Annotated in this window: 101 protein-coding genes, 3 tRNA genes, 1 pseudogene and 1 riboswitch (1 of these 106 only partly in view); of the genes and pseudogenes, 21 read left to right on the top strand and 84 right to left on the bottom strand. The window is 73.4% G+C overall.

Annotation, left to right across the window (positions count from 1 at the left end):
- Window positions 1-1,256, bottom strand: partial view of an aldehyde dehydrogenase family protein gene (locus ABGB06_RS04350; RefSeq protein WP_347585349.1) — the 5' portion only. The gene continues 304 nt to the left of window position 1, outside the view; the window shows 1,256 of its 1,560 coding nt (coding positions 1-1,256); the start codon lies at window positions 1,254-1,256; the stop codon falls past the left edge of the window.
- A 179-nt stretch (window positions 1,257-1,435) separates the two neighbouring features.
- Between ABGB06_RS04350 and ABGB06_RS04345 the strand changes: the two genes are divergently transcribed.
- Window positions 1,436-1,912 carry an Lrp/AsnC family transcriptional regulator gene (locus ABGB06_RS04345; RefSeq protein ID WP_347585347.1) on the top strand — a complete coding sequence of 159 codons (477 nt, stop codon included), beginning with the start codon at window positions 1,436-1,438 and terminating at the stop codon, window positions 1,910-1,912.
- Between the two features lie 7 nt (window positions 1,913-1,919).
- Here ABGB06_RS04345 and ABGB06_RS04340 read toward each other — a convergent pair whose 3' ends face one another.
- The 13 genes from ABGB06_RS04340 to rpsB all read right to left on the bottom strand — a co-directional run bounded on the left by ABGB06_RS04340 (window position 1,920) and on the right by rpsB (window position 15,564).
- Complete coding sequence (locus ABGB06_RS04340) at window positions 1,920-2,588, bottom strand: response regulator transcription factor (RefSeq protein WP_347585346.1); 669 nt, start codon at window positions 2,586-2,588, stop codon at window positions 1,920-1,922.
- A complete protein-coding gene (locus ABGB06_RS04335; RefSeq protein ID WP_347585345.1) occupies window positions 2,585-3,967 on the bottom strand; it encodes a histidine kinase in 1,383 nt (460 codons plus the stop codon). The genes ABGB06_RS04340 and ABGB06_RS04335 overlap by 4 nt, the downstream gene beginning before the upstream one ends.
- Before the next feature lie 25 nt (window positions 3,968-3,992).
- Window positions 3,993-4,817, bottom strand: coding sequence for an ABC transporter permease (locus ABGB06_RS04330; protein WP_347585343.1), 825 nt, complete (start codon window positions 4,815-4,817; stop codon window positions 3,993-3,995).
- Window positions 4,814-5,734 carry an ATP-binding cassette domain-containing protein gene (locus ABGB06_RS04325; RefSeq protein WP_347585342.1) on the bottom strand — a complete coding sequence of 307 codons (921 nt, stop codon included), beginning with the start codon at window positions 5,732-5,734 and terminating at the stop codon, window positions 4,814-4,816. Before ABGB06_RS04325 ends, ABGB06_RS04330 begins: the two co-directional genes overlap by 4 nt.
- A 130-nt stretch (window positions 5,735-5,864) precedes the next feature.
- A complete protein-coding gene (locus ABGB06_RS04320) occupies window positions 5,865-6,899 on the bottom strand; it encodes an ABC transporter ATP-binding protein (protein ID WP_347585471.1) in 1,035 nt (344 codons plus the stop codon).
- A gap of 5 nt (window positions 6,900-6,904) precedes the next feature.
- Entirely contained in the window at window positions 6,905-8,527 is a 1,623-nt protein-coding gene (locus tag ABGB06_RS04315) for an iron ABC transporter permease (protein WP_347585340.1), read from the bottom strand.
- Window positions 8,528-8,640: 113 nt separating this feature from the next.
- Window positions 8,641-9,729, bottom strand: coding sequence for a thiamine ABC transporter substrate-binding protein (locus ABGB06_RS04310; protein ID WP_347585339.1), 1,089 nt, complete (start codon window positions 9,727-9,729; stop codon window positions 8,641-8,643).
- 34 nt (window positions 9,730-9,763) lie between these two features.
- Window positions 9,764-9,869, bottom strand: a riboswitch (TPP riboswitch).
- Between the two features lie 21 nt (window positions 9,870-9,890).
- A complete protein-coding gene (gene rlmN / locus ABGB06_RS04305) occupies window positions 9,891-11,018 on the bottom strand; it encodes a 23S rRNA (adenine(2503)-C(2))-methyltransferase RlmN (protein ID WP_347585338.1) in 1,128 nt (375 codons plus the stop codon).
- Window positions 11,019-11,051: 33 nt separating this feature from the next.
- The gene (locus ABGB06_RS04300) at window positions 11,052-12,104 is read right to left on the bottom strand and encodes a phosphatidate cytidylyltransferase (RefSeq protein ID WP_347585469.1); all 1,053 of its coding nucleotides are present in this window, start codon (window positions 12,102-12,104) and stop codon (window positions 11,052-11,054) included.
- An 18-nt stretch (window positions 12,105-12,122) separates the two neighbouring features.
- Window positions 12,123-12,680 (bottom strand): ribosome recycling factor, encoded by a 558-nt coding sequence (gene frr / locus ABGB06_RS04295; RefSeq protein WP_347585336.1) that lies wholly within the window; start codon window positions 12,678-12,680, stop codon window positions 12,123-12,125.
- Window positions 12,681-12,720: 40 nt separating this feature from the next.
- Window positions 12,721-13,458, bottom strand: a complete 738-nt coding sequence (pyrH, locus tag ABGB06_RS04290; RefSeq protein ID WP_347585335.1) for a UMP kinase — start codon at window positions 13,456-13,458, stop codon at window positions 12,721-12,723.
- A 204-nt stretch (window positions 13,459-13,662) separates the two neighbouring features.
- On the bottom strand, window positions 13,663-14,517 hold the full coding sequence (gene tsf, locus ABGB06_RS04285) for a translation elongation factor Ts (protein WP_347585333.1): 855 nt from the start codon (window positions 14,515-14,517) through the stop codon (window positions 13,663-13,665).
- 45 nt (window positions 14,518-14,562) lie between these two features.
- Window positions 14,563-15,564, bottom strand: a complete 1,002-nt coding sequence (rpsB, locus tag ABGB06_RS04280; protein ID WP_347585332.1) for a 30S ribosomal protein S2 — start codon at window positions 15,562-15,564, stop codon at window positions 14,563-14,565.
- A 361-nt stretch (window positions 15,565-15,925) separates the two neighbouring features.
- On the opposite strand from rpsB, the gene ABGB06_RS04275 reads away from it, so the two are divergent.
- The 5 genes from ABGB06_RS04275 to ABGB06_RS04255 all read left to right on the top strand — a co-directional run bounded on the left by ABGB06_RS04275 (window position 15,926) and on the right by ABGB06_RS04255 (window position 20,777).
- Window positions 15,926-16,306, top strand: a complete 381-nt coding sequence (locus tag ABGB06_RS04275) for a YraN family protein (protein ID WP_347585330.1) — start codon at window positions 15,926-15,928, stop codon at window positions 16,304-16,306.
- Entirely contained in the window at window positions 16,306-17,928 is a 1,623-nt protein-coding gene (locus ABGB06_RS04270; protein ID WP_347585329.1) for an ATP-binding protein, read from the top strand. The genes ABGB06_RS04275 and ABGB06_RS04270 overlap by 1 nt, the downstream gene beginning before the upstream one ends.
- Complete coding sequence (dprA, locus tag ABGB06_RS04265; protein ID WP_347585328.1) at window positions 17,925-19,052, top strand: DNA-processing protein DprA; 1,128 nt, start codon at window positions 17,925-17,927, stop codon at window positions 19,050-19,052. Before ABGB06_RS04270 ends, dprA begins: the two co-directional genes overlap by 4 nt.
- A 209-nt stretch (window positions 19,053-19,261) precedes the next feature.
- Window positions 19,262-20,101 carry an RNA polymerase sigma factor WhiG gene (gene whiG, locus ABGB06_RS04260; protein WP_347585326.1) on the top strand — a complete coding sequence of 280 codons (840 nt, stop codon included), beginning with the start codon at window positions 19,262-19,264 and terminating at the stop codon, window positions 20,099-20,101.
- 61 nt (window positions 20,102-20,162) lie between these two features.
- Window positions 20,163-20,777 (top strand): helix-turn-helix domain-containing protein, encoded by a 615-nt coding sequence (locus ABGB06_RS04255; RefSeq protein ID WP_347585467.1) that lies wholly within the window; start codon window positions 20,163-20,165, stop codon window positions 20,775-20,777.
- Here the strand turns inward: ABGB06_RS04255 and ABGB06_RS04250 are convergent.
- The 18 genes and pseudogenes from ABGB06_RS04250 to ABGB06_RS04165 all read right to left on the bottom strand — a co-directional run.
- Window positions 20,727-21,305 (bottom strand): annotated as a pseudogene (locus tag ABGB06_RS04250) (peptidoglycan DD-metalloendopeptidase family protein); the annotation flags it as partial. The gene ABGB06_RS04255 and the pseudogene ABGB06_RS04250 overlap by 51 nt on opposite strands.
- 110 nt (window positions 21,306-21,415) lie before the next feature.
- Complete coding sequence (locus ABGB06_RS04245; protein ID WP_347585325.1) at window positions 21,416-21,751, bottom strand: DUF2469 domain-containing protein; 336 nt, start codon at window positions 21,749-21,751, stop codon at window positions 21,416-21,418.
- Between the two features lie 29 nt (window positions 21,752-21,780).
- Window positions 21,781-22,527, bottom strand: a complete 747-nt coding sequence (lepB, locus tag ABGB06_RS04240; RefSeq protein WP_347585323.1) for a signal peptidase I — start codon at window positions 22,525-22,527, stop codon at window positions 21,781-21,783.
- Window positions 22,528-22,622: 95 nt separating this feature from the next.
- Complete coding sequence (lepB, locus tag ABGB06_RS04235; protein WP_347585322.1) at window positions 22,623-23,318, bottom strand: signal peptidase I; 696 nt, start codon at window positions 23,316-23,318, stop codon at window positions 22,623-22,625.
- A 97-nt stretch (window positions 23,319-23,415) separates the two neighbouring features.
- Window positions 23,416-24,579: a signal peptidase I gene (gene lepB, locus ABGB06_RS04230; RefSeq protein WP_347585321.1), complete on the bottom strand. Its 1,164-nt coding sequence runs from the start codon at window positions 24,577-24,579 to the stop codon at window positions 23,416-23,418.
- Window positions 24,572-25,285 (bottom strand): signal peptidase I, encoded by a 714-nt coding sequence (lepB, locus tag ABGB06_RS04225; RefSeq protein WP_347585319.1) that lies wholly within the window; start codon window positions 25,283-25,285, stop codon window positions 24,572-24,574. Before lepB (ABGB06_RS04225) ends, lepB (ABGB06_RS04230) begins: the two co-directional genes overlap by 8 nt.
- 35 nt (window positions 25,286-25,320) lie before the next feature.
- A complete protein-coding gene (rplS, locus tag ABGB06_RS04220; protein WP_347585318.1) occupies window positions 25,321-25,668 on the bottom strand; it encodes a 50S ribosomal protein L19 in 348 nt (115 codons plus the stop codon).
- A gap of 151 nt (window positions 25,669-25,819) precedes the next feature.
- Entirely contained in the window at window positions 25,820-26,671 is an 852-nt protein-coding gene (trmD, locus tag ABGB06_RS04215) for a tRNA (guanosine(37)-N1)-methyltransferase TrmD (RefSeq protein WP_347585317.1), read from the bottom strand.
- Window positions 26,668-27,186: a ribosome maturation factor RimM gene (gene rimM, locus ABGB06_RS04210; RefSeq protein WP_347585315.1), complete on the bottom strand. Its 519-nt coding sequence runs from the start codon at window positions 27,184-27,186 to the stop codon at window positions 26,668-26,670. The genes trmD and rimM overlap by 4 nt, the downstream gene beginning before the upstream one ends.
- 73 nt (window positions 27,187-27,259) lie before the next feature.
- Entirely contained in the window at window positions 27,260-27,499 is a 240-nt protein-coding gene (locus ABGB06_RS04205; RefSeq protein WP_347585314.1) for an RNA-binding protein, read from the bottom strand.
- A 2-nt stretch (window positions 27,500-27,501) separates the two neighbouring features.
- Window positions 27,502-27,981 carry a 30S ribosomal protein S16 gene (gene rpsP, locus ABGB06_RS04200; protein WP_347585312.1) on the bottom strand — a complete coding sequence of 160 codons (480 nt, stop codon included), beginning with the start codon at window positions 27,979-27,981 and terminating at the stop codon, window positions 27,502-27,504.
- A 275-nt stretch (window positions 27,982-28,256) separates the two neighbouring features.
- Window positions 28,257-28,856 (bottom strand): hypothetical protein, encoded by a 600-nt coding sequence (locus tag ABGB06_RS04195; RefSeq protein WP_347585311.1) that lies wholly within the window; start codon window positions 28,854-28,856, stop codon window positions 28,257-28,259.
- Window positions 28,857-28,974: 118 nt separating this feature from the next.
- A complete protein-coding gene (proS, locus tag ABGB06_RS04190; RefSeq protein ID WP_347585309.1) occupies window positions 28,975-30,390 on the bottom strand; it encodes a proline--tRNA ligase in 1,416 nt (471 codons plus the stop codon).
- Window positions 30,391-30,511: 121 nt separating this feature from the next.
- Window positions 30,512-32,044, bottom strand: a complete 1,533-nt coding sequence (gene ffh / locus ABGB06_RS04185) for a signal recognition particle protein (RefSeq protein ID WP_347585308.1) — start codon at window positions 32,042-32,044, stop codon at window positions 30,512-30,514.
- Window positions 32,045-32,170: 126 nt separating this feature from the next.
- Complete coding sequence (locus ABGB06_RS04180; RefSeq protein ID WP_347585307.1) at window positions 32,171-34,684, bottom strand: [protein-PII] uridylyltransferase; 2,514 nt, start codon at window positions 34,682-34,684, stop codon at window positions 32,171-32,173.
- Window positions 34,685-34,709: 25 nt separating this feature from the next.
- Window positions 34,710-35,048 (bottom strand): P-II family nitrogen regulator, encoded by a 339-nt coding sequence (locus ABGB06_RS04175; protein WP_347585305.1) that lies wholly within the window; start codon window positions 35,046-35,048, stop codon window positions 34,710-34,712.
- Window positions 35,045-36,316, bottom strand: coding sequence for an ammonium transporter (locus tag ABGB06_RS04170; protein WP_347585304.1), 1,272 nt, complete (start codon window positions 36,314-36,316; stop codon window positions 35,045-35,047). The genes ABGB06_RS04175 and ABGB06_RS04170 overlap by 4 nt, the downstream gene beginning before the upstream one ends.
- A gap of 199 nt (window positions 36,317-36,515) precedes the next feature.
- On the bottom strand, window positions 36,516-38,138 hold the full coding sequence (locus ABGB06_RS04165) for a hypothetical protein (protein ID WP_347585303.1): 1,623 nt from the start codon (window positions 38,136-38,138) through the stop codon (window positions 36,516-36,518).
- A gap of 337 nt (window positions 38,139-38,475) precedes the next feature.
- On the opposite strand from ABGB06_RS04165, the gene ABGB06_RS04160 reads away from it, so the two are divergent.
- Entirely contained in the window at window positions 38,476-39,204 is a 729-nt protein-coding gene (locus tag ABGB06_RS04160) for a bifunctional DNA primase/polymerase (protein ID WP_347585302.1), read from the top strand.
- Here the strand turns inward: ABGB06_RS04160 and ftsY are convergent.
- From ftsY to ABGB06_RS04140, 4 genes are all read right to left on the bottom strand, one after another.
- Window positions 39,197-40,390, bottom strand: a complete 1,194-nt coding sequence (ftsY, locus tag ABGB06_RS04155; RefSeq protein ID WP_347585300.1) for a signal recognition particle-docking protein FtsY — start codon at window positions 40,388-40,390, stop codon at window positions 39,197-39,199. The genes ABGB06_RS04160 and ftsY overlap by 8 nt on opposite strands.
- Window positions 40,391-40,502: 112 nt before the next feature.
- Window positions 40,503-44,108 (bottom strand): chromosome segregation protein SMC, encoded by a 3,606-nt coding sequence (gene smc / locus ABGB06_RS04150; RefSeq protein ID WP_347585299.1) that lies wholly within the window; start codon window positions 44,106-44,108, stop codon window positions 40,503-40,505.
- Between the two features lie 184 nt (window positions 44,109-44,292).
- Complete coding sequence (locus tag ABGB06_RS04145) at window positions 44,293-44,499, bottom strand: hypothetical protein (protein ID WP_347585297.1); 207 nt, start codon at window positions 44,497-44,499, stop codon at window positions 44,293-44,295.
- A 333-nt stretch (window positions 44,500-44,832) separates the two neighbouring features.
- A complete protein-coding gene (locus tag ABGB06_RS04140; RefSeq protein ID WP_347585465.1) occupies window positions 44,833-45,135 on the bottom strand; it encodes an acylphosphatase in 303 nt (100 codons plus the stop codon).
- A gap of 303 nt (window positions 45,136-45,438) precedes the next feature.
- Between ABGB06_RS04140 and ABGB06_RS04135 the strand changes: the two genes are divergently transcribed.
- A complete protein-coding gene (locus ABGB06_RS04135) occupies window positions 45,439-46,206 on the top strand; it encodes a CAP domain-containing protein (RefSeq protein WP_347585296.1) in 768 nt (255 codons plus the stop codon).
- 41 nt (window positions 46,207-46,247) lie between these two features.
- Here the strand turns inward: ABGB06_RS04135 and mutM are convergent, their stop codons facing one another.
- The 10 genes from mutM to ABGB06_RS04085 form a co-directional block, all read right to left on the bottom strand.
- On the bottom strand, window positions 46,248-47,129 hold the full coding sequence (gene mutM, locus ABGB06_RS04130; protein ID WP_347585295.1) for a bifunctional DNA-formamidopyrimidine glycosylase/DNA-(apurinic or apyrimidinic site) lyase: 882 nt from the start codon (window positions 47,127-47,129) through the stop codon (window positions 46,248-46,250).
- A complete protein-coding gene (gene rnc / locus ABGB06_RS04125; protein WP_347585294.1) occupies window positions 47,122-47,931 on the bottom strand; it encodes a ribonuclease III in 810 nt (269 codons plus the stop codon). The genes mutM and rnc overlap by 8 nt, the downstream gene beginning before the upstream one ends.
- Before the next feature lie 19 nt (window positions 47,932-47,950).
- A complete protein-coding gene (rpmF, locus tag ABGB06_RS04120) occupies window positions 47,951-48,124 on the bottom strand; it encodes a 50S ribosomal protein L32 (RefSeq protein ID WP_347585293.1) in 174 nt (57 codons plus the stop codon).
- Between the two features lie 2 nt (window positions 48,125-48,126).
- Complete coding sequence (locus ABGB06_RS04115; protein WP_347585291.1) at window positions 48,127-48,738, bottom strand: DUF177 domain-containing protein; 612 nt, start codon at window positions 48,736-48,738, stop codon at window positions 48,127-48,129.
- A gap of 179 nt (window positions 48,739-48,917) precedes the next feature.
- Window positions 48,918-49,979 (bottom strand): cell division initiation protein, encoded by a 1,062-nt coding sequence (locus tag ABGB06_RS04110; protein ID WP_347585463.1) that lies wholly within the window; start codon window positions 49,977-49,979, stop codon window positions 48,918-48,920.
- A 106-nt stretch (window positions 49,980-50,085) separates the two neighbouring features.
- The gene (coaD, locus tag ABGB06_RS04105) at window positions 50,086-50,568 is read right to left on the bottom strand and encodes a pantetheine-phosphate adenylyltransferase (RefSeq protein ID WP_347585290.1); all 483 of its coding nucleotides are present in this window, start codon (window positions 50,566-50,568) and stop codon (window positions 50,086-50,088) included.
- 38 nt (window positions 50,569-50,606) lie between these two features.
- Window positions 50,607-51,194, bottom strand: a complete 588-nt coding sequence (gene rsmD, locus ABGB06_RS04100; RefSeq protein WP_347585288.1) for a 16S rRNA (guanine(966)-N(2))-methyltransferase RsmD — start codon at window positions 51,192-51,194, stop codon at window positions 50,607-50,609.
- A 115-nt stretch (window positions 51,195-51,309) separates the two neighbouring features.
- Complete coding sequence (locus ABGB06_RS04095; RefSeq protein WP_347585287.1) at window positions 51,310-51,759, bottom strand: DUF6227 family protein; 450 nt, start codon at window positions 51,757-51,759, stop codon at window positions 51,310-51,312.
- A 296-nt stretch (window positions 51,760-52,055) separates the two neighbouring features.
- On the bottom strand, window positions 52,056-54,296 hold the full coding sequence (gene recG, locus ABGB06_RS04090) for an ATP-dependent DNA helicase RecG (protein WP_347585286.1): 2,241 nt from the start codon (window positions 54,294-54,296) through the stop codon (window positions 52,056-52,058).
- A gap of 35 nt (window positions 54,297-54,331) precedes the next feature.
- Window positions 54,332-55,993, bottom strand: coding sequence for a DAK2 domain-containing protein (locus ABGB06_RS04085; protein ID WP_347585285.1), 1,662 nt, complete (start codon window positions 55,991-55,993; stop codon window positions 54,332-54,334).
- Between the two features lie 213 nt (window positions 55,994-56,206).
- Here ABGB06_RS04085 and rpmB point away from each other — a divergent pair, with 213 nt between their 5' ends.
- On the top strand, window positions 56,207-56,392 hold the full coding sequence (gene rpmB / locus ABGB06_RS04080) for a 50S ribosomal protein L28 (protein ID WP_347585284.1): 186 nt from the start codon (window positions 56,207-56,209) through the stop codon (window positions 56,390-56,392).
- A gap of 40 nt (window positions 56,393-56,432) precedes the next feature.
- Here the strand turns inward: rpmB and thiD are convergent, their stop codons facing one another.
- Both thiD and ABGB06_RS04070 read right to left on the bottom strand, forming a co-directional pair.
- On the bottom strand, window positions 56,433-57,248 hold the full coding sequence (gene thiD, locus ABGB06_RS04075; RefSeq protein WP_347585282.1) for a bifunctional hydroxymethylpyrimidine kinase/phosphomethylpyrimidine kinase: 816 nt from the start codon (window positions 57,246-57,248) through the stop codon (window positions 56,433-56,435).
- 75 nt (window positions 57,249-57,323) lie between these two features.
- Window positions 57,324-58,313 carry a thiamine-phosphate kinase gene (locus ABGB06_RS04070; protein ID WP_347585281.1) on the bottom strand — a complete coding sequence of 330 codons (990 nt, stop codon included), beginning with the start codon at window positions 58,311-58,313 and terminating at the stop codon, window positions 57,324-57,326.
- A gap of 164 nt (window positions 58,314-58,477) precedes the next feature.
- Between ABGB06_RS04070 and ABGB06_RS04065 the strand changes: the two genes are divergently transcribed.
- Together ABGB06_RS04065 and ABGB06_RS04060 are read left to right on the top strand one after the other, a co-directional pair.
- Window positions 58,478-58,711: an Lrp/AsnC ligand binding domain-containing protein gene (locus ABGB06_RS04065; protein WP_347585279.1), complete on the top strand. Its 234-nt coding sequence runs from the start codon at window positions 58,478-58,480 to the stop codon at window positions 58,709-58,711.
- 22 nt (window positions 58,712-58,733) lie between these two features.
- On the top strand, window positions 58,734-59,237 hold the full coding sequence (locus ABGB06_RS04060) for a DUF3515 domain-containing protein (protein ID WP_347585461.1): 504 nt from the start codon (window positions 58,734-58,736) through the stop codon (window positions 59,235-59,237).
- A 53-nt stretch (window positions 59,238-59,290) separates the two neighbouring features.
- On the opposite strand, the gene ABGB06_RS04055 is transcribed toward ABGB06_RS04060, so the two are convergent.
- From ABGB06_RS04055 to ABGB06_RS04045, 3 genes are all read right to left on the bottom strand, one after another.
- A complete protein-coding gene (locus tag ABGB06_RS04055) occupies window positions 59,291-60,445 on the bottom strand; it encodes a D-alanine--D-alanine ligase family protein (RefSeq protein WP_347585278.1) in 1,155 nt (384 codons plus the stop codon).
- A 97-nt stretch (window positions 60,446-60,542) separates the two neighbouring features.
- Entirely contained in the window at window positions 60,543-61,544 is a 1,002-nt protein-coding gene (locus tag ABGB06_RS04050; protein ID WP_347585277.1) for an NAD(P)H-dependent glycerol-3-phosphate dehydrogenase, read from the bottom strand.
- Complete coding sequence (locus ABGB06_RS04045; RefSeq protein WP_347585276.1) at window positions 61,541-62,353, bottom strand: lysophospholipid acyltransferase family protein; 813 nt, start codon at window positions 62,351-62,353, stop codon at window positions 61,541-61,543. The genes ABGB06_RS04050 and ABGB06_RS04045 overlap by 4 nt, the downstream gene beginning before the upstream one ends.
- Window positions 62,354-62,591: 238 nt before the next feature.
- Between ABGB06_RS04045 and cofC the strand changes: the two genes are divergently transcribed.
- Window positions 62,592-63,248 carry a 2-phospho-L-lactate guanylyltransferase gene (gene cofC, locus ABGB06_RS04040; RefSeq protein WP_347585274.1) on the top strand — a complete coding sequence of 219 codons (657 nt, stop codon included), beginning with the start codon at window positions 62,592-62,594 and terminating at the stop codon, window positions 63,246-63,248.
- Here cofC and ABGB06_RS04035 read toward each other — a convergent pair.
- The 5 genes from ABGB06_RS04035 to leuC all read right to left on the bottom strand — a co-directional run bounded on the left by ABGB06_RS04035 (window position 63,220) and on the right by leuC (window position 66,604).
- Window positions 63,220-63,423: a hypothetical protein gene (locus ABGB06_RS04035; RefSeq protein WP_347585273.1), complete on the bottom strand. Its 204-nt coding sequence runs from the start codon at window positions 63,421-63,423 to the stop codon at window positions 63,220-63,222. The two genes, cofC and ABGB06_RS04035, sit on opposite strands and share 29 nt — an antisense overlap.
- A 91-nt stretch (window positions 63,424-63,514) precedes the next feature.
- A complete protein-coding gene (locus ABGB06_RS04030; RefSeq protein ID WP_347585271.1) occupies window positions 63,515-64,087 on the bottom strand; it encodes an HU family DNA-binding protein in 573 nt (190 codons plus the stop codon).
- A gap of 126 nt (window positions 64,088-64,213) precedes the next feature.
- On the bottom strand, window positions 64,214-64,468 hold the full coding sequence (locus ABGB06_RS04025) for a hypothetical protein (protein WP_347585270.1): 255 nt from the start codon (window positions 64,466-64,468) through the stop codon (window positions 64,214-64,216).
- Window positions 64,469-64,581: 113 nt separating this feature from the next.
- Entirely contained in the window at window positions 64,582-65,175 is a 594-nt protein-coding gene (gene leuD, locus ABGB06_RS04020; RefSeq protein WP_347585268.1) for a 3-isopropylmalate dehydratase small subunit, read from the bottom strand.
- Window positions 65,176-65,179: 4 nt separating this feature from the next.
- Window positions 65,180-66,604 carry a 3-isopropylmalate dehydratase large subunit gene (leuC, locus tag ABGB06_RS04015; RefSeq protein WP_347585267.1) on the bottom strand — a complete coding sequence of 475 codons (1,425 nt, stop codon included), beginning with the start codon at window positions 66,602-66,604 and terminating at the stop codon, window positions 65,180-65,182.
- Between the two features lie 149 nt (window positions 66,605-66,753).
- On the opposite strand from leuC, the gene ABGB06_RS04010 reads away from it, so the two are divergent.
- Window positions 66,754-67,482: an IclR family transcriptional regulator gene (locus tag ABGB06_RS04010; RefSeq protein WP_347585266.1), complete on the top strand. Its 729-nt coding sequence runs from the start codon at window positions 66,754-66,756 to the stop codon at window positions 67,480-67,482.
- 49 nt (window positions 67,483-67,531) lie between these two features.
- Here ABGB06_RS04010 and ABGB06_RS04005 read toward each other — a convergent pair.
- From ABGB06_RS04005 to ABGB06_RS03945, 13 genes are all read right to left on the bottom strand, one after another.
- Window positions 67,532-67,604, bottom strand: a tRNA-Glu gene (locus ABGB06_RS04005).
- A 1-nt stretch (window position 67,605) separates the two neighbouring features.
- A tRNA-Glu gene (locus ABGB06_RS04000) sits at window positions 67,606-67,678 on the bottom strand.
- A 28-nt stretch (window positions 67,679-67,706) separates the two neighbouring features.
- Window positions 67,707-67,778, bottom strand: a tRNA-Gln gene (locus ABGB06_RS03995).
- Between the two features lie 178 nt (window positions 67,779-67,956).
- Complete coding sequence (gene gltX, locus ABGB06_RS03990) at window positions 67,957-69,456, bottom strand: glutamate--tRNA ligase (RefSeq protein WP_347585264.1); 1,500 nt, start codon at window positions 69,454-69,456, stop codon at window positions 67,957-67,959.
- Complete coding sequence (locus tag ABGB06_RS03985; protein WP_347585263.1) at window positions 69,453-70,211, bottom strand: fumarylacetoacetate hydrolase family protein; 759 nt, start codon at window positions 70,209-70,211, stop codon at window positions 69,453-69,455. The genes gltX and ABGB06_RS03985 overlap by 4 nt, the downstream gene beginning before the upstream one ends.
- A gap of 46 nt (window positions 70,212-70,257) precedes the next feature.
- Window positions 70,258-70,851 (bottom strand): ATP/GTP-binding protein, encoded by a 594-nt coding sequence (locus ABGB06_RS03980; RefSeq protein WP_347585261.1) that lies wholly within the window; start codon window positions 70,849-70,851, stop codon window positions 70,258-70,260.
- Complete coding sequence (locus ABGB06_RS03975; protein ID WP_347585260.1) at window positions 70,832-71,524, bottom strand: DUF742 domain-containing protein; 693 nt, start codon at window positions 71,522-71,524, stop codon at window positions 70,832-70,834. The genes ABGB06_RS03980 and ABGB06_RS03975 overlap by 20 nt, the downstream gene beginning before the upstream one ends.
- Window positions 71,525-71,625: 101 nt before the next feature.
- Complete coding sequence (locus ABGB06_RS03970) at window positions 71,626-72,039, bottom strand: roadblock/LC7 domain-containing protein (RefSeq protein WP_120685224.1); 414 nt, start codon at window positions 72,037-72,039, stop codon at window positions 71,626-71,628.
- 10 nt (window positions 72,040-72,049) lie between these two features.
- Window positions 72,050-74,797 carry a nitrate- and nitrite sensing domain-containing protein gene (locus ABGB06_RS03965; RefSeq protein ID WP_347585459.1) on the bottom strand — a complete coding sequence of 916 codons (2,748 nt, stop codon included), beginning with the start codon at window positions 74,795-74,797 and terminating at the stop codon, window positions 72,050-72,052.
- A gap of 468 nt (window positions 74,798-75,265) precedes the next feature.
- Complete coding sequence (locus tag ABGB06_RS03960) at window positions 75,266-75,856, bottom strand: ATP/GTP-binding protein (RefSeq protein WP_347585259.1); 591 nt, start codon at window positions 75,854-75,856, stop codon at window positions 75,266-75,268.
- The gene (locus tag ABGB06_RS03955) at window positions 75,837-76,247 is read right to left on the bottom strand and encodes a DUF742 domain-containing protein (protein ID WP_347585257.1); all 411 of its coding nucleotides are present in this window, start codon (window positions 76,245-76,247) and stop codon (window positions 75,837-75,839) included. Before ABGB06_RS03955 ends, ABGB06_RS03960 begins: the two co-directional genes overlap by 20 nt.
- Before the next feature lie 67 nt (window positions 76,248-76,314).
- On the bottom strand, window positions 76,315-76,728 hold the full coding sequence (locus tag ABGB06_RS03950) for a roadblock/LC7 domain-containing protein (RefSeq protein WP_120685224.1): 414 nt from the start codon (window positions 76,726-76,728) through the stop codon (window positions 76,315-76,317).
- A 19-nt stretch (window positions 76,729-76,747) separates the two neighbouring features.
- Window positions 76,748-80,155 carry a nitrate- and nitrite sensing domain-containing protein gene (locus tag ABGB06_RS03945; RefSeq protein ID WP_347585256.1) on the bottom strand — a complete coding sequence of 1,136 codons (3,408 nt, stop codon included), beginning with the start codon at window positions 80,153-80,155 and terminating at the stop codon, window positions 76,748-76,750.
- A gap of 497 nt (window positions 80,156-80,652) precedes the next feature.
- Between ABGB06_RS03945 and ABGB06_RS03940 the strand changes: the two genes are divergently transcribed.
- Window positions 80,653-80,841 carry a hypothetical protein gene (locus tag ABGB06_RS03940; RefSeq protein ID WP_347585254.1) on the top strand — a complete coding sequence of 63 codons (189 nt, stop codon included), beginning with the start codon at window positions 80,653-80,655 and terminating at the stop codon, window positions 80,839-80,841.
- Between the two features lie 111 nt (window positions 80,842-80,952).
- On the opposite strand, the gene ABGB06_RS03935 is transcribed toward ABGB06_RS03940, so the two are convergent.
- From ABGB06_RS03935 to ABGB06_RS03915, 5 genes are all read right to left on the bottom strand, one after another.
- Window positions 80,953-81,180 (bottom strand): acyl-CoA carboxylase subunit epsilon, encoded by a 228-nt coding sequence (locus tag ABGB06_RS03935; protein WP_347585253.1) that lies wholly within the window; start codon window positions 81,178-81,180, stop codon window positions 80,953-80,955.
- A gap of 73 nt (window positions 81,181-81,253) precedes the next feature.
- Entirely contained in the window at window positions 81,254-82,849 is a 1,596-nt protein-coding gene (locus tag ABGB06_RS03930) for an acyl-CoA carboxylase subunit beta (protein WP_347585251.1), read from the bottom strand.
- Between the two features lie 192 nt (window positions 82,850-83,041).
- Window positions 83,042-84,670, bottom strand: coding sequence for a citramalate synthase (gene cimA, locus ABGB06_RS03925; RefSeq protein ID WP_347585250.1), 1,629 nt, complete (start codon window positions 84,668-84,670; stop codon window positions 83,042-83,044).
- A 260-nt stretch (window positions 84,671-84,930) separates the two neighbouring features.
- Window positions 84,931-86,037, bottom strand: a complete 1,107-nt coding sequence (locus ABGB06_RS03920; protein ID WP_347585249.1) for a branched-chain amino acid aminotransferase — start codon at window positions 86,035-86,037, stop codon at window positions 84,931-84,933.
- Window positions 86,038-86,289: 252 nt separating this feature from the next.
- Window positions 86,290-87,333: a 3-isopropylmalate dehydrogenase gene (locus tag ABGB06_RS03915; RefSeq protein WP_347585247.1), complete on the bottom strand. Its 1,044-nt coding sequence runs from the start codon at window positions 87,331-87,333 to the stop codon at window positions 86,290-86,292.
- Window positions 87,334-87,497: 164 nt separating this feature from the next.
- On the opposite strand from ABGB06_RS03915, the gene ABGB06_RS03910 reads away from it, so the two are divergent.
- Window positions 87,498-89,807: an extracellular solute-binding protein gene (locus ABGB06_RS03910; protein WP_347585246.1), complete on the top strand. Its 2,310-nt coding sequence runs from the start codon at window positions 87,498-87,500 to the stop codon at window positions 89,805-89,807.
- 44 nt (window positions 89,808-89,851) lie between these two features.
- On the opposite strand, the gene ABGB06_RS03905 is transcribed toward ABGB06_RS03910, so the two are convergent.
- The 3 genes from ABGB06_RS03905 to ABGB06_RS03895 form a co-directional block, all read right to left on the bottom strand.
- A complete protein-coding gene (locus tag ABGB06_RS03905; RefSeq protein ID WP_347585475.1) occupies window positions 89,852-90,022 on the bottom strand; it encodes a hypothetical protein in 171 nt (56 codons plus the stop codon).
- Between the two features lie 334 nt (window positions 90,023-90,356).
- Window positions 90,357-91,997 carry an L-glutamate gamma-semialdehyde dehydrogenase gene (pruA, locus tag ABGB06_RS03900; RefSeq protein WP_347585245.1) on the bottom strand — a complete coding sequence of 547 codons (1,641 nt, stop codon included), beginning with the start codon at window positions 91,995-91,997 and terminating at the stop codon, window positions 90,357-90,359.
- Between the two features lie 129 nt (window positions 91,998-92,126).
- The gene (locus tag ABGB06_RS03895; RefSeq protein WP_347585243.1) at window positions 92,127-93,059 is read right to left on the bottom strand and encodes a proline dehydrogenase family protein; all 933 of its coding nucleotides are present in this window, start codon (window positions 93,057-93,059) and stop codon (window positions 92,127-92,129) included.
- 144 nt (window positions 93,060-93,203) lie between these two features.
- On the opposite strand from ABGB06_RS03895, the gene ABGB06_RS03890 reads away from it, so the two are divergent.
- The 4 genes from ABGB06_RS03890 to ABGB06_RS03875 all read left to right on the top strand — a co-directional run bounded on the left by ABGB06_RS03890 (window position 93,204) and on the right by ABGB06_RS03875 (window position 99,250).
- On the top strand, window positions 93,204-94,784 hold the full coding sequence (locus ABGB06_RS03890; protein WP_347585242.1) for a helix-turn-helix domain-containing protein: 1,581 nt from the start codon (window positions 93,204-93,206) through the stop codon (window positions 94,782-94,784).
- A 204-nt stretch (window positions 94,785-94,988) separates the two neighbouring features.
- Window positions 94,989-97,235 (top strand): MMPL family transporter, encoded by a 2,247-nt coding sequence (locus ABGB06_RS03885; RefSeq protein WP_347585241.1) that lies wholly within the window; start codon window positions 94,989-94,991, stop codon window positions 97,233-97,235.
- A 6-nt stretch (window positions 97,236-97,241) separates the two neighbouring features.
- Window positions 97,242-98,558 carry a sensor histidine kinase gene (locus ABGB06_RS03880; protein ID WP_347585239.1) on the top strand — a complete coding sequence of 439 codons (1,317 nt, stop codon included), beginning with the start codon at window positions 97,242-97,244 and terminating at the stop codon, window positions 98,556-98,558.
- The gene (locus ABGB06_RS03875; protein ID WP_347585238.1) at window positions 98,555-99,250 is read left to right on the top strand and encodes a response regulator transcription factor; all 696 of its coding nucleotides are present in this window, start codon (window positions 98,555-98,557) and stop codon (window positions 99,248-99,250) included. The genes ABGB06_RS03880 and ABGB06_RS03875 overlap by 4 nt, the downstream gene beginning before the upstream one ends.
- A gap of 36 nt (window positions 99,251-99,286) precedes the next feature.
- Here ABGB06_RS03875 and ABGB06_RS03870 read toward each other — a convergent pair whose 3' ends face one another.
- Window positions 99,287-100,072: a hypothetical protein gene (locus tag ABGB06_RS03870; RefSeq protein ID WP_347585237.1), complete on the bottom strand. Its 786-nt coding sequence runs from the start codon at window positions 100,070-100,072 to the stop codon at window positions 99,287-99,289.
- A gap of 268 nt (window positions 100,073-100,340) precedes the next feature.
- On the opposite strand from ABGB06_RS03870, the gene ABGB06_RS03865 reads away from it, so the two are divergent.
- On the top strand, window positions 100,341-101,375 hold the full coding sequence (locus ABGB06_RS03865; protein ID WP_347585236.1) for a glycoside hydrolase family 6 protein: 1,035 nt from the start codon (window positions 100,341-100,343) through the stop codon (window positions 101,373-101,375).
- A 218-nt stretch (window positions 101,376-101,593) separates the two neighbouring features.
- Here ABGB06_RS03865 and serA read toward each other — a convergent pair whose 3' ends face one another.
- From serA to ABGB06_RS03835, 6 genes are all read right to left on the bottom strand, one after another.
- Entirely contained in the window at window positions 101,594-103,192 is a 1,599-nt protein-coding gene (serA, locus tag ABGB06_RS03860; RefSeq protein ID WP_347585234.1) for a phosphoglycerate dehydrogenase, read from the bottom strand.
- Window positions 103,193-103,445: 253 nt separating this feature from the next.
- Window positions 103,446-104,444 carry a ketol-acid reductoisomerase gene (gene ilvC, locus ABGB06_RS03855; RefSeq protein WP_347585233.1) on the bottom strand — a complete coding sequence of 333 codons (999 nt, stop codon included), beginning with the start codon at window positions 104,442-104,444 and terminating at the stop codon, window positions 103,446-103,448.
- Between the two features lie 161 nt (window positions 104,445-104,605).
- Window positions 104,606-105,130 (bottom strand): acetolactate synthase small subunit, encoded by a 525-nt coding sequence (gene ilvN / locus ABGB06_RS03850; RefSeq protein WP_347585232.1) that lies wholly within the window; start codon window positions 105,128-105,130, stop codon window positions 104,606-104,608.
- Between the two features lie 48 nt (window positions 105,131-105,178).
- Window positions 105,179-107,047, bottom strand: a complete 1,869-nt coding sequence (locus ABGB06_RS03845; RefSeq protein ID WP_347585230.1) for an acetolactate synthase large subunit — start codon at window positions 107,045-107,047, stop codon at window positions 105,179-105,181.
- Between the two features lie 305 nt (window positions 107,048-107,352).
- Window positions 107,353-110,784 (bottom strand): diguanylate cyclase, encoded by a 3,432-nt coding sequence (locus ABGB06_RS03840; protein WP_347585229.1) that lies wholly within the window; start codon window positions 110,782-110,784, stop codon window positions 107,353-107,355.
- A 185-nt stretch (window positions 110,785-110,969) separates the two neighbouring features.
- Window positions 110,970-111,908: a 2-hydroxyacid dehydrogenase gene (locus ABGB06_RS03835; RefSeq protein WP_347585228.1), complete on the bottom strand. Its 939-nt coding sequence runs from the start codon at window positions 111,906-111,908 to the stop codon at window positions 110,970-110,972.
- Between the two features lie 51 nt (window positions 111,909-111,959).
- Here ABGB06_RS03835 and ABGB06_RS03830 point away from each other — a divergent pair, with 51 nt between their 5' ends.
- Entirely contained in the window at window positions 111,960-113,186 is a 1,227-nt protein-coding gene (locus ABGB06_RS03830; protein WP_347585227.1) for a PQQ-dependent sugar dehydrogenase, read from the top strand.
- Window positions 113,187-113,311: the final 125 nt, after the last annotated feature.

The raw sequence follows: 113,311 nt of genomic DNA, 5'->3' as shown, positions 1-113,311 counted from the left end.
AGCGCGAGCCCCTCCTCGTCGGCGTCGAAGGGCAGCGCCGCCAGCACCGGGCCCAGCAGTTCGGCGCACAGCGTCTCGACGCCCCTGGCCACGCCGGTGAGCAGCGTGGGCCGGTAGTAGGCGCCCTTGGCCAGGGCCCCGGTGCTGGCGAAGTCCGGCGCCTCGCCCCCGGTGACCACCGTGGCCCCGCCCCGCATCCGGTCCACGCAGCCCGCCACCCGCTCCCGGTGCGCGACGCTGATCAGCGGGCCGAGGTCGGTGCCCGCCTCGAACGGGTCGCCGAGCCGCACCGAGTCCATCAGATCCGCCACCCCCGCCACGAAGGCGTCGAACAGCGGGCGTTGGACGTAGGCCCGGGTGGCGGCGGCCCGGTCCTGTCCGGCGTTGACCAGGGCGGCGGCGACCGCCCCGTGCACCGCGGCCTCCAGGTCCGCGTCGTCGAACACCAGGAACGGCGCCTTGCCGCCGAGCTCCAGGTCGAGACGCTTGACGCCGACGCCGCTGCCGCCGGTCGCGATCCGGGCGACCCGCCGGCCGGCGTCCGCGGAGCCGGTGTACGACACCATGGCCACGTCGGGATGGCCGACCAGGTGTTCGCCCGCCTGCCCGCCGGTGCCGGAGACGACGTTGAGCACGCCGTCCGGCAGGCCCGCTGCGGTGGCCGCCTGAGCCAGCATCAGCGCGGTCAGCGGGGTCAGCTCCGACGGCTTCAGCACCACGGTGTTACCGGTCGCCACCGCGGGCAGCGCCTTCCTGACCGCCATCCGCAGTGGGTAGTTCCACGGTGCGAGCAGCGCGACCACGCCGACCGGCTCGCGGCGCACGTAGGACGTGTGCACGGCGTCGTACTCGGCCGCGGCGGCGCCCGGCAGGTGGCGGGCCGAGCCGGCGACGAAGGCGACGTCGTCCAGGGCGTCGACGACGTCGAACTGCTGGCTGAACGTCAGCGGTTTACCGGTCTGCAGCGACTCCGTGTACGCGAGGTCGTCCGCCTGCTCGGCCAGCAGCCCGGCCAGCCGTTGCAGCACCGCGGCGCGCTCGCCGGGGGTCGCGGCCGCCCACTGCGGCCGGGCGCGGCGGGCGGCGGCGACCGCGTCCTCCACGTCCTCGACGCCGGCCAACTCGTAGCCGCAGACCGGCTCCCCGGTGGCCGGATCGACCACCGTGTGGCGCCGTCCCGAGGTGCCGGTCCGCAACTGCCCGGCGAGGTACTGGGCGCCGGGGGCGAAGCGTTCGGCGACGTCGAGCGGGTCCATGAGCTCTCCTGCGGCAAGCCGGGGGACGGCAGGGCACGAACTGGCGCGGGGGGAATGACGACGATGCTCGCAGGTGTTCGTTCTGTCAACAAGGGATTCCGTGGTTGTTTTCGCGTCAGTCCACGGATCCCGTCGTTCTGGCCTTGTCCGACCGCTGGGCGCTGCGGCACAGTGGCCGGATGCCCCGCGACCGTAAGCAGGCGGCCGGAGCCCCGGCCCTCGACGCCCTCGCCCACGCGATCATCGAGCAGTTACAGGAGGACGGACGCCGTTCCTACGCCGCCATCGGGAAGGCCGTGGGCCTCTCCGAGGCCGCCGTGCGGCAGCGCGTGCAGAAGCTCTGTGAGCAGGGCGTGATGCAGATCGTCGCCGTCACCGACCCGTTGACCGTGGGCCTCCTGCGGCAGGCGATGGTGGGCATCAACGTCGACGGCGACCTGGACCCGGTGGCCGACGCGCTGACCGCGATGCCCGAGGTGGACTACGTGGTCGTCACCGCGGGTTCCTTCGACCTGCTGGTGGAGATCGTCTGCGAGGACGACACCCAGCTGCTGGAGATGATCAACAAGCGGATCCGCACCCTGCCCGGCGTGCGCTCCACGGAGAGCTTCGTCTACCTCAGGCTGCGCAAGCAGACCTACAAGTGGCGCCCCTGAGCGCCGCTCATTCGGGGCGGACGAGACCGGTGCGGTAGGCCAGGATGACCGCCTGGACCCGGTCCCGGGAGCCGGTCTTGGCCAGCACCCGCCCGACGTGGGTCTTCACCGTGGACGGGGCGAGGACCAGCCGTTCGGCGATCTCCGCGTTCGTCCAGCCCCTGCCGATCGCGGTGAGCACCTCGCGTTCCCGCCCGGTCAGCGGCGCCAGCCGCGGATCGGGCCGGTCGTCGCCGGCCGCACCGTCCGCCGGGAGACGGTGGGCGTACCGGTCGAGCAGCCGGCGCGTCAGGGTCGGCGCCACCACGGCGTCGCCGCTGGCCACCGCGCGGATGCCGGACAGCAGTTCCTCGGGCGAGGCGTCCTTGACCAGGAAGCCGCTGGCGCCCGCGCGCAGCCCCGCGTACGCGTACTCGTCCAGGTCGAAGGTCGTCAGGATCAGCACCCGGGTCCGGCCGCCGGTGGCGACCACCCGTCGGGTGGCCTCGATGCCGTCGAGTCCCGGCATCCGCACGTCCATCAGCACCACGTCGGGACGCAGCTCGGCCACCTGCCGCACCGCCTCCGCGCCGGTCGACGCCTCGCCGACCACCGTGAGGTCGTCCTGACTCTCCAGCAGCATGCGGAATCCGAGGCGCTGCAGGGCGTGGTCGTCGGCGATCAGCACCGTGATCACCGCGGTCGCCCTCCCGGGGTCTCCGGTTCCACGCGGGGCGTCGGGCCGGGGACGGCGGCGCCCCGGCCGGTGGGCAGCCACAGGCGCACCCGCCAGCCGCCGGACGGCAACGGGCCCGCCTCCAGGGTGCCGTCGTACACGGCCGCGCGCTCGCGCATCCCGCCGATGCCCTGGCCCGTGCCGTCCCCGCCGGCCGGCGCGGGCCCGGACGCGCCGCGGCCGTCGTCCGTCACCGTGACGGTCACCCCGTCCGGCGCCCGGTCCACCGCCAGTCGGGCCCGGGTGTCGGGGCCGCCGTACTTCAGGGTGTTGGTCAACGCCTCCTGCACCACTCGGTAGACGGTCAGCTGCTCCCCCTCGGACAGCTCGGACGCCAGGGCCGCGGACGGGCGCGCGGGCCGGCCGTCGACCGAGCTGAGCACGCCGAGGCCGGCCTCCCGCACCCGGTCGAGCAGCCGCTCCAGTTCGGCTAGATCCGGCTGCGGCGCCAGTTCCGCGCCGCCGCCGGCCGCCGGCTCGTGTCGGAGCACCTCCAGCAGCCGCCGCAGCTCGCCGAGCGCCTGTCTGCTCGTCGCGCCGATGGCGTCCAGGGCCTGCGCGGCCCGGTCCGGAGACCGGCGGGCGGCGTAGGCGCCGCCGTCCGCGAGCCCGGTGATCACCGCCAGGTTGTGCCCGATGATGTCGTGCATCTCCCGCGCGATGCGGGCCCGTTCGGCGGCGGCGGCGAGCCGCTCGCGCTGGTCGCGCTCCACCTCCAGGCGGGCCGCCCGGTCGATGAGCGCCTCGATGTGGTCGCGCCTGATCCGCACCACGAAGCCCGCCAGCACGCAGACCAGGGTCAGCATCACCGATCTGAAGTAGGTCTCGGCGACGTCGGTCGTCGGCCAACGCCAGGCCCAGGCCACGGTCCCCAGCGCCAGCATGCCGAGCGCCCCGGCCAACCGCGGGACCGAGGAGCGCAACGCCACGCTGTACAGCGCGATGTAGGCGCAGACCGGCGTTCCCGAGGTCAGTCCGGTCCACAGCGCGATCGCGCCGGGCACCGCCATCGCCGCCAGCGTGGCCAGCGGATAGCGGCGGCGCCACACCAGCGGCAGCAGGAACGACACGGCCTGGACCCAGGGCACGGCGGTCGGCAGGTCCGGCAGCTTCGCCCGTTCCCGCCAGCCGTCGTCGTCGAGGTCGGCCACCGCGACCAGGGCGAGCAGCAGCACCGGGACCAGGTCCCAGCAGACCGGGTGCCGCGCGTCGAAGGCCCGTACCCGCCCCATCAGCGCCCGCACCGGCCGGGTGGGCGACGCCGCGTACTCGTGCCACACCCTCCCCGGGGCGCCCCCGGGCCCCCGGCGGCGCGGTGGAGTGGCCGTGGTGGTGCTCATCCCGTCGCTCCGCACGGGGGCATCGTCACACGTCCCGGCGCCTGAGCAGGAGGGCCGCGGCGCCGAGACCCAGCGTCGTCCACACCGCGATCGCCAGATACGCGGCCGTGGTGGACAGCGCGCCCTCCTCGGGACGGGCCAGCCCCATCGACTCGCCGATGTCGAACGGCATCAGCCGGACCACGTCGTCCACCCACGCCCAGGGCAACAGGGAGGCGAGCTCCGGCAGCAGCATCACGACGCCCACGTAGACCCCGATGGCGCCCGGGGTGCGGCGGATCAGCGCGCCGATGGTCAGCCCCAGCACCGCGCCGTACGCGGTGAACACCCCGCTGCCCAGCAGGGCACGGGCCACGCCCGGATCGGACAGCGAGGCGGCCAACCCGGAGCCGGCGAGCAGCGGCTGGGCGGCGAGGAAGGTGACGAAGGCGACGGGCACGAAGACCGCGAGCACGACCACGGCCAGCACGCCCGTCTTGGCCCACAGCACGGGCAGCCGCCTGGGCACCGCGGTCATGCTGGAACGGATCATGCCGGTGCCGTACTCGCCGGTCATGGCAAGGACGCCGAGAACGGCGACGGCCAGTTGCGCGAAGGTCATCCCGAACACCGGCAGCCCCACCGGATCGACCTGCCGGTGGGCCTCGTTGTCCTCGTGCGACGCCCCGACGAGGATCCCGAGGCCGACGGAGAGCGCCGCGGCGCAGGACAGGGTGATCCAGGTGGAGCGCAGCGACCAGAGCTTGGTCCACTCCGAACGCACGATGCCCCAGCCGGTCAGCCGGTACCCGGGCGGATCCGCGGCGTGGTCGCGGGGCGGCGCGGCGGGCGGCGCGGTGACGGTGCTCATCGGGCGCCTCCGCCGGTGCTCGTCTGGTACTCGACGGTGTCGCGGGTGAGGTCCAGGTAGGCGTCCTCCAGCGAGGTCTGGCCCGGCGTGAGTTCGAAGAGCGGGATGCCGTGCTCGGCGGCGGTCAGCCCGACCCGCGGCGCGTCGAGTCCGGTGATCTCCAACGTGTCGGGCGCGGGCCCGGCGATCGTCACGTCGGGACCGGCCAGCAGCCGGCGCAGCCGGGCCGCCTCGGGCGTGACGACCCGCAGCGTGCCCACGCCGGCGGCGCGCAGCAGCTCGGGGACGCCCGTGTCGGCGAGCAGCCGGCCCTGGCCGATGATGACGAGGTGGTCGGCGGTCTGCGCCATCTCGCTCATCAGATGCGAGGAGAGGAAGACCGTGCGGCCCTCGGCGGCCAGGCCGCGGAGCAGGCCGCGGATCCAGCGCACGCCCTCCGGGTCGAGGCCGTTGACCGGCTCGTCGAGCATCACCACGGCCGGGTCGCCGAGCAGCGCGGCGGCCAGCCCGAGCCGTTGCCCCATGCCGAGCGAGAAGCCGCCGACGCGCTTCCCCGCCACCTCGGCCAGACCCACCATCTCGACGACCTCGGCGACCCGGCGGCGGGGTATGCGGTGCGTGTGGGCGAGGGCCAGCAGGTGCTTGGCGGCCGAGCGGCCGGTGTGCACGGCCTTGGCCTCCAGCAGGCTGCCGAGTTCGGCGAGCGGCGCGGGATGGTCGGCGTAACGCCGGCCGCGCACGGTGACGCGGCCGCTGGTCGGCGCGTCCAGGCCGAGGATCAGCCGCATGGTGGTGGACTTGCCCGCGCCGTTCGGGCCCAGGAAGCCGGTGACCAGGCCGGGCCGGACGGTGAAGGTCAGGCCGTCCACGGCCGTCCTGGCGCCGTAGCGCTTGGTGAGTGCCTCTGCTTCGATCATTTCTTCGGTCGCCTTCGGGAGAACGGTTCGACGCCGTCCACCTCACCGGAGCCGCGCGCCCGACTCGTCCGCCCACGGCCGGACGTTGGCCGGCCGCGTAGTACCACGGTGCTACGCCGCGGCCCGCGGATCAGCCGGGGAGCGCGACGACCTCGTCCCGGTCGAAGGCGGTGCCCACCGTGGCACCCTCCGGCGGCGCCGAACGCAGCGGCGCGGTGGCCTCCAGGCGCGGCCCGCGCTCGGGGTCCAGCAGCAGCACCACGTGGTCGCCGCGGAAGGTCCTGGCCCGCACGGTGCAGCGCGGACCCGTACCCTCCTCGGGCCCGGTCAGGGCGACGCCCGACGGGCGGACCAGCAGCCGGCACGGTCCCGCCGGGGTGCCGTCCGGCACCGGCACCCGGCCCCAGGGCGTCTCCGCGACGCCCCCTTCGCGGACCACCGCCTCGGCGACGTTGCCGAAGCCGAGGAAACGGGCGGTGAACTCGTCGGCCGGGCGCCGCCACACCTCGGCCGGCGTGCCCTCCTGGGCGATCCGCCCGTCCCGCATCACCACCACCCGGTCGGCCAGCGCGAACGCCTCGCCCTGGTCGTGGGTGACCGCGAGCACCGTCGTGCCCAGCCGGCGGAACAGCTGGCGCAGCTCCACCACCAACCGCTCCCGCAGGGTGCGGTCGAGCGCGCCGAGCGGCTCGTCGAGCATCAGCAGCCGGGGCCCCGGAGCCAGCGAACGGGCCAGCGCGACGCGCTGCTGCTCGCCGCCGGAGAGCGAGGCGACCGGGCGACGCTCGGCGCCGGGCAGCCCGACCAGATCGAGCAGTTCGGCGACCCGCCGCTCGGCCTGGGCCCGCGGCACGCGCCTGACCCGCAGCCCGAAGGCGATGTTGCGGCCCACGTCGTGCTGCGGGAAGAGCTGGTGGTCCTGGAACATCAGCCCCACCCCGCGCCGGTGGGCCGGCACGCCCGCCTGGTCGCGGCCAGCCAGCCGCACCGCGCCCGCGGCCAGCGGCTGGAGGCCGGCGACCGCGCGCAGCAGCGTCGACTTGCCGCTGCCGCTCGGGCCGAGCACGCAGACCGTCCGGTGCTCCGCCACCGCCAGGTCCACCCCGTCGAGCGCGAGATGCGGCGGCTCTTCGAAGCGCACCCGGACGCCGTCCAGTTCCAGCAGGGTCGTCACACCAGCTCCCCGGCCCGCGGCGGGCGTATCCGTTCCAGGGCCAGCAGGGTGGCGGCACACAGCACCATCAGGATGGTGCTCAGCGCCATGGCCTGGCCGTAGTTGAGCTGCCCGGCCCGGCCCAGCAGCCGGGCCACGGCGACCGGCAGGGTGGGGGCGTCGGCGCGGGCGATGAAGACGGTGGCGCCGAACTCCCCCAGCGAGACGGCGAACGCGAAGCCGGCCGCGACCAGCAGCGCCCGCCACACCAGCGGCAGGTCCACCTCGCGCCAGGCCCGCGCCGGCGAGGCGCCGAGCACCGCGGCGGCCTCCCGCAGCCGGTGGTCGATGGCGCGCAGCACCGGCAGCATGGTGCGCACCACGAACGGGACCGCTACCAGGGCCTGGGCCAGCGGCACCAGGATCCAGGAGGAGCGCAGGTCCAGCGGCGGCTCGTCGAGCGCGATGAGGAAGCCGAAGCCGACGGTGACCGCCGAGGTGCCGAGCGGCAGCATCAGCAACGCGTCGAACCCGCGCACCAGCCGGCCCGCGCCCGGGCCCGTGACCCGGGTGAGCGCCGCGGCGGCCAGCCCGCCGACCGCAACCGCCACCAGGGTGGCGACGGCGGCGAAGCGCAGCGAGTTGCCGATCGCCTCCCACGGCGCCACCAGGAACGTGCCACCCTCGGTGCTGGTCAGCGCCCGGTAGTTGCCGAGGCCGTAGCCCTCGGGGGTGGACAGCGAGCGCTCCACCAGCACCGCGAGCGGCAGCAGGAGCAGCACCGCCAGCACCGCCAGAACGCCGCCGAGCAGCGCCCGTTCGCCCGTACCGCGGGGTCGGTGCGCGGTCCGGTCGGCGTCCACCAGGCGGAGCGCCGACTCCGCCCGGCGCGTCAGCGCGGCGTGGCCGGCCAGCAGCGTGGCCACCGCGGCGAGCTGGAGCAGGGTGAGCACGGCGGCGGTCGGCAGGTCGAGCAGCTCCGCGGTCTGCCGGTAGATCTCCACCTCCAGGGTGGTGGTGCGGGGGCCGCCGAGGATCTGGATGGTGCCGAAGGAGGTGAAGGTGAAGAGGAAGACCATCGCCGCGGCGGCGGCCACGGAGGGCACGAGCGCCGGCAGCGTGACGCGGCGCCAGGCGGCGAACGCGCCGGCGCCGAGGGTCCGCGCGGCCTCCTCCTGGCGCGGGTCGAGCTGCGCCCACAGGCCGCCGACCAGCCGCACCACGACGGCGTAGTTGAAGAAGGCGTGGGCCAGCAGGATGGCCCAGACGCCCTCGTCGAGGCGCACCCCCCACAGGTCGTCGAGCAGCCCGCCCCGGCCGAGCAGGGCCAGGAACGCGGCCCCGGTGACCACGGTGGGCAGCACGAACGGCACGGTGACGGCGGCGTGCAGCAGCCGCTTGCCGCGGAAGTCGAGGCGGGCGAAGACGTAGGCGCCGGGCAGGGCGAGGGCCAGGGTGAGCGCGGTGGAGGCGGCGGCCTGCCAGACGGTGAACCACAGCACGCCGAGCACGTCCGGATCCGTCAGCACGTCGGCGGCGTGGCCCAGCCGCCAGCCGCCGCCCTCGCGCAGGCCGCGGCCGGTGATCGCGACCACCGGATAGCAGAAGAAGACCGCCACGAAAGCCACGGGCGGGGCCATCAGAGCGAGCCTGGCCAGCCCCGCCCGGCGCCGCAGGGCCCGCTCCGGCGCCCCGGGCCGCCGGGGCCGTTCGGATCCTCCCGGCCCTTCGGCCCCTGCCGGCCGTTCGGCGGTCAGCGCACGACGACGGACGTCCACGCGTCGATCCACTGCTCGCGGTGCTCGGCGACCTCCGCGGGCGCCATGGTCTCCGGGTCCTCGATCCGCTCGCCGTACCGGGTGAACGCCTCGGGCAGCGGGGTGTCCTCGCGCACCGGGTTGACGAACATCGACAGCGGCAGGTCGGCCTGGAAGTCCTCGGTCAGCAGGAAGTCCAGCAGCGCCCGGCCGCCCTCCGGATTGCCGGCGCCGGCCAGCAGCCCGGCGAACTCGATCTGCCGGAAGCAGGTGCCGGTGCTCACGCCGGTCGGCGCCCGCTCCGGCCACTCGTCCTCCGGGCGGTCGGCGTAGACCACCTCGGCGGGCGGGCTCGAGGCGTAGGAGACCACCAGCGGACGGTCGCCGTCGCCGGCGCCGGAGAAGCGCTCGTTGTAGGCGACCTCCCAGCCCTCGGTGACCTCCACGCCGTTCTCCCGCAGCCGGCTCCAGTAGTCCTGCCAGCCGTCCTCGCCGTAGTGGGCGACGGTGGCGAGCAGGAAGCCGAGCCCCGGCGAGGAGGTGGCCGGGTCCTGCACCACCAGCAGGTCGCGGTAGGCGGGGTCGGCCAGGTCGTCGAAGGTCCGCGGCGGGTCGAGGTCGTGCTCCGCGAAGTACTCGCGGTCGTAGTTCACGCAGATGTCCCCGGTGTCCACCGGCGTCACCCGCTGCTGCTCCGCGTCGACCTGGAGGGCCTCGGGCACCCGGTCCAGACCGCTCGCCCGGTACGGCTCGAAGACGTCCTCGTCCAGGGCCCGGGAGAGCAGGGTGTTGTCCACCCCGAAGAGCACGTCGCCCTGCGGCGAGTCCTTGCTCAGCACGGCCTGGTTGACCATGACGCCGGCGTCGCCGGCGCGCAGCACCTGAACGGTGTAGCCCGTCTCGTCGGTGAACCGGGCCAGCACGTCGTCGGAGACCTGGAAGGACTCGTGGGTCACCAGGACGACCTCGGTGTCGTCGCCGGAGTCCCCCGAACCGCCGCAGGCGGTCAGGGTGCCCGAGCCGAGCACGAGGGCGACGGAGACGAGGGCCGTGACGCGGACATGCCGTCGGGTGCTGCGCTTCATGGAGTCGCTTTCGCCACGAGGCGCGCGGGCACGGCACGAGAGGGTTCCGAACTTCCTACCCAGCATGACCTGGGCGAGGTTCGAGGGTCTGCGACCGGTGTCGCACTCTCAGCGCCGCGGGCGCTCCCCTGTCGGAATGATGTTCGGACCAACGATAGCAGTCAGGAACGGGCCGAGGCCGCGAGCTGCCCGCACGCTCCGTCGATCTCCTGACCACGGGTGTCGCGCACCGTCACCGGGATTCCGTGCGCCGCCAGCCCCGCCACGAACGCCCGCTCGTCCTCGGGCCGGGAGGCGGTCCACTTGCTGCCCGGGGTGGGGTTGAGCGGGATGAGGTTGACGTGGGCGCCCCGCCCACGCAGCAGCCGGCCCAGCAGATCGGCCCGCCACGCCTGGTCGTTGACGTCCCTGATCAGCGCGTACTCGATGGAGATCCGGCGCCCCGAGGCGTCGGCGTACGCCCAGGCCGCGTCGAGCACCTCGCGGACCTTCCAGCGGGTGTTGACCGGGACCAGGGTGTCGCGCAGCTCGTCGTCCGGGGCGTGCAGCGAGACCGCGAGCCGGCAGGACAGACCCTCGCGGGCCAGCCGGTGGATGGCGGGCACCAGGCCGACGGTGGAGACCGTGACGCCCCGCTGGGACAGCCCGACGCCGTCCGGCTGCGGGTCGGTCAGCCGGCGGATGGCGCCCACCACCCGCCGGTAGTTCGCCAGCGGCTCGCCCATGCCCATGAAGACCACGTTGCTCAGCCGGGCCGGCTCCCCGTCGGGGAGCCCCTCCCCCGCCAGCTCGCCGTCGCGCAGCGCGCGCATGCCGTCGACGATCTGGTGGACGATCTCGGCGGTGGAGAGGTTACGGTCCAGACCCGCCTGCCCGGTGGCGCAGAACGGGCAGTTCATGCCGCAGCCGGCCTGCGAGGAGACGCACATGGTGATCCGGTCCGGGTAGCGCATCAGCACCGACTCCACCAGCGTCCCGTCGTGCAGCCGCCACAGCGTCTTGCGGGTCGCCCCCGCGTCGCAACTGGCGTGCCGCACCACCGTCATCAGCCGGGGCAGCAGCTCGCCGGCCAGCCGCTCCCGGTCGGCGGCCGGCACGTCGGTCCAGTCCGCCGGGTCGTCGGCGTACCGGGCGAAGTAGTGCCGCGACAGCTGCTGGGCGCGGAACGGCCGCTCGCCGAGCGCGACCATCGCCTCGCGGCGCTCGGCCGGGCTGAGGTCGGCGAGGTGGCGCGGCGGCATCGCGGCCCCGCGCGGCGCGGCGAAGGTGAGCTCTCCTGGTGCAGGCATGATGACGCCAGTGTCGCAGATCGGCCGCGGGGGTCAGCCCGCGCCGACGAAGGCCACCAGGAGCAGCCAGGCCACCGGCGCGGTGGGCAGCAGCGAGTCCAGCCGGTCCATGATCCCGCCGTGGCCCGGCAGCAGCGTGCCCATGTCCTTGATGCCGAGGTCCCGCTTGATCATGGACTCGCCCAGGTCACCCAGGGTGGCGCTGGCCGCGACCGCCGCGCCCAGCAGCAGACCCTGCCACCAGACGCCGTCGTCGATCAGCAGCTGCATGCTCAGCGCGCCCGCGCTCATCGCGAAGACCACGGCGCCGGCGAGCCCTTCGCGGGTCTTGCCCGGGCTGATCCGGGGGGCCAGCTTGCGGCGGCCGAGCCGCCAGCCCACGGCGTACGCGCCGGTGTCGCTGACCACGGTGAGCAGCAGGAAGGTGAACACCCGCCAGGCGCCGTCGTCGGCGGCCAGCATCAGGGCGACGAAGGTGGCGAGGAAGGGCACGTAGAAGACGGCGAAGACGCCGGCCGTGACGTCGCGGAGGTAGTTCTCGGGCGAGCCGGTCATCCGCCACAGCAGGACGGCCAGCGCGGTCAGCGCGGCGGCCACCCAGGCCGCCTCGGCCCCCTCCAGGTAGCCGACCACGACCATGGTGGCGCCGCCGAGGGCCAGCGGAGGGAGCGGCAGCCGGATCGCCTTGCGTTCGGCCAGCCGCGCGGACAGCTCCCAGAGGCCGACCACCACGGCCACGGCTATGACGCCGAGGAACGCCGGCTTGTAGGCGAACAGCGAGGCGACGATCACCGCGCCCAGGGCCAGCCCGACGCCCACCGCGGCGCCCAGGTCGCGCCCCGCGCGCTTCCGCACACCGGGGCGTCCGGCGGCCGGGGGGGTCAGGCCGCCCGGCTCGTCGGCGGGGCCGCCGCTCCGGCCGGCCCCGCCCGGGGTCGGCTCGTCGCCCTCCGCGGGGACGTGGGCATCGGGCACGATCGGCATAGCCCGAGTCTGCGCCGCCCGCCCGGAATCGCGCAGGGGACCCGCCGGGGCGGCGCGCACGTGCTCCGCCTGCCCCCAGGATGATTCGTTCACAGGTGACAGCGTCCTTCTGGGCCCCGGTCAGACCTCGAGCAGCTCGGCTTCCTTGTGCTTGAGCAGCTCGTCCACCTGGCCGACGTACTTCGACGTGGTGTCGTCCAGCTCCTTCTCGCCACGGCGGCCCTCGTCCTCGCCGACGTCGCCGTCCTTGATGGCCTTGTCCATGAGCTCCTTGGCCTTGCGCCGGACGCCGCGGATGGAGATCTTGGCGTCCTCGCCCTTGGACCTGGCCACCTTGATGAACTCCCGGCGGCGCTGCTCGGTGAGCTCGGGGAGGACCACCCGGATGACGTGTCCGTCGTTGGTGGGGTTCACGCCCAGGTCGGAGTCGCGGATCGCCTGCTCGATGTTCCGCAGCGAGCTCTTGTCGAACGGGGTGACGACGGCCATCCGGGCCTCGGGGACCGCGAAGGACGCCAACTGGTTGATCGGGGTCATGGTGCCGTAGTACTCGGCAACGATCTTGCTGAACATCGCCGGGTGCGCACGGCCGGTACGGATCGCGGCCAGGTCCTCCTTGGCGACCTGGACCGCCTTCTCCATCTTCTCCTCGGCCTCGAGGAGGGCTTCTTCGATCACCACGTGCTCCTGGTTCGATGATGTCGTGTGACGGACCGCGTCAGGCCCGTCGCCCCTGGTTGTTCACGAGTGTGCCGATCTTCTCACCCTTTACCGCACGGGCGATATTGCCCTCCGCGAGCAGCTCGAACACGAGGATGGGAAGCCCGTTGTCGCGGCAGAGCGTGATAGCGGTGGAGTCCGCGACCTTCAGGTCCCGGGTGATCACCTCGCCGTAGTCGAGCGCGTCGAAACGCACGGCGTCCGGATTCGCGGCCGGATCGGCGTCGTAGACCCCGTCGACGCCGTTCTTGCCCATCAGCAGCGCCTCGGCGTGGATCTCCAACGCCCGCTGGGCGGCGGTGGTGTCGGTGGAGAAGTACGGCATGCCCATGCCGGCGCCGAAGATGACGACCCGGCCCTTCTCCAGGTGCCGCACGGCCCGCAGCGGGATGTACGGCTCGGCGACCTGCCCCATGGTGATCGCCGTCTGCACGCGGGTCTCGATGCCCTCCTTCTCCAGGAAGTCCTGGAGCGCCAGGCAGTTCATGACCGTGCCGAGCATGCCCATGTAGTCGGAGCGGGAGCGGTCCATGCCGCGCAGCTGGAGCTCCGCGCCACGGAAGAAGTTGCCGCCGCCGATGACCACGGCGATCTGCGCTCCGTCCCGCACCACCGCCGCGATCTCCCGGGCCATCGTGTGCACGACATCGGGATCGACACCGAGCCCTCCGCCGCCCGCGAAGGCTTCTCCCGACAACTTCAGCAGGAATCGCCGGGGCTTGTCGTCCTCGTTCATGGTGCTCTCCTCGTGCACACACGCGAGGAGGCCACTGCCCACGGATGCCGGATACACCGGCGGATCCACGCGGTTACCCTGCTCGGCAGTGGCCTCCTCGTCACAACAGCGGTCGCCGGCCGTGCTGGCCACGGCGGTGCCTGGCTTGACCATAGCGGGGCCAGGCCCGTTCCGCGGCCGAAGGCACGGACCGGAGGAACCGGCTCAGGCGCCGACGCGGAAGCGCGCGAAGGCCTGGACCGTGACGCCGACCTCGTTCAGCACCTTCTGCACGGACTTCTTGTTGTCCTTTGCGAAGGCCTGGTCGAGCAGCACGTGCTCCTTGAAGAAGCCGTTGACCCGACCCTCGACGATCTTCGGCAGGGCCGCCTCGGGCTTGCCCTCCTCCTTCGCCGTGGCCTCGGCGATGCGGCGCTCGCTCTCCACGACCTCGGCCGGCACCTCCTCACGGCTGAGGTACTTCGGCTGGAAGGCGGCGATGTGCTGGGCGACGTCCTTGGCGGCCGCCGCGCGGGCCTCGGCCGAACCCTCGCCCGGCGCCAGCTCGATCAGCACCCCGACCTGCGGCGGCAGATCGGGACTCGTGCGGTGCAGGTACGAGGTGACGTAGCCGCCGGAGAACCGCGCGTAGCGGTCCAGCACGATCTTCTCGCCCAGGCTGGCGTTCGCCTCGTCGACGTACTCCTGAACGCTCTTGCCCGGCTCGATCTCGGACGCCAGCAGCGTCGCGAGGTCGGCGGGGTCGGTGGTGAAGACGTGCTGCGCGACGGCGGCGGCGACGGCCTGGAACTTGTCGCCCTTGGCCACGAAGTCGGTCTCGCACTTGAGCTCGACCAGGGCACCGGCGCCGTTGTCCTCGGCGATCACCGAGACCACCGCGCCGTTGTCGGCGGTGCGGCTCTCCCGCTTGGCCACGCCCTTCTGGCCCTTGACCCGCAGGATCTCGACGGCCTTGTCGACGTCGCCCTCGGCCTCGTCCAGCGCCTTCTTGCAGTCCATCATGCCGGCGCCGGACAGCTCCCTGAGCTTCTTGACGTCGGCGGCGGTGAAGTTCGCCATGGTTACGTGATCTCTTCCCGGAGTGTCGTGTGGTCGCTGGCTGCGTCAGCTCTGCTCGGCGGAGCCCTGGCCCTCGGCGGACTGCGCCGGCTGGGCGGCCTCGGCAGGCTGGGCCTCGGCGGACTGCGCCGGCTGGGCGGCCTCGGCAGGCTGGGCCTCGGCGGACTGGGCCTCGGCGGGCTGCGCCTCGGCGGGCTGGGCCTCCGTGGACTCCCCCGGCTCGGCCGCCTCGGCGGGCTGGTCCTCCGCCGGCTTCTCCTCGGCCTTGGCCTCGGCACCGACCAGGAGCTCCCGCTCCCACTCCGGCAGCGGCTCGGCGGGCTGCTGCTTCTCGCCGGTCTTCGCCTCGGCGGCACCGGAGCGGGCGATGAGGCCCTCGGCCACGCCGTCGGCGATCACGCGGGTGAGCAGCGTGACGGAGCGGATCGCGTCGTCGTTGCCCGGGATCTTGTAGTCGACCTCGTCGGGGTCGCAGTTGGTGTCGAGGATCGCGACGACCGGGATGTTGAGCTTGCGGGCCTCGCCGACGGCGATGTGCTCCTTCTTGGTGTCCACGATCCAGACCGCGCTGGGCACCTTCTGCATGTCCCTGATGCCGCCCAGGGTCTTCTCCAGCTTGGCCTTCTCGCGCGAGAGGACCAGCAGCTCCTTCTTGGTGAGGCCGGAGGCCGCCACGTCGTCGAAGTCGATCTGCTCCAGCTCCTTGAGGCGCTGGAGCCGCTTGTGGACCGTCGAGAAGTTGGTGAGCATGCCGCCCAGCCAGCGCTGGTTGACGTACGGCATGCCGACCCGGGTGGCCTGCTCCGAGATGGCCTGCTGGGCCTGCTTCTTGGTGCCCACGAACATGACGGAGCCGCCGTGCGCGACGGTCTCCTTGACGAACTCGTAGGCGCGGTCGATGTACGACAGCGACTGGAGCAGGTCGATGATGTAGATGCCGTTGCGCTCCGTGAAGATGAAGCGCTTCATCTTGGGGTTCCAGCGGCGGGTCTGGTGCCCGAAGTGGACGCCGCTTTCCAGCAGCTCCCGCATCGTGACGACGGCCATGGCCGTTCTCCTTGTGACGCTCGGTTGTCCGCGCCGCCCGGCTGGGCGGCGCTCCTGACGCCCCGGCGCGTCGCACCGCGGGGCCCCACGCGGGGGCGCTCCTGCGGACCGAGTGACGCGGCCATCGCGAGCCCGCGGTCGGACCGCGGACGCCGAGATGGCGGGGCATGCGAGGTCGATCCGGGAACCGGATCGCCACCAGAAGTGTACGCGATGACGGTTATCCGGCACGTCCCCGTCGGGGCCGGCGCCGCCTGACCTCCCGAAGGGGTGGCGGAGTTCTCCACAGTCGCCCGTTTTTCCACCAAGATCCACTTTTCGTCGACGTCTCCCGCACAGTGAGCGCCGGAGGTGATGCGCGATGAACGAGCGGGGTGCGCTCGGGCGCTTCGGGGAGGACGTCGCCGCGCGGTGGCTGGTCGCGGCGGGCATGACCGTGCTGGAGCGGAACTGGCGCTGCCGGGCGGGCGAGATCGACATCGTGGCCCGGGAGGCCGCGGCGGGGGCGCTGGTGATGTGCGAGGTGAAGACCCGGCGGGCGGGTGCCTACCAGCATCCGATGGCCGGGCTGACCGAGCGGAAGGCCGCGCGGCTGCGGGAGCTCGCCCAGCGCTGGCTGAGCGAGCGGTGGCTCGCCCACCACGCGGCGCCGCCGGCCGGCGGGGTGCGGATCGACCTGGTGGGCGTGCTGCTGCCGGATCGCGGCGGCCCGACGGTGGAGCACGCCAGGGGGGTGGCCTGATGGGATTCGCCCGCACCTGCGCGGTGGCCCTGGTCGGCGTCGAGGGCGTGGTGGTCGAGGTCCAGGCCGACCTGGTGCCGGGGGTCGCCGGCTTCACCCTGGTCGGGCTCGCCGACAAGTCGCTGAGCGAGAGCCGGGACCGGGTCCGCGCCGCGGTGATCAACTCCAGCGTCGACTGGCCTCAGAAGAAGCTCACGGTGGGGCTGAGCCCGGCCGCGGTGCCCAAGTGCGGCAGCGGCTTCGACCTGGCCATCGCCTGTGCCGTGCTGGCCGCGGCCGAGCGGGTGGACCCGCGGTCGGTGGCCGATCTGATGATGGTCGGCGAGCTCGGGCTCGACGGCCGGATCCGCCCGGTCCGCGGCGTGCTGCCGGCCGTGCTGACCGCGGCCGACGCCGGGTACCGGCGCGTGGTGGTCCCCGAGTGCGCCGCGGCCGAGGCCGCGCTGGTGCCGGACGTCAGCGTGCTGGGCGTGCACAGCCTGCGCCAGCTGGTCGCGCTGCTGACGGACGAGCCGGTGCCGGAGGAGCCGGCGGACGCGGAGCCGGGGCCGGATCCTGGCTCCTCGGGCCCGGTCGGCCCCGGCTGGGGCCATCCGGGCGCCGGCGGCCTGTTCCAGGCCGTGCGGATCGACGAGCGCCCGCTCGACCTGGCCGAGGTGGCCGGGCAGCGGCGGGCCCGGCGGGCGCTGGAGGTGGCGGCGGCCGGCCGGCACCACCTGTTCCTCAAGGGGGCGCCGGGAGCCGGCAAGACCATGCTCGCAGAGCGACTGCCCGGGCTGCTGCCGCCGCTGACCCGGCAGGAGTCGCTGGAGGTCACCGCGGTGCACTCGGTCGGCGGCGCGCTGCCGCCCGGCCGGCCGCTGATCGACCGGGCTCCGTACTGCGCGCCGCACCACTCCGCCTCGATGCCGGCCCTGGTCGGCGGCGGCAGCGGGCTGCCGCGCCCCGGCGCGGTGTCGCTGGCGCACCACGGGGTGCTGTTCCTGGACGAGGCGGCGGAGATGAGCGGCCAGGTGCTGGACGCGCTGCGTCAGCCGCTGGAGTGCGGGCACGTGGTGGTGGCCAGGGCCGCCGGCACGCTCCGGATGCCCGCCCGGGTGTTGCTGGTCCTGGCGGCGAACCCGTGCCCCTGCGGCCGGCACGGCGCGCCGGGCGGTGACTGCGAGTGCCTGCCCAGCACCGTCCGGCGGTACCGCGCCCGGCTCTCCGGACCGCTGCTCGACCGGGTCGACCTGCGGGTGCCGGTGGAGCCGGTGAGCCGCGCCGAGCTGGTCGCCACCGGCGGCGCCGAGTCGACCGCGGTGGTGGCGGCCCGGGTGCTCGCGGCCAGGGAGCGGGCCGCCGCCCGGTACGCCGGTTCCCCGTGGTCGATCAACGGGGAGGTGCCGGGGCACGAGCTGCGCACCCGGTGGACCCCGTCGCCCGGCGCGCTGGTCAGGGCGGAGCAGGACTTGGAGCGCGGCCTGCTGACCGCGCGGGGCCTGGACCGGGTGCTCCGGGTGGCCTGGACCGTGGCCGACCTCGCCGGGCACGCGCGGCCCACCGTCGAGGACGTGGACGCGGCGCTGGAGCTGCGCACCGGGGTGCGGCGCGGGGCGGGCGTGGCCGGGAGCCTGCCGTGACCGGTCGGGACGCGGTCGGCGCGGCGGCTGACGACCGGCTGGCGCGGGCGGCGCTGGCCCGGGTCGCGGAGCCGGGGGACGAGCTGGTGGGCCGGTGGCTCGGAGAGCTCGGCCCCGGCGAGACCTGGCGGGCGGTGCGGGAGGACCGGCGGCTGCCCGGCGCCTCGGCGGACCGCTGGGCCGGCCTGCGGCTGCGCGCGGAGCGCGCCGCACCGGAGCGGGATCTGGTGGCCATCGCCCGGCTCGGCGGCCGGTTCGTGTGCCCGGGCGACCGCGAATGGCCGCGCCAGCTGGACGATCTGGGGGCGACCAGGCCCGTCGGTCTGTGGGTGCGCGGCCCCTGTTCGCTGCGGTTCGTGGCGCTGCGCTCGGTGGCCCTGGTGGGCTCCCGCGCCTGCACGGAGTACGGAGCGCACGTCGCCGGCGAGCTGGGCGTCGCGCTGGCCGAGCGCGGCTGGACCGTGGTGTCGGGCGCCGCCTTCGGGGTCGACGGCGCGGCGCACCGGGGGTCGCTGGCGGTGGGTGGCGCGACGGTCGGGGTGCTGGCCTGCGGGGTGGACGTCAGCTATCCGGCGGGGCACCGGGAGCTGCTGGGCCGGATCGCCGAGCGCGGCCTGCTGGTCGCCGAGCTGGCCCCGGGCGAGCACCCGACGCGGAGCAGGTTCGTCCTGCGGAACCGGGTGATCGCGGCGCTCACCCGGGGCACGGTGGTGGTGGAGGCGGCGCGGCGCAGCGGCGCGCTGGTCACGGCGCGGCACGCGGGCCGGCTCGGCAGGCATCTGATGGCGGTGCCGGGGCCGGTGACCTCGGGTCTGTCCGCGGGCGCGCACCGGCTGATCCGGGAGCAGGCCACCCTCGTCGCCAGCGCGGCCGAGGTGATCGAACTGGTCGGTGACATGGGTGAGCTGGCCGGCGAGGAGCCGGGGCCTGCGGTGCCGAGGGACCTGCTGGCGCCGCAGGCCGCGCGGGTGCTCGACGCGCTGCCGGGTGCCGGCTCGGCGGGCGTGGCCGAGGTGGCGCGCGGTGCCTGCACCAGCCCGGAGGCGGCGACCGCCCGGCTGTGCGAGCTGCGCACCCTCGGATTCGTCGAACGGGTTGGCGACCGTTGGCAGTTGTGCCGGTGAACCGAGAAGTGTCCGGGTTGACGCGCCGCCCCGACACCACGGCGTACCACCAGCGTGCGCCGTGGCCGCGCACGGATGCTCGGTAGTGCGCGCGCGACGAATGGCCGTCACATGCGCAACGCGACACCACAGTCACGCTACGCTCACAGAGACCCGCGCCACGACGCGCGGGAAGATGTCATCCCTGGCAGAACGGCTCAAGACGACGCATGCCACAGCACTCCTCCGGGCCTCAGCCCGCGGCTCCCGCAGCAGCGGGCGCGGCGGAGGACGCCGGTCCCCCCGCGTCCACCCCCCTCGACGAGCTGTGGCGCTCGTACAAGACCACCGGCGACGAACGGCTGCGGGAGCAGCTGATCCTGCACTACTCGCCGCTGGTCAAGTACGTGGCGGGCCGGGTGAGCGTGGGCCTGCCGCCCAACGTGGAGCAGGCGGACTTCGTCTCCTCGGGGGTCTTCGGGTTGATCGACGCCATCGAGAAGTTCGACCCGGCGCGGTCCATCAAGTTCGAGACGTACGCGATCACCCGCATCCGGGGCGCGATGATCGACGAGTTGCGGGCCCTCGACTGGATCCCGCGTTCGGTGCGGCAGAAGGCGCGGGCCATCGAGCGCGCGTACGCGACGCTGGAGGCTTCGCTGCGGCGCACCCCTTCGGAGCCCGAGGTGGCCCGGGAGATGGGCGTCACCCTGGAGGAACTGCACGCGGTCTTCAGTCAGTTGTCGCTGGCCAACGTGGTGGCGCTGGAGGAGTTGCTGCACGCCGGTGGCGAGGGGGGCGACCGGCTGAGCCTGATGGACACCCTGGAGGACACCGCCGCCGACAACCCGGTGGAGGTGGCGGAGGACCGGGAGCTGCGCCGGCTGCTGGCCCGCGCGGTCAACACGCTGCCGGACCGGGAGAAGACCGTGGTGACCCTCTACTACTACGAGGGCCTCACCCTGGCCGAGATCGGCCAGGTGCTCGGCGTCACCGAGAGCCGGGTCAGCCAGATCCACACCAAGTCGGTGCTCCAACTGCGGGCGAAGCTGGCCGACGTGGGCGGTTAGCCGGACCGACGGGGGTCGCCGGTTCTAGAGTGGTCGGGTGCCCAGGATCCAGGCGGCCACGGTGGCCGAGCACCGCAGGAGGCAACGCGCGGCGCTGCTGGACGCCGCCAGGTCGCTGCTGGCCGAGGGCGGAGTGCCGGCGCTGACCTTCCCGGCGCTGGCGACGCGCACCGGCCTGGCCCGCTCCTCGGTCTACGAGTACTTCGGATCACGCGCCGCCGTCGTCGAGGAGCTGTGCGCCGAGGACTTCCCGCGGTGGGCGGCGGAGGTGGCGGCGGCGACGGCCGAGCCGGCCACTCCCGCGGGACGGATCGAGGCGTATGTGCGGGCGCAGCTGGCGCTGGCCGCCGACGGCCGGCACCGGGCCGTGGTCGCGATCTCCGCGGGCGAGCTGAGCGACGCCGCCCGGGAGCGGATCAGGGCGGCGCACGCCGGACTGCTCGACCTCGTCGTCGGCGTGCTCGACGAGCTCGGACACCCCGAGCCGCGGGTCACCGCCCTGCTGCTGCAGGGCGTGGTCGACGCGGCCGTGCGCTGCGCCGACGCCCGGACCACCGGGCCGGCCGACGCCGTCGTCGAGGCCGCCGTCCGGATGGCCCTGGACGGGGTCCGCGGCGTCGCCGCCGGGGAGCGGGACGCCGGTGACGGGCAGCAGCCGGACCGGGCCGGCGCGTAGCAGCTCGGGCGGCAGCAGCGAGAGCGGGTCCCGGTAGCGCTCGCCGCGCAGCAGCCCCCAGTGCAGGCAGGGCCCCGGGCAGTGGAAGGGACCGGCGTCGAGGGTGCCGACCGCCTCCCCGGCGGCCACCCGCTCCCCCACCGCCACGGCGGGCCGCACCGGCTCGTACGTCGTGCGCAGCGGTGGGGACCCGGTGCCGGCGAGCTCGATCGTGATCACCCCGCGCCCGGCCACCGGACCGGCGAACACCACCCGGCCGGCGGCCGCCGCCGACACCACGGCCCCGGGGGCGGTGGCGAGGTCCACGCCGCGGTGCCCCGCGCCCCACGGGGTGGCCGGCGGCTCCCACGCGCGGACGACCAGCGGGCGGTCCCCGCCGTCCGGACCGCCGACCGGCCAGGCCGCGCCGGCCGGACCGCCGACGGCGGGCGACGGCACCAGCGGCGCCGTGAGCAGTACGGGGGCGGCCACCAGCGCCGGGAGGACCGCGGAGTTCGAGAGGGCCGGGAGGAGGGAGAGGATCGCCATGCCGGCAGCCTGCCGGCCGGGACCTCATCGGGACGGCCGGGCCGGAGATCTGTGGACGACGGGGCCTCTGTGCACACGGCCGCCACCCGTCCGGGTGAAACCGGCCGGGGTCAGCCGCCGCGGGAGCCGCCGAAGCCGGAGTCCTCCGGCAGGTCGAGCTCGCTGCGGTTGAGCTCCTCGATGTTCACGTCCTTGAACGTCAGCACCCTCACCCGCTTGACGAAACGGGCCGGTCTGTACATGTCCCAGACCCACGCGTCGGCCATCGTGACCTCGAAGAACACCTCACCCTGCACCGAGTGGACCTGCATCTCGTAGTCGTTGGTGAGGTAGAAGCGCCGCTCGGTCTCGATCACGTACGTGAACAGCCCCACCACGTCTCGATACTCGCGGTAGAGCTTCAGCTCCATTTCGGTCTCGTACTTTTCGAGATCCTCGGCACTCATGGCGTGATCCCCTTCAGCCGTGCGTCCCCTCATTGTGCGTCACCGGCGACGCCGGCACGCTGCGGCGTCCGCCGGGAGGCACGACGACCGGCCACCGGACCGTACAGTGCCCCGCCGATGATCAGCACGGCCCCGGCCAGCGTGGCCCAGAGCAGCGGCAGCAGGGGACCGGATCCCGAGACGCCGCCCGGCTGGTCCGCGAAGCCGGAGGCCGACGCCAGCATGCCGACCCGGCTGGGCGGCCACACCGTCGCCTCGACCCGGGCGGTGACCGCGTCGCGGGGCACGCTGCCCGCGTCGGAGTCGCTCAGCATGGTGCGCGAGTCCAGCGACTCATGCCGGTGGTCGCCGATCAGGAACAGCTCACCCTCCGGCACCTCGGCCGAGAACTCCATGGGCTCGGCGCGCGACTCGGCGTCCAGATACGGCTCGGTGACGGGCTCGCCGTTCACCGTCAGCAGGCCGTCGTCGGTGCAGCAGGCGACCGTGTCACCGCCGACCCCGACCACCCGCTTCACCATCAGCGCGTCGCCCCACTGGGCCTCCTCGAAGACCACGACGTCCCCGCGCCGCGCCTCGTCCCCGTCGATCCGCTGCGCGAGCACCCGGTCCCCGGCGGACACCGAGGGCGCCATCGAGTCGGTGGGCACCGCGTAGGGCTGGTACAGGAGGGCGGTCAGCACGAAACCGCCGAGGAACAGCACGCAGCCGACGGCCACCGCCACTCCGGACAGCGCCCGCCCCCGTCGCGTTCCGCGGCCCGTGTCTCCGCTCATCACGCCCCCTCCCGGTCCGCCGGTCCGGACCCACCGTCCGATGGGACCAGAGGGTGACCCTACCGAGCAACCGGGTCCGGGGGGAGCCGCACCGGTCAGCCGAGCTGCCGACGCCGGCGCCACAGCACCAGCGGCACCGCGCCCATCAGCCCGAACGCCGCTGGCGCGGCGGCCGCGGCGGCGCCCACCTCGGAGAACGTGCCGGGCACCGGAAGCGTGGACCAGCGGTCCAGCGGCCAGGCCACCACCACCGCCCGCCCCACCACGTCGTCCACGGAGACGGTGCCGTGGCCCTCCAGGTTCTGGTGGTAGCGCGAGTCCAGGGAGTCCTGGCGGTTGTCGCCCATCACCCACAGCCGGCCCTCGGGGACCTCGACCGGCCCGAAGGACCGGTCGCCGCAGGGCGTGCTGCCCGGCTTGAGGTAGTCGGTCTCGTCCAGCGCCACGCCGTTCACCAGCACCGGGCCGCCGTCGTGGCACTCGACGGTGTCCCCGCCGACCGCGATGACCCGCTTGATGACGTCCTGCTCCTCGGCGGACGGCATCAGGCCGATGAAGCTCAACGCGTCCTGCATCGCCCCGCCGAGCCCGCCGCTGGACGGCGGTGCCTCGCCCAGCCAGCCGCCCGGATCGTGGAAGACGACGACCTCGCCGCGCTCGGGCTCCGAGCCGAACCACGGGGTCAGCTTGTCGACCAGCACCCGGTCGCCGCGTTGCAGGGTGTCCTGCATGGAGTCGGAGGGAATGGAGAACGCCTGCACCAGGAAGGTCTTGATGAGCAGGGCGAGCACGATGGCGATGCCGACAAGGATCGGCAGTTCCTTCCAGAACGACCGCTGCTTCCCGCTCCGACCGCGTTCGCCCCGCTGTTCGGCGGCCTCGCCGCCCTCATCCTGGTCCTCGGTCGTCCCCGGCTTGTCCGGTCCGTCTCCGGCGCCGCCCGCGACCCCGCCGACGCCGGGTCCCGTCGCGTCCTTCGCCTCGGGGGGTTCCTCGCCGGATGCCGCGCCGCCCGGAGGAACCGGACGGTCCTCCGGTTCCTCCGCGCCGGACCGTGCACCGACCGCTACGTCCCCCACATCCACTCCTCACACCGCTCTCCGGCCCCTGCGAGATCCGCAGCAGGCTCACCACTCCCATAACGAGCGGGAGTTCCACAGGGCTCGGGAGCCGGCCCATTTCCCCGGCCGATTCATACTCAGCGGTGCTCCCGGCCGCGTCGACGGTCTCCGCGGTGGTGTCCGGTTCCGGCACCGCGGCGAACGTCTGTTCGCTTTCCAGCTGCTGCCAGTGGGCGAACGGCCAGGCGATGACGACGGCCCGGCCGACCACCAGGTCCACCGGCACCGTGCCCCGGCCGGGATCCTGCAGGTGGTACCGGGAGTCCGCCGAGTTCGACCGGTGATCGCCCATCACGAAGATGCGCCCCTCGGGCACCTCCACCTCGAACTCCATCTGCGAGGGCGGATCGCCGGGGAAGAGGTAGGGCTCGTCGAGCGGCGCGCCGTTGACCGTCACCCGCCCCTGCTTGTCGCAACACGCGACCGTGTCCCCGCCGACGCCGATGACCCGCTTGATCAGGTCGTCGTCCTCGCTGGGCAGCAGGCCGATCCAGGTCAGCACGTCCTTGACCTGCTCGATCACCACCGGATCGTCGTCGGACTGTTGCTCCCCCTGGCCCAACCACCCGCCGGGGTCGTTGAAGACCACCACCTCGCCGCGCTGCGGCTCCCAGCCGAACCACGGGGTCAGCTTGTCCACCAACACCCGGTCGTCGATCCGGATCGTCTCCTCCATGGAGCCCGAGGGGATGACGAACGCCTGCACCAGGAACGTCTTCAGCACGAGGGCGATCAGCAGCGCCACGCCTATCAGGATCGGGATCTCCCGGGTGGCGCGCAGCCGGCGCCGCCGCTTGATGCGCTTGGCCGCCCGCCGGCGGTCCGCCCGCCCCTCGCCGGGTCCGCGCAGCGTCGGCCGCGGCTCCGAGGGCTCCGGGCGGGGCTGGTTCCGCGGCGCGGCGTGCCGGTGGCCGCGTCCGCGCTCACTCATGGCCCGACCGCACGGAACTCCAGCGGCTGGGCGGCCAGCCGATCCACTCGACCCGACCGATGACCTGGTCCTCGGGAACGGTGCCGCCGCCCGGTGAGCCGAGGTACTCCCGGGAATCCGCCGAGTCCGAACGGTGATCGCCCATTACCCACAACCGTCCCTCGGGCACCTCGATATCAAACATGACGTTCGAAGGATTGTCCCCGGGGAACAGGTACGGCTCGTCCAGGGCTTCGCCGTTCACCTCGATCCGCCCCTGGGCGTCACAGCAGCGCACGTGGTCTCCTCCCACGCCGATGACCCGCTTCACGTAGTCGGTCTCGGCCGAGTGCGCCAGACCGACCGCGGCCGCGGCCGAGCGCAGCAGACCGCCGAGACCACCCGCGGACGAACCCTCCGCGGCGAACGAACCCGTGCCGTCGAAGACGACGACGTCGCCGCGCCGCACGTCCTGCCCGAAGGCGTAGGCCAGCTTGTTCACCAGCACCCGGTCGCCGACCTGGAGCGTGCCCTCCATGGAACCGCTCGGGATGATGAAGGGCTGCACCACGAACGCGCTGACCAGCGCGGCGAACACGGCGGACAGCGCCAGCCCGGCCAACCAACGACGCACGGAGCGCGACCACCACCTCCTGGCGAAAAAGGGGCCGGAGGGGCGGTCGCGCTCAGGCGTTCGTGCGTCGGACGGGGAGTCGGATTCGGTCACGCGGTGATGGTAACCGGCGGGCTGTGAGGGCCCCGTCAGTTCTCGCGCCGCTCCTTGATCTTGGCGGCCTTGCCCCGCAGGTTCCGCAGGTAGTAAAGCTTGGCGCGGCGGACGGCGCCGCGGGTGACGACCTCGATCTTCTCCACGACCGGGGTGTGCACCGGGAAGGTGCGCTCCACGCCGACGCCGAAGCTGATCTTGCGAACGGTGAAGCTCTCCCGCACCCCTGAGCCCTGGCGGCGGATGACGACGCCCTTGAACTGCTGCACACGGGAGCGGTTGCCCTCGATGACCCGCACGTGGACGTTCACGGTGTCGCCGGGGCGGAACTCCGGGATGTCGTCGCGTAGGGACGCGGCATCGACGCTGTCGAGGAGGTTCATGACCTGCTGCTCTCTTCGCTGATGCCACAGGCCATCAGCGGAACGATCGGACGGTGGTGGGTGACGGACGACGCGCCCGTCGCGGACGCCGCGCACCGGCGGACGTCGCTCCCCCTGTGGCAGGGCCGCGCGCCGGACGTGGGCCGACCGCCTATTCTTCCACGTCCACGGAGCCGCGCCCAAATCGGCCGTCCCGGTCCAGGCACCAGCCGAGCTCCGCCAGCACGGCGAGGTCGTGCCGGTCCAGGCTCTCCGGGTCGCACCGCTCGATGAGCTCGGGACGGTGCTGGCTGGTCCGGCGCAGCGCCTCGTCCCGGCGCCAGCGGGCGACCCGGCCGTGGTGCCCGCTGGTCAGCACCTCGGGGACCTCCCGGTCGCGCCAGCGCGGCGGCTTGGTGTACACCGGGCCCTCCAGCAGGGCGGCCATGGGTCCCGGGGCGAAGGAGTCGTCGCGGTGCGACTCGGCGTTGCCCAGGACCCCGGGCAGCAGCCGGGCGATCGCCTCGACCATCACCAGCACCGGGGCCTCACCGCCGGCGAGCACGTAGTCGCCGACGGAGACCTCGTGCAGCGGGTAGCGGGCGGCGTACTCCTCGACGACGCGGCGGTCGATGCCCTCGTACCGCGCCGGGGTGAAGACCAGCCAGGGGAGGGTGGACAGCCGCTGGGCCAGCTCCTGGGTGAACGGCCGGCCGCTCGGCGTCGGCACCACGATGGTCGGGAGCTCCGGCCCCGTGACGGCGGGCTCGGCGTCGGCTGGCTCGGCGCCGGCGGGCGTGCCGAGCACCTCGTCCAGCGCCTCGCCCCACGGCTCCGGCTTCATCACCATGCCGGGGCCACCGCCGTACGGGGTGTCGTCGACGGTGTGGTGCCGGTCGTGGGTCCACCGCCGGAGGTCGTGCACCCGGACGTCCAGCTGTCCCCGGGCGCGGGCCTTCCCGACGAGCGAGACGTCCAGCGGCCGCAGGTACTCGGGGAAGATCGTGACGACGTCGATCCTCACGACTCGCCCTCGTCGAGCAGCCCCGCCGGCGGGGCGATGACGACCCGGCGGGCCGTCAGGTCGATCTCCGGCACGAACTCGCCGACGAACGGCACCATCGTCTCGCCGCCGTCCGGACGCGTGACGATCAGCAGGTCCTGGGCGGGCAGGTGCGCGATCTCGCCGATCTCACCGATCTCGGCGCCGTCCGTGGTGACCACCCGGAGGCCGACCAGCTGGTGGTCGTAGTACTCCTCGGGGTCCTCGGGGCGCTCGTCGGGGTCCACCTCGGCGAGCAGCAGGGTGTTGCGCAGCGCCTCGGCGGCGCCGCGGTCGGGCACGCCGACGAAGCGCAGCAGCAGCCGGCCGCTGTGGACCCGGCCGCTCTCGATGGTCAACGGGCCGATCTCGGCGGGGTCGGTGTCGAGCACGGCGCCGGGGGCCAGCCGCAGCTCGGGCTCGTCGGTGCGCACCTCCACCGAGACCTCACCCCTGATGCCGTGGGCGCGGCCGATGCGCGCGACGACGAGCTGCACTGTGCTTCCGTTCTCCGGGCTGTCCGGGCTCTCCGGGGCAGGACCGGGGGTGGTGGGCGGTGCGCCGGTGGGCTCAGCGAACCTCGTCCACGTCGACCAGGTCGACGCGGACGCCCTTGCCGCCGAGCGCGCCCACGACCGTGCGCAACGAGCGGGCGGTGCGGCCGTTCCGGCCGATCACCTTGCCGAGGTCGTCGGGATGGACCCGGACCTCCAGCACCCGTCCCCGGCGCAGGGTTCGCGAGGCGACCTGGACTTCGTCGGGGTTGTCGACGATGCCCTTGACGAGGTGTTCCAGGGCCTCTTCGAGCATTCTCAGCCCTCGGCCGACTCGGCCGGAGCCGCCGCGGAGTCGGACTTCTTCTCGCCCTTGTCAGCCTTCTCGGCCTTCTCGGACTTGTCGGACCGGTCCGAACGCTTGGACCTGGGGGTGATGGCCTCACCCTTGGGCTCGCCGCCCGACTCCTTGGCCGCGGCCTCGAAGACGGCGCGCTTGTCGGGCCTCGCCTCGGCCACCTTCATCGGCGGCGGCGCGGGCAGACCCTTGAACTTCTGCCAGTCGCCGGTGACCTTCAGGATGGCCAGCACCGGCTCGGTCGGCTGCGCGCCGACGCCCAGCCAGTACTGCGCGCGGTCCGAGTCGACCTCGATCCGGGAGGGGTTCTGCACCGGGTGGTACAGGCCGATCTCCTCGATCGCCCGGCCGTCCCGACGGGTCCTGGCGTCGGCCACGACGATGCGGTAGTGCGGCGACCGGATCTTGCCCAGTCGCTTCAGCTTGATCTTGACTGCCACTGCTGTGGTGTCTCCTGGTCTTGACGGGTGGGCCACAGCGAGCCGTCGCGTGGGGATTGCGAGGCCGGGGACCCGATGGACGCGCCGACCGGAGGAGAGAGGGGTCCTGTGCGATTGGCGAGTTCAGCCGCCCATTCTGCCACACGGCCCATGCCCCGGTGCCGCGCGGTCGGTGCCGTGGACGAACCACGGAGGAGAGTCGACCGGCGGGGGGCCGGGCGTCGGGACAGGGCCGACATGGTGAGAAGGGTCAGGAGGACAGGTGATGAGCAGGGTCAGGAGGAAACGGATACGGCGACCGCGTCGACGATCCGGAAGGGCTTCTTGCACGCCCCGCAGACGATCGGCGCCTGCGCCAGCACCGAGGGGACGACCCGGACGTTGCGCCCGCAGTCGCAGACGGCCTTGACCCGGACGCCGCCCCCGGAGGAGCCGTGCCGAGCGGCGGGGCCGCGGAAGGTGCTCTTGGTGTCGGTCGCGGTCGCCGCCACATGGGCGCGGACCGCGCGCTGGAGTCGTTCGGCCGTGCCGCGATACCGGCGGCGGGTCTCGCCGTTCATCGTGACCAGCGAGAAGCCGCTGCTCGGATGGGGATCGTCGGCATGGTCGAGTCCGAGTTCCTCGGCGATCGCGAGGAAGCGTCGGTTGTGGTAGCGCCCGGCGCGGGAGGTGTCCCGCACGCCACGCGCGGCGGCGAGGCCGTGAACCGCCTCGTGCAGCAGTCGTTCGAAGGAGAGCTCCGCGCCACAGGCGGACGAGGACTCTCCGATCAGGGATTCCGGCGCGGCCAGATCTGGCAGCTCGGGATGGTGCCGTTGGATGTCGGCCCAGGCGAGTGCCAGTTCGGCGGCGAGGACTGGTGGTGTCGTGCTCACGTCGTACCTAACGAGCGAGAGGCCCAGGGTGTTCCGATTACGGGTCAAGTCCGCGAATTTGCACTTACCAGTCAGTTTGCTGGGGAACGCAGGGATCGCCCGGGAAAGCCGGTAGGACTCAGTAGGCGCGGCCTACCAGAGCGACGTTACCGGGTGCGTCGTCGCGCTCGGGCACGGACCCGTCCTCGGCCACCAGACAGCGGACCGACACCGCGTCCTGGGCCAGCCGGGCCTCGCCCTCGGGACCGAGGTCCGCCCACGGGATCCGCGCCCAGCCGCCGGCGGCGGCCGCCTCGGCGGCCTCCTCGACGGTCCGCACGTCGGTCGTGTTCCCCTCGCGGTGCTCCCGGGACTGGCGCAGCAACAGCGCCTGGTCCTCGTCCAGCACGCCGGGGAGCAGCTTGGGCAACGCCGGGAGCGCGACCGGCTCCTTGCCGCCGGGGATGCGCCTGACCAGCATGGCCGAGTCGTTGGCCAGGTCCCGCGGGCCGATCTCGATCCGCACCGGGACGCCCTTGAGCTCCCAGTCCACGGCGCGCCGCCCGAACGGGGTGTCGACCCGGTCGTCGACCTCGGCCCGAACGCCGGCGTCGGCCAGCGCGGCGCCCAGCTCCCGCACCCTGTCCAGCACCGCCGGGTCGTCCTTGACCGCCAGCACCACGGCCTGGACGGGCGCCAGGCGGGGCGGCACGCGGAGCCCGTCGTCGTCCCCGTGCGCCATGATCATGCCGCCGACCATGCGGGTGGACACGCCCCACGAGGTCTGCCAGACCAGCTCGCGCTCGCCGTCCCGCGAGAGGTAGCGGGTGTCGAAGGCGCGGGCGAAGTTCTGGCCGAGCTCGTGGCTGGTGCCGAGCTGCAGCGCCTTGCCGTCGCGCATCATGCCCTCGAGGGTCAGCGTGTTGATCGCTCCGGCGAAGCGCTCGGTCGCGGTCTTGCGGCCGAGCGCCACGTCGACGGCGAGCACGTTGACCAGGAAGTCGGCGTACACCTCGCGGTGGATGCGGGCGGCGTAGTCCCTGGCCTCCTCGCGGGTGGCGTGCGCGGTGTGCCCCTCCTGCCAGAGGAACTCGGAGGTGCGCAGGAAGGCGCGGGTGCGCATCTCCCAGCGGACCACGTTGGCCCACTGGTTGATCAGCAGCGGCAGGTCGCGGTAGCTCTGCACCCACTTGGCGAAGTACTCGTTGATGATCATCTCGGAGGTGGGCCGGATCACCGCCGGCTCCTCCAGCTGCTTGCCGCCGCCGTGGGTGACCACCGCCAGCTCGGGGGCGAAGCCCTCGACGTGCTCGGCCTCCTTCGACATGTGCGACTGGGGCATCAGCAGCGGGAAGTAGGCGTTACGGGCGCCGGCCGCCTTGATCCGGAGGTCCAGCTCCTGCTGCATCCGCTCCCACAGCGCGTACCCGTAGGGCCGGATGACCATCGTGCCGCGGACTGGACCGTTGTCGGCCAGCTCGGCCTTGTTGATCACGTCCTGGTACCAGCGCGGGAAGTCGTCCGCCTGCGGGGTGAGCACGGGAGCCTTAGCCATGGCGGGCATCGTACGGGGCGGTGGGGCAGAAGCGTGAATCGGCGGCTCCTGCCCCGTCGACGAGGCGGGCAAGTGGGAGTTATCCGGCATCAGGGCGCCCGGCGGCGGGCCCGCCGCCGGATCAGAGCATGTCCTTGAACTCCTTGGGGAGCTCGAAGTTCGCGGCGTCGAACTGCCCGTCCTCGCCGGCGCGGCGCTCGGCCGCGGCGCGCTCCTCCTCCTGGCGCTTCATCGGGTTGCCCGAGCGGCGGCGGCCCTTGGCCTTCTTCGTCGGCTGCTTGCCCTTGCGCCTGGCGCCGCCGGCCATCCCCGGGACGCCGGGCATGCCCGGCATGGCGGGCATGCCGCCGCCCTGGGCCATCTTGGACATCATCTTGCGGGCCTCGAAGAAGCGCTCGACCAGGCCCTTGACGGCACTGACCTCGACGCCGGAGCCGCGGGCGATGCGGGCGCGCCGCGAACCGTTGATGATCTTGGGGTCGGCGCGCTCCCCCGGCGTCATGGACTTGATGATGGCGGCGGTGCGGTCCACGTCGCGCTCGTCCAGGTTGTTGATCTGCTCGCGGAGCTGACCCATGCCGGGCATCATGCCGAGCAGCTTCGAGATGGAGCCCATCTTGCGGACCTGCTCCATCTGGGCCAGGAAGTCGTCGAGGGTGAACTCCTTGGGGCCCTTGGCCAGCTTGCTGGCCAGCTTCTCGGCCTCCTGCTGGCTGAAGGTCTGCTCGGCCTTCTCGATGAGGCTGAGCATGTCGCCCATGCCGAGGATGCGCGAGGCCATCCGGTCGGGGTGGAAGGCGTCGAAGTCGTCCAGCTTCTCGCCGTTGGAGGCGAACATGATCTGCCGGCCGGTGACCTTCGCGACGGAGAGCGCCGCACCACCCCGGGCGTCGCCGTCCAGCTTGGAGAGGACGACGCCGTCGAAGCCGACGCCGTCGCGGAACGCCTCGGCGGTGGTCACCGCGTCCTGGCCGATCATCGCGTCCACGACGAAGAGCACCTCGTCGGGGCTGACCGCGTCCCGGATGTCGGCGGCCTGGCGCATCATCTCCTGGTCGATGCCGAGCCGGCCGGCGGTGTCGACGATGACCACGTCGTGCTGCTTGTCGCGGGCGTAGCCGACGGAGTCCTCGGCCACCCTGACCGGGTCGCCGACGCCGTTGCCCGGTTCGGGGGCGAAGACGGCCACCCCGGCTCGTTCGGCGACGACGCTGAGCTGGTTCACCGCGTTCGGCCGCTGGAGGTCGCAGGCGACGAGCAGCGGGGTGTGGCCCTGCCCCTTGAGCCAGAGGCCCAGCTTGCCGGCCAGCGTGGTCTTGCCCGCGCCCTGGAGGCCGGCCAGCATGATCACGGTCGGCGCGGTCTTGGCGAACCGCAGCCGGCGGGTCTCGCCGCCGAGGATGCCGACGAGCTCCTCGTTGACGATCTTGATGACCTGCTGGGCGGGGTTGAGCGCCCGCGAGACCTCGACGCCCGCGGCTCGTTCCTTGATCTGGTTGATGAAGGAGCGGACGACGGGCAGTGCCACGTCCGCCTCGAGCAGGGCGACCCGGATCTCGCGCGCCGTGGCGTCGATGTCGGCCTCGCTCAGCCGCCCCTTCCCCCGGAGGTTGCGGAAGGTGGTCGCGAGGCGATCGGAGAGAGTGTCGAACACGGCGCTGGCAGTCCTCACACGGTGCGGGCAGACGGCGGGCAGGTGCCTACAGGGTACTTATGCCGAGCCCTTCCGGTCAGCCTCCGGTCGGCGCCCGGCCCGCCAGGGCCTGGCGGGCCGGGCGGCTCAGTCGCGGGCCAGGGTGCGTTCCAGGGCGCGGGCGAGGTCGGTGGCCCGCTCCGCGGGGAGCGGGTCGCCCTCCGGGCCCGTGACGTAGAACGCGTCCACGGCGTTGCCGCCCAGGGTGCTGACGTGCGCGCTGCGCACCTGCACGCCCGCAGCGTCCAACGCGTGGCCGATCCGGTACAGCAGCCCGGGGGCGTCCTGGGCGCGCACCTCCAGCACGGTCGCGAGCCGGGAGCCGAGCGGTGCCACGGTGACCCGCGGCGGCGGCGGTCCGGACAGCCGGCGGCGGGGCCGGCGGTAGGCGGCCTCCCGCTCGGCCAGCCGGCCGGCGATGTCGAGCGAACCGTCCAGGGCCCGCACCAGGTCGGCGCGCAGCCGTTCGGCCTGCGGCAGCGAGCCGTACTCGGCCGCCACCCGCCAGTCGAGCAGCAGCACCGGGCCCTGCCCCATCGGGTCCACGCTGCGCAGTTCCGCCGACCGCACGGTGAGGCGGTGCAGCGCCAGCACCCCGGCCATCGCGGGCAGCAACCCGGGACGTTCGGGGAGGGCGACCACCAGCTCCACGCCGACCGGTTCCGGCTCGCCCTCCGGGTCCGACCGGTCGGCGACGAACGCCGGTTCGGCGGGCCTGGTGTGCAGCGCGAGCACCGGGCCGCCGGTGCGGACCGCCTCGACGGCAAGCCGCTCGGCCGCCGCGGTCGGTCGCGGCACCGCGGCGTCCTGGTCCGCGCCGCCGTCGCCCAGCGCGGCCTCGACCCGTTTGACCAGCTCGGCGACGAGCGAGGCGCGCCAGGTCGACCAGGCGGCGGGCCCGGTGGCCAGGGCGTCGGCCTCGGTCAGCGCGTGCAGCAGCTCCAGGGTGGCCGGGTCCCGCACCGCGTCCGCGACGTGCCCGACGGTGGCCGGATCGTCCAGGTCGCGGCGGGTCGCGGTGTCCACGAGCAGCAGGTGGTGGCGGACGAGCAGGGCCAGCACCTCGGCGTCGGCGGGGCCGAAGCCGATGCGGGCGGCCATGTCCCGGGCGATGGTCTCGCCCGCCACGCTGTGGTCGCCGGGCCAGCCCTTGCCGATGTCGTGCAGCAGGGCGGCGCTGAGCAGCAGGTCGGGCCGGCCGACCCGGCGGGTCAGCGCGGCGGCCCGGACCGCGGTCTCCACCAGGTGGCGGTCCACGGTCCAGCGGTGCACCGGGTTGCGCTGCGGGCGGCAGCGGACGCGTTCCCAGTCCGGCAGCAGCCGGGTGATCAGCCCGGCCGCCTCCAGCGCCTCCCAGACCGGCACGGTGTCCCGCCCGGCGCCGAGCAGCGTGAGGAACTGCTCCCGCGCCTCCGCCGGCCAGGGCACGGGCAACGCCGCGGCCTCGGGCGCGGCCAGGGCGTGCACCGCGGGCAGCGCGAGGGGCAGCCCGGCCTGGGCGGCCGCCGCGGCGGCGCGCAGCGACAGCACCGGATCGCGGTCCGGACGGGCGGCGCGGGCCAGCCCGACCTCGCCGTCGTGTTCGACCACGCCCTCGGCCAGCGGGGCGCGCTCCGACTCCGGAGCCCGCCGCGGGGCGCGGCCGGCGCCGCGGCCGCCGAGCAGGCCGCGCGCCCGGCGCCGGGCGGACCGGGTGCGCAGCACCCGGCTGACCTCGCGCCAGGTGACGTCGGAGGCGTAGCTGATGGTGCGGCCGGCCTCGTAGACGGTGCGCAGCAGCGAGTCGGCGTCGAGCACACCGAGCGCGTCCGCGACCTGGTCCTGGTCCTCCAGGGCCAGCCGGTCGGTGGCGCGTCCGGTGGTGAGGTGCAGCGCGTCCCGGACGTCGAGCAGCACGTTGCGGGCGGCCTGCAGCCCCTGCCGGGGCGCGTCGGCGACCCAGGAGGCGGCGACGGCGCGCAGCGCGGTGGCGTCGCGCAGGCCGCCCCGCGCCTCCTTGAGGTCGGGTTCCAGCAGGAACGGCAGCTCGCCCTGGCGGCGGGCCCGCTCCCGGCCGAGGTCGTGCAGCTCGGGGAGGCGGCGGGGCGCCTCGGCGCGCCACTGGGCGAGCATGGCGGTGCGCAGTTCGGCGGTGAGCGCGGCGTCGCCGGCGATGTGCCGGGCGTCCAGCAGGCCCAGATGGACCTTCAGGTCGTCGGCGGCGGTCCGGCGGGCCTCGTCGAGGGTGCGCACCGAGTGGTCGAGCGCGATGCCCAGGTCCCACACCGGATACCAGAGGCGGTCGGCGAGGGCGGCGAGGTCCCGGGCGGGCGCGCCGCCGTCGTGCAGCAGCAGCAGGTCGAGATCGCTGCGCGGGGACAGCTCCCCGCGGCCGTAGCCGCCGACGGCCACCAGGGCCAGCCGGGTCGGGCGTGGGCTCTCGCCGAGCAGCCCGGCCAGCCAGTCGTCGGTGAGCCGGGCCAGTTCGGCGCGGCGCGGCGGCCCGGTCCGCGCCCGCTGACCGTCGCCGTCCGGCTTGGTCAGGAGGCGCAGCCGGGCCGCCGCGTATCCGCCGCTGGGTCCCGTGTGCTCTCCGGTGGTGGGTGTCGTCTCCGCCGTCATGCGGTCCCCAACTCCTGTGTGCGGTTCAGAGGGCGTCCGGGCCGCGTTCTCCCGTGCGGACTCGTACGGCCGTCTCGACGGGCAGGCTCCACACCTTTCCGTCGCCGATCTTGCCAGTGCGCGCGGCCTTGACCACGGCCTCGATGATCGGTTCGGCGTCCGAGTCCTCCGCGAGGATCTCCACGCGGACCTTCGGCACCAGGTCGACGGTGTACTCCGCGCCCCGGTAGACCTCGGTGTGCCCGCGCTGCCGGCCGTACCCGCTGGCCTCGGTGACGGTCATGCCGTGCACGCCGAAGGCCTGGAGGGCCTCCTTGACCTCGTCGAGCCGGTGCGGCTTGATGACCGCGGTGATGAGCCTCATGCGTCCACCTTCTTCTCACCCGAGACGGCGACGGAGGTCACCGGAATGGTGCCGTTGCCGCCGACGCTGCCGCTGCCGGCCTGACTGAAGTCGTACCCCGTCTCCGCGTGGAACACCTGGTCAAGGCCGCCCACTTCGTCCTCCTCGGAGGCGCGGAAGCCGATGGTGCGCTGGATCAGCAGGGCCAGCAGGTAGGTGACGACGAACGAGTACGCCATCACGGCGCCGGCGCCCAGTGCCTGCTTGCCGAACTGCTCGAGGCCGGCGCCCTCGGTGGCCAGGAAGCCCACCATCAGGGTGCCGATGACGCCGCCGAAGAGGTGGACGCCGACGACGTCGAGGGAGTCGTCGTAGCCGAGCTTGAACTTCAGGCTGACCGCCCAGGCGCAGACCGCGCCGGCCACGAGGCCGATCAGGATGGCGCCCATGGGGTTGACGGCGGCGCCCGAGGGGGTGATGGCGACCAGACCGGCGATCGCGCCGGACGCGGCGCCCAGCGTGGTGAAGGCGCCGTGCCTGATGCGCTCGTAGCACAGCCAGCCGAGGATGGCGGCGCCGGTGGCGACCTGGGTGTTCAGCGCCATCATCGCGGCGGTCCCGTCCGCGGCCAGCTCCGAACCCGCGTTGAAGCCGAACCAGCCGAACCACAGCAGGGCGGCGCCGAGCAGCACCATCGGCAGGTTGTGCGGCCGCATCGGCTCCCGCTTGAAGCCGATCCGCCGGCCGAGCACCAGGGCGGCCGCGAGGCCGCCCGCGCCGGCGTTGATGTGGACCGCCGTGCCGCCCGCGAAGTCGATCACGCCCAGCTTGTGCAGCCAGCCCTCGTCGACCTGCCACACCCAGTGCGCCACCGGGAAGTAGACGACGGTGACCCAGACCGCGACGAAGATCGCCCAGCTGCTGAACTTCACCCGGTCGGCCAGGGCGCCGCTCATCAGCGCGGGCGTGAGGATGGCGAACATCAGCTGGAACACGATGAAGGCGAGTACGGTGCCGCTGAGCTCGCCGTCGACGGTGGTGATGTCCTCGGGGAGGCCCACCGCCTCCAGGTCACCGATGAGGCCGCCGTTGTCGCCGCTGAAGGCGAGACTGAAGCCGTACAGCACCCACAGGACGCTGACGATGCCCAGCGAGATGAAGGACATCATCAGCATGTTGAGTGCGCTCTTGACCCGGACCATGCCGCCGTAGAAGAAGGCGAGGCCCGGAGTCATGATCATTACCATTGCGGCGCTGATCACCACAAAAGCGATATTCGCTGCTTCCAACGTGAACGTCCCCTCGGTGTCACGACCCGTGCGGGCAGATCTTGGCGGGTCAGGATTGGCCACAGGCTCTCCGAGGGCCGTTTCCTTCGATGGCCGTGGATGTTTCACCCGAGTGACGTTGGGTCGTATGGTGTTACGTCCAGGTGACGTTTATCGTTTCTTTACCAACGCCCGGTTACGGTGCCGGGGCTGGCCGTCATCAGACGGCCTGGCTGGCCACGGTGCGCGTCTCGCACGCGGGCAGCTCCGCGGTGAGCCGTTCGGTCAGCTCCAGGACCTCCGAGACCTGCCCGAACTCGCGGGCCGCGCTCGCCGACGTCTTGCGCAGCCGGTTGTTGACCCGCTCCGAGCGCAGTCGCCGGGCCAGGCCCACCGCCTGGGCCGCCTGCGCGGCGCCCGCCTCCGGCTCGCCCGCGAGCAGGTGCACGGTGGCCATGCCGATGAGGTTCAGTGCATACGACCGCAGATGGCCGGCGCCGTCGTCATCCGCGCACTCCCCCGCGAACAGCTCGACGGCCCGCTCCATCAGCGGCCGGGCGCGGGAGACGTACATCGGGCTGCGGCCGGCGACATAGGCCAGGTCGCGGTAGGAGTGGGCGTTCTCCGCGTTCAGCTCGGCCTCGGAGAAGAAGCCGATCCAGTTCGGTTCGGGCTCCTCCAGCTCGCGCTCCGACTCGATCTCGGCGAAGGCATCCTCGGCCATCCGCACCGCGCGGTGACACTTCGGCGGCTGGCCGAGGGTGGCGTACGCCCGGGCCTCCATCGCGTAGAGCATCGACCGGGTGCGGGCGGTGGCGCGCTCCCGGCTGCCGTACTGCGCCAGGTGGACCAGCTCCAGCGCGTCCTCGCCGCGGCCGAGGTGGATCATCTGCCGGCACATCTGGGAGAGCACGAACGCGCCGAGCGGGCGGTCCTCGGCCTCCTTCGCGGCGTGCAGCGCCAGCACGAAGTACTTCTGCGCGGTGGGCTGCAGGCCGATGTCGTAGCTCATCCAGCCGGCCAGCTCGGAGAGCTCGGCGGTGACCCGGAACAGCCGGCGGCGCACCGGCGCGGGGTGCGACTCCTGGAGCAGGTCGGTGACCTCGTGGAGCTGGCCGACCACGGCCTTGCGGCGCAGCCCGCCGCCGGACTGGGCATCCCAGTTGCGGAACTCCGCGGTGGTCCGCTCCAGCATCTCCAGCTCGGGCACGGACAGGGCGGCGGGGCGGCGCGGCGGGAACACGGAGCGCCCGGCGGCCCGGCCGGGCCCGGCCGGGCCCGCGTCGCCGTCGGCGGCGTCGGATCCCGCGGCCCGGCCGGCCGCGCCCGGGGCGGCGACCTCTCCTGACTCGGGCCCCCCCGGCTCGGGCTCCGCCGGCGAGGGCACCAGCCAGCGCTGCATCGGCTCGATCAGGCCGGGTCCCGCGGACATCGTCAGCGAGGTGCCGAGGAAGCCGCGCCGCCCGAGCATCAGGTCACTGCGGGAGAACTCGTTGATGAGCGCCACCGTCTGCGAGCCGGCCCAGGGCAGGTCGATGCCGGAGACCGCGGCCGACTGCCGCGCCGAGCGCAGCCCCAGGTCCTCGATGCTGACGACGCAGCCGAAGCGCTCCGAGAACAGCTCGGACAGGATGCGCGGGATCGGCTCCCGCGGCTGCTCGCCGTCCAGCCAGCGGCGCACCCGGGAGGTGTCGGTGCTGATGTGGTGGGCGCCGAGGTGCCGGGCCCGGCGGTTCACCTGGCGGGCCAGCTCGCCCTTGGACCATCCGCTGCGCTGGAACCACGTCGTCAACCGCTCGTTCGGGCGCTTGGCGGAGATTGCTCCGCTGCCGTTGCCGCCCACAGGTGCGCCCCCATTCCAGCCCCGAAGGTCGCCCGGAGCCGTACGGTTGTCGTGCCGGTGCGGTCACTGCGCCGCCGCTGACACTCTGTCTACGGGTGTACTGAACGTAATCCTATGATCACCGGCGCGGCGAGTGGCAAGCCTCAATCGCCACCATTCGCCACCCCTTCGAATGAAGCTCATGCCCCCCGCACGCGCTTCACTTGTACCCACGATGTTCGACATCGGGTGGGGCGAAGCATTTCGGGGGCGCACAAGGTCGCACGCACTCCCCTGGGGCAGCCAAGTCCTGTTCCCGAGCCGTAACCGTGGGTGCACGGTACCCGTTGGAGAGTGCATGGGCTTCACGATCGGCGGAATGCGGGAGATTCGGGAGCTGCGGCTGATGCCCCGCCGTCCCCGTCGCCCGGGCCGCGTGCCGGTCGGCACGGCCGTCGCCGAGTACACCGGCCTGTGGGGCTGGGACGTGATGCCCGGTGCCCGGGTCCGGCACCCCGCGGTGCGGCCGGGCTGCTCGTGCGCCGCCGCCGGCTGCCCCACGCCCGGGGCGCACCCCCTCGATCCGGAGCTGGTCATCCCGGCGGGCACCCCGCTGGACGAGGCGCTGGGCGCCTGGGCCGCCGCCTGGGCGCGCACCCCGGGCGCCGCGGTGCTGCTGCCGACCGGGCGGGCCTTCGACGTGCTCGACGTGCCCGAGCCGGCGGGGCGGTGCGCACTGCTGCGGCTGGAGCGCCTGGGCCTGCCGCTGGGCCCGGTCGCCGTGGCACCGCACGGCCGCGTCTGGTTCCTGGTCGCTCCCGGCGCGGCCGCGACGCTGCCCGACCTGCTGTACCGCGCCGGCTGGGACGGCGCCCGGCTGGACCTCAGATGCCTGGGCCCCGGCGGCCACATCACCGCACCGCCCTCGGACCACGGCGGCCTGGGCCCGGTGCGCTGGCTGCGCGCGCCGTGCCTGGAGTCGGCCACACCGCCGCCGGCCCGGCTGCTGCTCGGCGCGCTGGCGTACGTCTGCCACCGGCTCGCCGGCCGCGCCGCTCCGGGGGACGCCGGGCCCCGGGTCAGGTGAGCAGCGCGTCGACGAAGGCCTCGGGCTCGAACGGCGCCAGGTCGTCGGCGCCCTCGCCGAGCCCGACCAGCTTCACCGGGACGCCCAGCTCCCGCTGGACCGCGATCACGATGCCGCCCTTGGCGGTGCCGTCGAGCTTGGTCAGCGCGATGCCGGTGATGTCGACCACCTCGGCGAAGACCCGCGCCTGGACCAGGCCGTTCTGCCCCGTGGTGGCGTCGAGCACCAGCAGCACCTCGTTCACCGGGCCGTGCTTCTCCACGACCCGCTTGACCTTGCCGAGCTCGTCCATCAGGCCGGTCTTGGTGTGCAGCCGTCCGGCGGTGTCCACGAGCACCACGTCGGCGGTCTCGGTGATGCCCTCCCTGACCGCCTCGAAGGCCACCGACGCCGGGTCGCCGCCCTCCGGGCCGCGCACGGTGCGGGCGCCGACCCGATCCCCCCACGTCTGCAACTGGTCGGCGGCGGCCGCGCGGAAGGTGTCGGCCGCGCCGAGCACCACCGACCTGCCGTCCGCCACCAGCACCCGGGCGAGCTTGCCCGTGGTCGTCGTCTTGCCGGTGCCGTTGACACCGACCACCAGCACCACGGCGGGACGCTCCTCGCCCTCCGCCGACACCCCGCCCTCGGTGTGCACCGTGCGGTCCAGGTCGGTGCCGACCAGGGTGAGCAACTCGTCGCGCAGCAGCCCGCGCAGCTCCTCGGGCGAGCGGGTGCCGAGCACCCTGACCCGGTCCCGCAGCCTCTCCACGAGCTCCTGGGTGGGGCCGACGCCGACGTCCGCGGTGAGCAGCGTGTCCTCGATCTCCTCCCACGTGTCGTCGTCCAGGTGTTCCCGGGACAGCAGTGTGAGCAGGCCCTTGCCCAGGGAGTTCTGCGAGCGGGCCAGCCGGGCGCGCAGCCGGACCAGCCGACCGGCGGCCGGCTCGGGCACCTCGATCTCGGGGGCGGGCGGCGCGGGAGCCTCGACGTCCGGGCCGGCCGGGGCGACGTCCTCGACGGTGCCCGGCTCCTCGGTGGCGGTCGCACCCTCCTCGTCCCGCGCCGGCTCGCCCCTGGGCCTGGTGGTCGTGCCGGTGGCGCCGGCGGACGGTGGCGCGGACCGCCGGCGGCGGCCGACCAGCAGCCCGCCGGCCGCGACGACGGCGACCACGGCGATGACGACGGCGATGATGAGGATGTCCATCGGATTCCTAGCTAGAGCCTGAGCGGGGACGACGGGTGGGTCCTATCGTGCCCCATGGTGCGGCGCGCGGTACCTCCCGGCCGTCACAGGCTAGAGCAGCCGGACGACGGGGTCAGCCCAGCCGCTGGCTGATCACCTTCGAGACGCCGTCGCCCTGCATGGAGACGCCGTAGAGCGCGTCGGCGACCTCCATCGTCCGCTTCTGGTGGGTGATCACGATGAGCTGGGAGTTGTCCTTCAGCTCCGCCATGATGCGGATCAGCCGTTGCAGGTTGGTGTCGTCGAGGGCGGCCTCGACCTCGTCCATCACGTAGAACGGGCTCGGCCGGGCCTTGAAGATCGACACCAGCAGGGCGACCGCGGTCAACGAGCGCTCGCCGCCGGAGAGCAGGGAGAGCCGCTTGACCTTCTTGCCCGGCGGCCTGGCCTCCACGTCGACGCCGGTGGTCAGCATGTCGTCGGGGTTGGTGAGCAGCAGCCGGCCGTCGCCACCGGGGAACAGCCGGGAGAAAACGCCCTCGAACTCCCTGGCCGTGTCGTGGTACGCGGCGGTGAACACCTGCTCGACCCGCTCGTCCACCTCCTTGACCACCTGGAGCAGGTCGGCCCGGGTCTTCTTCAGGTCGTCGAGCTGCTCGCTGAGGAACTTGTGCCGCTCCTCCAGCGCCGCGAACTCCTCCAGGGCCAGCGGATTGACCTTGCCCAGCTGCTTGTAGGCGCGTTCGGCGGCCCGCAGCCGCTTCTCCTGCTCCCCGCGGACGAAGGCGCGGGGCCGGTTGCGCGGGTGCTCCGGGTCCTCGGGCAGCTCCTCCCCCTCGGCCGGAGGGGACGGCGGCACCGGCTGGTCGGGGCCGTACTCCCGGACCAGCACCTCGGGTTCGACGCCGAGCTCCTCCAGCGAGCGCGCCTCCAGCTGCTCGATGCGCAGCCGCTTCTCCGCGCCCATCACCTCGCCGCGGTGCACCGAGTCGGTGAGCTTGTCCAGCTCGCCCTTGAGCTCCCGGCCCGTGGCGCGCTCGGCGACCAGGGCGCGCTCGCGTTCGGCCTTGGCCGCCTCGGCCGCCGTGCGCTCGGACTCGGCGCGCCCCAACGACGCCTCCACGCGGGCCAGCAGGCGTCGGGCGCCGGTGGCCACCGCGCCGGCGACCGCGGCCTCGTGGTGGCGGCGGGCCCGGCGGTGTTCGGCGCGGGCCCTCGCCTCGCGTTCGGCACGGGCCGCGCGGTCGAGGCCGTCGGCGCGGCCGGCGAGGCCCTTGAGGCGCTCCTCGTGGGTGCGCACCTGGAGCCTGGCCTCCATCTCCGTCTGCCGGGCGTTGGCGCCGTCGGCGGCGAGCCGGTCGCGCACCGAGGTGTCCGGCTCCTCCTCCGCCTCCGCGGCCTCCTCGGCCACGGCCAGCCGCTCGGCCAGCTCCTCGGCCCGCTCCGCGGTGCGGACCAGCTCCTCCTCGGCCCGGCCCACCGCCGCCGCGGCGCGTTCCGCCTCCCCGGCGGCGGCCCTGGCCTGGCCGCCGAGCCGGCCGAGATCCTGGGCCACCCGGGAACGGGACCGCTCCGCGGCGCCGAGCCGCCGGGTCAGCTCCTCGGACCTGGCCGCGCACGCCGACCGCCGCTCCCGGGCGCGCTCCTGTTCGCCGGCCAGCTCGACGCACCGGTCGGTCAGCTCGGCGAGCCGGGCCGCCGCCTCGGAGACCGCGGCCTGCACCTCCAGCTGACTGGGCGCGCCGGCCGAGCCGCCGCGCACCAGATGCCGGGAGAGCACGTCGCCCTCGCCGGTGACCACCGTCAGGTCGGGGCGGGCGGCGAGCAGGTCCTCGGCGTCCCCGAGCGTGCCGACCACCACCACGTCGCGCAGCAGCCGGCGCACGGCCGGCATCAACTGATCGGGCCCGGCCACCAGGTCCGCCGCCCGGCGCGGGGTGTCGGGCACGGTCGCCGATCCCCCGGCCGGCTCGGGCTGTGCCGGCCGCTCACCCGGCGCGGGAACGTCGGGCGCGCCGCCGAGCAGCAGCGCGACCCGGCCCGCGTCGAGCTTGCGCAGCAGGCGCAGCGCCTCGGCGGCGGTGGTCGGTCCGTCCACCGCCACCGCGTCCGCCGCGGCGCCCAGCGCGGCGGCGACCGGTACCTCGAAGCCCGGCGTCACGGTCAGCAGTTCGGCGGCCGGCCCGAGCAGTCCGGCCAGCCGGTCGGCCGAGCCGAGCAGCGCGCCGGTGCCGTCCTTGTGGCGCAGCTGCAGGGCGAGCGCCTCGTGCCGGGCGGCCACCGCGGCGCGTTCCCGTTCGGCCGCGGTCACCGCCTCGCGGGCGGCGCGGGCGGCGTTCTCCGCGGCGGTCAGCTCGTCCTTGGCGGTCTGCGCCTCCGCGGCCAGCTCCGTGTCGTCGGCCGTCAGTCCGTCCACCTCGGCGCGCAGCGCCTCGTGTTCGCGCTCGGCGGCGGCGGCGCGCTCCGCCGCCTCGTCCCTGGCCGCGGTCAGCCGGGCGATCTCCTCGCGGGCGGACGCCACCCGGCTCTGCGCCGCGTTGGCCTGTCCGTGCAGCCGGGCCAGTCCCTCGCGGCGGTCCGCCACCGCCCGGGCGGCGTCCTTCAGTCGGCGCTCCTCCTCGGCCAGCCGCCGCTCCAGGGCGGCCCGGTGCTCGACGGTGTCCTCCAGCGCCCGGTCCGCGGCCTCGTGAGCCGCGGTCAGCTCCGCCTCCTGCTCGCGGATCCGGGCGGCCTCCCTGGCCAGGTCCTCGGGATCCCGGCCGCGCCGCTCCTCCGGCTCCTCGGCGGTGGCGCTGGCCACCCGGGCGTCGGCCAGGCTCACGGTGCCGCGCACCCGCTCCGCCAGTTGGGAGAGCTGGTACCAGGTCTGCTGGGCGTGCTGCACCCGGGGCGTCAGGGTCCGCACCTCCTCCTCCAGCTCCGCCTCCCGCGCCAGGGCCTCGGCGAGCCGCGCCTCCGCCTCCTCCTTGCGCGCCTTCAGCGCCGACTCGTCGGCCAGTTCGGCCCGCAGCGCCTCGCGCTGGGTGACCAGATCGTCGGCGAGCAGCCGCAGCCGGGCGTCGCGCAGGTCGGCCTGGATGACGGCGGCCCGCCGGGCCACGGCGGCCTGCCGGCCGAGCGGTTTGAGCTGGCGCCGCAGCTCGTCGGTGAGATCCTGCACCCGGGCGAGGTTCGCCTGCATCGCGTCCAGCTTCCGCAGCGCCTTCTCCTTGCGCTTGCGGTGCTTGAGCACGCCGGCCGCCTCCTCGATGAAGGCGCGGCGGCCCGTGGGGTCGGCGTGCAGCACGGAGTCGAGCTGGCCCTGGCCCACGATGACGTGCATCTCACGGCCGATGCCGGAGTCGGAGAGCAGTTCCTGGATGTCGAGCAGCCGGCAGGTGTCGCCGTTGATCTGGTACTCGCTGCCGCCGTTGCGGAACATCGTCCGGGTGATGGTGACCTCGGAGTACTCGATCGGCAGGGCGCCGTCGGCGTTGTCGATGGTGAGCGAGACCTCGGCGCGTCCCAGGGCCGGGCGGCCGGCGGGGCCGGCGGTGCCGGCGAAGATGACGTCCTCCATCTTGCCGCCGCGCAGCGACTTGGCGCCCTGCTCCCCCATCACCCAGGAGAGGGCGTCGACGACGTTGGACTTGCCCGACCCGTTCGGCCCCACCACGCAGGTGATCCCAGGCTCGAAGCGCAGCGTCGTGGCGGACGCGAAGGACTTGAAGCCGCGCAGGGTCAGGCTCTTGAGGTGCACGCCGTGCGACTTTACCCGGCGTTGTTCGCGGATTCGCCGTTTCGACGCGGAGGATGGAGGGCACATCAGTCAGTAAGCCAAGCCGGAAGCCTACGACCTCGCGACCTCACACATGACGAAGGGACGCCGAAGCGTCCCTCGCACAATCCGTGGCGACAGCCCGTGATCCGCCTCTTCGTTGAGGTCAGGTCAGCGCAGGCTCCGCCTTGGGCACATCGATGCCGTCGAGCAACGGGTCCCTGTGCCGAGCAGCGGCGGCGAGCGCGTCGTTCTCCGCCTGAACCCGGAGGAGCTGGGTCTCCAGGTCCTGGACGCGCTGCTGTAGCCGTCGCATCTCGGCGAGGACTCGGGGGTCAGAGCCGCCGATGTGACCGAGAAGCGCCTTTGCCATGATGGATGGTCCTCCACACTGAGTGACCGACCGAAGCCGTTGGTGGGTCGTGAGGGATAACGCCCGCGGGTCCGCTCGGCGTGGTGTTTAGGGGCCACACAGCCGAGATACGCGGGACTTTCAGCGTCTCACCAAAAAGTGGGACGGTCAACACGATCACACCGCGTATCGCTGGGGCCGACGCCGCCACAGGCAGTCCAAGCCATGTGCTTCGGGCTCGTCGGTGGGTCTCCGGCGGCCGGGCCGCTCGGTACTCGTGGCGGCAGCCTCGCACGTGAGAGTGGGGTTGGCAAGCTGTTTCCGGGACTTTCCCGTCGTATGCCCGCGGCCTGTTCACTCGATGACGAAGTCCCGGTGATCTCCCCTGGGTGTGTCCCAGATCTCGGTGACGCCGTCCACCCGTCCGGGCGTGTCGCCGGTGCGGAGCCACTCCAACAGTCGCTCGCAGCCCTCCCGTGACCCCTCGACGACGACCTGTACCCGCCCGTCCCCCAGGTTGCGCACCACACCGCGCAGCCCGCCGATGGCCAGTGCCCGGGCCCGGGTGTACCAGCGGAACCCGACGCCCTGCACCTGTCCGCGCACCCAGGCGGTCATGCGACTGGGCCGATCAGCATCGGTCGACTTCTGGGTCATACCGTCCATGTGACGCACGCTATCCCGTCAATTCCGCCACGGGGACTTCCCCGGCCCTCCCCATGCCGTACAGTCCGCGGCAGCACCACCATCCATTCGGGTGGTCTTCTTCGCCCTCGCGGGCGAACCAGTCAAGTGAACGAGGACGGTCCGCCGATGGGACGCCATCGCCGATCCGGCCCCGCCGCGGCGCCGGACAGCACCATTCGCAGCACTGAACGGGGACGCCGCGGGGCACATCGACGCGGCGGACACCCGCGCGCCGGGCTGCTCGGCGCCTCCGCGGCACTGACGGTCGGGGCGGTGGCCCTGGGCACCGGCCTGCTGCCGCAGGTCGCGGAGCAGTTCGAGCAGGACGGCTCCCCCGACTTCCGCGCAGACGACGAACAGGCCCCGCTGCCCCTGGACCTGCGGTCCGCGCCGCCGACGCTGGAGACCGACGGCGCGACCGGGGCACCGACCCCGGACGAGGAACCGGCGGACGAAACCTCCCCCGGGTCGGGGCCGGAGAGCGCCCAGGAGACCGGGTCACCCTCCGACGGCGAGTCAGAAGACCCGGCGGCGGACGAGGATCCGAGCGGCTCGCCGAGCACCGAGGACCCCTCCACGTCGCCCACCACCCAGGAGCCGGACCCCGAGCCGTCCACCCCGCCGGTCAGCGAGGAGCCGACCACGCCCGGCGGCGAGGCGGAGACGGTCGCGGCCCGCGAGGTGGTGACCCTGGTGAACGAGGAGCGCGCCGAGGCGGGTTGCGAACCGCTGACCGCCGACACCGCGCTGACCGGGCTGGCCGCCGACCACAGCAGGGACATGGCGGAACGCGGGTACTTCTCGCACGACGACCCCGACGGGCGCACCCCCTGGGACCGCGCGGAGGAGGCCGGCGTCGACAACCTCGGGGGCGAGAACATAGCCATGGGCCAGGCGGACGCCGCGGCCGTGATGGAAGCCTGGATGAACAGCGAGGGCCACCGGGCCAACATCCTCAACTGCGACTTCCGCACCATCGGCGTCGGCGTGTACACCGGTGAGGACGGCGGCCCGTGGTGGACCCAGGACTTCGGCTTCTGAGGGACTGAGCTTCCGAACGGCCGGCCGCGCGGTCCGGGTGGTCAGCCGGCGTCGCGGCGCCCGCGCGGCGGGCGCTGGCAGACGGGGCAGAAGTAGCTGGAGCGGTTCATCCAGGGCCGTCGGCGCACCGGCGCGGCGCAGCGGCGGCAGGGCAGGCCCTCGCGGCCGTAGACGTTCAGCGCGCGTTCGAAGTAGCCGGACTCGCCGTTGACGTTCACGTAGAGGCTGTCGAAGCTGGTGCCGCCCTCGGCGAGCGCAGCGGTCAGCACCTGCCGTACGTGGTCGAGCAGTTCCGCCGTACGGGGCCGGGTGAGCGTCGCGGTGGGACGCTCGAAGTGCAGCCGGGCGCGCCACAGCGCCTCGTCGGCGTAGATGTTGCCCACCCCGCTGATCAGCGACTGGTCGAGCAGCGCCCGCTTGATGGTGGTGCCGCGGCGGCGGAGCGCGGCGTGGAGGGCGTCGTCGTCGAAGGCCGGATCCAACGGGTCGCGGGCGATGTGCGCGATCACCTCGGGCACGCCGTCGGGCGTGACCGGGTGCACCGACAGTCCGCCGAACGTGCGCTGGTCCACGAACCGCAGCTCGCCGCCGACGGCGTCGGCGAAGGTGATGCGGACCCGCAGATGCTTCTCGTCGGGCGCCTGCCCCGGCTGGACGAGCAACTGCCCGCTCATGCCGAGGTGCGCGAGCAGCGCGGCCTCGCCGGGCCCCCGCTCGGCGTCCAGGGGCAGCCAGAGGTACTTGCCGCGCCGGCGGGCCGCCGTCACCCGGGCGCCGGCGAGCCGGGCGGTGAAGTCCCCGGCGCCGGGCAGGTGGCGGCGGACGGCGCGCGGGTGCAGCACCTGGGCGTCGACGATGGTCCGGCCGTTGATCCAGCGTTCCAGGCCGCGCCGGACGACCTCGACCTCGGGCAGCTCAGGCAACGGTCGCCTTGCCGCCCGGTCCGCCCGAGTGGTCTTTGCCGTGGTCCTTGCCCTTGCCCTTGCCGCGGTCGCCGTCGAGGGTGGCGTGGATCGCCCGCCACGCGGTCTCGGCGGCCTGCTGCTCGGCCTCCTTCTTGCTGCGACCTGTGCCGGTGCCGTAGATCTCGCCACTGACACGGGCGGCAGCAGTGAAGGTCTTCTCGTGGTCGGGGCCGGTCTCGCTGATCACGTACTCCGGCACGCCGAGGCTCTGGGCGGCGGTGAGCTCCTGGAGACTGGTCTTCCAGTCCAGGCCCGCGCCCAGGTTCGAGGAGCGCTCGATCACGGGGTCGAAGAGCCGGTGCACCATCTCGTCGGCCGCCTGCAGGCCACGGTCGAGGTACACGGCCCCGATCACCGCCTCCAGGGTGTCCGCGAGGATCGACGCCTTGTCCCGGCCGCCGGTGCCCTCCTCACCCCGGCCCAGTCGGACGAACGCCCCGAGGCCCAGGCCGCGCGCGACCTCGGCCAGGGCGCGCGCGTTGACCACGGCGGCGCGCAGCTTCGCGAGCTGGCCCTCGGCCAGATCGGGGTGCTTGCGATAGAGCGTGTCGGTGACGACCAGACCGAGCACCGAGTCCCCGAGGAACTCCAGCCGCTCGTTGGTGGGCAGCCCACCGTTCTCGTAGGCGTAGCTGCGGTGGGTCAGCGCACGCACCAGAAGGGCGGTCTCCAGCTCGTAGCCGAGCCGCCCTTCCAGAACCGCAAGGGACGAGGCCGTGTCCGCGGACGCCTGGGGATGCGATCTCCTGGCGTGTGACATGAAGCCCGTCACCCGCCGATCAGACCTCGAGGACCTGGCGCCGCTTGTACGTGCCGCAGTTGGCGCAGGCGGTGTGCTGGAGCCTGGGCTCCCGGCAGCGCTCGCAACGCACCAGGTTGGGCACGGCGGCCTTCCACTGCGCCCGGCGGTGACGGGTGTTGCTGCGCGACATCTTCCGCTTCGGAACAGCCACGGCTACCTCTCCTGTCGGTCGTCCCCGCTGGGGCGGGGTGCCTTCTCTTGCGATGCGGAGCCCTGCCGAGGCCGCATGGCCTCGGCGAGTTCTCCCAGTGCCGCCCATCGGACGTCGACGGCGTCGTCGTGGTGATGGTCCGGATCCCCGGCCAGCTGTGCCCCGCAGTCGGGGCAGAGCCCCGGGCAGTCCTCCTGGCAGACCGGCCGCAGCGGCAGGGACAGCACGACGGCGTCCCGCAGCACGGGCTCCAGGTCGAAGAGGTCGCCCTGGAGCAGCAGCGTCTCGTCGTCGCCGTCCGCGTCCTCGTCGCCCGACGCGGGCGCCAGGTACGCCTCGACGGCGTCGGGGTAGCTGAACATCTCCTGGAACTCCGCCTCGACCTCGTCGGTCAGCGGCTCCAGGCAGCGCACACACTCCCCCGCCAGCGGCGCCCGGACGGTGCCGGTGACCAGCACACCCTCCATGACGGACTCCATGCGGAGCGCCACGTCGAGCTCCTCCCCCGGCCGCACGCCGATGACCTCGTTGCCGAGGTCCGCGGGGGCGGGCACGGTGCGGGAGACCCGCTTGAGCGCACCAGGCCGCCGCCCCAGCTCACGCGTGTCGAACACGAGTGGGGCGCGACGGTCCAGGGGGGCGTTCAGGGCTTTCTGCTTTCTCGACGACGGCGACCAGGAAGAGCCGCACAGCGCGGCCCCTCAGGGAGGGGTCGGGGCGGGCAGCCGCGACCCATCACCGTGTCGCAGCCAAGGTGTCAGCATACGCCACGGGTCGCCGCCGGCCCAATCGGTCAGTGCTGGCCCTGCTCGTAGCGGCGCAGTTGCTCGGCGTCGAGCATGCCGGTGTCGAAGAAGCTGGTCTCGTCGAGCGCGGCCGCGCCCTGGTACCCGGGCTGCGCGTCCTGGTAGCCGTATCCGGAGGCGACGCCCTGGACCTGGTGCGCCTGCTGTGCGTAGGGATCCGGCTGCTGGGCCGGCACCGAGTACGCTTCGTATCCGGTCGCGGCCGGGGCGTAACCGCCCGCGTAGCCGTCCTGCCCGTACTCCTGCTGGCCGTAGGCCGCGGCCGCGGGCTGGGCGGCGGGGTACGGGTCCTGCGCCGGGTAGCCGGGGGCGGGCGGCACGACCTCGGGCTGCGGCTGCTGCGGCTGTGGCACCCCGAGGTAGTCGTAGGTGTCCTGCTCCGCGCTCGCGTCGAAGTACCCCTCCGCGCCCTGGCCGAGGCCGATGGCCTGCTCGTCCTGGGCGGCGACGTGCTCGGCCAGCTCGTCGATGGGGCGGTGTCCGGTCAGCTTCTGGCGGCCCCGGCCCACGGCCTCCAGCGTCTTGCGCAGCACTGCCTCGATGGCGGTGAACTGCGCGTCCACGTACGCGTCGGCGCGCTGCAGCAGCTCCTGCGGGTCGCCTCGGTCGGGGCCCAGCAGCTTCTCCCGGCCGCGGTCCACCGAGCCGATGGTCTTGCCCAGCACCACCTCGAAGTTGGCGAGCTTGCTGTCCACGTAGTCGTCGGCCTCCGCCTTGACCTCCGCGGCCTCGCGGCGGGCCTCGGCCAGGATGCGGGACGCCTCGGCCTGCGCCTGCTGGGCGACGGCGGTGCCCTCCACCAGGCTGCCGCGCTCGGCGTGCGCGGCCTCGACGATCCGCTGCGCCTCGGCCTGCGCCTCGGCGACCACCTGGTCGCCGGCGCCGAGCACCTCGCGGGCCTCGGCCAGCGAACCGGGCAGCGCCTCGCGGACCTCCGCCAGGCTGGTGAGCAGGTCGGTGCGGTTGATCACACAGGAGGCCGACATCGGCATGCCCTTGGCGCCCTGAACCGCCGTGACGATCTCGTCGAGCTTCTGCTGTACGTCCACGGAATGTGCGTCCACGGAAGCGACTGTACGGCCAACCGGGCACCGTCGGGGACTCTTCCCGGTCGTCGGAACGCCGGGAGACACCCGGCTGGCCGTCGGGGGCGGGTCAGCCCTCGGTCCCGAGCTTCTCGGCGAGGGCCTGCAGCACCGGCTCGGGGACCAGGTGCGAGATGTCGCCGCCCCAGGTCGCCACCTCCCTGACCAGGCTGGACGACAGGAAGCTGTACACCGGGTTGGTGGGGATGAAGAGCGTCTCCACGCCGGAGAGGCCGTTGTTCATCTGCGCCATCTGCAGCTCGTAGTCGAAGTCGCTGACGGCGCGCAGGCCCTTGACGATGGCCGGAATGTCGCGCTGCTTGCAGTAGTCCACGAGCAGTCCGTGGAAGGACTCGACGACGACGTTGCCGTACTCGCCGGTGCACCGCTCGATCAACGAGATCCGCTCCTCCACGGTGAACAGGCCCCGCTTGGACTTGTTGACCATGACGGCGACGTGCACCACGTCGTAGAGCTGAGAGGCGCGGGCGACGATGTCGAGGTGGCCATTGGTGATGGGGTCGAAGGACCCCGGACAGACTGCGCGGCGCAACGGTCTTACCTCGCTCCTCAGCTCGCTCGTCCGGTCCGTCATGACCGCACGTGGGTGTCGGGGGCGACGGCCTGCCCGTGCCACAGCGTTCCCTCGCCGTACCTGCGGGCCCGCAGCGCCGCGAACCCGTCCGGCCAGCGGAACTCCCCGCCCCGGGTGCTCCGCTCCACGGTGACGACCGCGTCGGCCACCAGCCAGTCTCCGGCCAGGAGTGTGAGCAGGATCTCCCGGAGCTCCGCGTCGCCCACGGCGTACGGCGGGTCCAGGAACACCAGGTCGTAGGGCCGGTCGGGGGAGCCGGCCGCGGCCAGCTGCTCCGCCCGCGCGGTGCGCGGTTCGGCGCCGGCCAGCCCGAGGGCGCGGACGTTCTCCTTCAGCACGCGGGCGGCGCGGGGGTCCGACTCGGCGAGCAGCGCGTGGGCGGCCCCGCGGGAGAGCGCCTCGAGGCCGACGGCGCCCGAGCCGCTGTAGAGGTCCAGCACCCGGGCCCCGGTCAGCGGGCCGCGCAGCGCCGTCCACGTGGAGAAGAGTCCCTCCCGCGCCCGGTCGGAGGTCGGCCGGGTGCCGCCGCCTGGCGGCACGGCCAGCCGCCGCCCGCCCGCAGTGCCGGCGATCACGCGCGTCATCAGGTCCTCGCTGCGCTCTACTGTGCTCCTGGTCAGCCGTCGGTCACCACGCTATACGGCGGACCGGCCGCGCGGACGGCCGGGCCCGGACGCGCGGGTGGACGGCGGGGAGCGCTCAGGTGTCGCGCAACGGGCGGACGCACCTGCGCGCCGCCCGTCCGGCCGTCAGTTCGTCGGCGTACACCTCGCAGACCAGCCGACGGTCCGGCGTCAGGTCGTGCTCCAGCTCGTACAGGCAGATCTCGCGGCCGTCGTCGAGCAGGAACGCGTGCTCGTAGACCGCGCACCAGGCGGCCGAGGTGAGCGAGCCGCCGGGGTCGGGCAGCCGCTCGATGTCGTAGGCCGTGGACGTGGCCAGCAGCCGCAGCGTCTCCTCGTCCGGCCGGTCGGCGTTGACCGCGCGGCGCAACAGCCGCCTGGCGTGCTCCGCGGCGTCCCGCCCCGGGTACTCCGGTCGGCCGGGCAGGCGGCTCTCCCAGTCCCGCCGTTCCGATCCGTTCAGCAGCGCCTCCAACTCCTCGACCGAGGGCACCGCCCGTTCCGGCCAGGCGTCTCGCTGCTCCATCTCGCGGCCTCCTCCAGGCGGCACACCCTCGGTCCGACCCGCACACACCGTAGCCCGATCAAGGGAGTTAGGGGAGCGTTCGCGGAGATCCGAGCACAAGCGGAAGGGTGCGCGGCGCCCCCGAGGGGAAGCCGGCGCCGGACGAGCCGGGAGCGACCGGGACGAGGGGGACGAGCCCGATCACCCACCGGCGACGGTCACATGACAGTCTGTCAGACCGAGCACGCGACTGACAGGCCGTCATGCGACCCGCCACGCAGGCGCGCTGACACCTGACGGGCCGTCCGGACGTGGGCTCAGCCCTTGTCGAGATACTCCTCGCGCTCCGCGTCGAGCAGTGCGTCGAGGGCGACGCGCAGCCCCGGGCTCCTCGTCAGGTCGGGATCGCGGGCCACCAGAGCGCCGGCCTCGGCGCGGGCCGCGGCGATGATCTCCTCGTCGGCGATGACCGCGAGCATCCGCAGGCTGCTGCGGCCGCCGGACTGGGCCTGGCCCAGCACGTCGCCCTCCCGGCGCTGCTCCAGGTCGATCCGGGACAGCTCGAAGCCGTCCAGGGTGTCGGCCACCGCGGCCAGCCGGCTCCGCGCCGGGCTCGCCTCGGGCGCCTCGGTGACCAGCAGGCACAGCCCGGCGGCCGAGCCGCGCCCGACCCGGCCGCGCAGCTGGTGCAGCTGGGAGACGCCGAACCGGTCCGCGTCCATGATCACCATGACGGTGGCGTTGGGCACGTCCACCCCGACCTCGACGACGGTGGTGGCGACCAGCACGTCCAGCTCACCGGCGGCGAACGCGCGCATCACCTCGTCCTTGGCCTCCGGCGCCAGCCGGCCGTGCAGCACGCCGAGGCGCAGCCCGGCGAGCGGCCCGTCGGACAGCTCGGCGGCCACCTCGGCGACGGCCAGCGGGGGCCGTTCGGCGCCGTCCGCGCCGCCGCGGCCCGCGGCCGGCTCGTCCTCGCCGCCGATCCGCGGGCAGACCACGTACGCCTGGTGCCCGGCCGTCACCTCCTCCCTGACCCGCTCCCAGGCCCGGGCCAGGAAGTGCGGCTTGTCGGCGGCCGGCACCACGTGGCTGGCGATCGGCGAGCGCCCGGCCGGCAGTTGGTCGAGCACCGAGGTCTCCAGGTCGCCGAAGACCGTCATGGCGACCGTGCGCGGGATCGGCGTCGCGGTCATCACCAGCAGGTGCGGCGGCCGCTCGCCCTTGGCGCGCAGCGCGTCCCGCTGCTCGACCCCGAACCGGTGCTGCTCGTCCACCACGACCAGGCCGAGGTCGTGGAAGCGCACGGTCTCCTCGATGAGCGCATGGGTACCGACGACGATCCCGGCCTCGCCCGTGACGGCGTCCAGCAGCGCCCGGCGCCGCGCCGCCGCGCCCATGGAGCCGGTCAGCAACACCACCTTCGTGCCCCCCTCGGCGCCGCCCAGCATGCCGCCCTCGGCGAACTCCCCCAGCATGGCGGTGATCGAGCGGTGGTGCTGCTGGGCGAGCACCTCGGTGGGCGCCAGCAGGGCGGACTGGCCCCCGGAGTCGACGACGGCCAGCATCGCCCGGAGGGCGACCAGCGTCTTGCCGCTGCCCACCTCGCCCTGGAGCAGCCGGTGCATCGGGTGGTCGGCGGCCAGCTCCTCGAAGATCTCGGCGCCGACCCGCCGCTGCCCCTCGGTGAGCTCGAACGGCAGCCGGGCGTCGAAGGCGGTCAGCAGGCCGTCGGCCGCCGGCCGGCGGGGTGCGGCGGGGAGCTCGGTCGCGGCCCTGCGGCGCCGGGCCAGCGCCACCTGCAGCACGAACGCCTCGTCCCACTTCAGCCGGGCGCGGGCGGCCTCGATGTCCGGCTGGGCCCGCGGCCGGTGGATCTTGTGGAACGCCTCAGGCAGCGGGATCAACTCCCGCTGCCGGCGCAGCGAGCCGGGCAGCGGGTCGACGAGCCCCGCCCAGCCCACCGCGTCCAGGGACTCCAGCACCATGCCGACGGCCTTGGCGATGCGCCACGACTCCAGCTGCCGGCAGGCCGGGTAGAGCGGCAGCGGGCGGCCGGCGAACTCGGCGACCGCGTCCCCCGCGTCGCCGTCCTCGGTCAGCAGCTGGTAGGCCGGGTGCGCGAGCTGGAGCTGGTGCCGGAACTCGCCCACCTTGCCCGCGAACATGCCGCGCCGCCCCGGCACCAGCTCCCGCTTGTGGTGGTGCGCGGAGCGGCCGAAGAACACCAGCCGGAGGCGACCACTGCCGTCGGTCAGGGTGACCTCCAGGCGCTGTCCCTTGCCCCGGTTGAACGACAGCAGGCGGGCGTCGGCGACCTCGGCGACGACGGTCACGTGCTCGTCGAGCGGCAGGTCGGAGAGCCGGGTCAGCTCGCCGCGCTCGGCGTACCGCCGCGGATAGTGGTGCAGCAGGTCGCCGACCGTGCGCAGTCCGAGGTGCTCCGCCATCACCTTCGCCGTGGTGCCGCCGACCACCCTGGCGAGCGGCTGGCCGACGAGGTCACCACCGGGCTGGGCGGCGGACGGGGGGGTGGGTGGCTGCTGCGGGACGGTCACGCCGCCTATTGCACACCACGGCTCGGACAGCCGGGTCACTCCACACCGATGAACAGGGGCGTGCCCTGGCGTCCCTCGCAGACCACGGTGTCCACGCCGAGATGGCCCTGGCGCACCTGGGCCTCCAGGCGTTCGGCGAGGCCGGCGGGGGCGTCCGCGCCCAGCACCAGGGTGACCAGCTCGCCACCGGCGGACAGCATCCGCTCCAGCACCTGGCCGGCGACCTGGCCGAGCTCGGCGCCGATCACCGCGACGTCGCCCTCGACGAGCCCCAGCACGTCCCCGGCCTGGCAGATGCCGGCCATGGTCCAGGACTCCCGCTCGGCGACCGTGACCTCGCCGAACCGGGTGGCGCCGGCCGCCGAGGTCATGGCGACCACGTCCTCGTCGAAGCGGCGCTCCGGCGCGTGCACCGCCAGCGCGGCGATGCCCTGCACCGGGGACCGGGTCGGGATGACGGCGATCCGGGTGCCGGCCGTGCGGGCTCGTTCGGCCGCCGCCGCGGCCGGGTGCCACAGCGCCTCGTCGTTGGGCAGCAGGATGACCTCGCGGGCCCGGGCGCGCTCGATGGCAGCGGCGAGCTCGCCGCTGCTCGGGGGCTCCCCCGGGCGCACGGTGAGCGCGACGGAGCCGGCCTCCTCGCACAGCCCGGCCAGCCCGTCCCCCGGCATCACGGAGACGACGACGCGGGCGACGGCGCGCTCCGGCGGCCGGCCGCCGGTGGCCAGCCAGGTGATCCGGATCCGGTGCGGGCGCCCGACGGCCAGCGCCGCCTCCACGGCCGCGCCGGGCTCGGCGGTGTGCACGTGGACGTGGAACAGCCCGTCGCCGCCGACCACCACCAGGGAGTCGCCGAGCCCGTCGAGCCGCTCGCGCAGCGCGGGCACCGCGTCGTCCGGGGCGTCGAGCAGGTAGATCACCTCGTAGCCGGCGTCCGCGTCGCCGGCCCCGCCCGCCTCGCCCGGGGCGCCGGCGCCACCGGCCGGTCCGGGCGCCGGGCAGCCGGGGTCGACGGGCTGCGCGGGCCGGGTCCCGCGGCCCGCGGGCGGGCCGAGCCTGAGATGCGCGGCGGTGCCGGGGGGACGTCCGGACAGCGCCGCGTCCAGCGCCTCCAGCACGGTCACCAGCCCGCTGCCCCCGGCGTCGACCACCCCGGCCTCGGCCAGCACCGGAAGCTGTCCCGGCGTCGCGGCCAGCGCCTCCCTGGCCCCGGCGCAGGCCGCCGCCACCGCCTCGGCGACGGGCCCGGCGGACCGGCCGGCGGCGTCGGCCGCGGCCCGCGCCACGGTGAGCATGGTGCCGGGCACCGGATGGGCCACCGCGTCGTGGGCGGCGTGGGCCGCCCGGTCGAGCGCGTCGACCACGGCGTCCCGGTCGGCCGGCTCCGGGCGCGCGGCCAGCACCTCGGACATGCCGCGCAACAGCTGGGCGAGGATGGTCCCCGAATTGCCGCGCGCCCCGATCAGCGCGCCGTGCGCCATCGTGCGGGCGGCGTCGGCCAGCGTCGGGGTCGCCGCGCCGGCCGCGTCCACGGCCTGGGCGGCGGACTCCACGGTGAGGTAGAGATTGGTGCCGGTGTCGCCGTCGGGCACCGGGTAGACGTTGATCGCGTCGATGTCCTCGCGGGCCTCGCCCAGCGCCGTCAGGGCGATGTGGCACCAGCGCCGGACCGCCCCGGCGTCCAGCGGTTGCGGCACGGGGAACCTCCTCGGCGGGCTGGCGGCCGTCGGGCGCGAGCGCCGACGTCGTGCACGATAGGCGATCCACCGCTGATTTCACCTGGCGGGACGGCTCGGGGTATGCTTCCCCGGTTGCTTGATGTCGTTGAGCTGGAACTCGCGCATCTCCCGCAGCCCTGAGGGTGAGTGACCCCAGGAGCCCTTAGCGAAAACCTGTCTTTGGAGTGACCCGTGGCTGCCAACTGCGATGTCTGCGGCAAGGGGCCGGGCTTCGGCAACCGTATCTCGCACTCACACCGCCGCACCCCCCGCCGTTGGAACCCCAACATCCAGCGGGTGCGCACCGTGGTCAACGGGACGCCGAAGCGGCTCTACGTCTGCACCTCGTGCATCAAGGCGGGCAAGGTCACGCGCTGACCGCGCCGACCGACCCCCGTCAACCGGGCCGGCCCATCGTTCACGATGGGCCGGTTTCGTGCGTTCGGTGGCCGTGGTGCACCGGGCCGATGCCGGCGCCCAGCGGGAAGCCGGCGGCGATGGCGCCGGTGACGTAGTCCTTGGCGTCCGCCGCCGCCCGCGGCACGCTGGCCCCCCGGGCCAGGCCGCAGGCGATCGCCGACGCCAGGGTGCAGCCGGTGCCGTGGGTGTGGCGGTTGGTGTGGCGGGGCGCGCGCAGCCAGTGCTCCGCCGAGCCGTCGGTGAGCAGGTCAACCGCCTCGTCGCCCGGCAGATGGCCCCCCTTGACCAGCACCCACCGCGGCCCGTGGGCGAGCAGCGCCGCGGCGGCCCGCGGCAGGTCGGCCTCGGACGCCACCCGGACGCCGGTGAGCTGGGCGACCTCGGGCAGGTTCGGGGTGGCCACGGTCGCCACCGGCAGCAGCTTCCGGCGCACCGCGTCCAACGCGTCCGCGGCGAGCAGCGAGTCGCCGTGCTTGGAGACGCCGACCGGGTCGACGACCACCGGCGCCCCGGCGTCGCCCAGCAGCCCGGCGACGGTCTCGACCAGTTCCGCCGTGGCCAGCATCCCGGTCTTGATCGCCTGGACCCCGATGTCGTCCACGACGCTGCGGAACTGCCGCCTGACCGCCTCCGCCGGCAGCTCCCAGGCGCCCTGCACGCCCAGGGAGTTCTGCGCGGTGATGGCGGTGATCACGCTCATGCCGTGGGTGCCGAGCGCCAGCATCGTCTTCAGGTCCGCCTGGATGCCGGCGCCGCCGCCGGAGTCGGAGCCCGCGACGGTGAGCACACGGGGCGGGGATGAGGGAGCCTGCATGGCTACGACGGTACGCCGGTGCGCGCCGCCGGCTCCGCCCCGGGCCGCCGGATCCGAACGCGGCCCGGACACGTCCTAGGAGCTGAAGTGCTCCCAGCCGCCCGCCTTGTCCCAGGCGGCGCCGTCCACGGTCACGCCTGGCGGGGCGGGGCCGGCGGGGGCGGGTGCCGGGCCGCGGGTCCGCGCCGGGAGCACCTCGCCGATGGTCCGCCAGCGCGCGGGCAGCTTGGTCTCCGGCGGGAAGGTCGCGACGATCGCGTGGTCCTCGCCGCCGGTCAGCACCCAGTGCAGCGGGTCGACGCCCACCGCCTGCCCGATGTCGGACATCTGGGCCGGCACGTCGAGCGCGGCCGAGCGGATGTCGATGCGCACCTTGCTGGCCTGCGCGATATGCCCGAGGTCCGCGATCAGCCCGTCGCTGACGTCGGTCATGGCGGTCGCGCCGAGCGCCGCGCCGGCCGGGCCCGCCGGATAGGGCGGCTCGGGCCTGCGGTGCGCCTCGACGAAGGCGCGGGGCGAGCGGAAACCGCGGGAGAGCACCGCGTAGCCCGCGGCGGACCAGCCGAGCCAACCGGTGACCGCGACGATGTCGCCGGCCCTCGCCCCGGACCTGGTGACCGCCTCCCGGCCGCGCAGATCGCCGAGCGCGGTGATGGAGACGGTGATGGTCTCGCCGCGCACCACGTCACCGCCCGCGACGCCCGCGCCGGCGGCCTGGCACTCGTCGCGGATGCCGTCCATCAGCTCGACCGGCCACGTGGCCGGAAGCTCGGAAGGCACCACGAGCCCGAGCAGCAGGGCGGTGGGCACGGCGCCCATCGCGACGACGTCGGCGAGGTTCTGGGCGGCGGCCTTGCGGCCCACGTCGTAGGCGGTGGACCAGTCGCGGCGGAAGTGCCGGCCCTCCAGCAGGATGTCGGTGCTGGCGACGACCCGGCCGTCCGGCGCGGCCACCACGGCGGCGTCGTCCCCGGGGCCGATCCGCACGGCGGGAGCGCTGCTGATCCGGGAGGTCAGCTCCCGGATCAGCCCGAACTCCCCGAGCTCGCCCACACTGCCCTTCACTCAGCTCTCCTCATGCCTCATGACCGTCTCACCGACCCGTTCGTCACCCGCGCCGCCGACCCGCTCGTCAATCCGCCGCGAACGGCGCCGACCGACGTCTCCCCGCGCAGGTCATGACGCGCTACGGTAGCGCCCCCGCTCCTCGTAGCCGCTGTGGAGGACCCGTGGTACAGGCCTACATCCTGATCCAGACCGAGGTGGGCAAGGCGTCCGCCGTGGCCGACGTGATCTCCAAGATCTCCGGCGTGATCCAGGCAGAGGATGTCACGGGCCCCTACGACGTGATCGTCCGGGCCGAGGCGAGCACGGTGGACGAACTGGGCCGTCTGGTGGTCGCCGAGGTGCAGCGCGTCCCCGGCATCACACGTACCCTGACCTGCCCGGTCGTCCACCTGTGACACCCCGTATTCTCGTCCGGTGATGTCCTTGTCGCCCACCGCGCGCCGAGCCCCGCTGGCCCTGTCGCTCGCACTCGCCCTCGCCGCCTGCGCCGGCGGCGGCCCGGACGTCGAGGTGCCCACCCCGAAGGGCGAGGCCGCGCAGGCGTGCCGGGAGCTGGCACCGGAGTTGCCGCGGCAGGCGGGCGAACAGGAGCGCCGCACGCTGGATCAGGACACACCCTACGCCGCCGTCTGGGGAGATCCGGCCATCGTGCTGCGCTGCGGGGTGGGCCGACCCGAGGTGATCACCCCCGGCAGCGACGCGTACGTGCTGAGCCCTGACTCGATCGAGGTGAACGGCGTCAGCTGGCTGATCGAGGAGGAGGCGGACGGCCTGCGCTGCACCACCACGGGACGCGAGGTGTTCGTCGAGGTGACGGTGCCGGACGACTACGAGACGACGGCCAACCCGCTGGTCGAGATCTCGGGTCCGGTCGACCGGCACATACCCCTCGACGCGCTCTGGTCCCAGTTGGAGGAGTGACCCCGGCCCCGGGGCACCTCCCAGGCCGCGCGAGCCTGGGAGCCCCCGCCGCCTCAGCGCAGGCCGGTGGAGCGACGCAGCGCGGCCTGGATCAGCACGTCGACCAGCTCGGGGTAGCTGACGCCGCTGGCCTGCCACATCCGGGGGAACATCGAGATCGGCGTGAAACCGGGCATGGTGTTGATCTCGTTGATGACGAACTCGCCGTTCTCGCGCAGGAAGAAGTCGGCCCGGACCAGGCCCTCGCAGGAGACGGCCTCGAAGGCGCGCACCGCCAGCCGCTGGACCTCCGCGGTCTGTTCGGGCGTCAGCGGCGCCGGCACGATGCCCTCGGCCGAGTCGATGTACTTGGCCTCGAAGTCGTAGAAGTCGTGCTCGGCGTCCGCGGGGATCTCGGCCGGCAGGCTGGCCCGCGGCCCGTCGGCGAACTCCACCACGCCGCACTCGATCTCGCGCCCGGTGACCTGCGCCTCCACGAGGATCTTCGGGTCGTGCTGACGCGCCAGCTCCAGGGCCGCCTCCAGACCGCCGATGTCGGTGACCCGGGAGATGCCGATGGACGAACCGGCGCGGGCGGGCTTCACGAAGACCGGCCAGCCGTGCTCGCCGGCGAAGTCGAGGATCCGCTCGCGCGCGGCGGCCGGGTCGGTCTCCCACTCGCGGGGGCGCACGACGGTGTAGGGGCCGACGGGCAGGCCGAAGGAGGTGAAGATCCGCTTCATGTACTCCTTGTCCATGCCGATCGCCGAGGAGAGCACCCCGGCGCCGACGTAGGGCACCCCGGAGAGCTCCAGCAGCCCCTGGAGCGTGCCGTCCTCGCCGTAGGGGCCGTGCAGCAGCGGGAAGACGACGTCCACGTCGCCGAGTTCCTTGGGGACCTCGCCGGCCTCGGTGTACACCACCTCACGCCGGGTCGGCTCCACCGGCAGCCGCACGCCGCCGGCGCCCGGCTCGGCGACCTGCTCCACGCTGGGCAGCCGGCGTTCGGCGATCGCCATCCGCGCCGGGTCGTCGGCGGTGAGCGCCCAGTGGCCCTCGGCGGTGATGCCGATGGGCAGCACGTCGTAACGCTCGCGGTCGATGGCGCGCAGCACGGCCCCGGCGGTGACCACGGAGATCCCGTGTTCGGAGCTCCGCCCGCCGAACACGACGGCGACGCAGGGCTTGATGCTGGGGTTTCGGCGCTGGGGCGGGTACTCGCTGCTCATATCACCTGGAGGCTACCTAACGCGGCGGCGTCAGTCAGCGAAGGCCCGCGCCGGTGTTCCGGTGGGCGCGCCCCCGGCACGGACCTCGGGGCCCCGGTCAGCCCTGCTCGGCCTTGGCGGAGCGGGACATCAGCTCCTTCAGGGCGACGTGCGGCGGCGTGCCGTGGTGCACGATGCCCACCACGGTCTCGGTGAGCGGCATGTCCACCCGGTGCCGGCGGGACAGTTCGAGCACCGACTGGCTGGACTTGACGCCCTCCGCGGTCTGCCGGGTGACCGCGATGGTCTCCTGAAGGGTCATGCCGCGGCCGAGGTTGGTGCCGAACGTGTGGTTGCGGGACAGCGGTGAGGAGCAGGTGGCGACGAGGTCGCCCATGCCGGCGAGGCCGGCGAAGGTGTGCGCGTCGGCACCCATGGCCAGGCCCAGTCGGGTGGTCTCGGCCAGGCCGCGGGTGATCAGCGACGCCTTGGCGTTGTCGCCCAGGCCCATGCCCTCCGCGATGCCGACGGCCAGCGCGATCACGTTCTTCACCGCGCCGCCGAGCTCGCAGCCGACCACGTCGGTGTTGGTGTAGGGACGGAAGTACGGCGTGTGGCAGGCGGCCTGGAGCCGCCTGGCGACAGCCTCGTCGCGGCAGGCCACGACCGAGGCGGCGGGCTGGCGTTCGGCGATCTCGGGCGCCAGGTTGGGCCCGGTGAGCACCGCGACGCGCTCCGGTCCCGCCCCGGTGACGTCCGCGATGACCTCGCTCATCCGCTTCGCGGTGCCCAGTTCGACGCCCTTCATCAGCGACACCAGGACCGTGTCGGGGGGCAGCAGGTCGGACCAGCCGGTGAGGTTGCCGCGCAGCGTCTGGGCGGGCACGGCGAGCACCGTGAACTCCGCGTCGCGCGCCGCCTCGGCCGGGTCGGCGGTGGCCCGGACGCCCGCGGGAAGCCGTATGCCGGGGTGGTAGTCGGGGTTGGCGCGGGTGGCGTTGATGGCGTCGGCGCGCTCGGGGCTCCGGCCCCAGAGCGTCACCGTGCACCCCGCGTCGGCCAGGACCATGGCGAAGGCGGTCCCCCAGCTCCCGTTGCCGAAGACGGCGACGTGTGTCACTCAGCTCTCTCCTGTTCGGGCGCCCGGGGCGCCTGCGGTGCTCGGGTCGTGTCGGATGTGGCGGGCGCGTCGGGTGTGTCGGAGCTGCCGGCGGCGTCCTTCCTGGGGTGGAAGGCGAGGCGCCGCTCCGGTGGCGCCTCGTCACGGATCTCGGCGAGCAGCCTGGTGATGGCGTCCATGATCCGGTCCGTGACCTGGCGCAGCACGTCGGCGGTGGGTTCGGCGCCCTGGAACTCGGCGAGGTCCACGGGCGGCCCGGCGACCACGGTCAGGGTCTTCCGCGGCAGCAGACGGAACCGTTTGGTCCTGGCGTACGGGGGCATCGCCTCGTGCGCGCCCCACTGCGCCACCGGGATCACCGGGGCCCCGGTGAGCAGCGCGACGCGGGCCGCGCCGGTCTTGCCCTCCATGGGCCACAGGTCCGGGTCACGGGTCAGCGTGCCCTCGGGATAGAACGCCACGCACTCGCCCCGGTTGACCGCGTCGACCGCGGCCCGGAAGGCGCCCGCGGCGTCCGAGCTCTCCCTGAGCACCGGGATCTGCCCGGTGCCGCGCATGAAGGTGCCCACCACCCGACCCCTGAACAGGCTCTGCTTGGCCAGGAAACGGGGCACCCGCCCGGTGCTGTACTGGAAGTGCGCGTAGGAGAGGGGATCCAGGTAGGAGTTGTGGTTCACCGCGGTGATGAAGCCGCCCGCGGACGGCATGTGTTCCCGTCCGCGCCAGGACCGCCGGAAGAACACCAGCAGCGGCGGTTTCACCACACTCGCGGCCAGTCGGTACCAGAAGCCGATTCTGTGGCGAGACACTCGTCACCATCTCCTCTTGCATTCCTCGGGCCATGTTCCGGCTCGGTCGCTGCGGACGGCCGCACAAGTGTCGCCCTGGGTCCCTGGGCTGTCCAGCGATCGCCACACGCCCCCACGGACCCTTCGCACCCTAGGCCCTGTCCGGCGGATCTTCGCGGGCCCACGAGCATCCGAACCCGACACGGGCCGTGGCCGGGGGCCCGGACGGCCCGCGTGGGGGCCGGGGGACAATGAGGCGGTGCGCGCTGCCGAATGGTCGCTGATCGTCCCGCTCAAGCCGCTGGCGCTGGCCAAGAGCCGGCTGGCCGCGGTGGTGGGCGAGACGCTGCGGCCTTCCCTGGCGCTGGCCTTCGCCGAGGACACGGTGGCGGCGGCGCTGGCCTGTCCCGTGGTCGGCCGGCTGACGGTGGTCACCGACGATCCACGGGCGGCGGAGCGGCTGGTGGCGTTGGGCGCCCGGGTGCTGCCCGACGCCCCGGGGCGCGGGCTGAACGCGGCGCTGGCCTACGGCGCGGCCGCGGTGCGGCGCTCGGCGCCGCGGGCCGCGGTGGCCGCCGTCAACGCCGATCTGCCGGCACTGCGCCCGGCGGAGTTGGCGCGGGTGCTGGCGGCGGCGGACGGGCACGACAGGAGCTTCCTGGCGGACGCCGCGGGGGTGGGCACCACCATGCTGGCGGCGGCGCCGGGAGTGGACCTGGCGCCGGCCTTCGGCGGCCGGTCGCGGGCGCGTCACCTGGCGTCGGGTGCCGTGGAACTGCTGCCGGAGGGGGTGGCGAGCGTGCGCCGGGACGTGGACACCGGCGCGGACCTGCGGGCGGCGCTGGCGCTCGGCGTCGGCCCGCGGACCGCGGCGACCGCGCGGGGCGTCACAACGTCTGCAACGTCACGTGGGTGATGCGGCGCTCCCCGCCCTCGCCGGCCATCTCGATCCGCACCCGCTGGCCGGGCCGGAGCAGCCGCAGGCCGCCGGCGTCGAACGCCTCGGCACCGAAGTCCAGCGGCGTGCCGTCGTCGAGCAGGACGCTGCCCGAGCGCGTCGCGGGGTCGAAGGTGTACGCGGTCGCCTGCATGCGGCGAGCCTAGCGCGCCGGCGGCGGGAACGGCCGTGGGCCGGACTCCGGTGCGGAGTCCGGCCCACGTGGCGGCCGAGGGACGTGGCCGTCACTTCCGGCGGCTGGCGGCCTTCTTGGCCGTGGTCGTGCGCGCCGACGTCCGCTTGGCCGGGGCCTTCTTGGCGGTCGTCTTCTTCGCCGGCGCCTTCTTCGCGGTGGTCTTCTTGGCGGCGGTCTTCCTGGCGGCGGTGGTCTTCTTCGCCGCCGTCTTCTTGGCCGCCGCGGTCTTCTTCGCGGTCGCCTTCTTGGCCGCCGCCTTCTTCGCCGTGGCCTTCTTGGCGGCGGTGCCGCCGGTGAGGCTGCCCTTCGGGGCCTTCTTCACGGCCACGTCGTTCTTCGGCAGCTTCTTGGTGCCGGACACCAGGTCCTTGAATCCCTGACCGGCCCGGAACCGGGGCACGGAGGTCTTCCTGACCCGCACCCGCTCACCGGTCTGCGGGTTACGGGCGTACCGGGCGGGGCGCTCGACCTTCTCGAACGAACCGAATCCGGTCACGGAGACCCGCTCGCCGGCGACCACCGCACGGATGATGGCGTCGAGGACGGTATCGACCGCGTCGGCGGCCTGCTGGCGACCACCGAGCTTGTCGGCGATCGCCTCAACGAGTTGTGCCTTGTTCACGTCTTCCCCTTCGCAGGCTTAGCTGGAACAAAATGTGTTCGCGCTTTTTCGCACGTTAGGCAGATATATTCCGCAAATCAAACGCGAAACGGGCGAATCACCCTTGTGTCGCAACGAACTCGACCATCACGGAGTTCCATCGCCCGGTTCGCCGGGCGGATCCGACGGCGGCCTCCCCGCATCAACGTCCTCCATCAGCCGTTCCAGACGACGGGCGGCACCCGGCAGGTCGTGCTTGGCTGCCGCGGTGATGACCAGCAGCCTCCTGGTCAGGGCCCGCCGTGTGTCGTCGGACACTTGCGAGCCCCGCACCGCGCGGTGCGCGTCCTTCAGTCTTGCGGCGACGAGGTCGTAGAGTTCGAGTTGACCGTCGCGTTCCATGCGGCCGATTGTGCCACCTAAGACCCGGTATCGCCCCCTAAGCCCTCAACGCCCGTGTCGCGTTGGGCGACACGGGCGTTGAGATGCGCTCTCTCGGGGATGCTGAGGCAGCGTCAGGCAACCTGCGTGCGGGGCTTGTACGCCGGGCGCCGCCCCTCGAACGCGGTGATGGCGTCCTCGTTCCGCAGCGTGATGCTGATGTCGTCCAGCCCTTCCAGGAGCCGCCAGCGGGCGTTCTCGTCCAGTTCGAAGCCGGCCTCCACGTCACCGGCCCGGACGACGCGCTCGACCAGGTCCACGGTGATCTCGGCCGCCGGGTCCGCCTCGGTCAGCTCCCAGAGCGCCGCCACGGTCTCCTGCGGCAGCACCACGGTCAGCAGCCCGTTCTTCAGCGAGTTGCCGCGGAAGATGTCGGCGAAACGGGACGAGATCACGGCCTTGAAGCCGAAGTTCTGCAGGGCCCACACGGCGTGCTCGCGGGAGGAGCCGGTGCCGAAGTCGGGGCCGGCGACCAGCACCGTGGCGCCCCGTCGCTCCGGCCGGTTGAGCACGAACTCCGGGTCCTTGCGCCACGCCTCGAAGAGCCCGTCCTCGAAGCCGTCCCTGGTGACCTTCTTCAGCCAGTGGGCCGGGATGATCTGGTCGGTGTCCACGTTGCTCCGGCGCAGCGGCACGGCCCGGCCGGTGTGGGTGGTGAATGCTTCCATGACTTCAGACCTCCACGAGGGCGGGAACGTCGGCCAGGTCGGCCGGGGACGCGAGGCGGCCGGTGACCGCGGTGGCGGCGGCGACCTGCGGGGACACCAGATGGGTCCGGCCGCCCTTGCCCTGCCGGCCCTCGAAGTTGCGGTTCGAGGTGGAGGCGCAGCGCTCGCCGGGGGACAGCTGGTCGGGGTTCATGCCCAGACACATCGAGCAGCCCGCGTGCCGCCATTCGGCGCCGGCCGCGGTGAACACCCGGTCGAGCCCCTCCTCGACGGCCTGCAGCGCCACCCTGACCGAGCCCGGCACCACCAGCATCCGCACCCCGTCGGCCACCCTCCGGCCGTCGAGCACGGCGGCGGCGGAGCGCAGGTCCTCGATCCGGCCGTTGGTGCACGAGCCGACGAAGACCGTGTCGATCGCGATGTCGCGCAGCCGCTGGCCCGCCGTGAGGCCCATGTACTCCAGCGCCTTCTCGGCGGCCAGCCGGTCGCTGGCGTCGCCGTACCCCGCCGGGTCGGGCACCGACGCGGACAGCGGCGCGCCCTGGCCCGGGTTGGTGCCCCAGGTGACGAACGGCGCCAGTTCGGCCGCGTCGATCACCACCTCGCGGTCGAAGACCGCGTCGTCGTCGGTGCGCAACGTCCGCCAGTAGGCGACGGCCTCGTCCCAGTCCGCGTCGGTCGGGGCGTGGTCCCGGCCCCGCAGGTACGCGAAGGTGGTCTCGTCGGGGGCGATCATCCCCGCCCGCGCGCCGGCCTCGATGGACATGTTGCAGATGGTCATCCGGGCCTCCATCGAGAGCTTCTCGATGGCCTCGCCGCGGTACTCGATCACGTACCCCTGGCCGCCGCCGGTGCCGATCCTGGCGATGATCGTCAGGATCAGGTCCTTGGCGGTGACGCCCTCGGGCAGCTCGCCGTTGACCGTGACCGCCATGGTCCGGAACGGCGCCATCGGCAGGGTCTGGGTGGCCAGCACGTGCTCCACCTGGCTGGTGCCGATGCCGAAGGCCAGGGCGCCGAAGGCGCCGTGGGTGGAGGTGTGGGAGTCGCCGCAGACCACGGTGGTGCCCGGCTGGGTCAGCCCGAGCTGCGGGCCGACCACGTGCACCACGCCCTGTTCGGCGTCGCCGAGCGGGTGCAGCCGCACGCCGAACTCCGCGCAGTTCTTGCGCAGCGTCTCCAGCTGGGTCCGGGAGACCGGGTCGGCGATCGGCTTGTCGATGTCGAGCGTCGGGGTGTTGTGGTCCTCGGTGGCGATCGTGAGGTCGGTGCGCCGTACTCGGCGTCCGCCCTTGCGCAGCCCGTCGAACGCCTGCGGGCTGGTCACCTCGTGGATCAGGTGCAGGTCGATGTAGAGGAGGTCGGGCTCGCCCTCCGCGCGTCGGACGACATGGTCGTCCCAGACCTTCTCCGCCAGTGTGCGTCCCATCGCATTCCCTCCGGCCGTGTCCGCCGTGCTGGTCTGATGTGGCCGCCATCCGTTCCCCGCGCGCCGGATGGTGACCGGGTCACCAAGCCTCCCGCGTTCCGCCGGGAAATGAACTTGCGTTTCACAGTGTGAGACGGGAGTATCGTTGCATGGACAACTCCAGTACCGACTCCAGCGGCGTGGGCGTACTCGACAAGGCCGCCCTGGTCCTGGGCGCCCTGGAGTCCGGACCAGCCACCCTGGCGGGACTGGTCGGGGCGACAGGGCTGGCCAGGCCCACCGCGCATCGGATGGCGGTGGCTCTTGAATACCACCGTCTGCTGGCGCGGGACATGCAGGGGCGCTTCGTCCTCGGCCCCCGGCTGGCCGAACTGGCCGCGGCGGCCGGCGAGGACCGGCTGCTGGCCGCGGCCGGCCCCGTGCTCACGCAGTTGCGCGACGTGACCGGGGAAAGCGCCCAGCTCTACCGGCGCCAGGGTGACATGCGGATCTGCGTGGCCGCCGCCGAGCGGCTGTCGGGGCTGCGGGACACCGTACCGGTCGGCTCCACGCTGCCGATGAAGGCCGGATCCGCGGCGCAGATCCTGCTGGCCTGGGAGGAGCCGGAGCGGCTGCACCACGGGCTGCAGGGCGCGCGTTTCACCGCCACCGCGCTCTCCGGCGTGCGACGCCGGGGCTGGGCCCAGTCGATCGGCGAGCGGGAGCCGGGCGTCGCCTCCGTCTCCGCACCGGTGCGCGGGCCCTCCAACCGCGTGGTCGCGGCGGTCTCCGTCTCCGGCCCGATCGAGCGGCTCAGCCGCCACCCGGGACGGATGCACGCCCAGGCCCTGCTCGACGCGGCCGCCCGGCTCACCGAGGCGCTCAAGCGCGGCGGCTAGTCCGCGACGACACGAAGGCGCCTCCGCGGATCGCGGAGGCGCCTGTACGTAGCCCCGACCGGATTCGAACCGGCGCTACTGCCTTGAGAGGGCAGCGTGCTAGGCCGCTACACAACGGGGCCGTACCCCCGACCGGATTCGAACCGGCGCTACTGCCTTGAGAGGGCAGCGTGCTAGGCCGCTACACAACGGGGGCCTGATCCGCTCGGAAGGAGCCGATCACGCTGGGCTACCAGGACTCGAACCTAGACTAACTGAACCAGAATCAGTCGTGCTGCCAATTACACCATAGCCCACCAAAACGCAACCCCCTGCGGGGGCTTAGCTTGGCTGGCCGCCTTCCGGCGACAGGAAGAACACTACCGCACCTTCGAGCGGCCAACCAAAACGGTTACCGCCGCCCCCTCCGCAGAGGAGTCACCCAGAGCGATCGGTCGACCGCCCCTGGTCATCGCCCCGCGTGGGGTCGGTCGGTCAGCCGGCCTCGGCCGTCAGCCGGGCGAGCGCCGCCTCCACGCGGGCCAGGGTCCGCTCCCGGCCCAGGACCTCCAGGGACTCGAAGAGCGGCAGCCCCACCGTGCGCCCGGTGACCGCGACGCGGACCGGCGCCTGCGCCTTGCCGAGCTTCTGGCCGTGGGCCTCCCCGGCGGCCTGCACCGCGGCCTTCAGCGGCTCGGCGGTCCAGGAGGTCGCGGCCGTGAGGTTGTCGCGCGCGGTGGCGAGCACCTCCGCGGCCCCCGGCTTCATCGCCTTGGCCCACGACCGCTCGTCGGACACGGGCTCGTCCAGGAAGAGGAAGTCCACGTTGTCCGTGATGTCGGACAGCACGGTCAGCCGGGTCTGGGCCAGCGGGGCGAGCGCGGCGAAGGCGGCCGGGTCGTACGCCTCCGGCTTCCAGGGGGCGTGCGGCGCCGAGAGCCAGGGCGTGCAGGCCGCGACGAAGTCGTCGAGCGGCAGCTCGCGCAGGTGGACCGCGTTGATCGCCTCGCACTTCTTCAGGTCGAAGCGGGCCGGGTTGGCGTTGACCGCGCCGATGTCGAAGGCGGCGACCATCTCGTCGAGGGTGAAGATGTCCCGGTCCTCGGCGATCGACCAGCCCAGCAGCGCCAGGTAGTTGATCAGCCCCGAGGGCAGGAAGCCGCGGTCGCGGTAGAGGTTGAGCGAGGACTCGGGATCGCGCTTGGAGAGCTTCTTGGTCCCCTCCCCCAGCACGTACGGGAGGTGGCCGAAGCTCGGGATCCGGTCGGGGACGAGGTCGAGCGAGATCAGCGCCCGGTAGAGCGCGATCTGACGAGGCGTGGAGGAGAGCAGGTCCTCGCCGCGCAGCACGTGGGTGATCTCCATCAGCGCGTCGTCCACCGGGTTGACCAGCGTGTAGAGCGGGGCGCCGTTGGCGCGGACGATCCCGTAGTCCGGGACGTTGTCCGGGCTGAAGGTCAGCTCGCCGCGGACCAGGTCGGTGAACGTGATCGGCTCGTCCGGCATCCGGAAGCGGACGATGGGCGCGCGCCCCTCCGCCCGGTACGCGGCGACCTGGGCCTCGGTGAGCGTCCGGCAGTGCCCGTCGTATCCCGAGGGGCGGCCGGCCCGGCGAGCGGCCTCGCGACGCTCCGCCAGCTCCTCCGGCGAGCAGTAGCAGTGGTAGGCGTGCCCGGCGTCGAGCAGCCGGGCCGCGATGTCGCGGTACCGGTCCATCCGCTGCGACTGGCGGTAGGGGCCGTGCGGGCCGCCCACCTCCGGCCCCTCGTCCCAGTCCAGGCCGAGCCAGCGCATGGCGTCCAGCAGCGCCTCGTAGGACTCCTCGGTGTCCCGGGCCGCGTCGGTGTCCTCGATGCGGAAGACGTAGGTGCCGCCGTGGTGGCGCGCGAACGCCCAGTTGAACAGGGCGGTGCGGACCAGGCCGACGTGCGGGTTCCCGGTCGGGGAGGGGCAGAAGCGGACGCGGACGGGGCCGCCGCCAGGGGTGCTGGTCACCGTTGTACGACCTTGTTGGTGAGTGTGCCGATGCCTTCGATGGTGACGGCGACCTCGTCGCCGACATGGAGCGGGCCGACGCCCGCGGGGGTGCCGGTGAGGATGACGTCCTGCGGGAGCAGGGTCATCGACGCCGTGATGTGCACGATCAGCTCCGCGATGGAGCGGACCATCTCGCTGGTGCGGCCGAGCTGCCGCTGCTCCCCGTTGACCGTGCACATCAGGGTGAGGTCGCTCGGGTCGAGCTCGGTCTCCACCCAGGGGCCGAGCGGGCAGGAGCCGTCGAAGCCCTTGGCCCGCGCCCACTGGCTCTCGCGCTGCTGGACGTCGCGCGCGGTGAGGTCGTTGGCGCAGGTGTAGCCGAGGATCACCTCGTGGGCGCGCTCCGCCGGAACCTCGCGGCAGAGCCGGCCGATCACCACGGCGAGCTCGGCCTCGTGGTGGATGTCCGAGGTGAACGACGGATAGGCGATGGGGTCGCCCGGGCCGATGACGGACGTGGACGGCTTGAAGAAGGTGATGGGCGCCTCGGGCACGGCGTTGCCGAGCTCGCGGGCGTGCTCGGCGTAGTTGCGGCCCACGGCGACGACCTTGCTGGGCAGCACGGGCGGCAGCAGGCGGACCTTGTCGACCGGCACCCGGCGGCCCGACCGCTCGACGCCCGCGAAGGGATGGCCCTTGATGATGTCGAGCTGGTCCCCTTCGACCACGCCGAAGCCGACCGTACCGTCGATGGAGAATCTGGCGATGCGCACGAGACCAGCCTAGCGAGCCTAGCGAGACGGAACGCGGGCCCGCCCGTCAGCGGAGGCGGGCCATCAGGGCGTGCTCGACGAGGGTGATCAGAGTGCTCTTGGCCTCCGCGCGCACCCGGGCGTCGGTGGTGATGATCGGCGCGTCCGGACCGATCTGCAGGGCCTCGCGCACCTCCTCAGGCGAGTACGGCTGATGACCGTCGAAGCCGTTCAGCGCGATCACGAAGGGCAGGCCGCTGTTCTCGAAGTAGTCCACCGCCGGGAAGCAGTCCGCCAGCCGCCGGGTGTCCACCAGGACCACGGCGCCGATCGCGCCGCGCACCAGGTCGTCCCACATGAACCAGAAACGGTCCTGCCCGGGCGTCCCGAACAGGTACAGGATCAGATCCTGGTCCAGGGTGATCCGACCGAAGTCCATCGCCACCGTGGTGGTTGTCTTCCCCGCCGTGTGCGTCAGGTCGTCGATCCCGGCCGACGCCGACGTCATCACCGCCTCCGTGCGCAGCGGGTTGATCTCCGACACCGACCCCACGAACGTGGTCTTCCCCACGCCGAACCCGCCCGCGATCACGATCTTCGCGGAGGTCGTGGAACGGGCCGGCGCGGAAAGCCCGGCGTCGTTAGAGCTTGCGAAGTCCACTGAGCACCCTTTCGAGCAGTGTCACGTCTGGCTGGCCGCCGGGATCCCCATCGTGACCCGGCTGGTGAATGGCGACGAGCCCGGCCTCGGCCAGATCGGCCACCAGGATCCGGGCCACCCCGAGGGGGAGGCTGAGCAGCGCGGACACCTCGGCGATGGACTTCACCTCATAGCACAGCTGGCAGATCCGCTGATGCTCCGGCAACTGCCCCGTCAGGCGCGCCGGTTCCGCCGTGGTGCTCACCAGCGCCTCGATCGCCAGCTGGTACCGCGGCCGGGTCCGACCCCCCGTCATCGCGTACGGACGCACCAGGGGCTGCGGCTCGGTCTCCACCGGGCGACGGTTGGGCGGCCGCGAGGCGGGCGTGGGCGGGCGGGCCTCCCGCGGCGGCGGCTGCGGTTCGCGCTGCTGGTGAGGCTGGTGGGGCTGGGGAGCCGGACGCGGCGGGGGTGGGGGGGTCCAGTCCTGGTCGGCGTGGAGGTTCTGACCGAGGCCGATGCCCGGCGGGGTCTCCGACCGCTCGGACGGACGCTGGTCCGGGTTCGGGTGAGGGCGTGCGCCGCTCGGCGTGGAGGGGAAGTTGAAACGTCCCGTCCGCCCGCTGCCCGGCGGCTGCGCCTGGTACTTCTTGCCGTACTCGTCACCGTACGGTCCGCCTGGGGGCGTTGCCACGTCTTCCTCCTCCGACTGCCTTCTCAAAGTCCGCGGGTGCCGGTCAGCACCCTATGGTGCTCGACAGACTTCCGCACAACCCAATGCGCACCGGCCGCCTACTAGTTGAGCAGACTTCCTTGAAGTTCGGCGCGCAGATCGGGCGTCAGGACCGTACCGGCACGATCCACCAACAACGCCATCTCATACCCGACCAGACCGATATCCGCCTCCGGATGCGCCAACACCGCCAACGACGACCCATCCGAAATCGACATGATGAACAAGAACCCCCGCTCCATCTCCACCACCGTCTGATTCACCGCACCCCCCTCGAAGATCCGCGACGCACCAGCCGTCAACGACGTCAAACCCGACGCCACCGCCGCCAACTGATCCGCACGATCCCGCGGAAACCCCTCGGACAACGCCAGAAGCAGACCATCAGCCGACACCACCACCGTGTGCGACACCCCCGGGGTGTTATCCACGAAATTGGTGATCAACCAGTTCAGGTTCTGCGCCGCCTGGCTCATCGGGCTCACACTAACGCTCCTGATCATAGGTGTGACCGGGGCCGCTGCCCGGCTCGTCGTTCCGCGTACCGCGACGTCCACCCGCGTCTCGGCCCTGCTCTACGCCGCGGCGCAGGCTGCTGAGCCTGCCGCGGACGTCCTCCGGAGCGCGGGAGATCTGGGCTCCCCCCTGGGGGGTCTCCGGAAGGGTGTGTTCGGTGAGGTTGGCCCGCGGCACCCGTCGAGGGAGTCCGGAAGACGTCGTGCCGCCCGCGCGTTCCTCGCGTCGTGGCCCCCGGTCCCACCGGACCTCCCCCGGCGTCGGCGCCCAGGGCTCCTCCACCAGTCGCTGTGCCGGGTCCTCCTCAGGCTGCTGCCACTCCTGGCCGCGGCGCGGGAGTCCCGTGCTGGTCGGAGCCTGGTACTCGGCCGCGGCTGGGTCTGGTCGGGTGAAGCCTACGCTGTGCGAGCCCGGTGTGGGACCACCGTGCAAAGATTCTGTGTACGGCGGAAGGGTATCGAACGCCGGTCGGTCGTCCACGGGTTCGCCCGTGGGCCGGACCCCGACCGCGGGGGCGGCCGGGTCCGGCGCCGGTGCCGGTGGGATGTCGCGCGGCGGCACGGCGGCGGCCGATGCCTCGGCCTCCAACGCGGCGCGGCGCTGGTCGCGCAGCAGGGACCGGCCCACCGGATCGAGCTCGACGGTGTCGCCGATCGACGGGTAGCGCGAGTCGTCGAAGCCGTACTGCGCGGCGATGCGCTGCGACGCCTGCCGCGCGGCCGGGTCGGGGGCGTCGGGGTACGGCTCCTCCAGCGTGCCCCGGGAGACCGGGTACTCCTGCCCCCGCTGGGGCTCGGGCTGCTGCGGGGCGCCGCCACCGCCGCGGGTGATCGCCTCGGGCAGCATCACCAGCGAGGTGGTGCCGGTCTGTTCGCCCGAGGGCCGCAGCTGGACCCGGATGCCGTGCCGATCCGCCAGCCGGCCCACCACGTACAGGCCCATCCGGCGGGACACCTCGGCGTCCACCGCCGGCGGCTGGGCCAGCCGCTTGTTGATCGTGGCGAAGTCCTCCTGGGTGAGGCCGATCCCCTTGTCGTGGATCTCGATCATGACCCGGCCGTCCGGCAGCCGGGTGGCGGTGACCCGAACACGGGTGTGCGGCGAGGAGAACGCCGTGGCGTTCTCCAGCAGCTCGGCGAGCAGGTGCACCAGGTCGTTGACCACCGCGGCGTGGATCTCGCAGTCCGGCACGCCGGAGAGGTCCATCCGCTCGTACGCCTCCACCTCGGAGGCGGCCGCGCGCATCACGTCGACCAGCGGCACCGGCTGGTTCCACCGGTGCTGCGGCTCCTCGCCGGCGAGGACCAGCAGGTTCTCGCCGTTGCGGCGCATCCGGGTGGCCAGGTGGTCGAGCTTGAAGAGGTGCTCCAGCTGCTCCGGCTCCGCCTCGCTGTTCTCCAGCTCGCTGATCAGGCCGAGCTGCCGCTCGATGAGCCCCTGGTTACGGGCCGAGAGGTTGGTGAAGATGGCGTTCACGTTGCCGCGCAGCAGGGCCTGCTCGGCGGCCAGCCGGACCGCCTCCCGGTGCACCTGGTCGAAGGCGCGGGCGACCTCGCCGATCTCGTCGCGGCTGCTGATCGGGATCGGCCGCACCCGGGTGTCCACCGCGCCGGGGTCGGTGCGGGAGAGCTGGTCGACCATGGCCGGCAACCGCTGCTCGGCCACGTCGAAGGCGGCCCCGCGCAGCCGGCGCATGTTCCGGCTCATGGACCTCGCCATCAGCGCCGCGATCAGGAAGGCCAGCAGCACGCTGACCACCACCACCGCGGAGTTGACCAGCACGTCCAGCCGGGCGGTGCTCGCGACGTCGCTGGCCTCGGCCACCGCGTCGTCCGCCAGCCGCGCCTCGACCTCGCGGTACGCGTCGAACTCGGCGGTCGCGTAGCGGAACCAGCTGTCCGGGGTGACGCCCTGCTCGGCCAGCTCCTCCGCGGTCGCCCCCGAGGCGATCAGCCGCACCATGTCGGCGAGCTCGGGTGCGTCGGGTACGTCCGCGGCGGCCTCCCGCGCCTCCCTGGTCATCGTCTCGTCCAGCAGCTCGCCGTCCTCGGGGGTGCCCGCGGTGCGGAACTCACCGAAGGCGACGTTCTCCAGGTAGGCGTACGAGCCGAACGCCGTGAGCTGGGCCTGGAGGTCCTCGTCGCCGGGCCCCGGGGCGACCAGCAGGTGGGTGCCGATGGCGCGCTGCAGCGAGCTCGCGGACTTCGAGAGCGAGAGGGCGTAGATGGTGCGGCCGTAGGAGGTGACGTTGCCGGCGCCGAGGCTCAGCTCGTTGGCCAGGGTCATCAGCGGATGCTGCAGCTCGACGTACCCCTCCTCGGTCTCCACACCCGTGGCGTTGTCTCCGTAGGCCACGGCGCGCATCGGCTCCAGCAGCGGCTCCGCCTCCTCGACGGCCGAGATCCGGCGGTCCAGGGACTCGCTCCGCGGCGCCCGGTCGGCCGCCGCCCAGAACGCCTCGCGGGCCTCGTCGGTGACCTGCCGGGCGTCGGCCACGACCCTTCCGCCCGTCCCGCCCTCGAGCAGCGGGCGGGCCGAGACGTCCCGCTCGTCGATGACCGCGTGCGCGTACGCGGTGGCGGCGCTGACCAGCTCGGCGACGCGTTCGGCGTCGTCCGCCTCCCGGGACGTCTTGTAGGACTCGGCGACCCGCAGGCCGCCGAGGGCGAGCGCGAGGAGCACGGGTATCAGCAGGATCGCGTACAGCTTGGTGGCCACCCGCCAGTTCCGCGGCCGGAACCGTCCGCCGGTGGGTCCGGGCGCGGCGGACCAGGCGTCCTGGTCGCCGAACGGTGCTGACGCGCCGGTCTCGCCCCGATGGCCCGACCGGCTGTCGCCCGGTCTGCCCGGGGTCGAGGGGGTCTCGTCGCTGCGCCTCACGGACCACTCACCTCTCGGGATCGGCCCACCGTCGGTATGGGATGGACCGTCACTACTGCGGGGTTCTGTGGATTCCAGCACGTCATGCCCAGACTTTCCAATCCCCCAGAGCGCTCGCTTTCCGGAACGTGACCTGGTCGACGAAGCGGGCATCGCGGGGCGAGACGCGGCAAAACGCCGAAGGGGCGGGGCCGCAGGGAAACGAGAGCCGGGCGGGACGCGGTGCCGGTCCCTGGGTGACCGTGGCCAAGAACACAGCGGGGAACGGGGCGGGGAGCACAGCGAAGATGGCGCCGGGACGGACGATCAGTGCAACCGCGCCAGGAGCGCGTGCTCGACGAGGGTGATCAGGGTGCTCTTGGCCTCGGTCCGCATCCGGGCGTCCGTGATGATGATCGGCGCGTCCGGACCGATCTGCAGGGCCTCGCGCACCTCCTCCGGCGAGTAGGGCTGGTTGCCGTCGAAGCCGTTGAGGGCGATCACGAAGGGCAGGCCGCTGTTCTCGAAGTAGTCCACCGCCGGGAAGCAGTCCGCCAGCCGCCGGGTGTCCACCAGCACGACCGCGCCGATCGCGCCGCGCACCAGGTCGTCCCACATGAACCAGAAACGGTCCTGCCCGGGCGTCCCGAACAGGTACAGGATCAGATCCTGGTCCAGGGTGATCCGGCCGAAGTCCATCGCCACCGTGGTGGTCGTCTTCCCCGACGTGTGCGTCAGGTCGTCGATCCCGGCCGACGCCGACGTCATCACCGCCTCCGTGCGCAGCGGGTTGATCTCCGACACGGCACCCACGAACGTGGTCTTGCCGACGCCGAACCCGCCCGCGATCACGATCTTCGCCGAGGTAGTGGACCGGGCGGGCTGCGGGCTCGGACCGCTAGAGCTTGCGAAGTCCACTGAGCACCCTTTCGAGCAGTGTCACGTCTGGCTGGCCGCCGGGATCCCCATCGTGACCCGGCTGGTGAATGGCGACGAGCCCGGCCTCGGCCAGATCGGCCACCAGGATCCGGGCCACCCCCAGCGGGATGGCCACCAGCGCGGACACCTCCGCCACCGACTTCACTTCCAGGCAGAGCTGGCAGATCCGCTGATGCTCGGGGAGCAGCCCCTGCAGCTGCATCGGCTCCGCCGTGGTGCTCACCAGCGCCTCGATCGCCAGCTGGTACCGCGGCCGGGTCCGACCCCCCGTCATCGCGTACGGACGCACCAGAGGCTGGTCGCCCTCGTCATACGGGCCGTGTTGGTGCGAGAAACCGTACGGGCCCGGCGAGGGCGGCGGGGTGGTCATGGCTCCTCCGAGCGGGACATGAGTTCGGTGAGAGTGAAGTGTGGTGCTCATGTGGGGGGAGCAAGAATCAGTTAAGCAGACTTCCTTGAAGTTCGGCGCGCAGATCGGGCGTCAGGACCGTACCGGCACGATCCACCAACAACGCCATCTCATACCCGACCAGACCGATATCCGCCTCCGGATGCGCCAACACCGCCAACGACGACCCATCCGAAATCGACATGATGAACAAGAACCCCCGCTCCATCTCCACCACCGTCTGATTCACCGCACCCCCCTCGAAGATCCGCGACGCACCAGCCGTCAACGACGTCAAACCCGACGCCACCGCCGCCAACTGATCCGCACGATCCCGCGGAAACCCCTCGGACAACGCCAGAAGCAGACCATCAGCCGACACCACCACCGTGTGCGACACCCCCGGGGTGTTATCCACGAAATTGGTGATCAACCAGTTCAGGTTCTGCGCCGCCTGGCTCATCGGGCTCACACTAACGCTCCTACTGGTACGTGGGACCGTAGTCCCGGTCCGACTGTCCGGCCGAGGAACCGGCCTGGCGCCCCTGCTGGATTCCCCGCCGGAGGTTGGTCAGCCTGCCCCGGACGTCGGCCGGGGCACGGGAGACCAACGGGCCCGTCGGCGCGGCCTGTTGCTGCGGCTCCGCCGCGCCCGCGACGAGGTTGGCCCGCGGTACCCGCCGCGGCAACCCGGAGGTGGTGACGCCGCCGGCGGACGGCTGACGCAGCTGTTCCGCCTGGCGCCAGCTCTCGTCGTTCGGCGAGGGGCGCCACGGGGCGCCCGGGCCGGGCTCCGCCCTGGCGGCCTGCCGCTCGGCGGCGGGCGGGACGGCGGACGCCGGCTGGTCGGCTCGTGGCGTCGGGACCGGCCCGGTGTGCTCGGCGGACCGCGCCGGTGGCGGGGCCGCCGCCGCGGCGGGCTTGGCGGGCGCGGCGGGGGACGGCGCGACGGCCCGGCGGGTGCCGAACCAGGTCGACTCCATCTCCTCGAAGATCGGCGTGCGTTCGGGCATCCGCTCGGGGGCGGGCGCGGGCAGCGGGTCGGTGAGCTCGTCCGGGCGCTGGGCCGGTGCGGCGGGCCGCTCCGTGGGCTGCGCGAGCGGGTGCTCTCCGGTGTCCTGCGGGCCGGCGGCCGGGGTGGCGGCCGCGGGCCGCGGCGTGCTGGGGAAGGAGGGGCGGGGGAACTCCCCGGTCTCCCGCCCGGACCGCACCGGCGGCAGGGGCTCCGTCTCGTCGTGCCCACGCGGCCGGTCCGGCTGCTCCCGGGTGGGCACCACGGGTATCTGCCCGCTGTCCTCGGTGCTCGCCCAGCTCGGCCGGGAGCCGGCGGCCGCCGGCTCGTTCGGCTGCCGCTGCGGCAGCTCGGGCGGGGCCGGCTGCTCGGCACGGGCGGGCTGGTCGGCGCGCGGCGCGGGCGTCCGTCTGGGCGGCGTGGGCCGCGGTTCCTGGCCCGCGGGAGTCGCGGGGCCGGACGGCGCCGCGGGCGGGCCGCCCTGGCCGGAGCGCGAGGGCAGCGCGGGGCGCTCCGGGCCGCCGGGCACCTGGCCGCGGAGGGGCCCTGCCTTGCTGAGTCCCGCGAGGCCGCGGCCACGGCCGGACAGCCGGACCGTGTTGCCGCTGGTCACGTCGCCGGCGGCGGGGCCTCCGGCGGGCGGCGTCTCGCGCTGCAGGGTCGCCGTCGGGGTGCCGCCGGGGGTGCCGCCGCCGGGTGGCCGGCCGCGGTTGGCCACGCCTTGGGCGACGTCGGCGGGCAGCATCACCAGCGCGGTGGTGCCGCCGGAGTCGGAGGGCCGCAGCTGGATCCGGATGCCGTGCCGCAGCGACAGCCGGCCGACCACGAAGAGGCCCATCCGGCGGGAGACGGAGACGTCCACGGTGGGCGGGTTCGCCAGCCGGTCGTTGATCTCGGCCAGGTCCTCGGGGGACAGGCCGATGCCGGTGTCGTGGATCTCCACCAGGATCCGCCGGTCGGGCAGCGAGTGTCCGGTGACCTTCACCTTGGTCTGCGGCGAGGAGAACGAGGTGGCGTTCTCCAGCAGCTCGGCGAGCAGGTGCACGAGGTCGTTGACCACGCGTCCTGCCACGTCGGTCTTGGGCACCGCGCTCAGCTCGATGCGCTCGTACTGCTCCACCTCGGAGGCGGCGGCGCGGAGCACGTCGACCAGCGGCACCGGGCGGGTCCACCGGCGGCCCGGCTCCTCGCCGGCGAGGACCAGCAGGTTCTCGCCGTTCCGGCGCATGCGGGTCGCCAGGTGGTCGAGCTTGAAGAGCGAGGAGAGCTGGTCCGGGTCGGCCTCGCGGGACTCGAGCTCGGAGATCAGCGAGAGCTGGCGCTGGATGAGGCCCTGGCTGCGGCGCGAGAGGTTGGTGAACATCGCGTTGACGTTGCCCCGCAGCAGGGCCTGCTCGCCGGCGAGCCGGACCGCCTCCTGGTGCACGTCGTCGAACGCCTGGGCCACGCGCCCGATCTCGTCCCTGGTGTAGACGCCCACCGGTTCCACGGTGGTGTCCACGTCCTGCGGATCGGCCTCCGACATCTGCTTGACGACCTCGGGCAGCCGCCGGCGGGCGACGTCCTGCGCGGTGTTCTGCAGCCGGCGCAGCGAGCGCACCATGGAGCGGGCCACCCAGAAGGCGCCGACCAGCGAGATCGCCAGGACCAGCGCCGTGACCACCGCGTTGATGAGCGCGTCCCGCTGGGCGTCGTCGCGCAGCTGCTGGGCCTGCCGCCGCATCTCCAGGATCAGCGTCTGCTCGATGGTGTCCATCTGGTCGATCTTGGTGCGCGCCTCGCTGTTCCAGTCCATGTAGGTGCGCTGCTCGGCGTTGTGGATGCCCTCGGGCGAGGCGAAGACCCGGTCCCGGTACTGGTTGGCCTGGACGATGGTGGAGACGCCGCCGCTGTCCAGCGGGTTCAGCAGCTCGTCGGCGCGGCCGGCGTCGGGATAGACGAACTTGAAGCCCGTGAGCGCGGACTCCTCGATCGAGCGGTGCGTGTCGCCGTAGCGCCAGTCGGCGCTGGAGAGGGTGGCCTCGCCGCCGGGCAGCTCCGCGCGGGCCAGGGCCGCGGTGATGATGGCGCGCTGCACGGAGGCGCTCTCCTTCGCGGAGGAGAACGTGGCCAGGGCGCGGGTGCTGCGGATCATGTCGCTGTTGCTCGTGGCCTCCGCCATGTCCTGGGAGAGGCCGAGCAGCGAGTCGATCAGCAGGTTGTAGCGGAAGACGGTCTGCGAGACGTAGTCGGGATCCGCGTACGCCTCCTCGCGGATCTGGTCGAGCTCGTCCAGCTGCTGGAGGATGTAGAGCACCGTGCCGTTGACGCCGCGCATCTGGTCGTCGGTGGGGTCGATGGCCGCGGTGGCGCTCTCGAACGCGCTCAGCTGCGCGTCGGTCGCGTCGCGGGGCGCGACGACCTCGTCGCTCTTCTCGTTGCCGCCGCTGACCAGCGGGCCCGCCGAGCGGTCGCGCTCGTCCTGCAGGGTGGAGGCGAGCCGGGTGGCCTGTTCGGTCAGGTCGGTGACGATCTGCAGGTTGTCCAGTTGCTCGATGTCGTCCATCGAGTTCTGGATGCGCAGCACGCCGAAGAAGGTGGCCGCGACCACCGGGAGGAGGATCAGGGACACCAGGCGGGTGCTGATGCGCCAGTTGCGCAGGAGCAGCCGGGACCCCGGCGAGCCGGAGCGGGGCGCGGGCTTCTCGTCGCGGTCGCTCTCCGAGCCGGGCGCCGGATGGTGCTCGTCGGCGCGGTCCCGTCCGGACTCCTCACCGTCGGCGGAGGGCCAGGTGCGGTCGCCGCCCAGGGCAGGACCGCCTGAGGAGCCGCGGTCTTGCGTCCCGCTCAGCTCCGCACCCTCCGCAGCGCTGCCTTCCCTCTTGAAACGTCCCTGCACTAGCGTCGCAACCTTATGGACCAGGCGCCGCGTCGCTGGACGACGCGGCGGTGTCGATCGGGGCGCGCGGGCCCCATCTTCGGTCGGTGGGCGACCGACGCGTTCTGTCTTTCGGATGGCCAGCCGGTGCCTGACACCTGGTATGGGTCCCGCACCCGAGCTGCTGTTCGCGCGGTCGGTCCGTGGAATTCCAGCACAGCGGCCGAACTCCAACAAGGGCCCGGTATGGTCCCGTGACATGTATGACGCTGTGCGCGTGAACCGTCACCCAGCGTCGGCGGACGTGATGGCGGGAGCGGCGCCACTTATCCGGAAATGATCCGCTTTACCCTCTTGGCCGAACGTTGCGGAATGCGCCTTTTGTCCGGGTCCTCGTGAGAAACCTCACACGTCACCACGGTCCCGTCCGGCGCGGGGCACCAACAAGGGCCAACTACCCTCGGGTGTACAGAACGGCCCGTGATGACAACCGGACGACGACAAGAGGCAGAGCACCCGTGAAGAGCACGATCATCATGCGCACCATCGCCAACCCGCGGCGCACGACGCTGGCCCACCTCCAGGACACCACGGAGCTGGCCCCGGGGCCGAAGCCGCAGGTCGTGACGGAGCAGCTGCCGCCTCGGACCGCCAACCCGCAGCGGACCGTCCTGGTCGACCTGGAGCCGGCGCTGCCGCGTTCCTGACCACCCCGCTTCAGCGAGGACCTCGTGAGGGGCCGCCGGGCAGTCGCCCGGCGGCCCCTCACGTACGTGGTCGCGCCCCGCTCCTGGGTGCTGGTGCGGGGCGGGTCGGCCCTAGCCCTGCCAGCTGTGCGGGGCCTGGTAGGTGGGGCGCCGCTCGAGGCGCCGCCAGGCGGCCGGGGAACGGCCGTCGGCGGGCGCGGCGGGACCGCCGCCGCGGGCGGCCCGCGCCATCAACAGGGCGGTGATGGCGGCGAGTTCCTCGGCGCTCGCCTGGCCCTTCTCCACCCGGACCAGGCGGGGGTCGGCGGCGGCGGACGCGTCGCGCGAGTCGGTGCTCATCCGGTGCTCTCCTTCGGCCCTCGGGCGTCGGTGGGTGCGGTCGGTGTCGGTCGGCCTTCGGTGTCGGCCGGCGTCACTGGGGCGGGTTGCCGTGCTTCCTGGCGGGCAGGTCGGCGTGCTTGGTGCGCAGCATGGCCAGGGAGCGGATGAGCACCTCGCGGGTCTCGGCCGGCTCGATGACGTCCTCCACCAGGCCGCGTTCGGCGGCGTAGTACGGGTGCATCAGCTCGGCCTTGTACTCCTTGACCATCCGGACCCGCATCGCCTCGGGGTCCTCCGCGGCGGCGATCTGCCGGCGGAAGATGACGTTGGCGGCGCCCTCGGCGCCCATCACCGCGATCTCGTTGGTCGGCCAGGCGAAGGTCAGGTCGGCGCCGATGGACTGCGAGTCCATGACGATGTACGCGCCGCCGTAGGCCTTGCGCAGCACCACGGAGACCCGGGGGACCGTGGCGTTGCAGTAGGCGTAGAGCAGCTTGGCGCCGTGCCTGATGATGCCGCCGTGCTCCTGGTCCACGCCCGGCAGGAAGCCCGGCACGTCGAGCAGCGTGACGATCGGGATGTTGAACGCGTCGCACATCTGCACGAAGCGGGCGGCCTTCTCGGACGCCTCGATGTCCAGCACCCCGGCCAGCGACTGCGGCTGGTTCGCCACGATGCCGACCACCTGGCCGTCCAGCCGGCCGAGCGCGCAGATGATGTTCAGCGCCCAGCGCTCGTGGATCTCCAGGTACTCGCCGTCGTCCACCAGCTCCTCGATGACCGACCGCATGTCGTAGGGACGGTTGCCGTCGGCGGGCACCAGGTCGAGCAGCGCCTCGCAGCGCCGGTCGGCCGGGTCCTCGGTGGCCGCGGTGGGCGGGTTCTCCCGGTTGTTGGAGGGCAGCAGCGAGAGCAGGTACCGCACCTCCTCCAGGCAGGACTCCTCGTCGTCGTAGGCGAAGTGCGCCACGCCCGACGTGCCGGCGTGCACGTCGGCGCCGCCGAGGCCGTTGTGCGTGACCTGCGCGCCGGTGACCGCCTGCACCACGTCGGGGCCGGTGATGAACATCTGGGCGGTCTCGCGCACCATGAAGACGAAGTCGGTCAGCGCCGGCGAGTACGCGGCGCCGCCGGCGCAGGGGCCGAGCATGACGGAGATCTGCGGGATCACACCCGAGGCGCGGGTGTTCCGCTGGAAGATGCCGCCGTAGCCCGCGAGCGCGGCCACGCCCTCCTGGATCCGGGCCCCGGCGCCGTCGTTGAGCGAGACCAGCGGGGCCCCGGCCGAGATGGCCATGTCCATGATCTTGTGGATCTTCGCGGCGTGGGCCTCGCCCAGGGCGCCGCCGAAGATCCGGAAGTCGTGGGCGTAGACGAACACCTGGCGCCCGTGCACCGTGCCCCAGCCCGTGATCACGCCGTCGGTGTACGGCCGCTTCTGCTCCAGCCCGAAGCCGACGGCCCGGTGCCGGCGCAGCGCGCCGACCTCCCGGAAGGTGCCCTCGTCGAGGAGCAGCGCGATGCGCTCCCGAGCGGTCAGCTTGCCCTTGGCGCGCTGCGCCTCCGTCGCCTTCTCACTGGGGCCGCGCACCACCTCGTCGCGGATCGCGCGAAGCTCGGCGACGCGCCCCCGCGCGTCGGCCGCGGTCGGTTCCGCGGCCTGCTCCCTCTGGGCCTGATCGGTCATGTACAGACCCTATGAAAAGTGGCGCCGCTTCGCCCTCGTCAGTTCCGTACAGTCTCCGCCCCGATTTCATGGTCGCGCTGGACAGAACGGGAGCGAAGGGAGCGGCTGGTGCACGAAAACCACAGGGCGAGCCGGTGCGGAACTGTGCGCTTCCTACAGTTGCGCACCGGCCCGTCGTCACTCTCGCCGGGCTCACTCGCCGGGCTGGAGCCCGGCGCGCAGCAGACCGTAGGTGTAGGCGTCCTCGAGCGCCTGCCAGGAGGCGGCGATGACGTTGTCCGCGACCCCGACCGTGGACCACTCGGTGGTGCCGTCCCCGGTGGTGATGAGCACCCGGGTCGTGGACTGGGTGCCCTGGCGGCCCTCCAGGATGCGAACACGGTAGTCCACCAGGGTCAGCCGGGCCAGTTCCGGGAAGATCCGCTCCAGGGCGGCCCGCAGCGCGCGGTCGACCGCGTTCACCGGCCCGTTGCCCTCGCCGCTGGCGAGTATCCGCTCGCCCTTGGCCCAGAGCTTCACCGTGGCCTCGTTCTCCACCGAGCCGTCGGGGCGGTGTTCGGTGATGGTCCGCCAGGACTCCAGCTCGAAGAAGCGGCCGGCGTCGGGCTCCAGCTCCTCGCGCATCAGCAGCTCGAACGAGGCATCGGCCGCCTCGTAGCTGAAGCCCTTGAGCTCCTGCTCCTTGACCCGCTCCACGATCCGGCCGACCAGATCGCGCTCGCCGCCGAGCTCGTACCCGAGCTCCCGGCCCTTCAGCTCGATCGAGGCGCGCCCCGCCATGTCGGAGACCAGCATCCGCATCGAGTTGCCGACCAGTTCCGGGTCGATGTGCTGGTAGAGGTCGGGGTCGACCTTGATGGCGGAGGCGTGCAGCCCGGCCTTGTGGGCGAAGGCGGAGACCCCGACGTACGGCTGGTGGGTGGCGGGGGCGAGGTTGACCACCTCGGCGATGGCGTGCGAGACGCGGGTCATCTCGGCGAGCGCGCCGGGCGGCAGCACCCGCCTGTCGTACTTCAGCTCCAGGGCGGCGACCACCGGGAAGAGGTTGGCGTTGCCGACGCGCTCGCCGTAGCCGTTCGCCGTGCACTGCACGTGGGTGGCGCCGCCGTCCACCGCCGCCAGGGTGTTGGCGACGCCGCAGCCGGAGTCGTCCTGGGCGTGCATGCCGATCCGGGCGCCGGTCTCGGCCACCACGGTGCTCACCACCTCCCGCACCCGGGACGGCAGCATGCCGCCGTTGGTGTCGCAGAGCACCACCACGTCGGCGCCGGCCTGGTGGGCGGCGCGGACCACGTCCAGGGCGTGCTCGGGGTTGGCCGCGTAGCCGTCGAAGAAGTGCTCGCAGTCGACGAAGACCCGGCGGCCCGCCGCCCGCAGGAAGGCCACCGTGTCCCGCACCATGGCGAGGTTCTCGTCCAGGGTGGTGCGCAGCGCCAGCTCGACGTGCCGGTCGTGGGACTTGGCGACGAGCGTGATCACCGGGGCGCCCGAGTCCAGCAGGGCCCGTACCTGCGGGTCCTGCTCGACGGTGGTGCCGGCCTTCCGGGTGGAGCCGAAGGCCACCAGCTGGGCGTTGCGGAGGGTGATCTCCTCCTGGGCCCGCCGGAAGAACTCCGTGTCCCGCGGGATCGCGCCGGGCCAGCCGCCCTCGATGAAGCCGACGCCGAACTCGTCCAGGAGGCGCGCGATGGTCAGCTTGTCGGCGACGGTGAGGTTGATGCCCTCGCGCTGCGCGCCGTCGCGCAGCGTGGTGTCGAAGACGTGGAAGGCGTCGCTGGGTCCCTGTGGGCCCGGGGCGTGGCTCGGGGCGTCCGGGGTCATGGCGTGAGGCTCCTTAGAAAACGAAAAGACCCCTCGCGGGTGCGAGAGGTCTGCGCGCGGGTCCTGGGCGTGGTGGCCGCTGCCGCATGGGCGGTCAGCAGCGATCACCGGAGACCGGCGCGCTGGTCACCAATAATCATGGCGAACGAGAGCACGGGAACAGTGTGACACGACACCGCTCCCGCGCCGAGAGTCGTCTCAGGATGCGGACCCGGGGCCCCCGCCCGGCCGGCGGGGGCGCCGGGGCACGCCGCAGGAGGTCACGCCACCGTGTGCATCCAGCCGTGCTTGTCCTCCTCCCGCCCGGTCTGGATGCCGAGCAGGATGTCCCGCAGCCGCATGGTGATCTCGCCCGGCTGGCCGTCGCCGATCGTCCAGTCCCCGTCCGCCGAGCTCACCGAGCCGACGGGGGTGATCACCGCGGCGGTGCCGCAGGCGAAGACCTCGCTGATGTCGCCGCTCTCGTTGCCCTCTCGCCAGTCGTCGGTGGAGATCCGCTCCTCGGCCGTGGCGTAGCCGAGGTCCGCGGCGATGGTCAGCAGCGAGTCGCGGGTGATGCCGGGCAGCAGGGCACCGGTCAGCTCCGGGGTGACGATGCGCGCGGCGTCGCCCGTGCCGCGGACGAAGTAGAGGTTCATGCCGCCCATCTCCTCGACCCAGCGCCGCTCCACCGCGTCCAGCCAGACCACCTGGTCGCAGCCGTGCCTGGTGGCGTCGGCCTGGGCGAGGAACGAGGCGGCGTAGTTGCCGGCGCACTTGGCCTCGCCGGTGCCGCCCGGGACGGCGCGGACGTACTCGCGGGACAGCCACACCTTCACCGGCTTGATGCCGCGCGGGAAGTAGGCGCCGGCCGGGGAGGCGATGAGCATGAAGAGGTACTCGTTGGCCGGCCGGTTGATGCCGAGGCCGACCTCGGTGGCGAACATGAAGGGTCGCAGGTAGAGCGACTGCTCACCCTGGGTGGGGACCCAGGCCCGGTCCTGGCCGACCAGGATGTCGATGGCCTCGACGAACGTCTCCACCGGTAGCTCGGGCATGGCCAGCCGGCGGGCGGAGCGCTGGAAGCGGAGGGCGTTCGCCTCGGGACGGAAGACCGCCACCGAGCCGTCGCCCTGCCGGTAGGCCTTGAGCCCCTCGAAGATCTCCTGCCCGTAGTGCAGCGCCATGGTCGCCGGGTCGAGCTGCAACGGCCCGTACGGCGTGAGCTGGGCGTCGTGCCAGCCGCGCCCCTCGGTCCACCGCACGGTGACCATGTGGTCGGTGAAGTGGCGCCCGAAGCCCGGGTCGGCGAGGGCGGCCTCGCGTTCGCTCGCGGAGAGCAGCTGCGCGGAGGGCTTGAGGTCGAAGCTGATGCGGGTCGTGGTCATGGTGAGCGCGTCCTTCACTTCAGTGTCGTGGCGGACCGCGTGCCCGCCGCCCGGTGCGGTACTAGGACGTCCGAGCATCGGGGGATGCGGGTCCCCTGTCCCGTACCCGAATTATGGCGCGGGCGCCGGAGCCTTTCGTCCCTGTCCGCGAGGGCGGGGAGCGGTCCTGCGTCTGGAGGTGTGCGCCCAGCGGCCGCACGATGCCGTCCGCCGGGCTGGGAGAGCCCGGCGGCGGCCTGCGGCCGCGACGGGCTAGCCGCGTACTCGCGCGGCCAGCGCGTCCCCGATGGCGTCGGTGGAACGCGGGGTGCCCGCGTCCCGCTCGGCCAGGTCGGCGGTGACGGCGTCCTCGACCCGGACGGCCTCCGCCTCGTGGCCGAGGTGGCGCAGCAGCAGGGCGACGGACAGCACGGTGGCGGTGGGGTCGGCCTTGCCGGTGCCGACGATGTCCGGCGCGGAGCCGTGGACCGGCTCGAACATCGACGGGAAGGTGCGGGTCGGGTTGATGTTCCCGGAGGCCGCGAGGCCGATGCCGCCGGTGACGGCGGCGGCCAGGTCGGTGAGGATGTCGCCGAAGAGGTTGTCGGTGACGATGACGTCGAACCGCTCCGGCTGCGTGACGAGGAAGATCGTGGCGGCGTCCACGTGCAGGTAGTCCGTGGCGATCTCGGGATACTCCCGGCCGACCCGCTCCACGGTCCGGAACCACAGGCCGCCCGCGTGCACCAGGACGTTGGTCTTGTGCACCAGGGTGAGCTTCTTCGCCGGACGGGCGGCGGCCCTCTCGAAGGCGTCGCGCACCACCCGCTCCACACCGTAGGCGGTGTTGAGGCTGACCTCGGTGGCCACCTCGGCGGGCGTACCGGTGCGCATCGAGCCGCCGTTCCCGACGTACGGGCCCTCGGTGCCCTCGCGGACCACGACGAAGTCGATGGCGGGACGGCCGGCCAGCGGGGTCGGCGTGTTCGGGAACAGCCGGCTGGGCCGGAGGTTCACGTAGTGGTCGAAGACGAAGCGCAGCTTCAGCAGCAGGCCCCGCTCCAGCACCCCGGACGGGACCGAGGGGTCGCCGATGGCGCCCAGCAGGATCGCGTCGTGGCCCTTCAGGCTCTCCAGCTCGGCGTCCGGGAGCGTCTCCCCCGTCGCGTGCCAGCGCCGGGCACCCAGCTCGTACTCCGTGGTCTCCAGCTTCACGTCCGCCGGCAGCGCCGCGGTCAGCACCTTCAGACCCTGGGCGACCACCTCCGGGCCGATGCCGTCGCCGGGAATCACCGCGAGATCGATAGTGCGAGCCATGCGAGGACCATACGCCGCCGTCCACGCCCTGGGCGCGGCGGTCCACGATCCGGACAGCACGAGCCCGGTCCGCCACCCCCGTGTTGACCGCCCGAACACGCCAACTGGCAGAATCGCCAGCCCATCCGGGGAGGCCGGCGGAGGCGGGTACGGGGAGCGAACTCATGCGGAGCGTGGCAGCACTGGCGGCGTCGGACCCGGAGTGGGTGGGCCGCTACCGACTGGTCGGGCGGCTGGGCGCGGGCGGGATGGGCCGGGTCTACCTGGCTCGTTCCCCGGGCGGCCGCAGCGTCGCGGTGAAGGTGATCCGGCCCGAACTGGCGGAGGACCCCGGCTTCCGGGCCCGTTTCGCGCGCGAGGTGACCGCGGCCCGGCGGGTCAACAGCTTCTTCACGGCCGGCGTGGTGGACGCCGACCCGGAGGGGGCGGAGCCGTGGCTGGCCACGGCGTACGTCCCGGGGATGTCGCTGGCCGAGGCCGTCGCGGAGCACGGCCCCTGGCCGCCGGCCTCGCTGGCGGCGCTGGCCGCGGGTCTGGGCGAGGCGCTGGAGGCGATCCACGCGGCCGAGGTGGTGCACCGGGATCTCAAGCCGCCGAACGTGCTGATCGCGGCGGACGGTCCGCGGGTGATCGACTTCGGCATCTCCGTCGCGACCGAGTCGACGGCGCTCACCCAGACGGGCATGGCCGTGGGGACCCCGGGCTACATGGCGCCCGAGCAGCTCTCCGGCGATCACGTCGGACCCGCCGCCGACGTCTTCGCCCTGGGCGGGGTCCTGGTGTTCGCGGCGACCGGCGAGGGGCCCTTCGGCGCGGGAACGCCGCACGCGGTGAACTTCCGCGCGGTCTACGAGGCGCCCCGGTTGGACGGCCTGCCGGCCTCGCTGCGCGAGATGGCCGAGCGGTGCCTGGCCAAGGCGCCCGACGACCGACCCTCGGTGACGGAGCTGCTGGAGGCGTTGCAGCCGCTGACCGCGGAGGCGCCGGCCGTGGGCGCGGGTTCCACGGGTTCCGCGGGTACGGAATGGCTTCCCGACTCCCTGCTCCGGACGCTCCAGCTCCGCGGCGACGACCGGCACGCGGCGGGCCCTCCGCCCCCGGCGGGTCCGCCGCCCGCCGCGCCGGCACCCGCGGACCGGATACCCGTCGACCAGCTGCCCACGGCCGGGGTGCCGGCGGGCCCGGCGGCCCCGGCGCAGGCCCCGACGGGCTCGCCCGGGACGGGCTCCGCGATGCCGGGCGCCTCCGGGTTCGGCGCTCCGCCGCCCGTCCCCGCCGCCCCTCCCCCGGCTCGGCGTCGCTCCGCCTGGCTGCTCGCGACGTCGGTCGTGGCGGCACTCGCCGTCGTGATCGCCCTCGTCGTGATGCTGAACGGAGGGGACGACGAGCCGACGGGCGGCGAGGCGACCGGCGGCCTCGTCGGAGGAGGCACCGGCGGTCAGGGCGAAGGGGAAACCAACGGCGGCGGGGGTGACGGGGGCGAGACCCTCGATCCGGGCCCCGTCGCCGGGGAGCTGACGGGCGCGGGCGCCCCCTCCCAGTCCGCCGCGCAGGAGCTGTGGTCGGCCGCGTTCCTGGCCGACAACCCGGAGGCCATGGTCAGCTACCAGCCCTTCGGCTCGGGGGCGGGTCGGTCCGAGTTCCTGGTCGAACAGGCGGACTTCGCGGGCACCGACGAGTACCTGAGCGATCAGGAACTGGCCGAGGCGGGCGCCTGGTGCCCCGAGGTCGTCGAACTGCCGGTGCTCCTGTCACCGGTCGCGTTCGCCTTCCGGCTGGACGGCGTGGCCGAGCTCAGCCTCAGCCCGGCGACCCTGGCGCGGATCTTCGACGGCCGCATCACCACCTGGAACGACCCCGCCATCGCGGCGGAGAATCCGGGGGCGTCGCTGCCCGCCACCCCGATCACCCCGGTGCACCGCGCGGACCCGAACGCCACCAACGATCTGGTGGGCCGCTATCTGGCGGCGGCGGCTCCGTCGGACTGGCCGTACCAGCCCTCGCTGGACTGGCCGGTCGGGTCGAGCGAGGGCGCCCAGGGCACGAGCGGCGTCATGGCCGCGGTCGGCGGAGCACAGGGCACCATCGGCTACGCGGAGGCGGAGCTGATCGACCAGACCGACGGCGTCGGCGTGGCCACCCTGCGGGTCGGCGGGGAACCCGTCGGCCCGACCCCGGAGGCGGTAGGCCGGCTCCTGGAGGTCTCCGAGCGGGTGCCGGGGCGCGGCCCGTCCGACTTCGCCCATGACCTGGCCTGGGACACCTCGGAACCGGGTGTCTACCCGCTCGCCCAGGTCTCCTACGCGGTGGCCTGTGCGTCCCCCGAGCCCGAACGAGCGGACGTGCTGCGCGCCTACCTCGCCCACATCATCAGTGAGGAGGCACAGCAGGAGGCGGCCAGCTCCGTCGGGTCGGCTCCGCTACCCGCCGGGCTGAGCGCGTCGTTGCGGGACGTGGTGGCCACCATCGGCTGACCGCGTCGGGCGTGGCGGCGCCCCGCCCGACGTCCGTGGCCGCGTCAGTGGCCGAACGAGCCGCCGTTGTCCCGGCGGTCGAGGGCGCGCTGCACCGCGACGACCGCGTGCCTGCGGTTCTCGTCGCGCAGCGCCGCGCGGGCCGCGGCCCGGGTGGAGCGCGGGCGCGGCTCCGCCGCGGTCGGGGTGGGGTGCTCGGTCACGGCAGACGTCATCGAAGACATGGGTTCGCAGCTCCGGGTCGGGTCCGTACGTGGGGGCGCCGGACGCCGGGCGGGGCACGCGGCGCGGCGGGGGTCACCCGCCTTCGGGGCCGCTCCCGTCCACCCGTCGCTGGGTCGAGCGTTTCCGTTCGGCTCTCACAAAAGTAGCCGCCCGAAGCAGTGCTGTCTCCCCATATACTCGGCCGTCCTACTATCTGAGACGGGGGTCACGCGGATCCCCGTCCCACGCGCCTCACCGGACTCGTTCCGCCCCTCGGGGAGCACCGGACCCACGCCCCGGCACATCAGCCGGGCACGTGGGCCGGACACGTGGGCGGGTGGGCGGTCAGCCCATGTGCGGGTACCGGTAGTCGGTCGGCGGGACCAGGGTCTCCTTGATGGAGCGCGGGGACGTCCAGCGCAGCAGGTTGAACTTGGAGCCGGCCTTGTCGTTGGTCCCCGAGGCGCGCGCCCCGCCGAAGGGCTGCTGGCCGACGACGGAGCCGGTCGGCTTGTCGTTGATGTAGAAGTTGCCCGCCGCGTAGCGCAGCCGTTCGCCGGCCCGGCTGGCGACGGAGCGGTCGCCGGCGATGACGGCGCCGGTCAGCGCGTACGGCGCCACGGACTCCATCTGGTCCAGCATCGCGTCGAAGGCGCCGTCCCCGTCGTCGTCGTAGACGTGCACGGCGATGATCGGCCCGAAGTACTCGGTGTGGAAGACCTCGTTCTCCGGATCGGAGCAGACGATCACGGTGGGCCTGACGTAGTAGCCGACCGAGTCGTCGTAGCCGCCGCCGGCGACGATCTCACAGGTCGGGTCGGTCCTGGCGCGGTCGATGGCCGCCCGGCTCTTGGCGAAGGCGCGCTCGTCGATGACGGCGGCCAGGAAGTGGGACAGGTCGGCCGGGTCGCCCATGGGCAGGCTCTCGGTCTCGGCGACCAGGTCGGCGCGCAGCCCGCCGTCCCACAGCGAGCGGGGCAGGTAGGCGCGGGAGGCGGCGGAGCACTTCTGTCCCTGGTACTCGAACGCGCCGCGGGTGATGGCCGTCCGCACCACCGCGGGGTCGGCGCTCGCGTGCACCACGATGAAGTCCTTGCCGCCGGTCTCGCCGACGATCCGCGGGTAGTTCCGGTAGCGCTCGATGTTGGCGCCGACCTCCCGCCACAGGTACTGGAAGGTCCGGGTCGAGCCGGTGAAGTGGATACCGGCCAGGTCGGGGTGCGGCAGCGCCACCTCGGAGACCTCGCGGCCGTCGCCGGTGACCAGGTTGATCACACCGGGTGGCAGCCCGGCCTCGGTGAGCAGCCGCATCAGCAGCACCGCGGCGTGCGTCTGGGTCGGCGACGGCTTCCACACCACGACGTTCCCCATCAGCGCGGGCGCGGTCGGCAGGTTGCCGGCGATGGCCGTGAAGTTGAACGGCGTGATCGCGTAGACGAAGCCCTCCAGCGGGCGGAAGTCCATCCGGTTCCACACGCCCTTGGGCTGCACCGGCGGCTGCTCCTCCAGCAGCTGGCGGGCGAAGTGGACGTTGAACCGCCAGAAGTCGATCAGCTCGCACGGCGCGTCGATCTCGGCCTGCTGCACGGTCTTGGACTGGCCGAGCATGGTGGAGGCGGCGATCGTCTCCCGCCACGGTCCCGACAGCAGCTCGGCGGCGCGCAGGAAGACCGCGGCGCGGTCGTCGAAGGACTGCGCGCGCCAGGCCGGGGCGGCGGCGAGCGCGGCGTCGATGGCGTCCCTGGCGTCGGCGTGGTTGGCGTGCCCGCTGGTACCGAGCCGGGCCCTGTGGTTGTGCGGCTGCACGACGTCGAAGCGCTCGCCCGCGGCCATCCGCTCAACGCCGCCGATGGTCATGGGCAGGTCGATGGGGTGCTCGGCGAGCTCCTTGAGCTTCACCTCCAGGCGGGACCGTTCGGCGCTGCCGGGGGCGTAGCTGTGCACCGGTTCGTTGGCCGGCAGTGGGACCTGGGTCACGGCGTCCATGGCGTGGGCTCCCTTCCTGAGGGTTCGTGGCGCTTGGTTCGTTGTGGCTTCGTTCGTTGAGGCTTCGTCGTTGGTGCTTCGTTCGTTGGCGCTGTGCGGGTGCGGGACGGTCGGTGTCGTGGTCGGCGGTCAGCCGCGGGTGGCGAGTGACCGCGCGAAGAACGCCAGGTTGGCGGGGCGCTCGGCGAGGCGGCGCATGAAGTACCCGTACCAGTCGGTGCCGTAGGGCACGTAGACCCGCATCCGGTGGCCCTGGGCGGCGAGCCGCCGCTGTTCGGTGCCGCGGATGCCGTACAGCATCTGGAACTCGTAGTCGTCCGGCGCCCGCCCGTAGCGCGGGGCCAGCGCCTGGGTGATCGCCACCAGGCGCGGGTCGTGCGTCGCCACCATGGGGTAGCCGGAGCCGGCCAGCAGGATCTTCAGGCAGCGCAGGTAGGCCCGGTCCACCGCGCGCCGGTCGGTGTGGGCGACGGTGTCGGGCTCCCGGTACGCGCCCTTGACCAGCCGCACCCGGGCGCCGGCGGCCGCCAGCGCCCGGCAGTCCTCCTCGCTCCTGAAGAGGTACGACTGGAGCACCGCGCCGGTGTGCGGGAAGCGCTCGCGCAGGGCGTCCAGGATGGCCAGGGTGGAATCGACCGTGGTGTGGTCCTCCATGTCCAGGGTGACCGTCGTGTCCGCCGCGGCGGCGGCCTCCACCACCGGGAGGACATTCCGGTACGCGATGTCGTGGCCGCCGGGAAGCGCCTGCCCGAAGGCCGACAGCTTCACCGACATCTCGGCCCTCGTTCCCAGCCTCTCACCTCGTAGCGCGTCGGCGAGAGCGAGATAGGCGTCGCGGCTGCGCAGCGCCTGGGCGGCGTCGGTGACGTGCTCGCCGAGGTGGTCGAGGGTGACCTGGAGACCACGGTCGGTCAGCTCCCTGGTCACGGCGAGCGACGCGGCGAGCTCCTCCCCCGCGACGAAGCGGTCCACCACGGGACGGGTGACGGGGGCCGACGCGACCAGCCGCCGCAGACCGTCGCTGCGCGCCGCCGCGAGAAGCGCGGATCCCAGTACCGGCACGGGGCACCTCCGGGAGACAGCCGATGCGTCGGACGAGCCGACGTCCTGTCCCAGACGTTAGGGATCGCCCGGTTCCCCGGCCATCGACAGCTGTCCGGCGGCCTGGACGCGGATCTCAGACATCTGTATGAGCTCTGTACGACGATGGTGGTCGAGGACGCGAACGAACGCGACAGGAGAGGCGGCGGACGGGCGATGCGCACGGAGTACCAGGAGCTCGTCGACGAGGTCTGCGCGCTGCTGGGGACGCCGGCGACGCTGGAGGGACGGGACTTCGGGCTGATCGCGTACGGCGCGCACGAGGGCGTGGACGAGCGGGCGATGGACCCGGTGCGCACCAGCTCGATCCTGCGCCGCCGGTCCACGGCGGCGGTTCGGGAGTGGTTCGAGGGCTTCGGCATCACGCGGGCGCGGCGCCCGGTCCGGATTCCGCCGGAACCGTCGGCCGGGGTGCTGACGGGGCGGGTCTGCCTGCCGGTGCGACACGGCGGGGTGCTGTACGGCTACATCTGGCTGCTGGACGACGGCGCCCTGGCGTTGGACGATCCGCGGCTCGCGACGGCGGCGGCGACGGCGGACCGGATCGGCGCGCTGCTCGCGGCGGAGGCGCGGGCCGGCGCCCGACTGGGCGCGCTGCTGGGCGCCGCGTTGACGGCGTCGCCGGGGACCGCGCCGCGCGAGGAGGAGGAACTGGCGACCGCGCTGGGCCGGGCGGCGCGTGGCTCGCTGGCGCTGGCGGCGGTGGTGCCGTGGGCGTCGTTCGAGGCGCCGCGGGACGTTCCCGGCGCCGTCGCCGCCTGCCCGATGGCGCTTCCCGCCCGCCTCGTGGCGCCGCTGGCCCGGGCGGCCTCGGCCGCCGCGCCACCGGCGGGGCGGGGCCACGCCCCGCCGTCCACGGCGGGCGGCCCACGCCCCGGTGGAGGTCCTGGCGGCCCCGATGCGGGGCACCGGCCGGAGCCCGACGCCGCCTCCGCGGGGACCGCCCAGACCGCGGAGCGGAGCGATCGCGCGGCGGCGGGCACCATGCCCAGTCCTCCCAGCACCCCCGCGCCGGCGCGGGGCGGGGCCGACGAAGCGGCCATGGGGGTGCCTCCCCGGCCCTCCGGGCCTGGGGAAGCGTCGGTCGCGCCGCCTCTCGCCCGCCCCGGCTCGGCGGACGTCAGGCCCGAGCAGGCGAGGCACGAGGCGGTGTGGGCCCGGACGTCGCCGGGATCGGCGGGCCGGCCGACCGAGTCCGCGGGAAGCGGCGGGGTGCTCGCGGTGCTGGTGCGGGCGGCGGCGGCGCGGGGGGTGGCGGAGCGGCTGTGCGCGGGCGGCGCCGCGGTCGGCGTCGGCGCGCCGCGGCCGGGGGTGACGGACCTGGCCGGTGCGTGGCGGGAGGCCCTCGGCGCCGCCCGCGCGGCCCGCGCGGAGCCGCGCTTCCGCGGGGTCGCCGAATGGGCGGAGATCGGCCCCTACCGGCTGCTGACGACGCTGCCCGGCGGCGCGGCTCCCGATCCGGCCGTGCGGCCGTTGCTGGGCGACGAGCACCGCGAGCTGGCCCGCACCGTCGAGACGTTCCTCGACCACGCGGGGCACGCGACGGTCGCCGCCGAGACGTTGGGCATCCACCGCCAGACGCTCTACTACCGGATCTCCCGCGTCGAGCGGCTCACCGGCCTCGACCTGGGCCGCGGCGAGGACCGGCTCCTGCTCCACATGGCGCTCAAGGCCGCCCGGCTCTAGGTCGGCTCGTCCGGCGAGGTCGGGGGCGCGGCTCCTCCCTGAGGGGGACGCCGCGGCGGTCCTGACGAGCCGGGCTACTGCGTCCGTACCAGGCACGAGTTGATGCGGGGAGACGATGCCCGGCGGGGCCGTCGGCGGCGATTCTTCGAGGGCGGGCTCCGGCCCGCTCCTCTCTTTCCTCCGCCGATTCCAACGGGAGTTGTGGTGGCGACGTTTCTTTATCGCATCGGACGATGGACCTTCCGGCGGCGCCGGCTCGTGGGCTCGCTGTGGCTGGCCGCCCTGGTGCTGGTCGGGGTGGCCGCGACGGCTGCCGAACCGGGTCCGGAGAACGAGTTCTCACTGCCGGGCACGGAGGCGCAGCAGGCGTTCGACCTGCTGAACGAGCGCTTCCCCGGCGCCGACGCGCAGGGCGCCGAGGCCCGCCTGGTGTTCCAGGCCCCGGACGGCCGGCGGATCACGGCGGGACCGCACCGGGAGACCGTCGAGGACACCATCGACCAGCTGGCCCGGGGCGACCAGATCGCCTCGGTCACCGACCCGTACGCCGCCGACGCGGTCAGCGAGGACCGCACCGTCGCCTACGCCACCCTCAGCTACACCGAGCAGTCGTCCGGTCTGACCGACGCCACGACCACCGCCCTTCGGGACGCCGCCGAGGCGGCACGCGGCACCGGGCTGACCGTGGAGATCGGCGGCTCGGCGCTGGAGCCCCAGGAGGAGCTCGGCGGCAGCACGGAGCTGGTCGGCCTGGCCGTGGCGGCCCTGGTGCTGATCGTCACCTTCGGCTCGGTGGTCGCGGCCGGCCTGCCGCTGCTGACCGCCCTCGTCGGCGTGGCCTCCGGCTTCTGTCTCATCGCGGTGCTCGCCGACCCGTTGGGCCTGTCCTCCACCACCTCCATCCTGGCGATCATGCTGGGACTGGCGGTCGGCATCGACTACGCGCTGTTCATCGCCTTCCGGTACCGCTCCGAACGCGCCGAGGGCCGGGACCCGGAGGAGGCCGCGGGACGCGCGGTCGGCACGGCCGGCACCGCCGTCGTCTTCGCCGGCCTGACGGTGATCATCGCGCTCGCCGGGCTCACGGTCGTCGGCGTCCCCATCCTCACCAGGATGGGGTTGGCCGCGGCGGGCACCGTCGCGCTGGCCGTGCTGGTCGCGCTGACCCTGGTGCCCCCGCTGCTCGGCTTCTTCGGGCGCCGGATGCTGCCCCGCGGCCGCCGCGTTCCCCGTCGGCCCACGCCCATGCCCACACCCACGCCCACGCCAGCGGACGCCGGCGGTTCCGGCCTCGGCGTCCGCTGGGCGCGGTTCGTGCTGCGCCGGCCGCTCGCCGTGCTGCTCGCCGCCGTGGTCGGACTGGGCGTCGTGGCGGTGCCCGCGCTCAGCCTCGAACTCGGCCTGCCCGGCGACGAGTCGCTGCCGGCCGACACCACCCAGCGGCGGGCCTACGACCTGCTGTCCGAGGGCTACGGCCCCGGCTTCAACGGCCCGTTGCTGGTGGTCGTGGACACCGCCGAGGCCGCGGATCCGCAGCGCGCCGCGGAGCTGACCGCCCGCACCCTCGCGGACCTGGAGGGCATCGCCTCGGTCGACGCGCCCGTCCTCGACGAGGCCGGGGACACGGCCGTGCTGACCGCCGTCCCCGAGACCGCGCCCAACACCGCGGAGACCGGCGACCTGGTCCACACCATCAGGGACGAGGCGGGCGACGTCGAGGCGGACACCGGCGCAGAGGTCCTGGTGACGGGCAGCACCGCGATGAACATCGACATCTCCCAGGCCCTGGCCGACGCGCTGATCCCCTACCTGTCGATCGTGGTGGGCCTCGCCGTCCTGTTGTTGCTGGTGGTCTTCCGGTCGCTCCTCGTCCCGGTGAAGGCCACGCTCGGCTTCCTGCTGTCGGTGGGCGCCGCCCTGGGCACCGTCGTCGCGGTCTTCCAGTGGGGCTGGGCGGCGGACGTGTTCGGCGTCGACCAGACGGCGCCCGTCATGTCGCTGATGCCGACCTTCCTGATCGGCGTGGTCTTCGGCCTCGCCATGGACTACGAGGTGTTCCTGCTCACCCGGATGCGCGAGGCGCACGTGCACGGGGAGGACGCGCACCAGGCCGTGGTCAGCGGCTTCCGGCACAGCGGGCGGGTGGTGGCCGCGGCGGCGTTCATCATGATCAGCGTCTTCGCCGGCTTCATCGGGCTGACCGACCCGGTCATCAAGACGCTGGGCGTCGGGCTGGCCGCCGCGATCGCCTTCGACGCCTTCGTGGTCCGGATGGCCATCGGCCCCGCGGTGCTGGGCCTGTTCGGGCACCGCGCCTGGTGGCTGCCGCGTAGCCTGGAACGCGTGCTGCCGAACGTCCACGTCGAGGGCGAGGCGCTGTCCCGGACACGCCCCCTGCCCGCGGCGGAGCCCGCCGTGCGGGTGCCGCAGTCCCAGTCCAGCGGAGGCTGACCCGGCATGCGGACCTTGGCGAACGGCCGCGGCGACCGCGGGACCCGCGCGGGGTGGCGCGCGGCCTCGTGGTGGTGGGAGGGCGCGACCCTGGTGGTGGCCGTGGCGGCGTGCCTGTTCGGCACCGCGGCCCAAGGCGACGTGATCACGGCCCCACCGGCCTCCGGTTACCCGTTCGTCGCGGCGTCCTGCGCCCTGCTGCCGCTGCGGCACGGCAGGCCGCTGGCCGCCGTGGCGGTCACGACGGGGTGCGGTGTGCTGGCCCCGCCGATGGGGTTCGACTTCAACCCGCTGCTGCTGGTGCCGGTGATGGTCGCCGTCCACGCGTTCGCCCTGCACCGCGAACCGCGCGCGGTGAGCGCGGCCATCGCGGTGTCCGTGGGCGCGATGGCCGCCTCCTCGCTGATGTGGGCGACCAGCTCGTGGGAGGAGGCGGGCACGGCGTCGACGATCGCGTTCCCGCTGCTGGCCGGCGCGTTCGGCAACGCCGCGCGGAACCGGCGGGCCCTGCTGGCCGCGGAGCGGGAACGGGCCAGGCGGGCCGAGCTGGGCCGGGAGAACGAGGCCCGCCGGCGGGTGGTCGAGGAGCGGATGCGCATCGCCCGCGAGCTGCACGACGTCGTCGCCCACCACATGACCCTGGTGCACGCGCAGGCCGCGGTCGCCGCCCTCTACTTCGACTCCCGCCCCGAGGTGGCCAGGGAGTCGCTGGGCCAGCTCACCGAGAACACCAGCGACGCGCTCGACGAGCTGCGGGCGACCGTGGGCCTGCTGCGGCAGTCCGGGGATCCGGACACGCCCCTCGACCCGACGCCCGGGCTGGCCGACCTGCCGGCACTCGTCGCATCGTTCCAGCGCGCGGGGCTGACCGTGGCGGTGCACGGGGAGGGCTCGGACCGGTCGCTGCCGCCGGGCCTGGACCTCACCGCCTACCGCATCGTCCAGGAGGCGCTGACCAACGTGGCGAAGCACGCCGGGACCGGCGCCGCCCGGGTGGACCTCGGCTACCACCGCGACCGGCTGACCGTCTCGGTCACCGACGAGGGCCGGCGGCGGGACGCCGCCCCCGACCGGGCTCCCGGCCACGGCCTGATCGGCATGCGCGAACGGGCCACGGCGGTCGGCGGCCGCCTGTCCGCCGGCCCGCGCCCGGAGGGCGGCTACCTCGTCAGCGCCGAGCTGCCGCTGCCGCCGCCCCGGCACACCCCGGCGGCGGGCGGCGCCAGCGCCGGTGCCGAAGCCGCTGCTGATTCCGAGGCCGACGCCGACGACAACGCCGACGCCGACGAGAACGAAGCCTCGGGCACGAGGACGCCGCCGTGACGATCCGGGTGCTGCTCGCCGAGGACCAGGCCCTGCTGCGCAGGGCCTTCCGGCTGATCATCGACGCCGCCGACGACCTGACGGTCGTCGGCGAGGCGGGCGACGGCCGGGAGGCCCTGCGGCTGACCCGGGAGCTGCGTCCCGACGTGGTCGTCATGGACATCCGGATGCCGGAGCTGGACGGACTCGCCGCCACGGCCGAGATCTGCGCCGACCAGAACCTGCTGGGCACTCACATCCTGATCCTGACGACCTTCGAGGTCGACGCCTACGTGGCCCGGGCCCTGCGCGCCGGAGCCAGCGGCTTCATCGGCAAGGGCGTCGCCGTCGACGAGTTGCTCGCCGCCGTGCGCACGGTCGCGCGCGGCGACGCCCTGCTCTCCCCCACCGCGACCCGGGCCCTGATCACCCGTTTTCTGGCCGCGCCCGAGGACGGTCCACCACATCTGCCGGACCGGCTGGCCACGCTCACCGCCCGCGAGCGGGAGATGGTGGCCCTCGTGGCGACCGGCCTGTCCAACGAGGACATCGCCGCCCGGCTGGTGCTGAGCCCGTTCACGGTCCGCACCCACGTACACCGCGCCATGGCGAAGCTGGAGGCCCGCGACCGGGCGCAACTCGTCGTCATCGCCTACCGGACGGGGCTGGTGCGGGCCGCCCCGAGCGGGACGGACGACCGGCCCGTCGGCTGACCGGGCGGGTCGGCGTCCCGCCGGCCGAGAGTGTGGTCAGGGACGTTGGACACTGACGAGTTCGAAGCGCTCGTTGCCGCCCTTGATCTCCCGCTCGGCGACCTGGCCCACGCCGTTGGCGTAGTACTTCTGCTCGACCACATCGGGTTCGAGCGGCGTGGTTTCGCGGATCCGGAGGGCGTCGTCGAAGGAGCCGAACGGCACGGTGATGCTGTCGTCGGTCAGCAGCACCTTGGCCCTGTCCTCGGCCACCCCGGGCGCCACCTCCTGGTCGTAGGTGTCCCCGGCGCGCGGGTTGGCCAGCATCACGATGCCGGGCCGGGCACCGTTCCTGCCCGCCTCCCAGGAGCCCTTGGTGCTGACCACCTCGCCCTTGTCGATGGTCTGGGAGTCCTCGCCGAAGTACCAGACATTGCCCTCGCGGTCCTGGGCGTACCAGTCGTCGGTGCGCTCGACGAGGTCGCCGTTCTCGAAGACCCGGTCGCGGACCACCGTCACGGTGACCCCGAGGATCTCCCGGGTCCGGTTCGTCACCTCGACGATCTCCTCGTCGTCGCCGCCGTTCCCCTCGTAGCGCAGGGTGGTGCCCGGTTCCAGCGGCAGGAAGGGGTTGTCGATGTGCTTCACGAAGTCGTCGGGGTCGACGTCGGACGCGGACTTCGGCACGGCCGGGGTGGACTCGGCGGCACGTACCGGGCTGGCCTCGCCCGAGCCCTGCTCCGCGTCCCCGGAGCAGCCGGCGACGGACACCAGCAGAAGCGGGACGAGGGCGGCGAGCCGCCGGCGGTGGGGTGAGCGGCGTCGCGATCGAGAGGTGCGCACGTTTCCTCCAGGTATGAGGGCTTTCGTACGCCCTCATCGTGCGCGGGACACCGCCGCCGATCCGGGCGGGCGTGGCCGCGGCGCGTCCCCTCGCGACCGAGCGCAACCCGGATGGCGGCGGGCCGCGGCGGACGCGACGCGCCGCCCCGGTCGGAAGCCGACCCTGGCCCGGCTGTTTACCTTCTGCCCACGAGACGCTATGTTCGCGAACATGGGAGCGCTCCCAAACCCCCACCAGAACGCATCGTCCCGAGAGGAACGATTCACTGTGCGCACCCCCAGAGCCGCGCAACACCCCATCCGTCGTCGGCTGACGCGGACCCGTCTGCTGTTGGCCGCCGGCACGGCCGGGCTGCTCGCCTGCTCCGCCGTCGCCACCGCCCAGGGGTTGGAGCAACGCCCCACGCAGGACGTCACCCGCGATGTCGGAACGGCCGACCTGCCGGCCGACACCGTGTTCTACGACCACCCGGGCGCGATCCACGAATGGGTCGCCGACAACCCGAACGACGCGCGGACCGCGCTCATCGAGGAGCGGATCGCCAGCCAGCCGCAGGCCACCTGGTTCTCCAACTACAGCCCGGACACCGTGACCGCCGAGGCCACCGCCATCACCGACGCGGCCGCCGCGGCCGGGCAGGTGCCGGTGCTCGTCTCCTACATGATCCCCAACCGGGACTGCGGCGGCGCGTCCGCCGGCGGCGCTCCGGACTTCCCGAGCTACCTCAGCTGGACCGAGGACTTCGCCGCGGGGCTGGGCACCGGGCCGGCCGTGGTGATCCTGGAGCCCGACTCGATCGCGCTCACCACCTGCCTGGACCAGAACGAGTTCGCCGAGCGCTTCGCGTCCCTGCGCGAGGCGGCGGACATCATCCACGCCGCCAACCCCGAGGCGCGGGTGTACTTCGACGCCGGCCACTCGTCCTGGCACTCCCCCGGAGCCATCGCCGACCTGCTGACCCAGGCCGGCGTCCTGGAGAGCGGGGACGGCATCTACTCCAACGCCTCGAACTACAACTGGACCGACGACGAGGTGGGCTTCGCCGAGGCGGTGCTGGGCGAGCTCGGCGACGCCGAGCTGGGCGCCGTCATCGACACCAGCCGGAACGGCAACGGTCCGGCGCCCATGGGTGAGTGGTGTGACCCCGCCGACCGGCTGGTCGGCGACGCCCCGACCGTGAACACCGGCAGCGACCGGGTCGACGCCTTCGTCTGGATCAAGCGTCCTGGTGAGCTGGACGGCTGCGACGGACCCGCGGGCCAGTTCTCGCCGGACAAGGCGTACGAGCTGGCAGGCGGCTGACGCGTCCCCCCACCGACGCACCCAGTGTCGGTCGCGCTGCCCGGTCCGGTGCCGCCCACGCCTTCCCGGGCGGCACCGGTCTCGAGACGCCGCCGCCGTGGCTCGGCCGACGCACCCGGCCGGCCGCGGCGGCGGTTCGTCCTCGACCGTCGCCCGGTGAGCTCCTGCCGGTCAGCTCCTGCCGATCAGGGCCCACCGGCCGGGTCCGCCGGGTGCGGTCAGTCCGCCAGGTTGACGGCGCGCGACGAGGTGGCGCCGATCTCCTCGGCGATCTCGGTGAGCACCGACACCGGGATGGCGTCGTCCACGGTGAGGGCGATCAGCGCCTCGCCGCCCTCCTCGGCCCTGGCCACCTGCATCCCGGCGATGTTGATCCGGGCCTCGCCCAGGATCCGGCCGAGGGTGCCGACCACGCCGGGCCGGTCCCCGTACCGCAGGAAGGCCATGTGGTCGGCGACCGCCAGGTCCACCGTGTGCTCGCCGATGCCGACGATCTTCTGTTGGAACTTGGGGCCGGCCAGGGTGCCGGAGACGGACACGATCTCGCCGTTGGTGAGCGTGCCGCGCACCGTGATCAGGTTCCGGTGGTCGGGGGACTCGGAGCTGGTGGTCAGCCGCACCTCGACGCCGCGCTCCTGCGCGAACAGCGGCGCGTTGACGTAACTGACCGTCTCGGCCACCACGTCCTCGAAGACGCCCTTCAGCGCGGAGAGCTCCAGCACCTTCACGTCGTGCTGGGTGATCTCGCCGCGCACCTCGACGTCGAGCCGGGTGGCCACCTCGCCGGCCAGCGCCGTGAAGATCCGGCCGAGCCGCTCCGCCAGCGGCAGCCCGGGCCGCACGTCCTCGGCGATGACGCCGCCCTGCACGTTGACCGCGTCCGGGACCAGCTCGCCCGCCAGTGCCAGCCGGACCGACCTGGCGACCGCCAGGCCCGCCTTCTCCTGGGCCTCGCCGGTCGAGGCGCCGAGGTGCGGGGTGCAGACCACGGAGTCGAACTCGAACAGCGGCGAGTCCGTGCACGGCTCGCTGGTGTAGACGTCGAGGCCAGCGCCGGCGACCCGGCCCTCCTTCAGCGCGCTGAGCAGCGCCGCCTCGTCCACGATGCCGCCGCGCGCGGCGTTGACGATGCGGACCGACGGCTTGACCTTGTGCAGCGCCTCGTCGCCGATCAGGCCCAGCGTCTCCGGGGTCTTCGGCAGGTGCACGGTGATGAAGTCGGAGGCGGCCAGCAGCTCGTCCAGGGACAGCAGCTTGACGCCGAGCTGCGCGGCGCGGGCGGCCTGCACGTACGGGTCGTAGGCGACCACCTTCATGCCGAACGAGGCCATCCGCTGGGCCACCAGCAGGCCGATGCGGCCGAGGCCGACCACGCCGAGCGTCTTCTCCGACAGCTCGACGCCGGTGTACTTGCTGCGCTTCCACTCGCCCTGCTTGAGCGCGGCGTTCGCCTGCGGGATGTTCCGCGCGGTGGAGATGATCAGACCGCAGGCCAGCTCGGCCGCGGTGATGATGTTGGAGGTGGGCGCGTTGACGACCATGACGCCGGCCTTCGTGGCGGCGGCGACGTCCACGTTGTCCAGGCCGACGCCGGCCCGGGCCACGACCTTCAGGCGGCGGGCGGCCGCGATGGCCTCCGCGTCCACCTTGGTGGCGCTGCGGACCAGGATGGCGTCCACCTCGGCGATGGCGGACAGCAGCTGGTCACGGTTCGCGCCGTCACAGTGCCGGATCTCGAAGTCCGGCCCCAGGGCGTCGACGGTGGCGGGAGAGAGCTCTTCGGCGAGGAGTACGACGGGCTTGCTCGGCTTGCTCACTGGGTCTCACTGTCCTTTTGCGGTGGGCCGGTCCCGACGGCCGACGGCGGTGGAGAGGGTAGGCAGCCACGTGGAGACGCACGACGCTGTGAGCCCGTGACGCGCTTCTTCGTGCAGTGTATCGGCGTGGCAGGGGCCAGCTGGCCAGTTTGCCGGGGAGAGGCACGCCACGCCCGTGAGCCGTCTCCCCGGGCCTCGGCGGATCGGGGAGAGCGGGCCTCTCCCCGATCCGGTGACCGGTGGGCGGGACGCCTCAGTCCTGCTCGTCCACCCAGCTCATCAGCTTGCGGAGCTCCTTGCCGGTGGTCTCCAGCAGGTGGTCGGAGTCGGCCTTCTTCAGCTCGTTGTACCGCGGCAGGCCGGCGTTGTACTCCGCCATCCACGCGTTCGCGAAGCTGCCGTCCTGGATCTCGGCGAGGATCCGCTTCATCTCCGCCTTGGTGTTCTCGTTGATGATCCGCGGCCCCGAGACGTAGTCGCCCCACTCGGCGGTCTCGGAGATCGACCAGCGCATCTTCTCCAGGCCGCCCTCGTACATCAGGTCGACGATGAGCTTCAGCTCGTGGAGGCACTCGAAGTAGGCGATCTCCGGCTGGTACCCGGCCTCGACCAGGGTCTCGAAGCCGGCCTTCACCAGCGCGGAGGTGCCGCCGCAGAGCACCGCCTGTTCACCGAACAGGTCGGTCTCGGTCTCCTCGGTGAAGGTGGTCTTGATGACCCCGGCGCGGGTGCCGCCGATGGCCTTGGCGTACGACAGCGCCAGCTCGAACGCGGAGCCCGTGGCGTCCTGCTCCACCGCGGCGATGCACGGCACGCCGCGACCCTCCTCGTACTGGCGGCGCACCAGGTGGCCCGGGCCCTTGGGGGCGACCATGCAGACGTCCACGCCGGCCGGCGGCTTGATGAACCCGAAGCGGATGTTCAGACCGTGGCCGAAGAAGATGGCGTCGCCCTCCTTCAGGTTCTCCCGGACGGACTCCTCGTAGACGCGGGCCTGGATCGGGTCGGGCACCAGGATCATGATCACGTCGGCCTCGGCGGCGGCCTCGGCGGGGGAAGTCACCCGCAGTCCCTGCTCCTCCGCCTTGACCCGGGACTTCGAGCCCTCGTGCAGGCCGACCCGGACGTCCACGCCCGAGTCGCGCAGGGACAGGGCGTGGGCATGCCCCTGGCTGCCGTAGCCGAGAACCGCGACCTTACGGCCCTGGATGATGGACAGGTCGGCGTCGTCGTCGTAGAACAGCTCGGCCACTTCGGTCTTCTCCTTGGTCAGTCTGCTGGCGGTCCCGGCGTGCGGACCACCGTATGCCCGGGCGGGCGGTGCGGGGCGAGGGATCTCGCCATGCGGTCGGAAGGTGTCGCGGACGGATCGTGCGGCGCGGCCCGGGGGTCCCCGGGCCGCCAGGGCCCGGACTAGGCGCTCCGGTCCAGGGCGCGCAGCGAGCGGTCGGTGATGGAACGGGAGCCGCGGCCGATCGCGATGGCGCCGGACTGCACGAGCTCCTTGATGCCGAAGGGCTCCAGCATCCGCAGCATGGCCTCCAGCTTGTCGCTGCTGCCGGTGGCCTCGATGGTGACAGCCTCGGGCGCGACGTCCACCGTCTTGGCGCGGAAGAGCTGGACGATCTCGACGATCTGCGACCTGGTGTCGTTGTCGGCGCGCACCTTCACCAGCACCAGTTCGCGGTGCACGGCGGAGGCGGCGTCGAGCTCGACGATCTTCAGCACGTTGACGAGCTTGTTGAGCTGCTTGGTGACCTGCTCCAGCGGCAGGTCCTCGACGTTGACGACGATGGTGATCCGGGACACCTCGGGGTGTTCGGTGGTCCCGACGGCGAGCGAGTCGATGTTGAAGCCGCGGCGGGAGAACAGCGAGGTGATGCGGGACAGCACCCCTGGCTTGTTCTCCACCAGGACGGAGAGGGTGTGCTTGGACATGGGATCTTCGTTACCTCTGCTTGGCTGGGCCTGACCGGTGGGCCCGGCTCACTCGTCGGATTCGCTGAAGTCGGGGCGGACCCCGCGGGCGGCCATGACCTCGTCGTTGGAGGTGCCGGCGGCGACCATCGGCCAGACCATGGCGTCCTCGTGGACGATGAAGTCCACCACGACCGGGCGGTCGTTGATGGAGTTCGCCTTCTCGATGACGGCGTCCAGCTGCTCGGGGTCCTCGCAGCGCAGGCCCACGCAGCCCATGGCCTCGGCGAGCTTCACGAAGTCGGGCACCCGGGTGCCGGCGCTGGCCGCGGTGGGCGCGCCGGCGGCGGAGCCGCTGTAGGGGCCGCCGGCCGGGCCGTTGCTGAGCACGGTGTTGGAGTACCGCTGGTTGTAGAACAGGGTCTGCCACTGGCGGACCATGCCCAGCGCGCCGTTGTTGATGACGGCGACCTTGATCGGGATGTTGTTCAGCGCGGCGGTGGCCAGCTCCTGGTTGGTCATCTGGAAGCAGCCGTCGCCGTCGATCGCCCAGACGGTCGAGGCAGGCTGCCCGGCCTTGGCGCCGAGCGCGGCCGGCACGGCGTAGCCCATGGTGCCGAGGCCGCCGGAGTTCAGCCAGGTGCCGGGGCGCTCGAAGGAGACGTAGTGCGCCGCCCACATCTGGTGCTGGCCGACGCCCGCCGTGTAGATGGTGTCCGCCGGGGCGAGCTGGCCGATGCGCTCGATGACCTGCTGCGGCGACAGGCTGCCGTCCTCCGGCAGGTCGTAGCCGAGCGGGTACGTCTCGCGCCACCGGTTCAGCTGCTCCCACCAGGCGGTGAGGTCGGGCTGGGCGACCTCGCGCAGGGCGGCGGTCAGCTCGGCCATGACCTCCTTGACCTCGCCGACGATCGGGACGTCGGCGATGCGGTTCTTGCCGATCTCGGCCGGGTCGATGTCGGCGTGCACGATCTTGGCGTGCGGGGCGAACGAGTCGATCCTGCCGGTGACCCGGTCGTCGAACCGGGCGCCCAGCGCGACGATCAGGTCGGCCTTCTGCAGCGCCGTGACGGCGGCGACGGAACCGTGCATGCCGGGCATGCCCAGGTGCTGCGGGTGGCTGTCGGGGAACGCGCCGAGCGCCATCAGGGTGGTGGTGACCGGGGCGCCGGTCAGCTCGGCCAGCTCCCGCAGCTCGTCGGCGCCGCGGGCCTTGATCACGCCACCGCCGACGTAGAGCACCGGGCGGCGGGCGGCGGCGATCAGCCGGGCGGCCTCCCTGATCTGCTTGGCGTGCGGGCGGCTGACGGGACGGTAGCCGGGCAGGTCGGGCGTGGGCGGCCAGCTGAAGGTGGTCTGGGCCTGCAGCGCGTCCTTGGCGATGTCCACCAGGACGGGCCCGGGGCGGCCGGTGGCGGCGATGTGGAACGCCTCGGCGATCGTGCGCGGGATCTCCGCCGGATCGGTGACGAGGTAGTTGTGCTTGGTGATGGGCAGGGTGATGCCGCAGATGTCGGCTTCCTGGAAGGCGTCCGTGCCGATGGTCTTGCTGGCGACCTGGCCGGTGATGGCGACCAGCGGCACCGAGTCCATGTGGGCGTCGGCGATGGGGGTGACGAGGTTGGTGGCACCGGGGCCCGAGGTCGCCATGCACACCCCGACTCGACCGGTGGCCTGGGCGTAGCCGGTGGCGGCGTGCCCGGCACCCTGCTCGTGCCGGACCAGGACGTGGCGGACCCGGGTGGAGTCCATCAGGGGGTCGTAGGCGGGGAGGATCGCGCCGCCCGGGATGCCGAACACCGTGTCGGCGCCGACCGCTTCGAGGGAACGGATCAGGGACTGGGCGCCCGTGATGTGCGTCGCGGTGGCGGGATGCTGTGGCCCGCCTCGGGGGGCCCGCGGCTGCGGCTTGGGAGCCCCGGTTGCCTGCTCGGTCATCGGCGTTCTCTTCTCGGAGGTGAGGGTGGTGACGCGGGTGCGGAGGGGTGGATCGGAGGGTGCTGGCTGGGCGGTGGGCGCGGCGGCGGGGCCGGTCCCGGCGGCGTCAGTGCAACAAAAAACCCCTCGTGCCGTGAGGCATGCGAGGGGAGCGCGTCGCTGGGCCGCGGGATGTCGCGGGTGTCAGCCGACGCGCCGTCCAAGTACGAGAATCCGGGTGCGCATGGCTCAGACATTGCTCTTGTCTGCTGCCGCGTGTCAAGCGGGCTGAAATGATGTCTCACTATGTGGTCACGAGATGCTGGTCACAGGGGTGGGGTGGGTGTGCTGGCCGTCGCGTGGCCCGGCGGGAGGGGGAGGCGGCCCCGGCGCAGGACCCGGCGCAGCCGGGCGGACTCCAGGGGCTCGCAGAACGCCAGCCCCTGGGCGCGGCGGCAGCCCAGGGAGCGGAGTGCCACCGCCTGCTCGGGACGGTCCACACCGTCCGCGAGGGAGACGATGCCGAGGTCGGTGACCATCCGCAGCAGCGCGGCGGCGATGGTGCGCCGGGGCGGCGAGTCGAGCAGGCCGTCGGTCAGGTCCCGGTCCAGGCGAACCAGGTTGACCGGGAGCCGGTGCAGGGCGTCCGGCGGCGTCGCCCCACTGCCGAGGCCGCCGACCGCGATGCCGATGCCGAGGTGGCCCAGGTCGGTGACCCGGCGCCGGGGCTCGTCGGCCGCGAGCACCGGCTGGGCCTCGGGCAGCTCCAGGGTGAGCGTCTGCGCGGGGACCTGGTGCCGGGCCAGCAGCGCCTCGACGCTGCTCGGGCCGAGCGCCCGGTCGGTGAGCCGACCGGCGGGCACCCGCACGCTCACCGGCACCGTGAGGCCCTGCCGGTGCCGGGCGCCGGCCTCGGCGAGCGCCGCCTCCAGCAGCCAGTGGATGCCGTCCGCCGCGGGCTCGGCCGGGGCGTCGCGCCCGCCGATCCGCCCCGGGCGCCGGCGCGGTGACCGGCGGCGGTCCAGGGCACACAGCGCCACCAGCCGGCCGTCCAGCAGCTCGACGACGGGCTGGTGCAGCAGCACGCCGGCGGCCTGGCGGCCTGCCGCCTCCGGCACGGCCTCGGCCCCCTGCCCCGTCCCCGCCCGCGTCTCCCGAGGCAGCCGCACCTCGGCCGAGCGGCCAGCGGACGGCGCGGCCGCCGCCCCGCCGCCGGTGGGTGTCGGCACCCCCGGGTCGGTCGCGCCCGGGCCGATCTGGCGCGGTACCCGCGGCCCGGCCTGGTGCGGTACCCGCGGTCCGGCCTCGCGGGTGGACGGCGCCCGCACCGCGGCCGCGCGGCTCGACAGGGTGGCGGACTCGGGGCCAGTCGCGGGCGCCTCGCCGGCCGCTGCCGTCTCCACGCCCGCCGAGCGGCGCAGCCCCGCCTCGTTCGCCAGGCCGCCCGCCGGCGCCGCCGCGGACTCCCTGTCGGGGCGCGGTGCTATCCCCGGCTCGGCCTCGCGGTCCGCGGAGCCCGACCGCCGGCTCCGGCGCGGCAGCCGGAACCCGGCCTCGCGCGGCGGAGGCGGCTGCTCCTCGGGCTCGCGGACCGGCGGAGGGCCCGGCTCCTGCGGGTGGGCGGGGGAACCGGGCGGGACGGGCGGGCGCGTCCGCTCGGCCCTGCCGGGTCGGAGGGCCGGATGGGCCGCGGACGGCTCGTTCGTCGAGATGGAGGCGTACCGGGCCGGGGACGAGCGGGGCGCGGGTCCGGCGGGGCCGCCGCGCCCGCGACCGGCGCCCCGGCCGGAGCCGCCGGGGTCGAACCGGCCACCCGCGGTGGACGGCGCGCCGTCGCGCGGCGGGCGGCCCTGGCCCTGGCCCGGCGCGGCCTCGCCCCGCGGCTGCGGCAGGTACAGCTCCACGCGGGCCTTGCCGGTCTGCTTGGCCCGGTACATGGCCCGGTCCGCGTTGCGCATCACGGCCGCCGGGGTGCTGCCGGGATCGGCGAAGGCGACGCCGATGCTGGCGCTCACCCGAACCTCCTGGTCGTCCACCCGGTACGGGCGGGAGAGCGCGGCCCGCACCCGCTCGGCGATCTCCAGCACCCGGCGCTCGCGCGGCGGCCCGGCGCCGGGGTCGCCGAGGACGAGCGCGGCGAACTCGTCGCCGCCGAGCCGCGCGGTGGTGTCCCCGGCCCGCACCGCGTCGCGCAACCGGTGCGCGGCCTGCACCAGCAGGTCGTCCCCCGCCTGGTGTCCCACCGAGTCGTTGACCTCCTTGAACCCGTCGAGGTCGATGAAGAGCACCGCGGCGTCCGGGTCGCCACCCCGCCCGCCGCCGAGCGCCAGCCGCACCCGCTCGGTGAACAGGGCCCGGTTGGGCAGGTCGGTGAGCGCGTCGTGCGAGGCGCTGTGCTGGAGCTGGGCCTGCAGCCGCACCCGCTCCGTGACGTCCCGGCTGTTGAAGATGAGCCCGCCCTGGTACCGGTTGACGCTGGACTCGACGTTCAGCCAGCGGCCGCCGCCGTGCCGGACCCGGCACTCGATCCGGGTGGCCGGCTCCCGGGCGGCGGAGGGCGACTGGAAACGGCGCAGCTCGTGCAGGACCCGCCCGAGGTCGTCGGGGTGGATCAGGGAGGACAGCTCGCTGTCGATCAGCAGGTCGGCGTCCTGTCCGTACACGCCGGCGGCGGCCGGGCTGACGTAGCTCAGCCGGCCGTCGGCGTCGGCGAACATGATGACGTCGCTCGACCCCTGCACCAGGGAGCGGAAGTGGCTCTCCTTCTGCACCAGTTCACGGGTGAGGGAGACGTTCTCCATCAGCATGATGCCCTGCCGCACCAGCAGCGCCAGCACCACGGCGCAGGCGGTGAACACCACGACCCGGTCCACCTGCCGGCCGCTGACGGTCGTGATGAGGATGCTCAGGGTGCAGACGGCCGCGGCCAGGTACGGCGTCAGCGCCGTCAGCGAACCCGCCAGCGGACGGCTGAGCTGGGCCACCCGGCGTCTGCCCTCCGCCGGCGCCGACCCCGACGCCCGGCGGGTCACCCAGGGCGCGCAGGCCAGCAGCAGCGAGCCGGCGAACCAGCCCGCGTCCAGCAGCTGCCCCGAGCTGTACCGCTCGCGCAACAGCGGCGAGGTGAACAGCGCGTCACAGAGCACCGTCACGGCCAGCGCGCCGATCGCCGTGTTGATCGCCGAACGCTGCGCCGCGCTGCGCCGGACATGCAGCACCAGCACCATGCTGACCAGCGCGATGTCCAGCAGCGGGTACGCCAGCGCCACCGCGGCGCGGGCCACCGTCTCGCCCTGCCAGTGCGCGGTGTGGGCCAGCGCCACGCTCCAGGAGAGCGTCAGCAGCGAGCCGCCGATCAGCCAGGCGTCGAGGGCGAGACAGACCCAACCGGCCCGGGTGACGGGCCGCTTGGCCAACACCAGCAGCCCGATGATGGACAGCGGCGCGTACAGCAGGAAGCAGACGTCGGCGAGCGAGGTCTCGGGAACGGGGACCTGGAGCACCACCTCGTACCAGCCCCAGATGGCGTTGCCCAGGCCCATCATGATCGAGGACGCCCCGAACAGCGCCCAGGCGGGGCGGAGCTCGCCCGCCCTGGTCCGCGCGTACCACAGGCAGGACGCGGCGGCCAGCAGGGCGGCGACGCTGAGCCCGAAGTCGCCCATGATCCGGGCGACGAACTCGGACCCCCAGCCCAGCGCCGCCCCCGTGACGTATCCGCCGCAGAGCAGGATCAGCACCAGATGCGGTACCGGCACTCCGAAGGATGGGCGCCGGCCGGCCGGACCCCGAGTTCGGTGATGTGTCCATGCAACGCGCATTCGCCTGTCGCCCCCCTTACGTACCGGACCAGCCCAGAGACGGACGATACACCAAACTGTAACTCAGCGACATAGCTATTTTACTGACGGTAACGATCTGGTGAGAGGCTACGCGGGTGGAGTCATCCCCTGGCGACCACGTGGTGCGGCTCCTCGCCGGCCGCGAAACGGGTCACCTGCTCCCGCACCAGTCGCAGCGCCCGCGGCCGGAACGCCGTCGAGGGCCCGCCCACATGGGGCGTGACGAGCACCCCCGGTGCCCGCCACAACGGGTGCTCGGCCGGCAGCGGCTCCGGGTCGGTGACGTCCAGCGCGGCACGCAGCCGCCCCGACTCCACCTCGGCCAGCAGCGCCTTGGTGTCCACGACCGCGCCGCGGCAGACGTTGACCAGGAGCGCGCCGTCCGGCATCCGGCCGAGGAACTCGGCGCCCACCATCCCCCGGGTGGCGTCGGTGAGCGGGGTCGCGAGGAACACGATCTCCGCCTGTGGCAGCAGCGCCGGCAGTTCCTCCGCCGCGTGCACGGGACCGCGCGCGGTGTCCCTGGCCCGCCCGGCCACCCGGACCACCTCGGCGACCTCGAACGGCACCAGCCGGTCCTCGATGGCGCTGCCGATGCCTCCGTAGCCGACGATCAGCACCCGGCGGTCGGCGAGCGAGGGACGCACCGTGGGTTCCCAGCGCCCCGCGTCCTGCGCCCGGACGGCGCCGGGGAGGTCGCGCTGCGCGGCCAGGGCGAGGGCCAGGGCGAGCTCGGCGGTGCTGGTGTCGTGCAGGCCACCGGCGTTGCACAGCACCGCACCGGCCGGGAGCCCGGGCAGGGCGGGCAGCATGTGGTCGATGCCGGCGGTGAGGGTCTGCACCACCCGCAGCCCCGGCATCGCGGGGATGGGCCGGAGGGAGACCTCCTGGGTCTTCATGTAGGGCACCACGTACATCGCGCAGCGGGCGGGATCGGCCGGGAACTCGTCCTCACCGTCCCAGTGCACGTAGGTGAGCGAACGGGGCAGCGGGGCGAGGTCGGCGGCGGGGAACGGAATCCAGACATCCGGTGTGCTCATGCCCGCCAGGCTAGGCTGAGTCGCCGGAACGCCCTCCGGGAGGCCCTGACCGTGCGAAGTCCTGGACCCCGCTCCCCGCTCGTCGCGCTGCTGGCCGCGGCGGTGCTGACGCTTCTGCCGGCATGTTCTTCCGGCTCCGGTTCCTCCGACGATCCGGACGAGCCGGGTGGCGACGGCGGCACCGCCGCCGAGTCCCCTGACGCCACCGAGCCCACCGAAGAACCGGAGCCCACGGGATCCGGGGAGCCGTCGGGGTCGCCCGCCCCGGCCGAGGGCGACGCCGAGGTGGTCGACACCGTCGCCGAGAACCTCCGCGCCCCGTGGGGCGTGGTCCGGCTGCCCGACGGCGACCTGCTCGTCGGGCTGCGGGACGCGGGCACGGTCCAGCGGGTCCCGCTCGACGGGGGCGCGGTCACCGAGGCCGGCGCGGTGCCCGGGGTGGTGGCCAACGGCGAGGGCGGCCTGCTGGGGCTCGCCCTCTCCCCCGACGCCACGGGCTCCGGGGTGCAGGAGCTGTACGCGTACCTGACCGCCGCCTCCGACAACCGGATCGTCCGCCTCGAGTACGACCCGTCCCGGCCGGCGGGCGAGCAGCTGCGGGTGACGGACACGGTGCTCGACGGCATCCCGAAGGGCGAGGTCATCCACAACGGCGGGGGCCTGGGGTTCGGGCCCGACGGGATGCTGTACGCCGCCACCGGGGACACCGGCGACGGATCGCTGGCGCAGCGGGAGGACTCGCTGGCGGGCAAGATCCTGCGGATGGACCCCCGGACGGGCGAGCCGCCGTCCGACAATCCGGATCCGTCGTCCCTCGTCTACACCTCGGGCCACCGCAACGTGCAGGGTCTGGCCTGGGACGCCGACGGCCGGCTGTGGGCCACCGAGTTCGGCGACGACACCTGGGACGAGCTGAACCTGGTGATCCGCGGGGGAAACCACGGCTGGCCGGAACACGAGGGTCGCGGCGGCGCGGACGAGGGCTACGTCGACCCGGTCGAGCAGTGGTCGCCCGCCGAGGCCTCGCCCAGCGGTCTGGCCTACGTCCGGGGCTCGCTGTGGCTGGCCGGGCTGCGCGGCGAACGCCTGTGGCGGGTGCCGCTGGACGGGGCGGAGCCGGTCGCCGAGCCGCAGGCGTTCCTCGAGGGCGAGTACGGCCGGCTGCGGTCGGTGCTGGCGCTCGACGACGACGAACTGCTGGTCGTCACCAACGAGACCGACACCCGCGGCACCCCCGAGGGCGGTGACGACCGCATCCTCCGGGTGCGCGTCCGGTGACGGCCCGAGGGCCGTCACCGGGGGGATCCGGCGAGGCCGCCGCCGCTGCCGCTGCCGACGACGCGACGTCCCGACCGGGAGCCGCCGGTCGGCGACGGTCACCCCGCGCCGTGGCCCCGGTGGTC

It is taken from the genome of Streptomyces sp. B6B3 (assembly GCF_039871525.1).
In the GTDB taxonomy this organism is placed as follows: domain Bacteria; phylum Actinomycetota; class Actinomycetes; order Streptomycetales; family Streptomycetaceae; genus Streptomyces.
Note: the sequence above shows the minus strand (reverse complement) of the source record. Positions and strands in the feature narration are given on the sequence as shown.

What these genes read in the sequence shown, in the direction of transcription:
- leuC (WP_347585267.1), bottom strand. Translation starts at nt 66,604, where the DNA reads ATGGGACGCACACTGGCGGAGAAGGTCTGGGACGACCATGTCGTCCGA.
- ABGB06_RS04275 (WP_347585330.1), top strand. Translation starts at nt 15,926, where the DNA reads ATGAACGAGCGGGGTGCGCTCGGGCGCTTCGGGGAGGACGTCGCCGCG.
- ABGB06_RS04160 (WP_347585302.1), top strand. Translation starts at nt 38,476, where the DNA reads ATGGGCTTCACGATCGGCGGAATGCGGGAGATTCGGGAGCTGCGGCTG.
- ABGB06_RS03845 (WP_347585230.1), bottom strand. Translation starts at nt 107,047, where the DNA reads ATGACCGAGCAGGCAACCGGGGCTCCCAAGCCGCAGCCGCGGGCCCCC.
- whiG (WP_347585326.1), top strand. Translation starts at nt 19,262, where the DNA reads ATGCCACAGCACTCCTCCGGGCCTCAGCCCGCGGCTCCCGCAGCAGCG.
- ABGB06_RS03920 (WP_347585249.1), bottom strand. Translation starts at nt 86,037, where the DNA reads ATGACCACGACCCGCATCAGCTTCGACCTCAAGCCCTCCGCGCAGCTG.
- ABGB06_RS04055 (WP_347585278.1), bottom strand. Translation starts at nt 60,445, where the DNA reads ATGAGCAGCGAGTACCCGCCCCAGCGCCGAAACCCCAGCATCAAGCCC.
- tsf (WP_347585333.1), bottom strand. Translation starts at nt 14,517, where the DNA reads ATGGCGAACTTCACCGCCGCCGACGTCAAGAAGCTCAGGGAGCTGTCC.
- ABGB06_RS04330 (WP_347585343.1), bottom strand. Translation starts at nt 4,817, where the DNA reads ATGAGCACCGTCACCGCGCCGCCCGCCGCGCCGCCCCGCGACCACGCC.
- ABGB06_RS03880 (WP_347585239.1), top strand. Translation starts at nt 97,242, where the DNA reads ATGCGGACCTTGGCGAACGGCCGCGGCGACCGCGGGACCCGCGCGGGG.
- pruA (WP_347585245.1), bottom strand. Translation starts at nt 91,997, where the DNA reads ATGGACGCCGTGACCCAGGTCCCACTGCCGGCCAACGAACCGGTGCAC.
- ABGB06_RS04145 (WP_347585297.1), bottom strand. Translation starts at nt 44,499, where the DNA reads ATGGCAAAGGCGCTTCTCGGTCACATCGGCGGCTCTGACCCCCGAGTC.
- pyrH (WP_347585335.1), bottom strand. Translation starts at nt 13,458, where the DNA reads ATGAACGAGGACGACAAGCCCCGGCGATTCCTGCTGAAGTTGTCGGGA.
- ABGB06_RS04035 (WP_347585273.1), bottom strand. Translation starts at nt 63,423, where the DNA reads ATGCAGGCGACCGCGTACACCTTCGACCCCGCGACGCGCTCGGGCAGC.
- rpsB (WP_347585332.1), bottom strand. Translation starts at nt 15,564, where the DNA reads ATGGCCGTCGTCACGATGCGGGAGCTGCTGGAAAGCGGCGTCCACTTC.
- ABGB06_RS04025 (WP_347585270.1), bottom strand. Translation starts at nt 64,468, where the DNA reads ATGGAACGCGACGGTCAACTCGAACTCTACGACCTCGTCGCCGCAAGA.
- ABGB06_RS04270 (WP_347585329.1), top strand. Translation starts at nt 16,306, where the DNA reads ATGGGATTCGCCCGCACCTGCGCGGTGGCCCTGGTCGGCGTCGAGGGC.
- ABGB06_RS03935 (WP_347585253.1), bottom strand. Translation starts at nt 81,180, where the DNA reads ATGAGCACCGACTCGCGCGACGCGTCCGCCGCCGCCGACCCCCGCCTG.
- ftsY (WP_347585300.1), bottom strand. Translation starts at nt 40,390, where the DNA reads ATGGACATCCTCATCATCGCCGTCGTCATCGCCGTGGTCGCCGTCGTC.
- thiD (WP_347585282.1), bottom strand. Translation starts at nt 57,248, where the DNA reads ATGCAGGCTCCCTCATCCCCGCCCCGTGTGCTCACCGTCGCGGGCTCC.
- ABGB06_RS04175 (WP_347585305.1), bottom strand. Translation starts at nt 35,048, where the DNA reads ATGAGGCTCATCACCGCGGTCATCAAGCCGCACCGGCTCGACGAGGTC.
- ABGB06_RS03890 (WP_347585242.1), top strand. Translation starts at nt 93,204, where the DNA reads ATGGTGGTCGAGGACGCGAACGAACGCGACAGGAGAGGCGGCGGACGG.
- ABGB06_RS03950 (WP_120685224.1), bottom strand. Translation starts at nt 76,728, where the DNA reads ATGAGCCAGGCGGCGCAGAACCTGAACTGGTTGATCACCAATTTCGTG.
- lepB (WP_347585323.1), bottom strand. Translation starts at nt 22,527, where the DNA reads ATGAGCGGAGACACGGGCCGCGGAACGCGACGGGGGCGGGCGCTGTCC.
- ABGB06_RS04345 (WP_347585347.1), top strand. Translation starts at nt 1,436, where the DNA reads ATGCCCCGCGACCGTAAGCAGGCGGCCGGAGCCCCGGCCCTCGACGCC.
- ABGB06_RS03930 (WP_347585251.1), bottom strand. Translation starts at nt 82,849, where the DNA reads ATGACCGATCAGGCCCAGAGGGAGCAGGCCGCGGAACCGACCGCGGCC.
- ABGB06_RS04335 (WP_347585345.1), bottom strand. Translation starts at nt 3,967, where the DNA reads ATGAGCACCACCACGGCCACTCCACCGCGCCGCCGGGGGCCCGGGGGC.
- ABGB06_RS04180 (WP_347585307.1), bottom strand. Translation starts at nt 34,684, where the DNA reads ATGACGGCGGAGACGACACCCACCACCGGAGAGCACACGGGACCCAGC.
- rsmD (WP_347585288.1), bottom strand. Translation starts at nt 51,194, where the DNA reads ATGACGCGCGTGATCGCCGGCACTGCGGGCGGGCGGCGGCTGGCCGTG.
- ABGB06_RS04325 (WP_347585342.1), bottom strand. Translation starts at nt 5,734, where the DNA reads ATGATCGAAGCAGAGGCACTCACCAAGCGCTACGGCGCCAGGACGGCC.
- ABGB06_RS03835 (WP_347585228.1), bottom strand. Translation starts at nt 111,908, where the DNA reads ATGAGCACACCGGATGTCTGGATTCCGTTCCCCGCCGCCGACCTCGCC.
- ABGB06_RS03915 (WP_347585247.1), bottom strand. Translation starts at nt 87,333, where the DNA reads ATGGCTCGCACTATCGATCTCGCGGTGATTCCCGGCGACGGCATCGGC.
- ABGB06_RS03905 (WP_347585475.1), bottom strand. Translation starts at nt 90,022, where the DNA reads ATGACGTCTGCCGTGACCGAGCACCCCACCCCGACCGCGGCGGAGCCG.
- rplS (WP_347585318.1), bottom strand. Translation starts at nt 25,668, where the DNA reads ATGAACCTCCTCGACAGCGTCGATGCCGCGTCCCTACGCGACGACATC.
- ilvN (WP_347585232.1), bottom strand. Translation starts at nt 105,130, where the DNA reads ATGTCCAAGCACACCCTCTCCGTCCTGGTGGAGAACAAGCCAGGGGTG.
- cimA (WP_347585250.1), bottom strand. Translation starts at nt 84,670, where the DNA reads ATGACCCCGGACGCCCCGAGCCACGCCCCGGGCCCACAGGGACCCAGC.
- ABGB06_RS04315 (WP_347585340.1), bottom strand. Translation starts at nt 8,527, where the DNA reads ATGGCCCCGCCCGTGGCTTTCGTGGCGGTCTTCTTCTGCTATCCGGTG.
- lepB (WP_347585321.1), bottom strand. Translation starts at nt 24,579, where the DNA reads ATGAGTGAGCGCGGACGCGGCCACCGGCACGCCGCGCCGCGGAACCAG.
- ABGB06_RS04010 (WP_347585266.1), top strand. Translation starts at nt 66,754, where the DNA reads ATGGACAACTCCAGTACCGACTCCAGCGGCGTGGGCGTACTCGACAAG.
- ABGB06_RS04060 (WP_347585461.1), top strand. Translation starts at nt 58,734, where the DNA reads ATGTCCTTGTCGCCCACCGCGCGCCGAGCCCCGCTGGCCCTGTCGCTC.
- ABGB06_RS03970 (WP_120685224.1), bottom strand. Translation starts at nt 72,039, where the DNA reads ATGAGCCAGGCGGCGCAGAACCTGAACTGGTTGATCACCAATTTCGTG.
- ABGB06_RS03955 (WP_347585257.1), bottom strand. Translation starts at nt 76,247, where the DNA reads ATGACCACCCCGCCGCCCTCGCCGGGCCCGTACGGTTTCTCGCACCAA.
- ABGB06_RS04310 (WP_347585339.1), bottom strand. Translation starts at nt 9,729, where the DNA reads ATGAAGCGCAGCACCCGACGGCATGTCCGCGTCACGGCCCTCGTCTCC.
- ABGB06_RS04205 (WP_347585314.1), bottom strand. Translation starts at nt 27,499, where the DNA reads ATGCTCGAAGAGGCCCTGGAACACCTCGTCAAGGGCATCGTCGACAAC.
- ABGB06_RS03910 (WP_347585246.1), top strand. Translation starts at nt 87,498, where the DNA reads ATGCGGAGCGTGGCAGCACTGGCGGCGTCGGACCCGGAGTGGGTGGGC.
- ABGB06_RS04140 (WP_347585465.1), bottom strand. Translation starts at nt 45,135, where the DNA reads ATGACCCAGAAGTCGACCGATGCTGATCGGCCCAGTCGCATGACCGCC.
- ABGB06_RS04095 (WP_347585287.1), bottom strand. Translation starts at nt 51,759, where the DNA reads ATGGAGCAGCGAGACGCCTGGCCGGAACGGGCGGTGCCCTCGGTCGAG.
- proS (WP_347585309.1), bottom strand. Translation starts at nt 30,390, where the DNA reads ATGGCTAAGGCTCCCGTGCTCACCCCGCAGGCGGACGACTTCCCGCGC.
- rnc (WP_347585294.1), bottom strand. Translation starts at nt 47,931, where the DNA reads ATGTCACACGCCAGGAGATCGCATCCCCAGGCGTCCGCGGACACGGCC.
- rlmN (WP_347585338.1), bottom strand. Translation starts at nt 11,018, where the DNA reads ATGCCTGCACCAGGAGAGCTCACCTTCGCCGCGCCGCGCGGGGCCGCG.
- leuD (WP_347585268.1), bottom strand. Translation starts at nt 65,175, where the DNA reads ATGGAAGCATTCACCACCCACACCGGCCGGGCCGTGCCGCTGCGCCGG.
- ABGB06_RS04245 (WP_347585325.1), bottom strand. Translation starts at nt 21,751, where the DNA reads ATGAGTGCCGAGGATCTCGAAAAGTACGAGACCGAAATGGAGCTGAAG.